General features: G+C 68.3%; 92 protein-coding genes and 3 tRNA genes (2 of these 95 cut by a window edge). 57 read left to right on the top strand and 38 right to left on the bottom strand.

The features are described 5' to 3' along the window. The 9 genes from galU to ABD848_RS11265 form a co-directional block, all read left to right on the top strand. Nucleotides 1-518, top strand: the 3' portion of a protein-coding gene (galU, locus tag ABD848_RS11305; RefSeq protein WP_344970707.1) for a UTP--glucose-1-phosphate uridylyltransferase GalU. 397 nt of this gene lie to the left of the window's left edge; only the last 518 of its 915 coding nucleotides appear in the window; its start codon lies off the left edge, out of view; its stop codon occupies nt 516-518. 128 nt (nt 519-646) lie between these two features. Further along, nucleotides 647-1,885 carry a molybdotransferase-like divisome protein Glp gene (gene glp, locus ABD848_RS11300; protein WP_344970704.1) on the top strand — a complete coding sequence of 413 codons (1,239 nt, stop codon included), beginning with the start codon at nt 647-649 and terminating at the stop codon, nt 1,883-1,885. A gap of 108 nt (nt 1,886-1,993) precedes the next feature. Continuing rightward, nucleotides 1,994-2,497, top strand: coding sequence for a cyclic pyranopterin monophosphate synthase MoaC (gene moaC / locus ABD848_RS11295; protein WP_344970702.1), 504 nt, complete (start codon nt 1,994-1,996; stop codon nt 2,495-2,497). Nucleotides 2,498-2,537: 40 nt separating this feature from the next. Next, nucleotides 2,538-3,056 carry a MogA/MoaB family molybdenum cofactor biosynthesis protein gene (locus ABD848_RS11290; protein WP_344970700.1) on the top strand — a complete coding sequence of 173 codons (519 nt, stop codon included), beginning with the start codon at nt 2,538-2,540 and terminating at the stop codon, nt 3,054-3,056. A gap of 263 nt (nt 3,057-3,319) precedes the next feature. Beyond that, nucleotides 3,320-4,030 carry a GNAT family N-acetyltransferase gene (locus ABD848_RS11285; protein WP_425567503.1) on the top strand — a complete coding sequence of 237 codons (711 nt, stop codon included), beginning with the start codon at nt 3,320-3,322 and terminating at the stop codon, nt 4,028-4,030. A 515-nt stretch (nt 4,031-4,545) separates the two neighbouring features. Then, on the top strand, nt 4,546-5,130 hold the full coding sequence (gene sepX / locus ABD848_RS11280; protein WP_344970696.1) for a divisome protein SepX/GlpR: 585 nt from the start codon (nt 4,546-4,548) through the stop codon (nt 5,128-5,130). Between the two features lie 214 nt (nt 5,131-5,344). Continuing rightward, nucleotides 5,345-5,418: transfer RNA gene (locus tag ABD848_RS11275), tRNA-Ala, on the top strand. A 1,146-nt stretch (nt 5,419-6,564) separates the two neighbouring features. Further along, nucleotides 6,565-6,807: a hypothetical protein gene (locus tag ABD848_RS11270; RefSeq protein WP_344970694.1), complete on the top strand. Its 243-nt coding sequence runs from the start codon at nt 6,565-6,567 to the stop codon at nt 6,805-6,807. Between the two features lie 305 nt (nt 6,808-7,112). After that, the gene (locus ABD848_RS11265; RefSeq protein ID WP_344970692.1) at nt 7,113-8,738 is read left to right on the top strand and encodes an alkaline phosphatase D family protein; all 1,626 of its coding nucleotides are present in this window, start codon (nt 7,113-7,115) and stop codon (nt 8,736-8,738) included. A 100-nt stretch (nt 8,739-8,838) separates the two neighbouring features. Here ABD848_RS11265 and ABD848_RS11260 read toward each other — a convergent pair whose 3' ends face one another. The 3 genes from ABD848_RS11260 to ABD848_RS11250 all read right to left on the bottom strand — a co-directional run bounded on the left by ABD848_RS11260 (nt 8,839) and on the right by ABD848_RS11250 (nt 12,756). Continuing rightward, nucleotides 8,839-9,765, bottom strand: coding sequence for a TatD family hydrolase (locus ABD848_RS11260; protein WP_344970687.1), 927 nt, complete (start codon nt 9,763-9,765; stop codon nt 8,839-8,841). A 175-nt stretch (nt 9,766-9,940) separates the two neighbouring features. Further along, complete coding sequence (gene metG, locus ABD848_RS11255; RefSeq protein ID WP_344970684.1) at nt 9,941-11,758, bottom strand: methionine--tRNA ligase; 1,818 nt, start codon at nt 11,756-11,758, stop codon at nt 9,941-9,943. 569 nt (nt 11,759-12,327) lie between these two features. Continuing rightward, the gene (locus ABD848_RS11250) at nt 12,328-12,756 is read right to left on the bottom strand and encodes a DUF2637 domain-containing protein (RefSeq protein ID WP_344970681.1); all 429 of its coding nucleotides are present in this window, start codon (nt 12,754-12,756) and stop codon (nt 12,328-12,330) included. Nucleotides 12,757-13,197: 441 nt separating this feature from the next. Between ABD848_RS11250 and ABD848_RS11245 the strand changes: the two genes are divergently transcribed. Together ABD848_RS11245 and secD are read left to right on the top strand one after the other, a co-directional pair. Beyond that, nucleotides 13,198-13,608 carry a hypothetical protein gene (locus ABD848_RS11245; protein WP_344970679.1) on the top strand — a complete coding sequence of 137 codons (411 nt, stop codon included), beginning with the start codon at nt 13,198-13,200 and terminating at the stop codon, nt 13,606-13,608. A 57-nt stretch (nt 13,609-13,665) separates the two neighbouring features. After that, complete coding sequence (gene secD / locus ABD848_RS11240) at nt 13,666-16,299, top strand: protein translocase subunit SecD (RefSeq protein ID WP_344970677.1); 2,634 nt, start codon at nt 13,666-13,668, stop codon at nt 16,297-16,299. 295 nt (nt 16,300-16,594) lie between these two features. Here secD and rsmI read toward each other — a convergent pair whose 3' ends face one another. After that, nucleotides 16,595-17,458 (bottom strand): 16S rRNA (cytidine(1402)-2'-O)-methyltransferase, encoded by an 864-nt coding sequence (gene rsmI, locus ABD848_RS11235; protein WP_344970754.1) that lies wholly within the window; start codon nt 17,456-17,458, stop codon nt 16,595-16,597. Between the two features lie 139 nt (nt 17,459-17,597). Here rsmI and ABD848_RS11230 point away from each other — a divergent pair, with 139 nt between their 5' ends. From ABD848_RS11230 to ABD848_RS11220, 3 genes are all read left to right on the top strand, one after another. After that, the gene (locus ABD848_RS11230; RefSeq protein ID WP_344970674.1) at nt 17,598-19,229 is read left to right on the top strand and encodes a dolichyl-phosphate-mannose--protein mannosyltransferase; all 1,632 of its coding nucleotides are present in this window, start codon (nt 17,598-17,600) and stop codon (nt 19,227-19,229) included. Nucleotides 19,230-19,529: 300 nt separating this feature from the next. After that, nucleotides 19,530-19,733: a cold-shock protein gene (locus ABD848_RS11225; protein ID WP_344970672.1), complete on the top strand. Its 204-nt coding sequence runs from the start codon at nt 19,530-19,532 to the stop codon at nt 19,731-19,733. 231 nt (nt 19,734-19,964) lie between these two features. Continuing rightward, a complete protein-coding gene (locus tag ABD848_RS11220) occupies nt 19,965-20,285 on the top strand; it encodes a sec-independent translocase (protein WP_344970669.1) in 321 nt (106 codons plus the stop codon). Nucleotides 20,286-20,297: 12 nt separating this feature from the next. On the opposite strand, the gene ABD848_RS11215 is transcribed toward ABD848_RS11220, so the two are convergent. After that, on the bottom strand, nt 20,298-21,416 hold the full coding sequence (locus tag ABD848_RS11215; protein WP_344970667.1) for a CaiB/BaiF CoA transferase family protein: 1,119 nt from the start codon (nt 21,414-21,416) through the stop codon (nt 20,298-20,300). A gap of 161 nt (nt 21,417-21,577) precedes the next feature. On the opposite strand from ABD848_RS11215, the gene rsmA reads away from it, so the two are divergent. Then, complete coding sequence (gene rsmA / locus ABD848_RS11210) at nt 21,578-22,462, top strand: 16S rRNA (adenine(1518)-N(6)/adenine(1519)-N(6))-dimethyltransferase RsmA (RefSeq protein ID WP_344970665.1); 885 nt, start codon at nt 21,578-21,580, stop codon at nt 22,460-22,462. A 277-nt stretch (nt 22,463-22,739) separates the two neighbouring features. On the opposite strand, the gene ABD848_RS11205 is transcribed toward rsmA, so the two are convergent. Then, the gene (locus ABD848_RS11205) at nt 22,740-24,686 is read right to left on the bottom strand and encodes a serine/threonine-protein kinase (RefSeq protein ID WP_344970663.1); all 1,947 of its coding nucleotides are present in this window, start codon (nt 24,684-24,686) and stop codon (nt 22,740-22,742) included. Nucleotides 24,687-24,932: 246 nt separating this feature from the next. Here ABD848_RS11205 and ABD848_RS11200 point away from each other — a divergent pair, with 246 nt between their 5' ends. Then, the gene (locus ABD848_RS11200; RefSeq protein ID WP_344970661.1) at nt 24,933-25,853 is read left to right on the top strand and encodes a 4-(cytidine 5'-diphospho)-2-C-methyl-D-erythritol kinase; all 921 of its coding nucleotides are present in this window, start codon (nt 24,933-24,935) and stop codon (nt 25,851-25,853) included. A gap of 353 nt (nt 25,854-26,206) precedes the next feature. Here ABD848_RS11200 and soxR read toward each other — a convergent pair whose 3' ends face one another. After that, on the bottom strand, nt 26,207-26,668 hold the full coding sequence (gene soxR, locus ABD848_RS11195) for a redox-sensitive transcriptional activator SoxR (protein ID WP_344970658.1): 462 nt from the start codon (nt 26,666-26,668) through the stop codon (nt 26,207-26,209). Nucleotides 26,669-26,734: 66 nt separating this feature from the next. On the opposite strand from soxR, the gene ABD848_RS11190 reads away from it, so the two are divergent. The 3 genes from ABD848_RS11190 to ABD848_RS11180 all read left to right on the top strand — a co-directional run bounded on the left by ABD848_RS11190 (nt 26,735) and on the right by ABD848_RS11180 (nt 30,492). Continuing rightward, entirely contained in the window at nt 26,735-27,433 is a 699-nt protein-coding gene (locus ABD848_RS11190) for a transketolase (protein ID WP_344970656.1), read from the top strand. Between the two features lie 98 nt (nt 27,434-27,531). Then, the gene (locus tag ABD848_RS11185) at nt 27,532-28,431 is read left to right on the top strand and encodes a transketolase family protein (protein WP_344970752.1); all 900 of its coding nucleotides are present in this window, start codon (nt 27,532-27,534) and stop codon (nt 28,429-28,431) included. 249 nt (nt 28,432-28,680) lie between these two features. Then, nucleotides 28,681-30,492, top strand: a complete 1,812-nt coding sequence (locus ABD848_RS11180; RefSeq protein WP_344970653.1) for an ABC-F family ATP-binding cassette domain-containing protein — start codon at nt 28,681-28,683, stop codon at nt 30,490-30,492. 288 nt (nt 30,493-30,780) lie between these two features. On the opposite strand, the gene ABD848_RS11175 is transcribed toward ABD848_RS11180, so the two are convergent. From ABD848_RS11175 to ABD848_RS11165, 3 genes are all read right to left on the bottom strand, one after another. Beyond that, entirely contained in the window at nt 30,781-31,296 is a 516-nt protein-coding gene (locus tag ABD848_RS11175; RefSeq protein ID WP_344970651.1) for a MarR family winged helix-turn-helix transcriptional regulator, read from the bottom strand. Nucleotides 31,297-31,358: 62 nt separating this feature from the next. Then, nucleotides 31,359-32,018 carry a TetR/AcrR family transcriptional regulator gene (locus ABD848_RS11170; RefSeq protein WP_344970649.1) on the bottom strand — a complete coding sequence of 220 codons (660 nt, stop codon included), beginning with the start codon at nt 32,016-32,018 and terminating at the stop codon, nt 31,359-31,361. A 9-nt stretch (nt 32,019-32,027) separates the two neighbouring features. Further along, on the bottom strand, nt 32,028-32,990 hold the full coding sequence (locus ABD848_RS11165; RefSeq protein ID WP_344970647.1) for an acyl-CoA desaturase: 963 nt from the start codon (nt 32,988-32,990) through the stop codon (nt 32,028-32,030). Nucleotides 32,991-33,376: 386 nt separating this feature from the next. Here ABD848_RS11165 and ABD848_RS11160 point away from each other — a divergent pair. The 11 genes from ABD848_RS11160 (at nt 33,377) to ABD848_RS11110 (ending at nt 45,556) form a co-directional block, all read left to right on the top strand. Next, nucleotides 33,377-33,448 (top strand) — tRNA-Gln (locus ABD848_RS11160). Between the two features lie 321 nt (nt 33,449-33,769). Continuing rightward, the gene (gene glmU, locus ABD848_RS11155) at nt 33,770-35,230 is read left to right on the top strand and encodes a bifunctional UDP-N-acetylglucosamine diphosphorylase/glucosamine-1-phosphate N-acetyltransferase GlmU (protein WP_344970645.1); all 1,461 of its coding nucleotides are present in this window, start codon (nt 33,770-33,772) and stop codon (nt 35,228-35,230) included. Nucleotides 35,231-35,247: 17 nt separating this feature from the next. After that, nucleotides 35,248-36,228 (top strand): ribose-phosphate diphosphokinase, encoded by a 981-nt coding sequence (locus ABD848_RS11150; RefSeq protein WP_344970643.1) that lies wholly within the window; start codon nt 35,248-35,250, stop codon nt 36,226-36,228. Nucleotides 36,229-36,496: 268 nt separating this feature from the next. Beyond that, a complete protein-coding gene (locus ABD848_RS11145; RefSeq protein WP_344970641.1) occupies nt 36,497-37,117 on the top strand; it encodes a 50S ribosomal protein L25/general stress protein Ctc in 621 nt (206 codons plus the stop codon). 135 nt (nt 37,118-37,252) lie between these two features. Continuing rightward, nucleotides 37,253-37,831 (top strand): aminoacyl-tRNA hydrolase, encoded by a 579-nt coding sequence (gene pth, locus ABD848_RS11140; RefSeq protein WP_344970639.1) that lies wholly within the window; start codon nt 37,253-37,255, stop codon nt 37,829-37,831. A gap of 550 nt (nt 37,832-38,381) precedes the next feature. After that, nucleotides 38,382-39,914 carry a sugar transferase gene (locus ABD848_RS11135; RefSeq protein WP_425567497.1) on the top strand — a complete coding sequence of 511 codons (1,533 nt, stop codon included), beginning with the start codon at nt 38,382-38,384 and terminating at the stop codon, nt 39,912-39,914. Between the two features lie 5 nt (nt 39,915-39,919). Beyond that, a complete protein-coding gene (locus ABD848_RS11130; RefSeq protein WP_344970637.1) occupies nt 39,920-40,720 on the top strand; it encodes a 3'(2'),5'-bisphosphate nucleotidase CysQ in 801 nt (266 codons plus the stop codon). Nucleotides 40,721-40,770: 50 nt separating this feature from the next. Next, the gene (gene cysD, locus ABD848_RS11125) at nt 40,771-41,700 is read left to right on the top strand and encodes a sulfate adenylyltransferase subunit CysD (RefSeq protein WP_344970634.1); all 930 of its coding nucleotides are present in this window, start codon (nt 40,771-40,773) and stop codon (nt 41,698-41,700) included. 74 nt (nt 41,701-41,774) lie between these two features. Next, a complete protein-coding gene (gene cysN / locus ABD848_RS11120) occupies nt 41,775-43,043 on the top strand; it encodes a sulfate adenylyltransferase subunit CysN (RefSeq protein ID WP_344970632.1) in 1,269 nt (422 codons plus the stop codon). A 162-nt stretch (nt 43,044-43,205) separates the two neighbouring features. After that, complete coding sequence (locus ABD848_RS11115) at nt 43,206-44,123, top strand: sulfotransferase (protein ID WP_344970630.1); 918 nt, start codon at nt 43,206-43,208, stop codon at nt 44,121-44,123. A gap of 206 nt (nt 44,124-44,329) precedes the next feature. After that, nucleotides 44,330-45,556 (top strand): glycoside hydrolase family 26 protein, encoded by a 1,227-nt coding sequence (locus tag ABD848_RS11110; RefSeq protein ID WP_344970628.1) that lies wholly within the window; start codon nt 44,330-44,332, stop codon nt 45,554-45,556. A 622-nt stretch (nt 45,557-46,178) separates the two neighbouring features. Here ABD848_RS11110 and ABD848_RS11105 read toward each other — a convergent pair. The 7 genes from ABD848_RS11105 to ABD848_RS11075 all read right to left on the bottom strand — a co-directional run bounded on the left by ABD848_RS11105 (nt 46,179) and on the right by ABD848_RS11075 (nt 54,459). Then, the gene (locus ABD848_RS11105; protein ID WP_344970626.1) at nt 46,179-47,684 is read right to left on the bottom strand and encodes a glycosyltransferase; all 1,506 of its coding nucleotides are present in this window, start codon (nt 47,682-47,684) and stop codon (nt 46,179-46,181) included. Continuing rightward, complete coding sequence (locus tag ABD848_RS11100) at nt 47,681-48,139, bottom strand: UDP-N-acetylglucosamine--LPS N-acetylglucosamine transferase (protein WP_344970624.1); 459 nt, start codon at nt 48,137-48,139, stop codon at nt 47,681-47,683. Before ABD848_RS11100 ends, ABD848_RS11105 begins: the two co-directional genes overlap by 4 nt. A 19-nt stretch (nt 48,140-48,158) precedes the next feature. Beyond that, entirely contained in the window at nt 48,159-49,820 is a 1,662-nt protein-coding gene (locus tag ABD848_RS11095) for a lipopolysaccharide biosynthesis protein (RefSeq protein ID WP_344970621.1), read from the bottom strand. 96 nt (nt 49,821-49,916) lie between these two features. After that, nucleotides 49,917-50,795, bottom strand: a complete 879-nt coding sequence (locus ABD848_RS11090) for a sulfotransferase domain-containing protein (protein WP_425567501.1) — start codon at nt 50,793-50,795, stop codon at nt 49,917-49,919. A 102-nt stretch (nt 50,796-50,897) separates the two neighbouring features. Then, nucleotides 50,898-52,139 carry an aminoglycoside phosphotransferase gene (locus tag ABD848_RS11085; protein WP_344970748.1) on the bottom strand — a complete coding sequence of 414 codons (1,242 nt, stop codon included), beginning with the start codon at nt 52,137-52,139 and terminating at the stop codon, nt 50,898-50,900. Beyond that, entirely contained in the window at nt 52,139-53,521 is a 1,383-nt protein-coding gene (locus ABD848_RS11080) for a ligase (RefSeq protein WP_344970617.1), read from the bottom strand. Before ABD848_RS11080 ends, ABD848_RS11085 begins: the two co-directional genes overlap by 1 nt. After that, nucleotides 53,521-54,459 carry a Wzz/FepE/Etk N-terminal domain-containing protein gene (locus tag ABD848_RS11075; RefSeq protein ID WP_344970615.1) on the bottom strand — a complete coding sequence of 313 codons (939 nt, stop codon included), beginning with the start codon at nt 54,457-54,459 and terminating at the stop codon, nt 53,521-53,523. Before ABD848_RS11075 ends, ABD848_RS11080 begins: the two co-directional genes overlap by 1 nt. Nucleotides 54,460-54,769: 310 nt before the next feature. Here ABD848_RS11075 and ABD848_RS11070 point away from each other — a divergent pair, with 310 nt between their 5' ends. From ABD848_RS11070 to ABD848_RS11045, 6 genes are all read left to right on the top strand, one after another. Beyond that, nucleotides 54,770-55,015 (top strand): DUF397 domain-containing protein, encoded by a 246-nt coding sequence (locus tag ABD848_RS11070; RefSeq protein ID WP_344970613.1) that lies wholly within the window; start codon nt 54,770-54,772, stop codon nt 55,013-55,015. Nucleotides 55,016-55,502: 487 nt separating this feature from the next. After that, nucleotides 55,503-56,339 carry a phosphoribosylaminoimidazolesuccinocarboxamide synthase gene (locus ABD848_RS11065; RefSeq protein WP_344970611.1) on the top strand — a complete coding sequence of 279 codons (837 nt, stop codon included), beginning with the start codon at nt 55,503-55,505 and terminating at the stop codon, nt 56,337-56,339. 278 nt (nt 56,340-56,617) lie between these two features. Then, complete coding sequence (locus tag ABD848_RS11060; protein ID WP_344970609.1) at nt 56,618-56,755, top strand: hypothetical protein; 138 nt, start codon at nt 56,618-56,620, stop codon at nt 56,753-56,755. 253 nt (nt 56,756-57,008) lie between these two features. Further along, nucleotides 57,009-57,656: a hypothetical protein gene (locus ABD848_RS11055; protein ID WP_344970606.1), complete on the top strand. Its 648-nt coding sequence runs from the start codon at nt 57,009-57,011 to the stop codon at nt 57,654-57,656. A 1,180-nt stretch (nt 57,657-58,836) separates the two neighbouring features. Then, the gene (locus ABD848_RS11050; RefSeq protein ID WP_344970604.1) at nt 58,837-68,142 is read left to right on the top strand and encodes a DNRLRE domain-containing protein; all 9,306 of its coding nucleotides are present in this window, start codon (nt 58,837-58,839) and stop codon (nt 68,140-68,142) included. A 13-nt stretch (nt 68,143-68,155) separates the two neighbouring features. Continuing rightward, nucleotides 68,156-68,713 (top strand): hypothetical protein, encoded by a 558-nt coding sequence (locus tag ABD848_RS11045; protein WP_344970601.1) that lies wholly within the window; start codon nt 68,156-68,158, stop codon nt 68,711-68,713. A 620-nt stretch (nt 68,714-69,333) separates the two neighbouring features. Here the strand turns inward: ABD848_RS11045 and mfd are convergent. After that, nucleotides 69,334-72,939, bottom strand: a complete 3,606-nt coding sequence (gene mfd, locus ABD848_RS11040) for a transcription-repair coupling factor (protein ID WP_344970600.1) — start codon at nt 72,937-72,939, stop codon at nt 69,334-69,336. A gap of 336 nt (nt 72,940-73,275) precedes the next feature. On the opposite strand from mfd, the gene cysC reads away from it, so the two are divergent. The 3 genes from cysC to mazG all read left to right on the top strand — a co-directional run bounded on the left by cysC (nt 73,276) and on the right by mazG (nt 76,469). Further along, entirely contained in the window at nt 73,276-74,847 is a 1,572-nt protein-coding gene (gene cysC / locus ABD848_RS11035; RefSeq protein WP_344970598.1) for an adenylyl-sulfate kinase, read from the top strand. Between the two features lie 124 nt (nt 74,848-74,971). After that, the gene (locus ABD848_RS11030) at nt 74,972-75,730 is read left to right on the top strand and encodes a SurA N-terminal domain-containing protein (RefSeq protein ID WP_344970595.1); all 759 of its coding nucleotides are present in this window, start codon (nt 74,972-74,974) and stop codon (nt 75,728-75,730) included. Nucleotides 75,731-75,734: 4 nt separating this feature from the next. Then, a complete protein-coding gene (gene mazG / locus ABD848_RS11025) occupies nt 75,735-76,469 on the top strand; it encodes a nucleoside triphosphate pyrophosphohydrolase (RefSeq protein ID WP_344970591.1) in 735 nt (244 codons plus the stop codon). Nucleotides 76,470-76,517: 48 nt separating this feature from the next. Here the strand turns inward: mazG and ABD848_RS11020 are convergent, their stop codons facing one another. Continuing rightward, the gene (locus tag ABD848_RS11020; protein WP_344970590.1) at nt 76,518-77,942 is read right to left on the bottom strand and encodes an FtsW/RodA/SpoVE family cell cycle protein; all 1,425 of its coding nucleotides are present in this window, start codon (nt 77,940-77,942) and stop codon (nt 76,518-76,520) included. A gap of 311 nt (nt 77,943-78,253) precedes the next feature. Then, entirely contained in the window at nt 78,254-79,204 is a 951-nt protein-coding gene (locus tag ABD848_RS11015) for a sulfite exporter TauE/SafE family protein (protein WP_344970588.1), read from the bottom strand. 499 nt (nt 79,205-79,703) lie between these two features. On the opposite strand from ABD848_RS11015, the gene eno reads away from it, so the two are divergent. From eno to ABD848_RS10985, 6 genes are all read left to right on the top strand, one after another. Further along, the gene (gene eno, locus ABD848_RS11010) at nt 79,704-80,987 is read left to right on the top strand and encodes a phosphopyruvate hydratase (protein ID WP_344970586.1); all 1,284 of its coding nucleotides are present in this window, start codon (nt 79,704-79,706) and stop codon (nt 80,985-80,987) included. Nucleotides 80,988-81,186: 199 nt separating this feature from the next. After that, nucleotides 81,187-81,552, top strand: coding sequence for an FtsB family cell division protein (locus tag ABD848_RS11005; protein WP_344970584.1), 366 nt, complete (start codon nt 81,187-81,189; stop codon nt 81,550-81,552). 110 nt (nt 81,553-81,662) lie between these two features. Then, a complete protein-coding gene (locus ABD848_RS11000) occupies nt 81,663-82,244 on the top strand; it encodes a DUF501 domain-containing protein (protein WP_344970582.1) in 582 nt (193 codons plus the stop codon). Nucleotides 82,245-82,277: 33 nt separating this feature from the next. Further along, nucleotides 82,278-83,276 carry a Ppx/GppA phosphatase family protein gene (locus ABD848_RS10995; RefSeq protein WP_344970579.1) on the top strand — a complete coding sequence of 333 codons (999 nt, stop codon included), beginning with the start codon at nt 82,278-82,280 and terminating at the stop codon, nt 83,274-83,276. A gap of 425 nt (nt 83,277-83,701) precedes the next feature. After that, the gene (locus ABD848_RS10990; RefSeq protein ID WP_344970746.1) at nt 83,702-85,087 is read left to right on the top strand and encodes an NAD(P)/FAD-dependent oxidoreductase; all 1,386 of its coding nucleotides are present in this window, start codon (nt 83,702-83,704) and stop codon (nt 85,085-85,087) included. A 450-nt stretch (nt 85,088-85,537) separates the two neighbouring features. After that, nucleotides 85,538-85,611: transfer RNA gene (locus tag ABD848_RS10985), tRNA-Leu, on the top strand. 216 nt (nt 85,612-85,827) lie between these two features. Here the strand turns inward: ABD848_RS10985 and ABD848_RS10980 are convergent. The 8 genes from ABD848_RS10980 to ABD848_RS10945 form a co-directional block, all read right to left on the bottom strand. Beyond that, nucleotides 85,828-86,424: an HPP family protein gene (locus ABD848_RS10980; protein ID WP_344970576.1), complete on the bottom strand. Its 597-nt coding sequence runs from the start codon at nt 86,422-86,424 to the stop codon at nt 85,828-85,830. After that, nucleotides 86,421-87,161, bottom strand: coding sequence for an SCO6745 family protein (locus ABD848_RS10975; RefSeq protein WP_344970574.1), 741 nt, complete (start codon nt 87,159-87,161; stop codon nt 86,421-86,423). The genes ABD848_RS10980 and ABD848_RS10975 overlap by 4 nt, the downstream gene beginning before the upstream one ends. Further along, nucleotides 87,158-88,060: an alpha/beta hydrolase gene (locus ABD848_RS10970; RefSeq protein ID WP_344970572.1), complete on the bottom strand. Its 903-nt coding sequence runs from the start codon at nt 88,058-88,060 to the stop codon at nt 87,158-87,160. The genes ABD848_RS10975 and ABD848_RS10970 overlap by 4 nt, the downstream gene beginning before the upstream one ends. A gap of 473 nt (nt 88,061-88,533) precedes the next feature. Then, entirely contained in the window at nt 88,534-89,340 is an 807-nt protein-coding gene (locus ABD848_RS10965; protein WP_344970569.1) for an alpha/beta fold hydrolase, read from the bottom strand. After that, nucleotides 89,337-90,605, bottom strand: a complete 1,269-nt coding sequence (locus ABD848_RS10960; protein WP_344970568.1) for an LLM class flavin-dependent oxidoreductase — start codon at nt 90,603-90,605, stop codon at nt 89,337-89,339. The genes ABD848_RS10965 and ABD848_RS10960 overlap by 4 nt, the downstream gene beginning before the upstream one ends. Before the next feature lie 37 nt (nt 90,606-90,642). After that, nucleotides 90,643-91,197, bottom strand: a complete 555-nt coding sequence (locus ABD848_RS10955; RefSeq protein WP_344970567.1) for a flavin reductase family protein — start codon at nt 91,195-91,197, stop codon at nt 90,643-90,645. A gap of 41 nt (nt 91,198-91,238) precedes the next feature. Next, on the bottom strand, nt 91,239-93,050 hold the full coding sequence (locus ABD848_RS10950) for an FAD-dependent oxidoreductase (protein ID WP_344970564.1): 1,812 nt from the start codon (nt 93,048-93,050) through the stop codon (nt 91,239-91,241). Between the two features lie 126 nt (nt 93,051-93,176). Next, a complete protein-coding gene (locus ABD848_RS10945) occupies nt 93,177-94,073 on the bottom strand; it encodes a LysR family transcriptional regulator (protein ID WP_344970562.1) in 897 nt (298 codons plus the stop codon). Nucleotides 94,074-94,249: 176 nt separating this feature from the next. On the opposite strand from ABD848_RS10945, the gene ABD848_RS10940 reads away from it, so the two are divergent. The 5 genes from ABD848_RS10940 to ABD848_RS10920 all read left to right on the top strand — a co-directional run bounded on the left by ABD848_RS10940 (nt 94,250) and on the right by ABD848_RS10920 (nt 99,212). Continuing rightward, nucleotides 94,250-95,071, top strand: a complete 822-nt coding sequence (locus ABD848_RS10940) for a dioxygenase family protein (protein WP_344970558.1) — start codon at nt 94,250-94,252, stop codon at nt 95,069-95,071. After that, nucleotides 95,061-95,819 carry a dienelactone hydrolase family protein gene (locus ABD848_RS10935; protein ID WP_344970556.1) on the top strand — a complete coding sequence of 253 codons (759 nt, stop codon included), beginning with the start codon at nt 95,061-95,063 and terminating at the stop codon, nt 95,817-95,819. Before ABD848_RS10940 ends, ABD848_RS10935 begins: the two co-directional genes overlap by 11 nt. Continuing rightward, complete coding sequence (locus ABD848_RS10930) at nt 95,816-96,946, top strand: muconate/chloromuconate family cycloisomerase (RefSeq protein WP_344970553.1); 1,131 nt, start codon at nt 95,816-95,818, stop codon at nt 96,944-96,946. The genes ABD848_RS10935 and ABD848_RS10930 overlap by 4 nt, the downstream gene beginning before the upstream one ends. Then, a complete protein-coding gene (locus tag ABD848_RS10925) occupies nt 96,943-98,046 on the top strand; it encodes a maleylacetate reductase (RefSeq protein WP_344970551.1) in 1,104 nt (367 codons plus the stop codon). Before ABD848_RS10930 ends, ABD848_RS10925 begins: the two co-directional genes overlap by 4 nt. A 278-nt stretch (nt 98,047-98,324) precedes the next feature. Beyond that, nucleotides 98,325-99,212 carry a Bax inhibitor-1/YccA family protein gene (locus tag ABD848_RS10920; RefSeq protein ID WP_344970548.1) on the top strand — a complete coding sequence of 296 codons (888 nt, stop codon included), beginning with the start codon at nt 98,325-98,327 and terminating at the stop codon, nt 99,210-99,212. Nucleotides 99,213-99,299: 87 nt separating this feature from the next. Here ABD848_RS10920 and ABD848_RS10915 read toward each other — a convergent pair whose 3' ends face one another. The 3 genes from ABD848_RS10915 to ABD848_RS10905 all read right to left on the bottom strand — a co-directional run bounded on the left by ABD848_RS10915 (nt 99,300) and on the right by ABD848_RS10905 (nt 102,198). Next, nucleotides 99,300-99,545, bottom strand: coding sequence for a DUF4287 domain-containing protein (locus ABD848_RS10915; RefSeq protein ID WP_344970545.1), 246 nt, complete (start codon nt 99,543-99,545; stop codon nt 99,300-99,302). Nucleotides 99,546-99,825: 280 nt separating this feature from the next. Further along, a complete protein-coding gene (locus tag ABD848_RS10910) occupies nt 99,826-101,049 on the bottom strand; it encodes an acetyl-CoA C-acetyltransferase (RefSeq protein WP_344970542.1) in 1,224 nt (407 codons plus the stop codon). Between the two features lie 66 nt (nt 101,050-101,115). Then, nucleotides 101,116-102,198 carry an SGNH/GDSL hydrolase family protein gene (locus tag ABD848_RS10905; protein ID WP_344970744.1) on the bottom strand — a complete coding sequence of 361 codons (1,083 nt, stop codon included), beginning with the start codon at nt 102,196-102,198 and terminating at the stop codon, nt 101,116-101,118. A gap of 428 nt (nt 102,199-102,626) precedes the next feature. On the opposite strand from ABD848_RS10905, the gene ABD848_RS10900 reads away from it, so the two are divergent. Continuing rightward, a complete protein-coding gene (locus ABD848_RS10900) occupies nt 102,627-103,307 on the top strand; it encodes an acyltransferase (protein WP_344970539.1) in 681 nt (226 codons plus the stop codon). A 282-nt stretch (nt 103,308-103,589) separates the two neighbouring features. Further along, on the top strand, nt 103,590-104,387 hold the full coding sequence (locus tag ABD848_RS10895) for a GntR family transcriptional regulator (RefSeq protein WP_344970536.1): 798 nt from the start codon (nt 103,590-103,592) through the stop codon (nt 104,385-104,387). 152 nt (nt 104,388-104,539) lie between these two features. Here ABD848_RS10895 and ABD848_RS10890 read toward each other — a convergent pair whose 3' ends face one another. Then, nucleotides 104,540-104,797, bottom strand: a complete 258-nt coding sequence (locus ABD848_RS10890) for a hypothetical protein (RefSeq protein ID WP_344970533.1) — start codon at nt 104,795-104,797, stop codon at nt 104,540-104,542. A gap of 289 nt (nt 104,798-105,086) precedes the next feature. On the opposite strand from ABD848_RS10890, the gene ABD848_RS10885 reads away from it, so the two are divergent. Continuing rightward, nucleotides 105,087-105,839: a GntR family transcriptional regulator gene (locus ABD848_RS10885; protein WP_344970531.1), complete on the top strand. Its 753-nt coding sequence runs from the start codon at nt 105,087-105,089 to the stop codon at nt 105,837-105,839. A 40-nt stretch (nt 105,840-105,879) separates the two neighbouring features. Here the strand turns inward: ABD848_RS10885 and ABD848_RS10880 are convergent, their stop codons facing one another. Further along, nucleotides 105,880-107,835, bottom strand: a complete 1,956-nt coding sequence (locus ABD848_RS10880; RefSeq protein ID WP_344970528.1) for a vWA domain-containing protein — start codon at nt 107,833-107,835, stop codon at nt 105,880-105,882. 49 nt (nt 107,836-107,884) lie between these two features. Further along, nucleotides 107,885-109,318 (bottom strand): ATP-binding protein, encoded by a 1,434-nt coding sequence (locus tag ABD848_RS10875; RefSeq protein WP_425567496.1) that lies wholly within the window; start codon nt 109,316-109,318, stop codon nt 107,885-107,887. Between the two features lie 188 nt (nt 109,319-109,506). Here ABD848_RS10875 and ABD848_RS10870 point away from each other — a divergent pair, with 188 nt between their 5' ends. Beyond that, on the top strand, nt 109,507-110,667 hold the full coding sequence (locus ABD848_RS10870; protein WP_344970742.1) for an FIST signal transduction protein: 1,161 nt from the start codon (nt 109,507-109,509) through the stop codon (nt 110,665-110,667). Nucleotides 110,668-110,712: 45 nt separating this feature from the next. On the opposite strand, the gene ABD848_RS10865 is transcribed toward ABD848_RS10870, so the two are convergent. The 4 genes from ABD848_RS10865 to ABD848_RS10850 all read right to left on the bottom strand — a co-directional run bounded on the left by ABD848_RS10865 (nt 110,713) and on the right by ABD848_RS10850 (nt 113,312). Further along, a complete protein-coding gene (locus ABD848_RS10865) occupies nt 110,713-111,312 on the bottom strand; it encodes an RDD family protein (RefSeq protein ID WP_344970523.1) in 600 nt (199 codons plus the stop codon). Between the two features lie 70 nt (nt 111,313-111,382). Then, complete coding sequence (locus tag ABD848_RS10860) at nt 111,383-111,994, bottom strand: RDD family protein (RefSeq protein ID WP_344970520.1); 612 nt, start codon at nt 111,992-111,994, stop codon at nt 111,383-111,385. A gap of 147 nt (nt 111,995-112,141) precedes the next feature. Next, nucleotides 112,142-112,642, bottom strand: a complete 501-nt coding sequence (gene greA / locus ABD848_RS10855) for a transcription elongation factor GreA (RefSeq protein ID WP_344970517.1) — start codon at nt 112,640-112,642, stop codon at nt 112,142-112,144. A gap of 247 nt (nt 112,643-112,889) precedes the next feature. Further along, a complete protein-coding gene (locus ABD848_RS10850) occupies nt 112,890-113,312 on the bottom strand; it encodes a DUF4307 domain-containing protein (protein WP_344970515.1) in 423 nt (140 codons plus the stop codon). Between the two features lie 161 nt (nt 113,313-113,473). On the opposite strand from ABD848_RS10850, the gene mca reads away from it, so the two are divergent. From mca to ABD848_RS10835, 3 genes are all read left to right on the top strand, one after another. After that, the gene (gene mca, locus ABD848_RS10845) at nt 113,474-114,352 is read left to right on the top strand and encodes a mycothiol conjugate amidase Mca (RefSeq protein ID WP_344970511.1); all 879 of its coding nucleotides are present in this window, start codon (nt 113,474-113,476) and stop codon (nt 114,350-114,352) included. Continuing rightward, nucleotides 114,349-114,567 carry a hypothetical protein gene (locus ABD848_RS10840; protein ID WP_344970510.1) on the top strand — a complete coding sequence of 73 codons (219 nt, stop codon included), beginning with the start codon at nt 114,349-114,351 and terminating at the stop codon, nt 114,565-114,567. The genes mca and ABD848_RS10840 overlap by 4 nt, the downstream gene beginning before the upstream one ends. A 193-nt stretch (nt 114,568-114,760) precedes the next feature. Continuing rightward, nucleotides 114,761-115,343, top strand: partial view of a thioredoxin domain-containing protein gene (locus ABD848_RS10835; RefSeq protein WP_344970508.1) — the 5' portion only. It continues 1,427 nt past the right edge of the window; only the first 583 of its 2,010 coding nucleotides appear in the window; it begins with the start codon at nt 114,761-114,763; the stop codon falls past the right edge of the window.

Below are 115,343 nucleotides of genomic sequence, written 5' to 3'. Positions count from 1 at the left end.
TCGCCGTGCTCTTGGGCGACGACATCATCGCCGGCCGGGAAACGCTGCTGCAACGCATGATCCGCGTGCGGCAGACTTACGGCGGCAGCGTCGTCGCCCTCATGGAGGTCGAGCCTGAGCAAGCCTCCCTCTACGGCTGCGCCGCCATCGAGCCCACCGACGACGCCGATGTGGTCACCGTTACCGATCTGGTGGAGAAACCAGCCCCCGACCAGGCGCCCAGCAGTTGGGCGATCATCGGTCGCTACATCTGCGACCCGGCCGTCTTCGATGTCCTGCGCGACACCCCGCCCGGCCGCGGCGGAGAGATTCAGCTCACCGACGCCCTGCGTGAGCTGGCCCAACGCAAGCCCGTTGACGGCGGACCGGTACACGGTGTGCTTTTTCGCGGGCGTCGCTACGACACCGGAAACAAGGTGGACTACCTTCGCACTGTGGTGGAATTCGCGTGTGACCGGCCGGATCTGGCGACAGAGCTGCTGCCGTGGCTCCGCGAATTCGTGGCCAAACGGAGTTGAGCCACCGGCAGTTCGACGCCCGGGTGGCCCTTCCCAGCCTTCGGCCCGGCCGCGTTCGACGGCTACGGGAAGAGTCACCGGTCACACACCGACAGCGCGACGCGAGACGAGCAGGGCGAGGGAGCGGCATGAAGACCGTCGAACAACACATCACCGACCTCGTGGACCTGGTCCAGCCGCTCGAACCACGCGAACTCGACCTCCTCGACGCCCACGGCGCGGTGCTCGCCGAACCGGTCACCTCGCCAGTGGCGCTCCCCGGCTTCGACAACTCCTCGATGGACGGCTACGCCGTACGCGCCGCCGATGTCGCCGGTGCCAGCGAGGCCGCCCCGGTCTCGCTGTCGGTGGTGGCCGACATCCCCGCCGGCAGCACCTCGACCCAGCCGGTCCCGCCGGGAGGCTGCGCGCGGATCATGACCGGCGCCCCGCTGCCCACCGGCGCCACCGCTGTCGTCCCCGTAGAGTGGACCGACGGCGGAACGACCGAGGTAGCCATCCGCCGCCCCGCCGCCGAGGGCAACGCGGTGCGCCGGGCCGGTGAGGACGTGCGGCAGGGGAGCCCGCTCCTCCAGGCCGGCGTGCGGGTCGGCGCGGCCGAACTGTCAGTACTGGCCGCGGTGGGGTGTGGCTCGGTGAGCGTGCGCCCCCGACCGCGGGTGGCCGTGCTCTCCACCGGCGAGGAGTTGGTGGAGCCGGGGACACCGATCGGCCCAGGGCAGATCTGGGAGTCCAACAGCTTCATGCTCACCGGAGCCGCGCGCGACGTCGGCTGTGAGGCGCAGCGGCACGGTTTCATCGGCGACGAGCCCGCTGAGGTCCTCAGCACCCTTGAGCGGGTCATCGAACGCGCTGACATCGTCGTCACCACCGGCGGTGTCAGCATGGGCGCCTACGACGTCGTCAAGGAGGTGCTGTCGAACGTCGGCACGGTGCGCTTCGAGCAGGTCGCCGTACAGCCCGGCAAACCCCAGGGCTTCGGTACGGTCGGCGACGCCGCTGTGCCGATCGTCACGCTTCCCGGCAACCCGGTCAGTTCCTTCGTCTCCTTCTACCTCTTCGTGTTGCCGGCCCTGCGCCGGCTGCGCGGGCTCGCGCCCGACCCGCTTCCCACCGTGCGCGCCCAACTCACCGCGCCGGTGCACTCTCCCGAGGGGCGTCGCTCCTACCTGCGGGGCGTGTTGGAGTACGGGCGGGGCAGTGCCGAGGGCGCCATCCCCACCGTCACCCCGGCCTCCCGGCAGGGCTCGCACCAACTTTCCGCGCTCGCCGGAACCAACGCTCTTATCGTCGTCCCGGAGGCCACCACGGAACTTCCCAAGGACAGTCTCGTGGACGTGCTTACGTTGCCGCTGGGGGAGGGGTGAGCGGGTCATCAAGGTACCGATTACCAGCGCTGCCCATGCCCAAGACCGCTGCACCGCCGCTCGCGCGAGTAGAGCCCCGGCCCTACCCCTCGTTGGAAAAGAGTTGACATGTCGGACTCGCAGGATTCGCACCACGACGGTTTCACCCATCTCGACCGCTCCGGAGCGGCCCGCATGGTCGACGTGTCGGGCAAGGAGGTCACGACCCGTACCGCCACCGCGACGGGGGTGGTCTTCCTGACTCCCGAGACGATCGAGGCGCTGCGCCACGGCGACGTCCCCAAGGGCGACGCGCTGGCGGTGGCGCGGATCGCCGGCATCCAGGCCGCCAAACGCACCCCTGACCTCGTCCCGCTATGCCACCCCATCGCGATCCACGGTGCCGACGTCACGCTGACAGTCGACGACGAGCGCGGCGGCGTGGCCATCACCGCCACCACCCGTACCGCCGACCGCACTGGTGTCGAGATGGAGGCGCTGACCTGCGTCATGGCCGCCGCCCTGGCTCTCGTCGACATGGTCAAGGCCCTCGACCCCGAGGCAGTGGTGAGCGAGGTCAGAGTCGAGGAGAAGACGGGCGGCAAAACCGGCTACTGGCACCGGTCAGCGTGAGCGGCGCCATCAGCGCCCGATCGGCAGGAGGGATGTCCCGGTGAGCTCTTTCACGGCGGTCGTCGTCACCGTCTCCACCCGCGCGTCGCACGGCGCCTACCCCGACCGCTCCGGACCGGTGCTCGTCGAACTCCTCGAACGCGCCGGCTTCGCCGTTGACTCTCCTCGGGTGGTCCCCGACGGGCCACCGGTGGCCGACGCGCTCCGTCGCGCCTGTGACGAGGGGTACGACGTCGCGCTTACCACCGGCGGCACCGGGCTCAACCCCAACGACGCGACGCCCGAAGTCACTCGGGCGCTGTTGCGTTACGAAATCCCGGGCATCCCGGAGGCGCTACGAGTGGCCGGCAGTCAAAAAGGCGTACCCACCGCCATCCTGTCGCGCGGGCTCGCCGGAGTGGTCGACCGGCAGGGGCACCGGATGCTCGTCGTCAACCTGCCCGGTTCCACGGGAGGAGTCCGGGACGGGATGAGCGTGCTCGACCCGATCCTGCGCCACGCTGTTGACCAGTTGCGCGGCGGCGACCATCCGCGCTCGGAGGACGCCCACCCGGAGTGACGAGGAAGCCTACCCGGGGTGACACGGTCCCCAGCGCTCACCTGAGTCCCGGTCTTCGGGTTTTCCCAGGTCTTCCCCAGCTTCAGCACAGCATTTACGGTGGATCTTTCTGATATAGGGCGGGCACTCCGCTTACCTTGGAGATGAGATGGAATACTTGTCTCCATCACCGGGAGTAGTCCCATTTCCCGGGGGGCGCGCGAACAGCGGTCCTTCGGGGCACACGGTGATGCCGGACGCGGCTGAGGAAGACGGTGAACCTGATGCGTGGCTGGCCGAAGTCCCTTGAGGAAGGTCCGGTCGGTCTGCGGCCGCTGAGGTTGCGCGACGCCTCGGCGCTGCGGGAGACCCGAGCGCGCAACGTCGAATGGCTCCGGCCCTGGGAGCCCACTCATCCCGAGATGCCCATGCCGACAACGAGCATCGCACCCTACCTCGCCATGGTGAGCGCCATACGCCGCGAGGCCAGGCACGGAATCGCCATGCCATGGGCCGTCACCTACCATGGCCGCTTCGCCGGCCAGCTCACTGTGGGCGCTATCACGTGGGGATCGGCGCGTTCGGCCCAGGTGGGCTACTGGGTCGACAGCGCCTGCGCCGGCCGTGGCGTGATCCCCACCGCCGTCGCGCTCGCGATCGACCACGCCTTCTTCACCGTGGGGCTGCACCGTATCGAGGCCAACATCCGTCCAGAAAACCAGGCCAGCCGCAAGGTGGTGCAAAAGCTCGGGTTCAGCGAAGAGGGAATCCGCCGCCGCCAACTGCACATTGACGGTGCCTGGCGTGACCACATCTGTTACGCGCTCACCGTTGAGGACGTCCCCGAAGGGCTCCTGACGCGGTGGCGGCGCCGCGTCGCTCGAAGCGAGAACGCCCGTGACGGCGGCTACCAGTGGCACGAAAGCGTCGTTTCCAACGAACGCTATCCCACGGGCGGTTCCGGCTCACCCCACACTCAGCCCGAACGTCCCTGACCGGACTCCCCACGACGAGGTAGCTCGCTGTGTTCGCGCGTTTCCCAGAGCGAGGACCGGTTCGGCGGTCGTGCCCGCCGCCATCCCTCTTCTCTCGGTGGTCAAAATAATACACCAAGTGATGTGTCTGCTTTGGCGTGATTAACGGGTTGAGTCGATATTTTTGTGTTTGACGTGCCATAGGGGCTTGTGTGACCTTCGGCCCTAGTGTTGGGGGATCGATATCGCGTATGGGAACGAGCCCGATCTCACGACACTCCGACTCTAATACTGCGCATAACCGGACACCCGGTCGTACCGTGCGGAAAGTAGACGCATTAATGATGCGGGCAACACGTACATATGGCGAATGGGGGGCAACCGGTCGATCGCCGGTGCGGAGTCACGGCTCACACCTGTAGATTCGTGGTCACGCCGCTGGTCCGGCCCCGTCCAAGAGTCAAGTGCAGGTATACGCCATTGCGTCGCCCGAGCGTTTGCCGGTTGTCCAGGGTTCGGCGGTCCGAGGAGGGACGATGACCAGCTCTCCTCTGTATCTGGCTATCGTGATCGTATGGGCCATCGTTTTGGTGCCCATGCTGCTACGCCGCGATGCCACCGATCCCTCGCCCGATTCCCTGCGTCGCACCGACCCCACACCCCCCGTCGACGCCGCCGAGGAGGACCCCGACTCCTACGAGCCCGACAGTGACGAAGACGCCCCTGCGGAAAACCGGGAAACGCTCGCCGAAGCGGCCCTCGGCCCCGCCGTTCCTCCCATTGGACGCGCCCGCGTTATCGCCCGCCGGCGCCGTCGCACCTCCGGCCTCCTCGCCCTCCTCCTCGGCACCGGCATCGCCGTCACCTTCGGTTACGGTCCATGGTGGGTGCTCGCACCCCCGGTCCTGCTCCTCGCAGGCCATCTCGCCCTACTCCGAGAAGCCGCCAAAGTCGACGCCGAACGCCGCGCCGCCGAACGTGTGCGCCGCCGCCGAGAGCTCAAAGCCCGCCGCGCCGCCGCCGAAGCGGCCCGCACCGCCGAAATCGTGCACCTGCGCGAGCGCGCCGATCAGGTCTACGACCAGTACGCCGATGCCCATCTGCGCGCCGCCGGAGACTAGGTTTCTGTTTTTGAGCGGCTGGGGGCGTTCTTTGTTGGCTCGTGCCTCGATCGCTGCGCGAACTCGTCAGCCGGCGAGTCGACGGCGGAGGCGCTCATTTGCTTGGGCCCACCGCCGGCCCTCGCCGTCCTTCCAAGAAACAGAACTCCAACCCCCATGGCAACGCCGCGTTTCGAGCATCCCGCGCAAGCTGCTAGGCTGTGATCCGGAATCAGGGGCTGTAGCGCAGTTCGGTAGCGCATCTCGTTCGCATCGAGAGGGTCAGGGGTTCAAATCCCCTCAGCTCCACTTGACTCCGAGACGACTCTGCTCGCGCGTGACCGCGCTCGCCGGGTCGTCTCGTCGTTTCTTCTGGGGCGCTCCCCAGACCCCCGATGCGGGGCTTCGCCCCGCGGGTTCGAGTGACGTCCCGTCAGGTCCACGGGCTGGCCCGTCCCGGGCGGTGATCGAAGGTCATCACCCCTGACGGGCCGTTGTTGTTTTCGGGGGGCGTATTCCCCGCGTCCCTGTTCCGGGGACTTGGGTCGGTTCGGATACAGCGGTCACCGCTGCTGCCCCTTGGATGGTTGCGCCTGCCTCCGGATGGTGGGGGACAGGGTCGTTCCCCTCGTAGCACAGGGCCCAGCGTCCTCGCCTCTTTTCCTGGTAGCGGACACAGCCACAGGTCAATGACTGGTGGGCAAGCCGCCACTGTTCTTTGCCATTTGTGGTTGGCGCGGCGCCTACTCTTTCCGCCTTTCCGCCGCTTGTCGAGAGCCCCGACTGTGAGGCCTCTCGAAGGAAAATGAATGTTTCTCGCGTTAGCTGGGCCGTGTATGCCTAATATCACTGTCCTCGCTGGTGGTACGCCTGATGTGCTAGGTGATCGCTCCGTTCTCCGCCCCTGTCGTAGGAGTGGGCAAAAGTTGAGATCTCTCCTCTGAAATGTGTTGTGATCTGCGGTTTTCAACAAAATTTGGCGTTATGCTGGTGTTAGCCGTGACGGCCAGCGTGGAATCGTGGGACACGCGGGTTGACGACCGATAGCCGCCCTGGGTGGCCGCGTAAAGTGAAGCCAGCCCTCGGGTTGGGGGCACCGATATGCTGCCTGTCTCGGCGAGGCCGAGGCCGGTGACCAGTGATTTTTCGCCCGTAATGAGGGTCGGGGATACCTCGTGTTCCCGTGGAGCAGCTCCGAACCATCTGCCGTTGATCCGACGCCTGTCCCGCCATGTAGTCATAGTCCGGCGCTCGCTGCTGTTTCCCCACCTGGAGATAGCGGAGACGAGGAGACCAAAGCGTACCTTTTACGGTATATTTTCATCGTTTTAGGCTAATGATTCCCGTGTGGCGGCGATTGTCGAAAATGACTGGTTAGGGGTCTTGTGCAATGACTGATAGCTAAGTCATCTTGTTGCACGGGGAGGGACCCGCAGTGCGAGCGAAAGGTGTGCTGTGCTGAAGAAGATCTGTGCTGTGGTGGCTATCTCAGCTACGGCGCTGCTGGGATCTGCCCTCCCGGCCAGTGCCGAGGACATGGTCACGACCAAAGCCGGTGGGTGGAGTTGGTGGCTGGCCGAAGAGACCGTTGGGCTGACTGAGCAGGCCGGTGGGTGGAGTTGGTGGCTCGCCGATCAGGCCACCGGTGTTGCCGACGGCACTTGGGACTGGCTGTCTGAGCTGGCGGACGACAGCTAGATCGCCAACGTGGTGGAGATCGTACCCCTCGCGTCCGGAGGGTTTCGGCTCCCCGGCGTCCACCTCTGAGAGCGATGACGTTCGCTCCCATGGACACGGCCACACACCTCGAATCCCGGGGGTGAGTGGCTCCGGGTAAAGCGGCGCTCGGCCCGCGATCGGGCCGAGCGCCGCTGCCGTTGGTACAGGGACAGGGGCGGAGTACGCACTGTTTTACGCTTTCTGTGCGTGCCTAATTACGTTCCGTGTCGGCTTTTCGGAGAATGTTGCACCTGATTTGGTGCAACATTCCCGGGAGGCGACCTTTGACAGCTCGACCGGCAACCCCGCCTACGCCTGGCTTCGACCGCCGCACCCTTCTCCACCTCACCGGCGTCAGCAGTATGGCCTTCCTGCTTGGGGTAGGCCTCGCCCCCGTTCCCGCCCACGCCCGTGAGCGGCTCCCCGCTGACCCCTTCACTCTCGGTGTGGCCTCTGGAGACCCCCGGCCCGACAGTGTGGTGTTATGGACCCGGCTGGCGCCCGATCCGCTGGCCCCCGACGGGCGTGGCGGTATGCCACAGCGTGACGTCAAAGTCACCTTCGAGGTAGCTGAAGACGCCAACTTCACCAAGGTCGTGCGACGCGGCACCGCGGTCGCCACACCGGAACTGGCCCACTCCGTGCATCCGGAAGTGGAAGGGCTGCGCCCCGGGCGGGTCTACCACTACCGGTTCCGCGTCGGCTCTCACGTCAGCCCCGCCGGCCGCACCCGCACCGCGCCGGCCCCGACCGCCGCCCCCGCACGCCTCTCCCTCGCCACCGCCTCCTGCCAGGCGTGGTACCACGGCTACTACACCGCCTACCGTCACATGGCCGACGACGACCTCGACGCGGTCATCTTCCTCGGCGACTACATCTACGAATACGGCATCGTCGCCGGCGGCAACCTGCAACGCGACCAGAAGCTGGGCGATGAGCACGCCGCCAGGATCGTTTCCCTACCGCAGTACCGGCTGCGGTACTGCCTGACCAAGACCGACCCCGACCTGCAAGCCGCGCACGCGAGATTCCCGTGGCTGGTGACATGGGACGATCACGAAGTCGAGAACAACTACGCCGCTGAGGTCTCCCAGCACGGCACGGCCACGGAGGAGTTCCGGAGCCGTCGCGCCGCTGCCTACCAGGCGTTTTACGAGAACATGCCGCTGCGTTCCGTCAGGACCCCCTACGGCCCCTCCGCACAGATGTACCGCAGGCTGTCGTTTGGCCAACTGGCCGACATCCACCTGCTCGACACGCGCCAGTACCGCGACCCCTTCCCACGAGGGGCGGTCATCGACGACGCGCCCGAGCGCCACGATCCCGAACGCAGCATCCTGGGGATGGAACAGGAACGCTGGCTCACCAGCGGCCTCACCTCCTCGCAGGCACAGTGGAACCTGCTGGCCAACCAGGTCGTTATGGCCCAGATCGACCGCGACCCGGGGCCGGGCCACGCCTACAGCAACGACCAATGGGATGGCTTCACCGCGTGCCGCGACCGGGTCTTCACCGCGGTCCGCCAGTCCCAGATGGAGAACTTCGTGGTGCTCACCGGTGACATCCACCGCAACGTCGCCGCCAACCTCCACGCCGACTTCGACGATCCCGCCTCGCCGCCGCTCGGTGTGGAGCTCGTCGGGACCTCCATCTCCTCCGACATGAACGGCGCTCCCGCCGACAGCTACGCCCAGCTATGGCTGCAAAACCCCCACGTACGGCTCTACAACGCCCAGCGGGGCTACCTGCGCTGCGACATCACCCCCGACGGGCTCACCGCCGACTTCCGAATCCTGTCCTATGTGACCGAGCCCGGCGCCCCGGCACGCACCCTGACCAGATTCACGCTCGCCTCGGGCGAGAACCAGATCCCGCTGCCGCACCCTGCGGATTCGATACCACCACTGTGAGGTCGTGCGCTCTTCCCGGCGTATCCGTCCTGTGGTCACGCGCCATCGCGACGATACGGCGGCTTCTGATACCACGAGGGGAAACCGAAAGGGGAGGACGTCAAAGCCCGAACGCGCGCCGCGCGTTGTCGGCCACCGTCGCCGCGAGCGTGTCCTCGGCCATGCCCTTGGCCTCGGCCACGGCCCGCAGCGTGTAAGGGATCAGGTAAGGCGCGTTGGGCCGCCCCCGGTAGGGCTTGGGCGTGAGGAAAGGGGCATCGGTTTCGACGAGGATCAGCTCCGGCGGTGCCACCTCGGCGGCCTCGCGCAGCTCATGGGCGCTGGCGAAGGTGACGTTGCCGGCGAAGCTCATGAAGTAGCCGTGCTCGGCACAGATCTTGGCCAGGTCGGCGTCACCGGAGAAGCAGTGGAAGATCACCCGCTCCGGCGCGCCCTCTTCGCGCAGCAGCCGCAGCACGTCCTCATGAGCGTCGCGGTCGTGGATCATGACCGCGAGATCGTGGCGCTTGGCGAGGTCGATGTGGCGACGGAACGACTCCTGCTGCGCCGCGGCCCCTTCCGGGCCGGTGCGGAAGTAGTCCAGCCCGGTCTCGCCCACGGCCCGTACGACCGCTAGCTCCGCCAGGCGGTCGATTTCGGCCAGCGCCTCCTCCAGACCGGCCTGCCCGCCGGCCGGACGGTGCTTACCGGCCCAATCGGTGTCGTCAGCTTCGACCCCTGGCGCACCGTCGCCGTGCACGATCCGGGGCGCCTCGTTAGGGTGCAGGGCTACAGCGGCCCACACGTGGGGATACTGCGCCGCGACCTCGGTCGCCCACCGCGAAGAGGTGACGTCGACCCCGACCTGGATCAGCGGGGAAACCCCCACGGCCGCAGCCGCCGCGACGATCTCGGCGACCTCCGGGCTTTGCATGTCCATGTGGGTGTGGCTGTCGGCCACCGCCACCCGCAACGGTTCCGGCGCGGGCGGCGGCTGCTGGGCGTTGCGCTGACGCACGGCCGACCCGCCGCGCTTGCTCTTACTCACGGCCATGAAGTCTATTCATTTCTTCGCTGCCGCGAACCGGCTCGGGGCAGCCGCGCGCCTGTCGGGCGACGGCGGGCATGCCCCGCCCCCGCCCTTTGTCCTTAGGCGCGTTTGGGGTGAGACGGGAAGTGGCCCCGCCCCACCCCGGCGGGCGGTACGACGCTCTGGCCGGCCCTTAGCCGGCCTCGTTCTCCAGCCGTTGCAGTTCCTCGTCGACGACGCTGGGGTCGAGCTTGGCGAACAGCGGGGTGGGTGCGGAGAGCTTGGTGCCGGGACGGATCGGGATGGATTCCCAGCGCGCCTCGTTGCCGGCGTACTCTCCGGTGATGATCGGGTAAGAGGAGAACCCCTCCTCGCCGGCGATGGAGTCGGTGACCTCCTCCAGCCTCGGCATGCCCGTCCACACGCCGGTGCCGCCCAGCATCTCGTGCACCTTATTGGACGAGGCGGGTAGGAACGGGGTGAGCAGCGTCTTGGCGTCGCTGACCAGTTGCAGGGCGACATGCAAGACGGTGCGCATCCGCTCGGGGTCGGTTTTGCGCAGCGCCCACGGCGCCTGGTCGGAGAAGTACTTGTTGGCTTCCGCGACCGTACGCATAGCTTCCTGCAACCCGGCCTTGAACTGCGACCGGTTCAGGTGCCCGCCCACCGTGTCGAAGGCGGCTTTGGACAGGTCGAGCACGCGGCGGTCCTCGTCGGTGAGCTCGCCCGCCTCGGGGATCTCACCGACGTTCTTCGCCGCCATGGAGATCGACCGGTTGACGAGGTTGCCCCACGTGGCGACCAGTTCGTCGTTGTTGCGGCGCACGAACTCGGCCCAGGTGAAGTCGGTGTCCTGGGTCTCGGGGCCGGCGGCGATGATGTAGTAGCGCAGCGCGTCGGCGGAGTAGCGCTCCAAGAAGTCGCGCACGTAGATGGCCACACGCCGCGACGAGGAGAACTTGCGGCCCTCCATGGTCAAGAACTCGCTGGAAACCACCTCGGTGGGCAGGTTGAGCGCGCCCAGCGAGCCGGGAGTGCCGCCGTTGTCGCCCCGCCCGCTGTAGCCGAGCAGCATGGCGGGCCAGATCTCGGCGTGGAAGACGATGTTGTCCTTGCCCATGAAGTAGTAGGACTCGGCGTCCTCGCTTTGCCACCACGCGCGCCACGCCTCGGGGTCACCGCTGCGCTTGGCCCACTCGATGGCCGCCGACAGGTAGCCGATCACCGCATCGAACCACACGTAGATGCGCTTGTTGGGCTGCTCGCTCCACCCCTCCAGCGGGATGGGCACCCCCCAGTCGATGTCGCGGCTGATGGCGCGCGGCTGGAGCTCGTGCAGCAGGTTGAGCGAGAACTTCAAGACGTTGGGACGCCATTGGTCGCCTTTGGAGCTCAGCCAGTCACCGAGCACCTCGGTGAACGCCGGCAGGTCGAGCATGAAGTGTTCGGTGTCGACGAACTCCGGTACCTCCCCGTTGATCTTGGACCGGGGCTCGATGAGGTCGGTGGGGTCGAGTTGGTTGCCGCAGTTGTCGCACTGGTCGCCGCGCGCGCTGCCGTAACCGCAGATGGGGCAGGTGCCTTCGACATAGCGGTCCGGCAGCGTCCGCCCGGTCGAGGGCGAGATGGCGCCCTTGGTGGTGTGGGCGAAGATGTAGCCGTTCTCGTAGAGGCCGGTGAACAGCTCCTGCACCACGGCGTAGTGGTTGGAGGTGGTGGTCCGGGTGAACAGGTCGTAGGACAGTCCCAGAGCCACCAGATCTTCGGCGATGAGCCGGTTGTAGCGGTCGGCCAGTTCGCGGGCGCTGATGCCCTCCTGGTCGGCCAGTACGTAGATCGGCGTGCCGTGTTCGTCGGTGCCGCTGACCATGAGCACGTCGTGGCCCGACATTCGCTGGAAGCGCGCGAAGACGTCGGAGGGAACTCCGAAACCGGAGACATGCCCAATATGGCGTGGGCCGTTGGCGTATGGCCAGGCCACCGCAGTCAGGATGTGGCGTTTCGACGACATGCACCAAGCCTAAGGGGATGGCGGGCCGAAACGACACGTCTTTCGGTGCATACCGCCGGCGTTGCGAGCACATCGCTGGGAAAGCCCGTTGGAAGGGACGGCCCGGTGCCGCGCGACCGGCGCCCATCACCAGGGCCCGCGCGTCATGCGTCGCCTTCGCGCGCTGCTGAGCTGACCGGTTGGCGCCCCGGCAGGGGCGGCGAGGTCGCCCCGCCGAGCCGTGCCGGCTATGCGCCACCCACGCGCGGATCTGCCCCCATTACCTTTCTGGCATGACTGGCCTCCCCTTGTCGTCCATGATCCGGGGGTCACCGGGACCGAAGGCACCGCCAGACCGCTGATAGAAGCACGATCCGCCCCTGGGGGTGCGGTGGGGTGTGGTTTTGGTCTGCGGAGAGCGTGCGGGGTTTCCCGTCGCTCGTGCCTCGATCGCTTCGCGATCTCGGCAGCCCGGGGCGGGCTGTGCTTGAGGTGGAACGGGTGCCACGACGGGGCTTGGGGCCGGCGTGGGGCGAGCACCGTGACCGGGTGGACGGGAGCGGGGCGGCTCGACGCCTTCCGGCGCGCCCTCAGCCACCACCCCACCAAGACACCGCCCCCCGGCGTATCCCCCACAACAGCAGCACCCTGCACAACAGCGATGTTCGGAGACACAGCGCCCCCGTTGAGGCGGCCGAGATCGCGCAGCGATCGAGGCACCAGCGGACGGAGAACACTCCCGCCACGTTCGCGGCCAGACTGGCCACACTGCCCAGAACCAGCAGACTCCACGGCAACAGCCCACCGCGCTTACCTTTGCGGGCCTCCGAGAGCAACGCCATCGACGAAGCCACGATCATGCCATCCACCGACAGCGGGAACAGCGCCGCGCGCCGCTGCGGTTCGCCATGGCGCAAGGCCAGCTCGAACATGGGCGAATAGGACACCCCCGCAGCGATCACGGCCCACATGAACACGGCGGCCACGGTGGTCCAGCGCGACCAGCGGAAAGAACCCATCCCAGATCACCGCCCATCCAGCGCCAGTTCGGTGGATAGGGTCAAGGGCATGTACGAAAGGGGCGCGTCCCGCGCCCCTCCCCGGACACACATCAGCTCCCCACCTACACCCCGCCCCCGACGTGACAACCCCACAGAAACACCCCCGGGCTTCGCGACACGGCCTCGATGGCGGTCCCCTCCTCGCCGGCAGACGAGCCGCATACGGCCCCCGCCCTCACGGCACCTTCAGCAATGCTGCCGCTTTGTAACTTTGGCGAAGTTTGGCTGGTGAATCCGCCCCTCCAGCGGGAGACCCCGACGATCCGGGCGGCAGAGGTGACTTTTCCCGCACGTTACGTCGGTAGTGTGTGGTGACTGAAGGGGCGCGCGCGGCCTGGCCCGTGATAATGGCAGCCGCGTTCCCGCACGCCAGCTCACGCTCCGAGGGCTTGAAGGAAGGTGGTCACCACGGTTTCCCGTGTCCTGGCCACACCACTGGCTACCTTGCTGAGCGCGCTCCTGGTGTCGCTGTGCTCACCGCTGCTGCCGCTGGCCTCCGCCTCGTCTGGCTCGGCTGAGCCCGCCACCGAGCGCTCCGTCGAGCTGGCCACAGTCGGTTTCGGCGCCCACGCCGTCGCCGGCCCCGCCCACGATTCCGCCTCGATCGCGCGGTTTTTGGCCCAGGGCAACACCGACAACCGGCCACCGGTGCGCGACCTGCCCGACGGCTACGTCCCGCAACGGATGCTCACCCCCCAACCGGTGGGGGTGCGGCATGTCAGTGGCGGCGAAACGGGCGACTCGCCCCACACCGAGCCTTCGGCCGGCCTGCCGTCCCCTCGAGGCCCGCCGCTCACCACAGGTACGTGACATCCCCCGATCCCGGCACCGCCGGGATGTCAGTTCTTGTCGTGAGAGGTAATTCCATTGTCCAATTCATCGGGAGCCGGTGCGCGCTGGCTGCGCGGCATCATCTCCCTTGTCGTCGTGCTCGGCGCATTCGCCGCGGCGTGGTTCATCCCGCCCCAACTGGGGCTCGACCTCAGCGGCGGTACCCAGATCATCCTGCAAGCCCAAGACGGTGAAGACGGCACCGAAGCCAACGCCGAGAACACCGACAAGGTTCTCCAGGTGCTTCGCCAGCGCATCGACACCCTCGGCGTCAGCGAAGCCAACATGTCCCGGTCCGGCGAGAACCGGATTCTTGTCGAACTCCCCGGGGTCCAGGACCCCACCGAAGCGGCCGAGATCATCGGCCAGACCGCTCAGCTCACCTTCCACCCGGTGGTGGGTGTGGCCCCGTCCCAGGGCGGCGGTATGCAACTGCCCGGCGGTGCCGGTGGTGCCGCCGGCGGCGGGGGCGGCGACAGCGCCAACCCACCCGCCGACGAGGCCCGGGCCCCCGCCTCCAACGAGGAAGGCTCCTCCGACGGTGGCCAGGAGATGACCCAAGAGCAGCAGCAACAGCTCATGGAGCAGCTCCAGCAACAGCAAGGCCAGGGCTCGGCGGCCCAGTCGGCCGACCCCGAGGACGTCGCGCTCACGCTGCCCGACCAGCAGGGGACCCAACTCCAGCTCGGCCCGGCCGCCATCCAAGGCGACCAGGTCGAAGGCGCCGAAGCCGGCCTCGACCAGTACCAGACCAACTGGCAGGTCAACGTCGACTTCGAGGGCGAGGGCATCCAGCAGTGGCAGGAGCTGACCGGCCAGGCGGCCTGTAACGCCGAAGGCGACCCCAAGCGGCGCGTCGCCATCGTGCTGGACAACCAGATCATCTCCTCCCCGGAGGTCGACTCCAGCATCGCCTGTGACGTCGGCATGGCCGGCGGCCAGACCACGATCACCGGCGACTTCGACAAAGAGCGCGCCCAAGAGCTCGCCGTGCTGATCGAGGGCGGCTCGCTGCCGCTGCCGGTCACCGAGATCCAGCGCCAGACCGTCGGCCCGACGCTGGGTGAGGACGCCATCCGCGCCAGTTTCATCGCCGGCGCCATCGGTCTGCTGCTCACCGGCCTCTACATCTGCGTCACCTACCGGCTCGTCGGCTTCCTGGCGTCGCTGGCGCTGGCGAGCTACACGCTGCTGGCCTACGCGGCGCTGGTGGCGTTGGGGGCGACGCTGACCTTGCCCGGCCTCGCGGGGTTCGTGCTGGCCATCGGTATGGCCATCGACGCCAACGTGCTGATCTTCGAGCGAGCACGCGAGGAGTACCAGCGCCAAGAGCGCGTCTACCAGTCGAACAAGTCCGCCGGCATGGTCGACGCCACCGACTCCGAGATCCAAGACGCCGAAGCCGGCGTGCTCTCGCGGCGGCGCCGGCGCGCCATCCCGCCCAACCTGCAAAAGGCGTTCCTTACCGGTACGCAGCGGGCGTGGAGCGCGGTCTTGGACACCAACGTGACCACGCTCATCGCCGCGGCGCTGCTGTTCATCTTCGCCGCGGGGACGGTGCGCGGCTTCGGCGTCACGCTGGGCCTGGGCACCATCGTCTCGATGTTCTCGGCGCTGGTCGTGGCCCGGGTGCTGGTGGAATGGGCGGTGCGCCGTAAGATCGTGCGCAACCACCCCGCCGTCAGCGGCATCTCGCGGATCAGTGTCGTGCGCTCCTGGCTGATCCGGCGCAGCCCCGACCTGATGAAGCGCAGCACCCTGTGGCTGGGGGTGACCGGCGCGATCGCCCTGGTCGCCATCTTGGGCATGTTCGTGCGCACGCCCGACTTCGGCGTGGAGTTCACCGGCGGCCGGCTCATGGACTTCACCGTCAGCGAGCCGGTGAGCGTGTCCGAGGCCCGTCAGCTCGTCTCCGAGGCCGGTTACCCGGAGGCGGTGGTCCAACAGTCCGGGGACGCCGACGTCGCGGTGCGTACCGGGCAGCTCTCCGACGCCGAGGCGCAGGAGGTCCAAGACGCGCTGGCCCAACAGGGCGGGCAGGTCGAACGGATCAGTGACGAAAAGATCGGCCCGAGTATGGGCGACGAGCTGCGCAACAAGGCACTCATCGCCCTGATCGCCGCGCTGGTGCTGCAAATGGGCTACCTCGCCTGGCGGTTCCGATGGTCCTTCGGTGTGTCGACGATGTTCGCCCTGGCCTTCGACATCGTGGTGGTCATCGGCCTGTTCTGCTGGCTGGGTCGACCCATCGACGGCGTGTTCCTCGCGGCCATCCTCAGCGTCATCGGTTTCTCCGTGAACGACTCGGTGGTGGTGTTCGACCGGGTCCGCGACGAGTGGGCCCACGACACCAAGTCGAGCTTCGCCAGCATCGCCAACACCGCGATCCTGCACACGATCCCGCGTACGGTGAACTCCGGTATCGGCGGCATCTTCATCCTGGCGACGCTGGCCATCTTCGGCGGCTCCTCGCTGACGGACTTCTCCGTAGCGATGTTGGTGGGGTTGATCTCGGGCATGTTCTCCACGGTCTTCGTGGGTGTGCCACTGGCGATCTGGATGCAGCGCTTCGACAAGACGCCACCGCCCCACGTGGTCCGGGAACAAAAGACCAAGCAGCGCAAGGAGCTGCGGACCGCTCGCGAAGAAAGCGACGGCGCCGTGGTCTAAGCGCGCGCTTGACCGCGTTGACAGCGGGGCGTCTCGGCGGCTGCCGGGGCGCCCCGCTTTGGCGTTCGCCGGGGTGTGCGTTGGAAACGGCGGGCGAACCGCAGCCACCGAGGACGCACGCACCCGCCTCCCGGCGGTGGCCCCGCAGCGACGGCGCCGGCGCAGCTCCCGCGCTTGCCCCAAGACGGGGGACGCAGTCGCTCGCAGGGGGTCTCTGGGTTTGTCAAGTCGTGAGTGAATAGATGGTGTGGGCCGCCCCCAGGGGAACGCCCCTGCGGAGGCGGGAGCCAGGACCTTACCGGTGCACCGCGTCGTAGACCTCGCGTTTGGGAACGTTGAGCCGCTTGGCGACCTCCTGGATGGCCTGCTTGCGCGCCACGCCCGCGGCTTCGCGGTCGGCCACCGCCGCGGCCAGATCGGCGGGCTCTCGGCTCGCCGCGACCTCGGCGGCACCGGCCACGACGACGGTGACCTCCCCGCGGACCGTGCCCTCGGCCCACTCCGCCAGCTCGTCGAGCGACGCCCGGCGGACCTCCTCGTAGGTTTTGGTCAGTTCCCGGCACACGGCGGCCCGGCGGTCGCCGCCGAAGGCCGTCGCCATCGCCCGCAGGGTGGCGGCCAGTCGGTGCGGGGACTCGAAGAACACCATGGTCCGCCGCTCCTGAGCCAGCTCGGCCAGGTGGGTGGCGGTCCCCTTGCGCGGCAGAAACCCCTCAAAGCAGAAGCGGTCGGTGGGCAGCCCCGAGACCACCAGCGCCGCGGTCACCGCCGAGGGGCCGGGGGCGACCGTCACGGGCACGCCCGCCGCCACGCAGGCGGTCACCAGCCGGTAGCCGGGGTCGGACACGCCGGGCATCCCCGCGTCGGTCACCACAAGCACGTCGTGGCCCGCCCGCAGTTCCTCGATCAGCTCCTCGGCACGGCGGCGCTCGTTGGCGTCGAAATAGGAGACGATGCGTGCGCCCGTCTCACCTCCGAGGCTGATGCCCAGTCGCGCGGCGAAGCTGCGTAGCCGGCGCGTGTCTTCTGCGGCTATGATGCGCGCTTCAGTGAGCGCACGGCGTAGCCGGGGCGATGCGTCCTCGCTGTGGCCGATGGGCAGCCCTGCCAAGGTCAGTGTTCCGGGGGCGCTAGCGTTACCGCTTACCTTTTCCGGCAAATCAGTCACATTCCGCTCATTCCGTGACGCTACCGTTAGCCTTACCAACGCTGCCGCCCCCGACCCGGCCGGCACCCCGTTACTGCCGCCCGGTCAAGTCGCACAGCGTTGCCCAGCCCCCCGATCTAGTATGGCCGCGATGACCACGACAGCCCTTCCCCCAGCCACCGATCCACCCGCCGGTGCCGGTTCCTCCCTCCGGGAGCGGCTGGTGCCACCGATGCCCCGCCCGCCCTACCTTGGCTGGCTGGCCGCCACTCTCGTCGGCTTGTTCGCCTTCGTTATTCGCATGCTCAGGCTCGGCGAACCGGGGGAGATCTACTTCGACGAGACCTACTACGCCAAGGACGCTTTCGGCCTTCGCACCTACGGAGTGGAGCACGAGACGGTCGAGAACGCCGACGCGCTCTTGGCCCAAGGCAACCACGATATCTGGACCGGCACCGGCGACTTCGTCGTCCACCCGCCCATGGGCAAGTGGATGATCGCCCTCGGCGACTACCTCTGGGGGCTGCTGCCCTTCGGCGCGGCGATGTCTCCCACCGGCTGGCGCGTGGCCGCTGCGGTCGTGGGCGCGCTTTCGGTGGTGCTACTGGTGCGCCTGGCGCTGCGCATGACGCGCTCGGTGCTTCTGGCGGCCTCGGCGGGGCTCGTCTTGGCACTGGACGGACTGCACTTCACCATGAGCCGCATCGCCATGGTCGACATCTTCTTGATGTTTTGGGTACTGGCCGGGTTCACGTGCCTGGTCGTCGACCGGGACCGGATGCGCGAACGCATAGCCGACCTCACAGCCGCGGGGCAACACGCCGCCGGCTGGTTGGGCTTTCGTGGGTGGCGCCTGGCGGCCGGCTTGTGCTTCGGTATGGCCTGCGCCACGAAGTGGTCGGCTCTGTTCTACCTCGCGGCCTTCGGCCTGCTCACCGTCGCCTGGGACTATGGGGCTCGGCGGAGTGCAGGCCAGCGCGGCGTCCCGGGACGCTGGTTGCTGTTCGACGCCATCCCCGCGTTCTTCGCCACCGTCGGGGTGGCGTTCGTGGTCTATCTGGCGAGCTGGATCGGCTGGTTCACCAGCCCGATCGGCTGGGGGCGCCACTGGGCCGCCGAGAACGTCACCGGGATCTGGGCGCGGCTGCCGGAACCGGTGCTGGCCGTGGTCAACCCGCTGCGCAGCCTGGTGCACTACCACGCCGAGATGATGAACTTCCACACAGGGCTGTCGTCGTCGCACGACTACGCTTCCCGGCCGTGGGAGTGGATCATCATGCGCACCCCCGTGGCGTTCTTCTACAACGGTGACGAGACCACGTGCGGTGCCGCCAACTGTTCCAGGGCCATCTTGGCCATCGGTTCTCCCGCGGTGTGGTGGCTGTCGATCGCGGCGTGCCTGGTCATGATCGGCTGGTGGGTCACCTATCGAGACTGGCGCGCCGGCGCGGTGCTGCTGGGGGTCGCGGCCGGGTGGCTGCCCTGGTTCACCTACCCCGAGCGCACGATGTTCGTGTTCTACGCGCTGCCGATGCTGCCGTTTTTGGCGCTGGCGATCGTCCTGGCGCTGGGGCTGCTCATGGGCCGCGACGCCGACGATCCCCAGTACTCGCCCCGCAGACGGATCGTCGGTGGGGTCGGCTACGGGGTGGTCATGCTGTTGATCGTCGCGAATTTCCTCTTCTTCTACCCGGTCCTCAGCGCGCAGATCATCCCCTACGAGCAGTGGGCCGACCGCATGTGGTTCGACACCTGGATCTACGGCAGCTCTGGCTCGGGCTGAGCTGTGCCGCCTCAGCGGGCGTCGGCGTGTCGTACCCGGAAGCGGCGGCGGGCCTCCCGGGCCGGCGGGACAATCGCGGTCGACTCGCCCGGTTTCGTCGCAGCGAAACCTCGGCAAGTTCGTAACACTCCTGATATTCTCAGAAGTGGTTGCGGCTGTAGTTTCCATGGATGCCCTAGGCGCCTCGCGGAACTTCACGTGGGCGCTAGACACTCGTGGTCACTGACTCTCCGAGCGGGCGCCCGGCAACCCGGGGCCAGCAGGGTGCGGTCCCGATTTCGTCCCCAAAGGGAGAGCAGCATGGCTCAGGGCACCGTGAAGTGGTTCAGCTCTGAAAAGGGTTTCGGGTTCATCGCGGTCGAGGGCGGTGGCCCGGACGTGTTCGTGCATTACTCGGCGATCGCGGGTAGCGGCTTCCGGAACCTGGAAGAGAATCAGTCGGTCGAGTTCGAGATCACACAGAGCCCCAAGGGGCCGCAGGCGTCCAACGTGCGCGCGCTCTGACGCTGTCGTGATTGTTTCGCGGCCTTTCGCCCGTGCTTACGGCGGGCGGGAGGCCGCGTTTTGTTCCCAGCCTCGCCCCTGCGAGTCGCCCGGTGTTTCGTTGTCCTTCGCGCTCCCGTTGGCCGCACCACTCTCCCCAACACCATCGCCATGGGCTAGCCTGCTAGCGGCTAGTCTGTTGGCGGACGCCAGCGGATCGGGCGAGCTGCGGCGGGTCGCAAGGAGTGCCAGATGTTCAACATTGGGGCGGGCGAATTCATCGTCTTGGGCATCCTCGCGCTGCTCATTTTGGGCCCCGATCAACTCCCCAAAGCGGCGTCGCAGGCCGGCCGGGCCCTGCGCCAACTCAGGAAGTTCGCCGACAGCGCCAAGAACGACCTGCGGGAAGGGCTGGGGCCCGAGTTCAAGGACTTCGACGTCGAAGACCTCAACCCCCGCCGGTTCGTGCAGAAGCACTTCTGGGACGACCAAGAGGACAGCGAGCCGGGGCCGCGCCGCCCCGCGGCCAAGCTCAACGGCCGTCGTCCTCCCTACGACAGGGAAGCCACCTGAACAGCTTCCCGACTACCGTGCGGTCTCGTCGGGTAGTTCCACGCCCCACTCCTTGAGCGTGTCGGCCAGCGACGGCTCTCGGTAGCTGGGAGCGCGTGAGGCGGCCGTGGGAGTGCGGCTGAACCGCGGGGCCGTCCCGGGGTGGAGGCGTCCCTGTGCGTCCGTTACCGAGCCGCGTGCCGCCACGTGGGGGTGGTGGGGAGCCTCCGCCAGCGACAGCACGGGCTGCACGCAGGCGTCGGTATCGGCGAAGATCTCCGCCCACGTGTCGCGATCCCGGCTGCGCAGAGCCGCGGCGAAGCGCTCCCGCAGTTCCGGCCAGCGCTGCCGATCCCACTGGTCGGGCAAGTCGGCGTCGGCCAGGCCGATCCCGTCCAGGAAAGCGGCGTAGAACTGCGGTTCGAGACAGCCCACGGAGACGTAGCCCCCGTCTGCGCAGGCGTAGACGTCGTAAAACGGTGCGCCGGTGTCGAGATAGTTGGTGCCGCGCTCGTCGCTCCAGGCGCCGCGTTCGCGGTCCTCGTACATCATCGACAGCAGCAGGGAACTCCCGTCGACCATGGCGGCGTCGACCACCTGACCCTGGCCTGAACGCTGCCGTTCGAGCAAGGCGCTCAGAATACCGGTCACGACGAACATGGCGCCGCCGCCGAAGTCGGCAACCAGGTTCGCCGGGGGCACCGGCGCCTGACCCGCCCGGCCAAAGCTGTGCAACGCACCGTTGAGCGAGAGGTAGCTGATGTCATGGCCGGCCCGCTGCGCCAGCGGTCCGCTCTGTCCCCACCCGGTCATCCGGGCGTACACCAGGCCGGGGTTGGTCTCCGTACAGGCCTGGGGCCCCAGCCCCAGACGCTCCATAACGCCGGGCCGGAACCCCTCCAACACCACGTCGGCCGCGTCGACGAGCCGTCGCGCGATCGCCACTCCCGCCTCGCTTTTGAGGTCGACCCCCAACGCGGGACGGCCGGCGCTCATGTGGGGGGCGGGCGCCCCACCTTTCTCGGCCTCAACCGTGGCGGGGCGGTCCACTCGGATCACGCTGGCCCCGAGATCGGTGAGCAGCATGGCTGCCATCGGCCCCGGACCAATGCCGGCGAACTCTACGATGCGCGTTCCGTTGAGCGGTCCCATACGACCTCCGTGAGCGAGTGGCTACCACGACTGGGGCATGCGGTCTCATTGTCGCGGCTCGCATGACAGCGGCTTTACCCGGGGCGCTCACGGATCGCCGGTCCGGGGGCCTCTCCAGCGGCCTCGCGGGCGGTGCCGCCGATGCCTGCGAGAATACGAGGGTGACCCACTCTGAGAGCACCGGCGCCACGCGGCTGCTCACCCCGGCCGACGTGCGGCGTATCGCTGACCGGTTGGGGCTGCGGCCGACCAAGACCCTTGGACAGAACTTCGTCGTCGACGCCGGCACGCTGCGCAGGATCGTGCGTGTCTCCGGCGTCGGAGCCGAGGACGTCGTCGTGGAGGTCGGACCCGGTCTGGGCTCGCTGACGCTGGCGCTGCTGCCCGTTGTGCGCCGGATCGTGGCTGTGGAGATCGACACCGTTTTGGCCGCGGCGCTGCCGGACACCGTGGCCGAGTACGCCCCGGAGGTGGCCGACCGGCTGGAGGTGGTGGCCGCCGACGCGCTGCGCGTTACGGAGCTGCCCGGCCCCGAACCGACCGCGCTCGTGGCCAATCTGCCCTACAACGTGGCCGTGCCTGTGGTGCTGCACCTGCTGGAGTCGCTGCCGTCCTTGCGTCGGGCCCTGGTGATGGTGCAGGCGGAGGTGGCCGACCGGCTGGCCGCACGCCCGGGCAGCCGCGTCTATGGCGCGCCTTCGGTCAAGGCCGCGTGGTATGCCGAGGTGCGCCGGGCCGGGGCCGTTGGCCGCGGTGTCTTCTGGCCCGTCCCCAACGTCGACTCCGGCCTGGTGGAGCTGCACCGGCGTCCCGCACCGTCGACCCCGGCCACGCGCGAGGAGGTCTTCGCCGTCATCGACGCCGCCTTCGCCCAGCGCCGCAAAACCCTGCGCTCGGCCTTGGCCCCGTGGGCCGGAACCCCGGCCGCGGCGGAGGCCGCGCTGCGGGCGGCCGGAGTCGCACCCACGGCCCGTGGGGAGACGCTGGACGTCACCGACTTCGCCCGGATCGCGGCCAACCGCGAGGCCGCCGCCCGGCCGTCCTGAACCGGAGCTGTCGCACCGTGGCGGGCGCCCGTGGAGACGCGCTGGGTTCTGTTTTCGGGCGGCTGGGGTGGGGTGTTCTTCGTTGGCTCGTGCCTCGATCGCTGCGCGATCTCGCCAGCCTGCGAAGACGGCAGCAGAGGCGCGCACCCGCGTGTGCCCACCGTCGGCCCTCGCTGCCCGTCTAAAAACAGCACCCAGGCGCCGGCTCGGGCCTGCCCACGCGGCTGCGGCCGCCACGGCTCCTGACCTTTTGCCGCCGCGCGGATGCGCCCCGGCCTCAGGTGGGCGTGCTGTCGAGCGCTTCCTGCCGCTGTTCCAGGTCGACACGGACGCCGTCGCTGCTCTCCTGACCGCGGAGCAGCAGTCGGGTGGGGGTGATGTCGTCGTCGAGGATGAAGACGATCCGGCCCTCGGCGCGTTCGTGGGGCGGGATGGTCTGCCACAGCGACGCCTGCGCCTCCTGCGGAGTGGGCTGTTCCGCTGAGTGCAGCGCGCCACCGAGCGGACCGATCTTTTGCCATTCGGGTTGCAGCCGGATCGGCTCGTTGGAGGTGTTCTCCACTGTCACCGGGACCACGCAGTACTGGCCGTTGTGCACAGTGGAGCGGCCCCGAAGCTCGGGGCCGCACTCGAAGTCGCGCAGCGTGAACCGCACCGGGCCGTCGGCATGGCCCTGAGGCGCCGTGCTGCTGCTCGTGGGAGAGTCCGACAGAGAGTCCGACGGGGCGCCGCTGGACGGCTCTTGACTCGCTGCGGCGCCTTCCCCCTCCTCGGGCGCCGAACCGGTCAGTCCGAAGCCGGTGGAGCCGAACTGGACGAGGAGACCGAAGACCAACAGGGCCAGTATGACGCCGATCGCACCGATGGCCACGAGCCATTTGATCCGCCGACGCGAGGGCTGCAACGGGGTGTGCGGCGGCGGGGCCACCGGCGGCACGTAGGGCTGGGACTGCGGCGCCCCCGGGGCAGCGTGCGGCCGGCTGGGCTGCTGGGGTGGCGGGCCGCCGCTCACCGGCGGTACCGGCCCCGTGTGGTGGGGCCCCACCGTGGGGAACTGCCCCGTGTGGTGCCCTGCCTGCTGCGGCTGCTGGACGGGCGCACCGTGGGGGGGCTGGCTCGGGGGCGCGGCGTTGCCTCCGCCTTGGCCCGCCCCGGGCGGCACCGGTGGAGGCGGTTGCTGAGGCGGTTGGGCCGGCGGAGGGCCGGCTTGCCCGGGGTAGGGCGGTGGTGGGGGCGGCTGCGAACCGGGGGCCGGTCGGCCACCGGGAGCGGGCTGCGCTCCGCCGGGCGGGGGCGGCTGCTGCGGCATCGGAGGCAGCGGGGGAAGGTTGGGCCGCCACGACTGGTGCAGCGCGTGGCTGACCATGTCGTTGGCGTCGCTGTTGTCTGAGCTTCCGCCGGCCAGTTCCAGCAGCAGATCTTGGGCCTTGGGGCGGCGGTCGGCCTCTTTGGCCAACGCCCGGGCCACCAGTCGGTCCAAGGGGCTGTCAAGCGAACCGATCTGGGGCTCGGCGAACAGCATGCGCTTGCCCAGGGTCATGGCGTCGCCGTTACCGAAGGGGTGGACGCCGTTGCCGGCGAAGGCGACCAGGCACCCCCAAGCGAAGATGTCGGCCGCCGTAGTGACCTTCTCCTCCAGGAGCTGTTCGGGCGCCATCCACCCCGGGCTGCCCATGACGATGCCCGTCTGGGTGTGGCTCGTCACGGTGTTGAGTGCGCGGGCGATGCCGAAATCGATGACGCGCGGACCCGACAGCGACAGGATCACGTTCGCCGGCTTGAGGTCGCGGTGAACAAGACCGGAGCCGTGGATCGCGGCCAGCGCCGCGGCCACCCCCAACGCGAAGCCGTGCAGCGTGCTGGAGTCGAGCGGCCCCTCCTTGGCGATGTGCTCGGCCAGCGCCGTACCCGAGATGTACTCGGTGACCATGTAGGGCCGGTTCTCGAAAGTCCCGTGGTCCAGGATCTTGGCGGTACAAAAAGAGGCGACGCGGCGGGCGTTTTCCATCTCGTCGCGGAACCGGGCACGGGTGGCCTCGTCGAAGGCTAGTTCCGGCCGGATGACCTTGATCGCGACCTGGTCACCCTTCTCAGGGGAGCGGCCCAGGTAGACCGTCCCCATCCCGCCGCTGCCCAGTCGCCCGGCCAGCACGTAAGGTCCGATGGTCGCCGGATCTCCGGCGGCCAGCGGTTCTAGGTTCTTCGGGAGCCCATCCGACGGCAAGCGACCCTCCCCGACGGTTTCCAAACTCCGCCTGGCCCCAAAGGTAGCTGGGATTGCGTCCTGATACCCACCCGTACCGGTCGCCGAACCCCCTCGCACGGGCGCACGGCAGGCCGAAAACGGGGGAGATCGCTACGTGGGCGCCCACCATCCTGCGGAGAATCTCCCCACGGCACAAGGGCCCCTGAGGGGCGAAGGGGTTCACGGAGGCGAAGCTTCCTTTACGATCTAGGACTCGTGACCGCTATGACCGCCGTAACCGTACGTGTGCCCGCGAAGGTCAACCTCCAGTTGGCGGTGGGGCCAGCGCGTGAAGATGGATACCACGATCTGGTCAATGTCTTTCACGCTGTCTCGGTCTTCGACGAGGTTACCGTTACAGCGCGGGAGCCCGGTTCCGCACCGGGCGAAATCATCCTCCGCGTCACCGGCGAGACCGGTTCCGGACCCACGCGCGTTCCCGACGACACCAGCAACCTCGCCGTGCGCGCCGCCGCTGTGCTGGCGCACGAGACCGGTGCCGGCACACCCATCACCATTGACCTGCACAAGAACATCCCCGTAGCCGGCGGGATGGCCGGCGGCAGCGCCGACGCCGCCGCGACTCTTGTGGCATGCGACACGCTGTGGAAAACGGGGATGGCCCAACAGGACCTCCTCGACCTGGCCGCCCGACTGGGCAGCGACGTCGCCTTCCCTTTACTGGGTCGTACCGCCCTGGGCACGGGCCGCGGGGAAGTGCTGGAGCCGCTGCCGTGCGGCGGAGGGCTGCACTGGGTGTTCGCGCTCGCCGAGGGAGGTCTGTCCACCGGCGAGGTCTTCCGTGCCTATGACCGGCTGCGTCCCGACGCCCCGCAGCCACAGTGTGACCCCGCCCTCGTGGCAGCACTGGCCAGCGGCGACGCCGCGGCCGTCGGTGCGGCTCTCGATAACGATCTCCAGCGCGCCGCCGTATCGCTGCGTCCCGAGCTGAGCCACACCCTGGCCGTCGGTGAAGAGGCGGGCGCCCTGGGCACTCTCGTGTCCGGTTCCGGACCCACGTGTGCCTTCCTCGCGGCCGACGAGCGTGACGCGCAGCGCATAGCCGCGCGGCTGCTGGAGGCCGGCAGGTGCGCGCGCACGATCACCGCCTACGGCGATGTTCCCGGAGCCAGCGTCGTGAGCTGAGCCGGTCCCGCCGTCCACGAGCACCCGCGGCTCCCCACGCCGAGGCCGCCCGTCGCCTCGGAGCGAGGAGCCCCGTTTCCTGGACTCGTTTCCACTCCAAGGCGTTTTTCGCCCGCCCCACGTGTGCAGGGGGTGTTGTCCAAGGGGACGAAGCCGCCGCCCATGCCGGGGCAGACCCAGCGTGCGCGCGGTGGTGATCGGTTTTCCAGCGGCGCGCACCCCCGGTTTCAGCCAAGGGGAAGAGGTCAAGAATGCTTATCGTCGGTGCAGGCGGGAGGGCCGAATCTCCCTGGCACCGGCGGTGCCCTGCCACTTCCCTGCTCGCCGGGGCCCGCACCGGTGCGGGGAGGGCGTCACACACCCCCTTCGTGAACCGGCTTGAGCAGCGGCGCCCCCGGCCCGTAGGCGGCGAGTGTGTCGTCGTCGTTGTGCAGGCCGCAGGTGCGCAGCGACAGGCAGCCGCACCCGATACACGAGGTGAGCCGATCCCGTAGCCGCTGGAGCGCGTCGATACGGGTCTCCAGCTCGACGCGCCACTGCTCGGACAGGAGCGCCCAGTCCTCAGCCGTGGGTGTGCGTTCTTCAGGCAAGGCCGCCAACGCCTCGTAGATCTGATGCAGTGTCAGCCCGACCCGCTGGGCGGCCGAGATGAACGCTAGTCGGCGCAGCGTGCTGCGGTGGTAGCGCCGCTGGTTGCCCGCTGTGCGCTCGGCCCGGATCAGCCCGCGCTCCTCGTAGAAGCGCAGCGTGGTCGCTGGAATGCCGCTACGTTCGGCCACCTGTCCGATCGTGAGGCGGGTTGGCAAGTGACTCATTTCACTCCTTATGTCGTCGCGTCGCTACCTTGACTTCCAGTTAACTTCAACTTTCATGCTGGCGCTATGGCGACGACCCTTTCCAGATATGCCGATCTCCCGGCCCTCATCGGCCTCATGACCGGTGACGACAAGCACCAGGCAGCCACCGAGTCCACACTCGACGCGCTGTGGGTGCTCTACGACAGCGTCCTCAACATCTCCCCCGACCGGGCCGACGACCCCGGCCGCGACCGGCTCCTGCTGTCCAAAGGCCACGGCCCCGCCGCCTACTACGCCGTGCTGGCGGCCAAAGGGTTCCTCAGCGTCACCGACCTGCGCTCGTGGGCCACCTTCGCGTCACCCCTGGGCCACCACCCCGACCGCGTCCTGGTGCCCGGCGCGGAGATCAGCAGCGGCTCTCTGGGGCACGGCCTTGGTCTGGGCGTGGGCACGGCGCTGGGTCTGCGCGCCCAGGGGCGGCGTATCCCCCGCGTCGTGGTGCTGCTCGGCGACGGCGAACTCGACGAGGGCAGCAACCACGAGGCCATCGTCACGGCCGGCCGTCTCAGCCTCGACAACCTGACCGCCGTCGTCGTCGACAACCGGTCGGCCTCACTGGGCTGGCCCCACGGCATCGCCCACCGCTTCGAAGTCGAGGGCTGGAAGACCCGCACGGTCAGCGGCCGAGACCACACGGCCCTGCACGAGGCCCTGACCGGCCCCCACGCCCAACGCCCCCTCGCGGTCGTCGCCCGCGCAACACCGAAAGGACGAGCAGCATGACCTCACCAGCAACGGCCGGCCCCGCCCCAGTGGCCGGCGCCACGGCCGCCGGCCACCGCGGCCGGAGCGGCTCCCGCCCGGCCGTCGTCGCCCAGGACATGCGGAAAGCGTTCATCACCGCGGTCACCAGCGCGCTCGACACCGATCCCCGGGTCGCCGTGGTCCTCGCCGACATTTCCGCCGACCGCTTCACCACGGCCGCGACCCGCCACCCCGACCGCGTGCTCAACGTGGGTATCCGCGAACAACTCATGATCGGCCTCGCCGGCGGCCTCGCGCTGACCGGTATGCGCCCCGTCGTGCACTCCTACGCCCCGTTCCTCATCGAGCGCCCCTTCGAGCAGCTCAAACTCGACTTGGGCCACCAAGGCGCGGGCGCGCTGCTGGCCAGCGTCGGCGCCTCCTACGACAGCCCCGAGATGGGGCGCACCCACATGGCCCCGGGCGACGTCGCGCTGCTCGACACGCTGCCCAACTGGACCGTGCACGTTCCCGGCCACGTCACCGAGGTCAACAAGTTGTTGCCGGCGGCGCTTGTCGGCGACGATCCCGTCTACCTCCGGCTGACGACGCGCGGCAACACCGCGGCCCGCCCCGTGGGGCAGGGACTGGTGACCGTGCGCGCCGGTTCTCCGCGCTGCCTCGGCGTCGTGGTCGCCGTCGGTCCCATGCTCGACCGGGTGCTCGCCGCGACCTCAGAGCTGGACGTCACCGTTCTCTACACCGCCACGCCCCGGCCCTTCGACCGGGCCGGCCTCAACGCCGCTGTGGCCGCCGCCGGCCAGGCCGACGTCGTGCTCGTGGAGCCCTACCTGGCCGCGACCTCGGCTCACGAGGTGACGGCGGCGCTGGCCGACCGCCGGCATCGCCAACTCTGTCTCGGTGTCTCCCGCGACAGCGAACTACGCGCCTACGGAACGCCACACGAGCACGACCGCGCCCACGGCCTCGACGTCGACGGTATCGCCGCGGCTGCCCGAGAGTTCTTCCTCGTCTAGGTTCTGTGTTCGGACGGCTGGGGTGCGGGGTGTTCTTCGTTGGCCCGTGCCTCGGACTGCGCGATCTCGCCGGTCTGCGAAGACGACGGTGGACACGCTCACCCGCTTGCGCCCACGGCCCGCTCTCGCCGCCCGTCCAAAAACAGCCTCCGGGAACGTCCTGGGGTCGGCGCGTTTCGAGACGAACGCATGGCGCACCGGCCGCCGGTGGACGCCGCACCCCGACACACCCACCACAATGGGAAGACGATGGCCATCTCGAACCTCGTCAACCTGCAAGACGTCTCCCTCGCCTACGGACCTTTGGTACTACTCGACCGGGTCTCGCTCGGCGTCGAGCGAGGCGACCGTATCGGCGTGGTCGGACGTAACGGCGGCGGTAAGTCGACCTTGGTGTCGGTGCTGGCCGGCCGGACTCAGCCCGACTCCGGGCGCGTCGTCTTGGCCCGCGACTTGAGTATCGGCTTCCTCCAGCAACACGACCGTTTCCCCGAGTCCACCGTCGGCGCGTTCGTGCTGGGGGAGATGGCCGAGCACGAATGGGCCGGTGACGCCCGCGTCCGCGACGTGCTGCGGGGGCTGCTCGGCGGGTGGGACCTCGACCTGCCCATGGCCACCCTTTCCGGCGGGGAGCGCCGCCGGGCGATGCTCGCGCGGCTGCTGATCGAGACCCACGACATCATCGTCCTCGACGAGCCCACCAACCATCTCGACATCGAAGGCATCGCCTGGCTCGCCCGCCACCTGCAAGGGCGCAAAGAAACACTCGTCGTCGTCACCCACGACCGCTGGTTTCTGGATGCGGTCACCAACCGCACGTGGGAGGTCGTCGACGGGCGTGTCGAGCGCTACGAGGGCGGTTATGCCGCTTACGTGCTGGCCAAGGCCGAACGGGAGCGCCAGGCCGCCGCGGCTGAGGAACGGCGGCAAAACCTTGCGCGCAAGGAGTTGGCCTGGCTGCGGCGCGGCCCGCCCGCCCGTACCTCCAAGCCCAAGTTCCGTGTCGAGGCCGCCAATGCCCTCATCGCCAACGAGCCTCCACCGCGCGACACCGTCGAGCTGGTGCGCTTTGCCAGCGCCCGGTTGGGCAAGACCGTCATCGACGTCAACGACGTCACGCTGACCGCGGGGGAACACACCCTGCTGGACCGGCTCACCTGGCAGTTGGGGCCGGGCGATCGGGTCGGTTTGGTCGGGGTCAACGGTTCGGGCAAGACGTCGCTGCTGCGGCTGCTCAGCGGGGAGCGTGAGCCTGACGCGGGGTGGCTGCGCCACGGCAAGACGGTCAAGCTGGCGCACCTGTCGCAGACACTCGCCGATCTCGACCCGACGCGGCGTCCGCTGGAGACCGTCGAGGAGGTCCGCCAGTACATCACGATCGGGAAGAAGGAGTACTCCGCCAACCAGATGTTGGAGCGCTTCGGGTTCCGGGGCGATCGGCAGTGGACCCCTATCGCCGAGCTCTCCGGTGGCGAGCGGCGCCGGCTGAGCCTGCTGCGGCTGCTTATGGACGAGCCGAACGTGCTGCTGCTCGACGAGCCCACCAACGACCTCGACATCGAGACCCTCACGGAGTTGGAGGACCTGCTCGACGGTTGGCCGGGATCGTTGGTGTTGGTCAGCCACGACCGCTATTTCCTGGAGCGCGTTTGCGACCGTGTCCTGGCCTTGTTGGGCGACGGCCACCTGTCCTTCCTGCCCGGCGGGGTCGAGGAGTACCTGCGGCGCCGTGAGGGAGCCGACGAGCAGGGCAGCGTGCCCGGAACGCGCGAGCGGGAAGGCGGCACCGCCTCGGCCGCCGACTCGGGGCAGGCGGCCACCTCGGAACGACCGCAGCCGTCCGCCGCCCAGCGCCGCGCCGCCCACAAGGAGATGCAGCGCCTGGAACGCCGGATCGACCGGCTCGGTTCCCGCGAAGCCGAGCTGCACGAGCTGATGGCCCAGGCGGCCGACGACTACACGCGGCTGGCCGAGCTCGATGCGGAGCTGAAGACGGTCAGCGCCGAGAAAGGGGAGCTGGAGGAGCTTTGGCTCGCCGAGGCCGAGAAGGCGGGCGACTGAGGGTCCCGCTCGTGCTCGCTGTGCCGGGCCTCGCCACTGATCCCGGTGGCGGTGCCGGCCGCCGTCCCCACATCAGCGGCAGGAGAGGCCGTGTGGGGCTAGGTTGTTGTCTTTCGAACGGCTGGGGTGGGAGCGCGTGGGGTGTTCGTCGTTCGCTCGCGCCTCGATCGCTGCGCGATCTCGGCAGCCCGGGAAGCGACAGCGGACGCGCTCACCCATTCCGCCCACCCCCGACCGCGTCGACCTTTTCAAAAAAACAGAACCTAGAGGTGCGCCGCTCGCTCCTTCTCACCAGCGGGGCAGGGCGGTCGTGGCCGGCTCGTCCAGCGGTGACAGCAGGGAGCGCAGCAGGCTCGCCAGGGTTTCGCGGTCGCCTCGGGACAGCCCGCCCAGGATCGACTCCTCGTAGCTGAGTAAGTCGGCCAGGGCGGCATCGACGCGCTCTTTGCCCTCCTCGCTGAGCCGCACGAGGACCCCGCGCTTGTCGGCAGGGTCGGGGAACCGCCCCACGAGACCGGCTGCGGCCAACCGGTCGATGCGATTGGTCATCGTGCCCGAGGTGACCAGTGTCGCGCGCAGCAGCCGCCCCGGGGTCAGCTCGTAGGGAGGGCCCGACCGGCGCAGCTCGGCTAAGACGTCGAACTCCCACGGTTCCAAGTCGTACTTGGTGAAGACTGTGCGGCGCGCGCGGTCGAGATGCCGCGACAGCCGTGACACCCTGCTGAGCACCTGGAGCGGCTCGACGTCGAGGTCTGGACGCTCCGTACGCCACGCCTCGACGAGCCCATCGACCTCATCGCGCATGCTCCCAGCCTATCTCTTGACATCAAGATAGTATTGATGCAGTCCGCGACGAGGTCGACCGGCTACTCCGCTTTGCGCTTGCGGCCCGTGGTCTGAAGCTGTGGCTTGGGTTCCAGACTCGACAGCCCGTTCCAGGCCAGGTTCACCAGATGGGCGGCGACCACCTCGCGCTTGGGCTTGCGCACCTCCAGCCACCATTGGCCGGTCAATGCCACCATGCCCACCAACGACTGCGCGTACATGGGGGCGAGTTTGGGGTCGTAGCCCCGCTCCTTGAACTCTTCGGCCAGGATGTGCTCCACCTGCGAGGCGATGTCGCTGATCAGGCTGGCGAAGCTTCCCGTTCCGGAAGCCGCGTGGGAGTCGCGCGCCAAGATACGGAATCCTTGGCTGTTCTCCTCCACGTAGCGCAGCAAGGCCAGGGCCGCGCGTTCCAGCTTGTCACGGGCATGGTCATCGATGAGGGACGCGCTGACCATGCCCAGCAGTTGCTGCATCTCACGGTCGACCACGATGGCATAGATCCCCTCTTTGCCACCGAAGTGCTCGTAGACGACAGGTTTGGAGACGCCCGCACGGCCGGCGATCTCCTCGATCGAAGTGCCGTCGAAGCCGCGCTCGGCGAACAGTTCCCTTCCGATATCCAGTAGCTGCTCTCTACGCTCCCGGCCGGTCATGCGCTTCCTGCGCGACCGGGGTTTCTGCTCGCTCACGGCTTCCATGATGGTGGATCAATCTAACTCGCTAACGCGCTTGCTCGCCAGCCGCTCAGGGTTGGGCCACCGCACCTTGTAAGCCCACCCCAGTTTCTCGAAGGCCCAGATGAGGCGGGCGGAAATGTCAATTTGACCACTGAGCACGCCGTGGCGAGCGCAGGTGGGATCGGCATGGTGCAGGTTGTGCCACGACTCCCCGAACGAAGGGATGGCTAGCCACCATACGTTGCGCGACCGGTCGCGCACCTCGAAATTCTCCTCACCGATGGTGTGGCAGATCGAGTTAATCGACCACGTGACGTGGTGCAGCACCGCGACGCGCACCAGCCCGGCCCAGAAGAAGGCGGTGACCGCGCCCCACCACGACATCGTGATCAGGCCGCCGATGAGGGCCGGTCCCAGCAGCGAGAACAGCGTGAACGCCCAGAAGTAGCGGTCGATTTTGACGATGTCGCGGTCTTTGAGCAGGTCGGGGGAGAAGCGCTTCGGCGAGGTCTTCTCCTCGCTCAAAAACAGCCACCCCATGTGGGCGTAGAACATGCCCTTGGCGACAGAGCGCCAGTCGTCGCCGAAGCGCCACGGCGAGTGCGGGTCGCCCTCGTGGTCGGCGTACTTGTGGTGACGCCGGTGGTCGGAGACCCACTTGATGACCGACCCCTCGACGGCCATGCTCCCAGCGATGGCCAGCGCGATGCGCAACGGGCGCTTGGCCTTGAAGGAGCCGTGTGTGAAGTGTCGGTGGTAGCCGACCGTGACCCCGAGCCCGCTGACAAGGTAAAAGGCAACGCCGATTCCGACGTCGATCCAGCTCAGCCCCCATCCCCAAGCAAAGGGCACGGCGGCGGCCACTGCCAACAGGGGGGCGAGCACAAAGAAGAAGACAGTAACTCGCTCTGCCTTGCCCCGCCCCTCGGGCGCCAGTTCGGGCTCGGGCGCAGGTTTTCTTGTCGTGGGGGCGATGTCGGGCGCTGCGGTCATGAATTCACCTCGATCGGGGTAACCGCCTGCTCGGGATGGCTGGGCGCGGGCCAATGGATGTTTGTGCGCTTCGGCCCACCCCGACGGTCACCAATAACTTATACCTACGTAACCGTAACCTACGGAGGCGTAAGTTTGGCAACTAGGTACACCCCAATTCATGTAAAAACCTGGCGGGCCTCCGTTGTCCACAGCCCCGCGAGTCAGTGGCCGGGGCCACGAGTCCGGCATCTCAAAGCGCCGTGACAAGGCAGTCCTCATCACACCGCGCGGGGGATCGCCGATACCGAGATGACCCCGGCGGCGGGAGGCGTTATGGTAAGAACGGTGGACGCCGCGAGGGTCCGGTGCGTTGCCCCCGAGGGCGCTCCGGAGTCTGCTCACCTTCCCGGGTGGTGTAATCGGCAACACTCCTGATTTTGGTTCAGGCATTCCAAGTTCGAGTCTTGGCCCGGGAGCCCGTGTGCCCGTCGCCGTCACGTGGCCAGGCGGCGGCCCTGCCTCCCCTCGAGCGGGGGTGGCGTCCCTCACGCCGCGCGGTGCTGTCGTTATTTGCGCAGCGCTTCGTATTCTCCGGCGCCTTGCCTCCGCGTTTCGGCGGTCGGCGATGTATGCTGCCCATGTCGGCTTTTAGGGCGCCTTTCAGTCATGCGCTCTTATCGCTCCCGACACCTTTTCGACACCTGAATGTCGGTCGCCTCGGTCGCACCGTCCCGCAATCCTGTCCGCGTAGTGCGCCAACATCAGCCATCCGCCAGTGACGTGAGGAGTCTCCGCCAGTGAGCGCGAGCCGCCCGGCTGCCGTTATCGTCCTCGCAGCGGGCGAGGGCACCCGTATGAAGTCCAGGCTCCCGAAGGTTCTCCACGAGATCTGCGGGCGCAGCATGCTTGGGCACGTCCTGGCCGCCTCAGCCGAGTTGGCCCCCGAGCGCACCCTGGTGGTCGTGGGCCACGGGCGCGAGCAGGTGACCGACCATCTCAAAGCCGTCGCTCCGGCAGCCACGGCCACCGTGCAACACGAGCAGAACGGAACCGGGCACGCGGTCCGTATCGCTGTCGAGGATCTGCGGGAGCACGGCGTGCCCCTGTCCGGAACCGTCATCCTCGCCTACGGTGATACGCCGCTTTTGCAAGGCAACACCCTCGCCGAGCTCGCAGCCTCCCATGAGGCGGCGGGCAACGCCGTGACCGTGCTCTCGGCCAAGGTGCCCGATCCCACCGGCTACGGGCGAATCGTTCGCGCAGCCGACGGCACCTTCACCGAGATCGTCGAACACGCCGACGCCACAGCCGAACAGCGCGCGATCGACGAGATCAACTCCGGTATATACGCTTTCGACGGCGCACTGCTCAGCGAGGTCGTCCACCGCCTCTCCAGCGACAACGCCAAAGGCGAGGAGTACATCACCGACGCCGTCGCGATCCTGCGCGGCGACGGCCACCGGGTGGACGCCGCCGTGGCACGCGACTGGGTAGAGATCCAGGGCGTCAACGATCGGGTCCAGCTTGCCCAGGCCCGCCGGCTCCTCAACGACCGGCTCCTCACCCGCCACATGCGTGAGGGGGTCACCGTGGTCGACCCGGCCACCACGTGGGTCGATGTCCACGTCGACATCGACCGTGACGCCGTCGTCGAACCGCAGACCCAACTCCAGGGGACCACCTCCATCGGCGAAGGCGCACACATCGGTCCAAGCACGCTGCTGCGCGATACCAGCGTGGGCGCTGACGCCACCGTGTCACACACCGTCGCCCACGAGGCCACCATCGGCGCGGAAACCACCGTCGGCCCCTACGCCTACCTGCGGCCCGGTGCGACACTGGACCGTAAGGCCAAAGTCGGTACGTACGTTGAGGTCAAAAACGCCGCCATCGGCGAGGGTTCCAAAGTGCCGCACCTCACCTATGTCGGAGACGCCGACATCGGGCGGGGCGCCAACATCGGGGCCTCCTCCGTCTTCGTCAACTACGACGGAATTGACAAGCACCGCACCACCATCGGCGATCACGCGCGAACCGGCAGCGACAACATGTTCGTCGCTCCAGTCAACGTCGGTGACGGCGCCTACACCGGTGCGGGAACAGTCGTCCGCGACGACGTCCCCCCTGGGGCGCTCGCGGTCTCTGCCGGAGAGCAGCGCAATATCGAGGATTGGGTACGGCGCAAACGGCCGGGGACCGCAGCGGCCGAGGCGGCCGAGCGGGCGAACGAAACCGGCGACGGCCAAGCGAACACCTGAATGTGGGGGAAACCAACGTGACCGGCAAGAAAGCCGCGGGTCAGAAAAAGCTCATGCTCTTCTCGGGGAGAACCCACCCCGAGTTGGCAGAGGAAGTGGCCGATCAGCTCGGCATCGACGTCGCCCCGGCGAAGTTCCAGGACTTCGCCAACGGCGAGATCTTCGTGCGCTTCCTGGAGTCAGCCCGTGGCTGCGACGCCTTCGTCTTGCAGTGCCACTCCGAACCCATCAACGAGTCCATCATGGAACAGCTCATCATGGTGGACGCCCTCAAACGCGCATCGGCCAAGCGCATCACCGTCGTGGTGCCCTTCCTCGGCTACGCGCGCCAAGACAAGAAGCACCGCGGGCGCGAGCCGATCTCGGCCCGTCTGATGGTCGACCTGTTCAGCGCCGCCGGCGCCGACCGGCTCATGTGTGTCGACCTGCACACCGACCAGATCCAGGGGTTCTTCAACGGCCCGGTGGACCACCTGTTCGCGCTGCCCATCCTGGCCGACTACGTGGCCTCGGAGGTCGCCGACAGCGGCGAGATCACCGTCGTCTCCCCCGACGCCGGGCGCGTGCGTACCGCCGACCGCTGGGCCGACCGGCTTGGCGTGCCACTGGCCATCATCCACAAGCGTCGCAACCCCGACGTGGCCCACCAAGTCCAGATGCACGAGGTCGTGGGCGAAGTCGAGGGCCGCACCTGCGTGCTCGTCGACGACATGATCGACACCGCCGGCACGATCGTCAGCGCGGCCGAAGCTCTGAAGGCCAAGGGCGCGGCGAAGGTGCTCGCCGCGGCCACGCACGGCGTCCTGTCGGGGCCGGCCGTGGAGCGGCTGGAGAAATCCCCGATTTCCGAGGTCGTCACCACGAACTCGCTGCCCGTCCCCAAAGATCGTTCCTTCGACAAGCTCACGCAGTTGTCGATCGCTCCCCTCCTTGCGCGCGCCGTCAATGAGGTCTTCAGTGACGGCTCGGTGACGAGCCTGTTCGAGGGCGCCAGCTAGGCGTCAGGTTGGGCGATTCGGTGGGGGTGCGCCCCTGACGAACCGCCCAACCCTGCCTGCCGTGTTCGGAGACGTTCCCAGAGCCATTAGACTGAAATGAGTGTCTCCGCTTCCGCGGAGCCAGGTTTTATGGTCGCGCAGACTGGGCGCGGCGCGGTCATATCCCCCGCGAGCAAGCGGGGCCTCCCGCCCTGTCGAGCGGGAGTCGTTTCGGAGAAGTCGTGTTTCCCCGTGTACAGCGGGGATGACCCCACTGAGGAGTTTTGTCGTGTCCGAGGTACGTATCGCTGCCGAGCCGCGCACCGAGTTCGGGAAGGGCGCAGCACGCCGCGTCCGTCGCGCGGGTAAGGTGCCGGCCGTCCTCTACGGCCACGGCACGGACCCGCGTCATATCACCCTGCCGGGGCACGACCTCATGCTTGCCCTGAAGACCCCGAACGTGCTGCTGCGTGTCGAGGGAGTTGGAGGCACCGACAACCTGGCGCTGCCCAAGGCGGTCCAGCGCGACGTCATCAAGGGTTTCCTGGAGCACGTCGACCTGCTGGTGGTCGAGAAGGGCGAGAAGGTCGCGGTTGAGATCCCGGTGACTCTCACCGGTGAGGTCGCCTCTGGCGGCAGCCTCTACCAGGAGGCCGTCTCGGTCGAGGTTCTTACCGAGGCCACTCACATTCCCGAAGGTGTCGAGTTCAACGTCGAAGGGCTCGAACCCGGAACTCAGGTCACTTTGTCCGAGCTGAAGCTACCGGCTGGCACTGAACTGCACACCGACCCCGACGCGACGCTTCTCATCGTCTCCCACGAGCGCTCCGGAGCTGCCGCGGAAGGCGAAGAGGCCGCCGGGGAAGGCGCCGGCGAGGGGTCCGAGCCGGCCGAGGCCGCCGCCGAGTAAGAGGGCGCCCGCAGGTTCGCCGGCCCAGCGACGAGCAGACGATTAGCAGCACCGATGCGTGGTCTCCTACGACGATGGTTCGGGGGCCACGTGTCTGTGTGTTCCGGCCCGGAAACCGACTCTCCGGAGAGTGACATGGACGCCGAGCGCTGGCTGATCGTCGGTCTGGGTAACCCCGGTCCCAAATACGCCGGCAATCGCCACAATGTGGGTTTCATGGTGGTCGATGCCCTCGCGCAGCGGGCCGGTGAGCGCTGGAAGGCGCACAAGACCCGCGCCGAGGTGGCCCAGGGGCGTGTCGCGGGCGTTCCCGCCGTACTGGCCAAACCTCGAACATTCATGAACCTGTCCGGCGGACCGGTGGCCGGGCTCACCTCGTTCTACACGATCCCGCTGGAGCGTGTCCTCGTCATCCACGACGAGCTCGACATCCCTTACGGTGCGCTCAAGCTCAAGCGCGGGGGTGGCTCCGGCGGGCACAACGGCCTGCGTTCTATCACCGCCGCCGTCGACGGTCCTGACTACGTGCGGCTGCGTTTCGGCATTGACCGCCCCCCGGGCCGCATGGAGGCCGCGGACTACGTCCTCAAAGATTTCACCAAGGCCGAGGTCAAAGAGCTCGACCTCAACATCGAGCGCGCCGCCGACGCAGTTGAGACCGTGATCACCGAGGGGCTCGAGAAGGCGCAGCAGGTCTACCACACCGCGCGCTGAGCCCCACGCGGTCCCGAGCGGGCCCGTGCAGTCCCGTGCGGGCGATGCTTCCAACGGCGCTGGGGCAGCGGCTGAGACCTCTCGACGTGAGGACAGGGCGCCCAACGGCACCCCGCCCGGTCACGGCACCGTGCGGACACACTCCCAGCGTCGTTGTCACAGTCACGACCCTGGCCGCTGCGTGCTTTCCGGCCGTGCCCGCGCCGCCCCTCGTTGCCCGCCTCACCAACCGCAGCGCGAGGCACCGGCTCTGTTTCGGCGCCCGCCCGCCGCAGCTACGCCCCTCGCCACCGGCGCGAGTCGAGCCCGGTCGGGCTGCGGTGTGTCGCCGAGGGCACCATTATCGGCTGCTATGGCTCCCGCAACGTAGCCACCCTTTTCACAGCGGGGAGATAACTTTTTGCGATTCAACGACTACAATTAGCTACTGTCCAGATGTTGGCTCGCGTTCCATGCCCCTGGTCTTCCCCCGCTGCCGGTGTTGTGCTCTGCTATGTCGCGCTGTCACCCCATGGCGGGGTGGGGCATCGGCAGTCAGAGGTGGAGATCCATGGCCGTCTTCAACGATGCCGCCGAAAGTCGGCACACCGCCCCCCGCCAGCCCGGCGAGAGCGGTGCCTTCCCGCAGGCCGCCACTGCTGCCGCTTCGGCAGGCAGATGGCGCTCTGGTGACCCCGCCGGAGAGTGGGCGAACGCCTACCTGCGAGGGCTGCTGGGCCTTGACCTCGCCGCCGCCGTAACCGCGGGCATGCTCGCGTTCCAGTTGCGCATCGCCGAGTGGAGCGCCGCTCCGGCAGCGGTGCCCGCGATGGCGCTCTCCCTGTTCCTGCCGCTGCTGTGGGTCATCGCAGTGGCCACCGGCGGTGGTTATGCGCGACGCTTCATCGGGCTGGGCACGGAGGAGTTCCGTCGCGTCCTCAGCGCAGGGGTCCTGTTGACCGCCTTCGTCACCGTCGTCGCCTATGCGAGCCAGGCCAACCTCGCCCGTGGCTACGTGCTCGTGATCCTGCCCACGGTCACGCTGTTGAGCCTCGTCGCCCGCTACGCCTGGCGCAAGTTTTTGCACCGGTTGCGCCGTGACGGCCGGTGCATGCGCCGCGTCATCGTCGTGGGCCACCGTGACGGGGTGCGCGACCTCATCGGCCAGTTCCGCCGTGAGCCCTACCATGGCATGCAGGTCATAGGCGCGTGCCTGCCGGCCGAGCAGTGCGAGGCGCAGCCCGACCTCGACGGCTGCCCGGTCTACGGCGACTTCTCCCGGGTGCCAGACGTCGTCGAACTCACCGGCGCCGCCACGGTCGCGGTGTTGACCTGCCCGGAGATGGACGGCGTGGAGTTGCGTCGGCTCGCGTGGCAGTTGGAGAAGAGCGGGACGGAACTCACGGTGGCTCCCGCGCTCATGGAGGTCGCGGGCCCGCGTACCACGATCCGGCCTGTGGCCGGGCTGCCGCTGTTGCATGTGGAACACCCCGAACTCGCCGGTGGCCGTCGGCTGGTCAAGGGCGCGTTCGACCGGCTGGCGGCGGCGATGGCGCTGCTGGTTCTCTCACCGCTACTGCTCGTCCTCGGGGCGGTGATCCGCTGCACCAGCCCGGGGCCCATCCTGTTCCGCCAGACTCGGGTCGGCAAAGACGGGGCGCGATTCACGCTGTACAAATTCCGTACCATGGTCGACGGAGCGGAGGTGCTCAAGGCCGCGCTGCGCCCCCGCAACGAGCACGACGGTGTGCTGTTCAAGATGCGTGCCGACCCCCGGGTGACCCGTGTGGGAGCTTGGCTGCGCCGCTATTCTCTCGACGAGTTGCCGCAGTTGATCAATGTCGTGCTCGGCGAGATGTCCTTGGTTGGCCCGCGCCCGCCGCTGCCAGAGGAAGTGGCCAGCTACGGCGACGACGTTCGGCGCCGGCTCGTGGTCAAACCGGGGCTGACGGGACTCTGGCAGATCAGCGGACGCGCCGATCTGTCCTGGGAGGAATCGGTCCGGCTGGATCTGCGTTACGTGGAAAACTGGTCGTTGACCCTGGATGTGCAAATTCTGTGGAAGACATGGTCAGCGGTGATCCGCGGTGCGGGGGCATACTGAGTTCGGTGAGCACCATCCGAAATGATCATGAGGTCGCGCGCGACCTTGCCGCTGAGGCTGGCGAACAGTTGCTGCGGATTCGCGCGCGCAACGGCTTCGAGGAGCCGGAAGTCCTGCGCACTCTAGGTGACCGACTCTCCCACGAGTTTCTGTTCTCAGCGTTGGGCCGGCTCCGGCCCAGCGACGTCGTCTTGTCCGAAGAGGGCGCCGACGACCGCACCCGGCTGGGTGCGCGGCGCGTGTGGATCATCGATCCGCTCGACGGCACGCGTGAGTTCGCCGAGTCCGGGCGCGTTGACTGGGCGGTGCACGTGGCGCTGTGGGAGAACGGCACGCTGGTCGCCGGAGCGGTCTCCCTGCCGGCCCAAGGCAGTACCGTGTCGACCGCCGATCCCCCCTGGCTCCCCGAGGAGCGCCCCTCGGAGCAGCGCCTGCGCATTACCGCCAGCCGCAGCCGCCCCCCGGAGTTCGTCAAGCAGTTGGCCACCCAGCTCGGAGCTGAACTCGTGCCGATGGGGTCGGCGGGAGCCAAGATCTGCGCTGTGATGCTAGGGATCGCCGATATCTACGTCCACTCCGGGGGCCAGTACGAGTGGGACAGCGCCGCGCCGGTGGCGGTGGCGCGCGCGGCCGGTATGCATACTTCCCGTATCGACGGTTCTGAGCTGACCTACAACAATCTCGATCCGTCGCTGCCGGATATCCTTGTATGCCGACCGGAATTGTCGAGTATGTTGTTGGCCAGTATCCGCAGTGTCGCGGATCTGGACAGCGCGGGGCCAGCAGGTCCACACGCGGCAGGGTAAGGCGCCCCCCCGCGTCCCTTGAGTGAGCGACATGAGCGTGAGGCGGATTCATGAGTCAGTCCAGTCAAGCCCTTGGCCGGTACCAACTCTCCCAACTCGATTCCCTTGAGGCCGAGGGGATCTACATCATGCGAGAGGTGGCCGCCGAGTTCGAGCGGCCGGTGCTGCTGTTCTCGGGCGGCAAGGACTCCGTTGTTATGCTCCACCTCGCGCAGAAGGCGTTCGCTCCCGGGCCCATCCCCTTTCCCGTGATGCACGTCGACACCGGGCACAACTTCCCGGAGGTCATCGAGTTCCGTGACCGCCGCGTAGCCGAGGCCGGGGTACGGCTGATCGTGGCCTCGGTGCAGGAGCAGATCGACGCGGGCAAGGTCACCGAACCCACCGGGCGGTGGGCCAGCCGCAACCGGCTGCAAACGGCCGCGCTGCTCGAAGCGATCGAGGAGCACAACATCACCGCTGCCTTCGGCGGCGCTCGTCGCGACGAGGAGAAGGCGCGCGCCAAGGAGCGCGTCTTCTCCTTCCGCGACGAGTTCGGGCAGTGGGACCCCAAGAGCCAGCGCCCGGAGCTGTGGAACATCTTCAACACCCGGATCAACCCAGGCGAGCACATCCGCGTGTTTCCGCTGTCGAACTGGACCGAGCTCGACATTTGGGGCTATATCGCCCGCGAGAAGATCGAGCTTCCCGACATCTACTTCGCCCACTCGCGTCAGGTGTTTGAACGTGACGGCATCCTGCTCGCCGACAACCCCTACGTCAACCGTGACGACTCCGAAGAGGTCTTCGAGGCCACCGTGCGCTACCGCACCGTGGGCGACATGACCTGTACCGGCGCGGTCCGCTCCACCGCGACCGAGATCGAGGATGTCATCACCGAGATCGCCGCCACGCGCATCACCGAGCGGGGCCAGACCCGCGCCGACGACCGCACCAGTGAGGCGGCCATGGAGGACCGCAAGCGCGAGGGCTACTTCTAGGACCCGCGCCGCTCTCCCGACCTCCGCTTTGCGTTGCCCCGCACCCGCCCCCGGACTCTCTTGGAATTCCTGCAATGAGTACTGACATCCTGCGGTTCGCCACGGCCGGCTCTGTTGACGACGGTAAGAGCACCCTCATCGGTCGGCTGCTCTACGACTCCAAGTCGATCTTTGAAGACCAACTCGACTCTGTGGAGCGCACCAGCCGTACCCGGGGTGAGGAGCAGACCAACCTCGCCCTCCTCACCGACGGTCTGCGGGCCGAACGCGAACAGGGCATCACGATCGATGTGGCCTACCGCTACTTCGCCACGCCGCGCCGGACGTTCATCATCGCCGACACCCCCGGTCACATCCAGTACACGCGCAACATGGTGACCGGCGCCTCCAACTCCGACCTGGCGGTCGTCCTCGTCGACGCGCGCAAGGGGTTGCAGGAGCAGAGCCGACGCCACGCCTTCCTGGCCACCCTGCTCCAGGTTCCCCACCTGGTGCTGGCCATCAACAAGATGGACCTCGTCGACTACTCCCAGCAGCGCTTCGAGGAGATCAAGGAGGAGTTCTCGGCGTTTGCCACCAAGCTCGACGTCACCGATCTCACCTTCATCCCCATCTCGGCGCTGCACGGCGACAACGTGGTGGACCGCTCCCTCAACATGCCCTGGTACGAAGGGCCCTCCCTGCTGCACCACCTGGAGCACGTCCACATCGCCTCCGACCGCAACCTCAAGGATGTGCGGTTCCCGGTCCAGTACGTCATCCGCCCCCACAAGGCCGATGACCCCGAGCTGCACGATTTCCGCGGCTACGCCGGTCAGGTGGCAGGTGGGGTGCTCAAGCCCGGCGACGAGGTCATGCACCTGCCCTCGGGGCTGACCACCCACATCGACGCGATCATCACCGCCGACGGTGACGTCCAAGAGGCGTTCTCCCCAATGTCGGTGACGTTGCGGCTAGCCGACGACATCGACATCTCCCGCGGCGACATGATCTGCCGGCCCAACAACAAGCCCCACGCGGCCCAAGACATCGACGCGATGCTTTGCTGGATGTCGGAGGGGCGCAAGCTGACCCCCAGGTCAAAGCTGGTTATCAAGCACACGACGCGCACCGCCAAGGTGATGGTGCGCGACATTCTCTACCGCCTCGACGTCAACACGCTGCACCGCGACGAGGACGTCAGCGAGCTGGTCCTCAACGAGATCGGGCGCGTGAACCTGCGCGTGACCCAGCCGCTGTTCGTCGACGAATACCAACGCAACCGTCTCACCGGCGGCTTTATCCTCATCGACGAGGGCACCAACACGACCGTCGCCGCCGGCATGGTCACCCAAGCCAACTAGCGGCCAGGCGCCACCCCACCCATGCGGGTGGCGCCTGGCCGCCCTCCCCTCCCGTGCCGCCGGCCCGCCACCACACCTGCGAGACGGTCCCGCACTCCCACGAAGACAGGTGTGGGGCCAACTGGCCACGCAAGATTACTTTTCGTAGTTTAATAGCGAACCATGAGTGACTTTACCGTGGTTTTCGTTGGTGGCCTTGGCCGTTCCGGTTCGACCCTGATCGAGCGTGCCTTGGGAGAGTTGCCTGGGGTGTGTTCGGTGGGCGAGTTGGTCCACCTGTGGCAGCGCGGTCTGATCGACAACGAGCGCTGCGGCTGCGGCGCGCCCTTCTCCGGCTGCGCGTTCTGGCGCGACGTGGGCTGGCGAGCCTTCGGCGGGTGGCACTGTCTCGACCCCGACGACATCCTGGCGCTGCGCGCCTCCGTCGATCGCACCCGCTACGTGCCGTGGCTGTTGGGGCGTACCCCGTCTCCTGCGCTGGCGGCTCGACTGTGCCACTACACCGACCTCTACGACCACGTCTACGCTGCGATCGCCAGCGTGAGCGGGTGCGACGTCGTCGTGGACTCCAGTAAGCACGCTTCCCTGGCGGCGTGCCTGCGCCACCGTTACGGCGAGCGGATGCGCGTGGTGCACGTGGTCCGCGACCCCCGGGCGGTGGCCCACGCCTGGGGCAAGCGGGTACCGCGCCCCGACGCTACCCCCACCAGCCCTGAGCAGGAGATGGCGCGCTATTCGCCGGGGCGCGCCGCGGTGCAGTGGACGGCCCAGAACGCGGTGTTCGCCGCATTGGCGCGTACGGAGGTCCCCGTCCACCGGGTGCGCTACGAGGACTTCGTGGCCGCCCCCGCGGCGCGTTTCGCGGAGGTGGCCGGTTTCATCGGCCATCAGGGGGAGCTGCCGATCACAGCCGACGGTCATGTCTACCTGTCGACCACTCACACGGTCTCCGGTAACCCGACGCGGTTTCGTACCGGCGCGGTGGCGGTGCGCGCTGACGACACGTGGCGAGAGGAGTTGGCCCCGCGCGACCGGGCGCTCGTCGCGGCGATGACCCTGCCCTTCCGGATGTGCTACTAGCTCCGCGCCGGCTGCCAGCGGGAGAAGGGAATTGCCCCCGACATGCGAAATTCGTCACTTAAAGTGTATTGCTAACTTCATATGGTAATCATTGGAATATGGTGGGGGAGATCGGCGTCAGCAGCCCGCGGAGAGCGACCACGGCGCGACGCGGCCATGGCGGAGCGCGCTGCTGTTGGGAAAGCACCAGCCGCGGTCTTAGCACGGTGGTTGTCGCTGCTGTGCTCGTGGCCACCGGCTGCGAGCCCGACGGCGAACCCAGCGGCGACGCTTCCGCAGGACCCGCCGGCTCCTTACCCGCGCCCCCGTCGCCGACCGTCGCGGGGGTGAGCACGCCCCCACCCCCTGTTCCGTCCACATCGCTTGACAGCACCGGCGTCCCCACAGCGGAGCCCACTCCTGCCCCCGGGGACGCCGCTCCCCTCTCACCCCCCGCTCCCAGCAGTTCAGCGGCTACCAACTGCCACATCACCGAGATCCTGGCCATTGACTGCGGCGTATGGTGGGGCATCAGCCCATGGCTCGACCGCGACCGCCGACTGTACGAGATCGAGGAGGCGGCGGGGCGTCGCATGGACACCGTCCACACCTGGCACGGCATCGACCAGCCCAACGTCCCCAACGAGCGGGAGCGAGCTCTCATGGCGCGGGGCCGGTTCATCCACGCCAACATCGAGGCGCGCCGCTTCACACGCGAAGGGCATCCGCCGGTGCGCTACCGCACCATCACCGCCGGCGCCTTCGACTCCTCCCTGAACTCCCAAGCGCGCGCGATCGCCGCATCGGATCAGCCGATCTTCATCACCTTCGACCACGAGGCCGACGCCGACAAGCGGTACTACACCCGCGGCACCCCCGAGGAGTTCGTGGCAGCCTGGCGCCACATCGTCGACGTTTATCGGCGCAACGACGCCGACAACGCGATCTTTGTGTGGAACGTGACCGGCTACCGCGGCAACTTCGACCGGCTGCCCCGCCTGTGGCCCGGAAACGACTACGTCGACTGGCTGAGCTGGGAGGCATACAACATGACCGGGTGCGAATACCATCCCACGTGGGACGAGGTGCACTCTTTTGAACGGGCCATGGCTCCCATGTACGAATGGGTGCAGACCGAGGGGCCCAACCACGGCATCGACCCGGACAAGCCCGTGATGATCGCCGAAATGGGCACCGTCCCCATCCCCCGCGACCCGCAGGCCGCCCGGCGCTGGTACACCGAGATCCCCGAGGTGCTGCGCGAATACGAGCGCGTGCGCGCCGTGCAGCTCTGGGACGGTAAGACCGCGCCCACCTGTGACTTTCGCGTATTGGAGCACCCCTATATCCGCGATGGCTACGTTGAGGCCGGTCGCGCTCCCTCCATCGTGGTCCCGGACGGGGTGCGCGAGGTCATCGCCGACACGCTGGAGGTCGCCGGCGCGGCTGGGTGATCCGACGAAGTTCGTCACGGTCGGCTTGCGACACTGGCTGTGCCCTCGGGTGGGGGAAGGCTCGTTGGTACGGCGGCCAGGGAGTACGGGGCTGTTTTGGCCTGGTGTGTGCACCCGTCGCTCGTGCCTCGATCGCTTCGCGATCTCGCCGGGGAAGCCGGTGCTGGTGGGGCGAGTGTGCAGGTGGCCCCATCCTGCGAGCCCGCCCGACCGCCGGACGGCGTGACCTTCGTGGAAGGTGCCCTGGGGGCGGGAGGGGCCGACGAGCAGCATGAACTCGCCGTCGGTTCGTGGAAAGTGCCCCGGGGGCGGTCGCCTTGGCCGGCCTCCGGAGGGCGCGCCCCCGACTGAGAAATCCCCAGTTCGCCCCGCGGTCTACCCACCAGCGGCCCGCGCTGACGGGTAGTTCCGACTCTCCCGGCTTTAGGTTGGTGTTTTGTGGACGGGTGGCGAGGACCGGCGGTGGACGCACGCGGGTGAGCGCGTCCGCTGTCGCCCAGTAGGCTGCCGAGATCGCGTAGCGATCGAGGCACGAGCGGACGAAGGACATCTCCACGGCCCCACACCCCAGCCGCTCGAAAAACAGAACCTAAGCCGGGAGATGATGAGGTCGACGTTGTGTTCAGACGCCCCGACCGTGCTTGTGCAGCGCGTTGAGCACGGTCTCAGCGGGTAGCCCGCAGGCCACAGCCAGCGCCAAGTAGGCGCGTGGTTCCCCGCCGCGGTGGCGCAGCGCCGCCATCGTCCACTCCAGCGCGGCTGTGCGGCGCCCCGCCGCTGCCTCGGCGAAGGCGATCTGGCCGGACAGGCGCGCATATCCCGCCGGCACGAGCCGAAACTCGGGGTACTTGGTCAGCAGCCAACGCAGTGCGGTCGATATCGTCTGCCAGCGGCCCGAGAAGTGTGAGCGACGGTGCCACAGCACCCGCACCCCCGGGTCGGGCACGTTGCGCACCGGACCGCGCCGGGCCAGACGCAACAGCAGTTCGTAATCCTCGCCGTAACTGCCCGGGATCTCCTCGTCGACCGCCCCACAGCCGTGGACGAGCGCGTCGCGTCGGATCAGAAAGGTCGAAGGGTGCAGCTCGGTCAGCCGGGAGCGCAGCAGGTCAGCGAAGGTGATGGCGGTACGGTCCAGTACTCGCGGCGCCTCGGTTTCGCCGTAGGCCACGGTGATGCCGCAACATACCGCCTCGGTTTTCGGCTCGGCGCGCATCACCTCCACCTGTCGGCGCAGCTTGTGCGGCAGCCAGGTGTCATCATCGTCGCAAAACGCCACCAGGTCGGTTCGGGCCGCGAGGATGCCGCTGTTGCGGGCCCCGGCTAGCCCCGACGTCAGGCTGTTGCGCAGTACCCGCACCGGCCGGTCGCCCGCGAGCTGGGTCAGCGAATGGTCAGGGGGTGTCCCGTCGTAGACCACCAGCGTGAGCACGGTGCCCGGATAGTCCTGGGTGGCGATGGAGCGCAGTGTCGAGCGCAGCAGGTCGGGGCGATCGCGCGTGGGAACGACGACCGTCACGTCGGGCCACGCCTGAGCCGGTCCGTCCGGGACGGGCGGGGGCAGCGGCCGGTCGGCGCCGCCCGTCCCGGGGGTCATCAGCAGGTCGATGAGGTGTCCGGCTTGCAGCGCCACCCGCTCCTGAGCCGAGTGCCCGGTGCCCTCCAGAATGAACTCGCCGGGTTGGGCCAGCGCCTTGTCAACGGTCACCGCCAGCTCGTGGGCATCGGCACAGTTTCGCACCAGCCCCACGCCGTCGAGTCGGGAAACGAACCGCTGCTGGTGCCCGTCGACGTGCTCGCCCAGTTCGGGGTCACGTGCCACCACCAGCGGCAGCCGCCGCGCTGCCCGCGCTTCGGTGATGCTGGCCGGCCCGCCGTGGGTGACGACCACTGCGGCGCGGGCCATTTCGGCGCGCAACCGGTCGCCGTCGAAGAAGTCGACACCCTCGGCCACGGTCGGGGCCCGGCTGGCACCGTGCTGTACCAGCACCCGAACGTCAGGGCGCTGGCCGGCGTAGTCGTCGATCCAGTCGATCAACCGGTCGAAACGGTGATAGTCGGTTCCAACGGTGACCAGTACCAGTGGGCGCTCGTCGGCACGGTCGTGGGCGAGGCAAGGGTCGGTCAAAGCAGGGGTCCTACCGTGATCGCGGTGGGCATGAAGTGGAGTTGCTCATCCCATTGGGCGAGAAAGAGCGTGGTGAAGGGGCGGCACAGCCGTGCGGTGAGGGTGGGGGTGTCGATGCGGTCGTAGACCTCGATGTAGACGGTGGGCACGCGCAGCAGCCGGGCGAGGACGAAGAAGGGCAGCGCGACACCGGCGCCGGTGGACACCACTACTCTGGGACGGCGCTGCGCGAGAATCCGCACCGCCAGGGCGCTGTTGCGCACCAGGTTGCCGATGTGGCGCGTCGTGGGGTGGTAGGCCCAGCGCACGTCCTCTCCGGCCAGCAGTGAGACCGCGTCAGGGGTGCGGAACGTGACCCAGGCGCGCTCACGCCCTGCCCACCATGGGCGAAGCGCCGCCAGTTGCGCGAGGTGCCCCCCACTGGAGGCGACGAGCAGCACGGGACGGGAAGGCATGAACCCATAATCTCACGACTCAGCGTGCATTGGTGCTGACTTTATGTGAATAATCTGAGGTGTGGGGGGCCTTCGGCGGGTGTGTGCCCTCCTGTGTCGGCTGCACCTGCTCTGGGCACGCCGCCTGCGTCGGCGCGCCGTCGGCCGGTGTGGTGTCCGAGGCCGGTTTCGACCGTCGGTCGCCTCCCGTGATCTCGCCGATTCCCAGGGGGCCACGCACCCCCCACACGGTGGCCACGTACCCGAGGCCGGCCACAGCCAGCGTCGCCGCCAGGGAGGGCAGGGTCACCCCCAGCAGTAGTCGCCCGCCCAGCGGCACCAGGCCGAACCATACGGTCGTCACCGCCACCGCGAGCAGCCATGGCCGCCCCACCGGCCACAGCCGCAGCCACCGGGCCAACTGCACCACCGGCAGCAGGTTGCGCACACCGATCGCGGCCAGCCACGCCACCGCGGCCCCCACGGCGCCCAGCATCGGCACCAGCCCCACACACACGCACACGTCCACAACCAGCGCCGCCACATTGTTGACCAGGCTCCACCGGGGCCGGCCGGCCACCGTCAACACCAGGTCCCCCATCCCGCAGGCCGAGGCCAGCAGCATCGCCAGCGAGATCACCACGAGCACCCCCTCGCCCGCCGCATAGCCGGTTCCGAACACGCCCAACACCAACGGCGCGTAGACGATCAGGGGCAAAAACAGCGGCCACGTCAGACAGATCAGCCACGCCGTGCTCGTCTGGAACAGCGTGTTGGCGCCGGCGCGGTCCTCCAAAGCCAACAGTTCGGTCATACGCGGCTGCGCCGCGTACTGCACCGCCTGCATCCCGAACTGACCCACGACCATGAACCGCGTGGCCGCGGTGAACAGCGCCGCCTCGGCCGCGCTCCGCAGCACGGCGACGAGGACGATCCCGCTGCGTTGAATCCCGATCTGGGCGATGTCGGCGACCGACCGGGGCAGGGTGAACGCCCAGAACGTCCGCGCCCCGGGAGCCACGGCCGCCTCCGAAGCGGTAGCGCCGTCGTCGTCGGCCCGGCGCAGCAGCCGCCGCAGCCACCACCACGCCAGGGCCGCGATCGGCAGGTAGGGTCCGGCCCAGGCCACCGTCAACAGGCCGGCCGCGCCCACCAGCGCGGCCGTGCCCAGCAACACGAGCTGCGACAGGGGCCGCGCCACCTTGTCGAAGGCCACGGTCGAGCCCATGTCGTGCATCCCGCGGGCCGCGGCCATCGCGGCGTCGCCGGCCACCGCGAACGGCAGGAACGCCGCCAGCAGCCGCAGGTAGGTGCCGGCCTCGGGGGCACCGAGCCAGCGCGCCAGCGGGTCGGCCAACAGCAGGGTCGCCACCGCCAGCACCGCCGCGACCGCCACGGTTGGCCCGAACGCCAGCCGCAGCACGCTCGGCACCTGCCCTGCCGCACCCAGGGCGCGCAACCGCGCCACGAAGTAGACCAGCCCGTTGGACGTGCCCAGGTTGGCCACCGCCGCCATGATCAAAAACACCGAGGTCGCCGAGAAGAACACGCCCGCGGCCTCCGGGGAGAACCCGCGCGCCACGGCCACGACCACCCCGAGATTGAGGCCGGCCCCCACGACCGCCCCCGCCATGTTGACGGCGCCGCCGCGGGCTACCCGCCCCAGTCCGACACCGTCCTCATCGCCCCTGTTGCGACGCACCTTCGCTGGTTTCCTCTCGCGCTCTCGTCGGGTCGTGCCGGCTCGCTCGGGACCGCTCGTGCGCTGCCCGTGGCTAGGGCGCGGCGCAGGCGGCCCTCACTCTCGGCGACGCCACCCCGGAGTGCGGCCCCACCATCGGGCCAGCCGCTCGTCGTAGGGGGCGAAATGCTCAGCCAGTTGGTCGCGCAGCCGTGCCGGCAACCCCGCGCGCGGGCGCGCGTTATGGCGGTCGAAGCGCACGCCGGTGTGGTGGGGCAGGCCCAGGAACGCCTCGATGTCGGCGAAGACGGTCGCTGGCGCCGTGAAGAACGCCTCGCTCTCCACCACGTGCATCCGGTCGCGGCCGAGGTGGTGCTCCCAGCGCAGCAGTTGGTCGATGTAGTGGCCGCGGGCCAGGTAGGCGTGGTGGCGGTGGCTGAACGAGCAGCCGCCGTCGAGCAGGTGCTGTTCCTCGCGCGCCAGCCGCTCTCCCTCCATTTCCAGGGCCCGCTCGAAGGGCTGGGTCTCATAGCCGCGGGCGGTTTCGTGGGCGTGGGCGGAGTAGGCGCGCTCCACCGGGTCGCGCAGCGCCACGATCACCCGCACCCCCGGGAGGTCGCGGGCGACCCGCTCCGGCACCAGGGGGTGGAACAGGTAGTAGGGGCTCGACTCACCGATCTGCGCTCCCTCGCCGCTGCCTCGGGCTCTGGCCATCGCGCGCGTGGGAAAGCGCCCTCGGTAAAAGTTCAGATCGCGCTCGTATTGGACATCGAAGTAGTGCACCCCCTTGCCCACGATCGGCCCCATGAGGCACGGGTGCTGGCGCAGGGCCTTGAACAGCGACGTGGTCCCGCACCGCTGGGCGCCGATGATCAGGAACGTGGGCAGGCACCGCAAGTGCTGCGTGAGATGAGCCATCCCGTTCAGGGGCGCTGTGAGCAGCGGGCGTCCGGCCGAGGCGAGGCGTCGCGGGAGGTTGCTGGGACCGTTGGGCATGGCGGGGGAGTGCTCCTCGTCGTCACTGTGGGGGACGGGCAGGGGCAGCCGCCCGTGGCGGCTGAGCGGGGGCGAGGGCCGCACAGGCGGGGTCGGGACGGCTCAGTGGGCGTCGCCGGCCTCGTGGGCTGCGCGTTCCTCCAGACTGGCCAGGGCGGGCAGCAGCCAGTCGTCGATGGCCGCGAGGTTGCTGCCCGCCTCGGCCTGGCGGTCGTGCAGATAGCGGGTCGCGAGATCGATCAGGTACAGCGCCATGACTGTGGACACCGCCTCAGGGCGCAGCCCGGTGGCTCGCAGCAGCGGGTCGCGCAGCAGCCACGCGCCGCTGTCGAGCCAGCGGTGCACCCCTTGGTGCACGCCGATCTGCACCGACTCGTTGAGTTCGTAGTGCAGCGCGTCGAAGCCGGCGGGCACGTCGAAGGCCAACCGCTCCCAGTCCCAGACGAATGCGCGCCGCGGCGTGCTCGCGATGTTCCACCGGGTCAGGTCGCCGTGCCAGGCGCCGAACGGCATCCCCACGTCGGGGAGCCGCTCCAGGGTCGCGCGCAGCGCGGGAGCCTCAGGCCGCGCCCCTAGAGCGTCGACGCGGCGCAGCAGGTGACGCCGGTATTCGCTGCGAGACAGCCGTACCTCCCGTCCCCGCCCCAACGCGAAGATCTGGGTGACGCAGCGCAGCAACTGTCGACGGGTGGGCCGTTCGGTCTGCTCTCCCACCGGCAGCGCTTCCTGCACCAGCAGCGGGTGGCCGTTCCACTCTCCCGAGTGCAGCAGCCGCGGCACGGTGATGTCGGGCAGGCGGGCGCTGACGAGCCGGTTCAGCGCTGCCGTCTCCGAGCGCACCAGCCGCGACGTCAGTGCGTTCACACCCACCTTGGCGTAGCCCACCACCCGCCCACCGGGGGTGAGCAGCAGCAGGACCGGCTTGCGGTTAGCGCGCGGCGGCCCTACATGGATCGCGATGATCACCTCGCGGTCCAGCGCCGCCGAGAGGGCATGCTCGATCGTGCGTCCCGCGGCCACCCGCAGCCGATCGCGCAGCAGCAGCGGCGCCACACCACTGGCGAAGGCGGTGCTCAACAGGGAGGTACGCAACCGTTCGGCGAACGAGTGCCGTTGCCCGAAGGCAACTATCCCACGTGCCGCCGCATAGCGGTGCGTCACCGGCAGGATGACCCGTGGCTTGTGCGCCGAGGGCACTGGCAGGTACTCGCGCACCTCGCCGCCGTATTGGGGGGCCAACTGGGCCGCGCCCAGCACCGGCCGCTGCCCGCCCCGCCCCATCAGGCCACCGCAGGGCCACAGCACTTCGGCCAGGTGGGTCAGGTAGCTCGTCTCACCGTTGATCACCCGGCATCCCCCCGAACCGCGGCTGCGGTGCCTCCGCGGGCGCCTCGCCGCCACAGCAGCGCAACGCCGGTGAGGGATATCGCCAGCGGCGCCGTCAACGCTACGTACCAGAACATGTACCAAAAGAGCAGCAGGATCGTCAGGAGTGCCCCCGAGCCGACCAAGGAGACGTCGTGGCGGTGGCGCCACACGGTGAATCCGAAGAAGCTGAGGAACAGCGCCGTACCGCCCCAGCCGTTGGCCACCAGCAGCAGCCACAGTTGCCCGTTGTTGCCGATGACGCTGTTGCCGCACTGCGGACATTCCGGGGACTTGCCGACCGCGATCGACTGGCTGCTGCCCAGCACCTCCCGCGTCGACCCCCACCCCGCGATCGGCGAGGCGTTGGCGGCGGCCACCGCCGCCATGCTGTCGGCAGCCCGGCCCGCGTCGCTGTGGGGGTTGGCCACGCGCTCCGACATGACCCCCATCAGCGGCGACACCAGGAGCACCGCCGCCACGGCACCGCTCGCCAACACGCACAGCGCCACCTCAGCCGTCCGGCCGCGCCGCAGCAGTTGCACCAGGACGAACAGCAGCGACAGCGCCAGTCCCACCCACAACCCGCGGTTGAGCGAGTAGACGATCGGGACGAGGGCCAGCCCGAGGGCGGCGCCGGCCGCCCAGCGCCGCCACCCCGAGCCGCGGCAGATCCAGCCGATGACCAGCCACACCAGGAGCAGCGAAAGGTTGTTGCCCCACGTGTTGGTGTACTCCCACGGCGCCTTGGGGCGCGGGGCCTCGTAGCCGAGCACGTTCATGAACTGCGCCGCCGCCGGATGGATCAGGTCCCGCACATAGGGGTCGGCGGCCAGCGACGCCGGCAGCGCCAGCTCCAGCGGAGCGGTGAACTCCACATGGGGCGCGAACGTCCCCAGCAGCCCGCCGGCGACCGTGGCCAGGCCCAGCCACCCCAGCGCCCGCGCCACCCGCAGGTCGGACAGCTCACGCCGAGAAAGGTTGCCCACGTAGAGCAGCAGCACCGTCAGCGCGAGGTAGGTGCCCACGCGCGCCAGCGCTCCGAGGGCACCGGCGCTGCCCGGCAGCGCCCCCGGCGGGGTGAGCCCGATCAGCGCCAGGCCCACCACGGCCCACACCAAAAACAGCACCCACAGCACGAAGCCCGGCGGGACCCGCAGCCCGTACATGCGGTGGCGGCGCACCAGCTCCACGGCCATCGGAACCGCGAACACCCAGAAAGCGAACCGGCCCAACCCCAGCGCCCACCACAGCGGGTAGCCCGCGAACAGGGCCACGAACGGCCACCCCGTCCCGAGCCGCACCCCGCCGGACGAGGGCGGGGAGGGGGCGGCCACGGCGGTGTTGTGGCGCGTGCTCATCAGCGCTGCGTAGCGAGGTCGGCGCCGGTGTGGGTCGCGGTGGCGTCCTCGGCGGCGCCGGGCTCCTCGGCGGCGGGTGCCGCGGCGGGCGAGAGCGCGGCCCTTCCGGCGTGACGTCCTCTGCTCGACCGGGGCGGCCGGGGCCCCGACCGTTCGGCCAGATGCGCGGTGAGCACCCCTGTCGCCAGCCCGAGCAGCGTCCCGCTGCTCAGCCACAGCGCCGGCACCGGCGAACTGGGCGACTCCGGCGCGGTGGCCGCGGTGATGACCTGACCGGGGTCCAGGGAGGCCCGTACCGTGCTGAGTTCGCTGATCTGGCTGTTCAACGACGAGATCTCGTCGCGGGTCGCGGTGATGCGGGTGGTGGCGCTCGTCTTGACCGCACCGGTCTCGGTGGCCGCGGTCTCGGCCAGCTCCGTCAGCGCTTCGCGCTGGCCGTCGAGTTCGCTGCGCAGCGCTTGCAGCCGCGTGTCGAGGTAGCCCGTGACCGTGTCTTTACGGTGGCTCAAGTAGGCCTCGGCGAACGCCGTGGCCCCGTCCCGCGCTTCCTCGGCCGAAGCGGCGGAGTAGCCGATCCGCAGCACGCTGCTGTTGGGCGGCACCGTGATGGTGAGCCGCTCACGCACTTCGTCGAGGTCCTCCCCGGTAGCCAGCGCCGACACTGCCGGTTCGGCTACCTGGTTCGACCGCACGACCTGGGCCTCGGTGTCGAGATTGACCCCGCCGTTGGTGCGGCCGGACAGCTCCCCCGTCAGTTCGGCGGCGCCGGTGGGGCGCACCTGCACCGCCGCGGTCGCCGTGTAGGTCGGGGGGAGTACCAGCAACACGATGGCGGCGGCCATCCCCCCGCCCAGCGCTCCGGCGGCGATGCGCCACCAGTGCCGCCGCGCCAAGGCGACGTAGTCCGCGAGTTCCGGGCCGGAAGCGGTGGCGTCCATAGGCGGGTCGATCCTCTCTGCTTATCCCACAGTTGGTGAAGCTTTGAATGCAAAGAGTAGCTGTTTGACTCCGCCTTTTGGTTTACCTGGGGCAGGAGTTTCGGCCCGTCTGTTGACTCCGAGCTGCCCAGGCCATGACCCGGCATGGAAAAACTCCGTCGGCTGCGCCGGGCAACAGCCCCGGTCCCCGCCGTTCGCCGGCCCTTTCGTCGACCACGCGGCGTTCCCTGCCGCCACCCGGTGGGAAGTCTCTAGACACGTAGGTGTCCACTGTCCCTGGAACCCACAGCAAGCGGGAGGCGCAACGATCATGTCCTCTTTGCAACGGCGCACGCTCAGCTACGGCGGCAACCGAGACGCCAATCACACCGACGACACCGGCGCGCTCTGGCACCGGAGCTCCCACAGCAGCTCCAAAGGCGCGTGCGTGGAGGCCGCCGACCTCTCCACCGCTGTGGCGTTGCGCGACTCCACCAGACCCGCCGGGGAACGCCTCCACCTGCCTACGGCCGAATGGTCGGCCTTCCTCACCGCCGTCAAGGAGAGCCGCCTCTAGCACCGGCCCCGCGGCCTGTCCCGCGGTTATGGTTGATTTCGCGCGCTGTTCGCGCCGGTCGGCGCGAACAGCGGAGCCTCCTGGCAGGTGCGGCCGGACGCACCCACCCCGCATTCGGGCAACCACGGCCGGCGCGGCACCGGTCGTGCTCACGGCGACGGCACTTCGTCGGCCTGATGTTCGGCGAGGGCGAGCGGTGGGCGAAAAGCGGGTGAGCGCCTCCGCTGTTGCTCCGCAGGCTGCCGAGATCGCGAAGCGATCGAGGCAGGAGCGAACGAAGAACACTCCCACAGTCCTCACACCCCAGCCGTCCGAACAACAGAACCTAGTACGCTGAGGGCGCTCGTGGTCATCGCGGATGGGACGTGCAGCGAGCAGCAAGCCCGGTGGCCACGGCGCGCGCTGGAGACAGGGCGCACCTGTCGTGCGGGCCGGTTACCGGCCCCGCAAGGGCGCGGGCGCGAGATCGTGATACGTGAGGTGCATCGTGGAACTGGTTCACTCCGGCAAGGTTCGAGACGTCTACGCCGACGGTGACGACCTGATCCTGGTGGCCTCCGACCGCGTCAGCGTCTACGACGTGGTGCTGCCCACCCCGATCCCGGACAAGGGCAAGATCCTCACCCAGCTCTCGCTGTGGTGGTTCGAGCAGCTCGCCGACGTGGTGCCCAACCACGTGATCTCGGCCACGGACGTGCCCGAGCAGTGGGCCGGCCGCGCGCTGCGGTGCCGGCGCCTGGACATGCTGCCGGTGGAGTGCATCGCCCGCGGCTACCTCACCGGGCTCGGGCTCAAGGAGTACGAGAAGCAGGGCACGGTCTCCGGCGTGGAGCTGCCCCCGGGGCTCGTCGAGGCGTCGAAGCTGCCCGAGCCGATCTTCACACCCACGACCAAGGCCACCGAGGGCCACGACGAGTTCATCACCTTCGCCGACGTCGCCGCGGAGGTGGGCGCCGGCACGGCCGAGCGGCTGCGCGAGGTGACGCTGGAGATCTACCGCCGCGGCGCCGACCTCGCCGCGCGGCGCGGTGTCATCATCGCCGACACCAAGCTGGAGTTCGGCCGTGGCGCCGATGGCGCTCTCGTGCTGGCCGATGAGCTGTTGACGTCGGACTCTTCGCGGTTCTGGCCAGCCGACGAGTGGCAGCCGGGGCAGCCTCAGCAGTCCTTCGACAAGCAGATCGTGCGCGACTGGTCGAGCACGGTCACCGGGTGGGACCGCACCCCTCCCGGGCCGGAGATCCCCGCCGACGTCGTCGAGGCCACCCGCTCCCGCTACATCGAGGTCTACGAGCGCATCACCGGCACCACCTGGCACGCCTGAGAGCCCCCGCCTTCCCGAACCCATCGCGCCCGCCGCGGTCCCCGGCGACTGTCGGCGGGTCCTCCTAGGCTGCGGGGCGTTGCGTGAGCACTGCCGGCGCCGCGAACGAGGCTCGTCGCGCCCCGGCGGAAATGGCGGCCCTATGGCCCTGCCCCCTGTCGTGGCAGGCGCGCCCGCGCTCGCCCCGGTGCCACGCGTCGAAGCAGCCAACGGAGCGATGGGCGAGGACGAAATTGTCGACCGATGTCGCGGTTTTCGACAGCCGCTATACGAGCGTAATGGAATTCCTGCGTCGCCTCCTTGCGGGGGAGATCTCCGAGAAAAGGACCGGGTTCCTCGGCTGGCCGACCAAGGACACGCGGCTGGTTCCCATCGACGTCTGGCAGGCCGCCTACGCTCCGCCGGAGCTGAGATGATTTTCCTGCCGCGAGGACGCTCCATGTCGCTTTCTTTCACCGGGAGAACGAGCAGTGCAAGCGGTGGATGGGAACGCACGTGCGATCTTTCTTTGAAAAATGGCCAAAGAGGTTTTCCGGTGCGGAGCGGGAAGAGTTCGCGTGCGAGTGCGGGCTGGATTTCCCCGTTGGTCCTCCTATTTCTTTAGCGAAAAATCCCATTTGTTTAAATGTTTGTGAGGTTGTTGTGTTGTCGAGAGTAGTGTGGCCGGCGTTGAGTGTGCTCACGGCTGTGGTCGCGGTTATCAGTGTGGTGCAGACGTTGCCTGAGTGGCTGGGTGGGGAGTCCACGCAGCGCGGGGCCGGTGGTTCAGCGCACGAGTCATCTCAGGGCCAGGACGGTCAGAACGTGGCCGGTGCTTTGCCACCTGAGGACCCCGCGGGGTGGCAGCGGGTCGAGGTCGAGGGGATCTCGTTCGCCATGCCGGGCCAGTGGGAGGAACTCTCCAGTGACCAGGTGATGGAGGGGTTCGCGCGGGTGTTCTACCACCGAAACGACGAGGATGTGGCCGATATCGAACTGGAGGTCATGAACGACTTCACCGCCGAATACGACGCGATGACCGCACTGGATGCCCTCACCGAGGGCACCGAGGTCGATCCGCTGATGCCGATCGAGTCCTATGGGCTCTACGAGGTCTACGAGATTTCTCCCAGCCTCCACCGGGCGGGCCGCTATGAGTTCGGCGTCGAATACCGAAACGAGGAGGGCGGCGAGATTGTGGCCACGGGGGAGGGCGTGTACTACAGCGTCCAGGTCAGCGAGCACAGTGCGCCGGTGGTGCTGCGAGTGCAGTGGCTCGACGACTCCCCGGCCGCCGACGACGTCGACACCATCCTGCAAAGCATCCGCGCCGCCTAAACTCCCACCACACACCCCCCGATACGCCCCCACGGCAGACTCCACCCCATGGGAGCCGGGGGCTTGAGTTCTGGTGGTGGTTGCGACACTCCACTTTTGAAGGGGTGTGGTGGGGGTGGTTTTGGTCTGGGGAGAGCGTGCGGGGTTTCTCGTCGCTCGTGCCTCGATCGCTGCGCGATCTCGGCAGCTCGGGGCGGGCGGTGCCTGAGGGAGAACGGGCGCCACGACGGCGCTTGGGTCGCCGTGGAGCCACCACCACAACAAGGCAAGCAGGCGTGGGGCGGGCACCGTGGCCGGGCAAACGGGCGTGGGGCGGCTCGGCGCCTTCCGGTGCACTCTCAGCCACCGCCCGACCGGTGTATCCCCCCACACCAGCGGCACCCGGCACAACAGCGATGTGTCAGAGACACAGCGCCCCCTTTCAAGGCTGCCGAGATCGCGCAGCGATCGAGGCACGAGCGACCATCACGCCCTTCCGCCCCGGACACACACCAGACCCCCACCTACACCCCACCCCCGGCGTGACAAACCCATAGAAACACCCCCCCATGGGCGCGGCCTGCACGCTCTTCACCGCAGCCTCACCATGGCACCCTTCTCCGGCCATAAGCCGCGCCGTCCCTCCTTCGGCGCTTCTTCCGGACTTCCGGTAGAGGTACCGCTGAATTCGAGGTGACCCCCATGTGTGCTGGGCGAGTGTCGTGACTTTTGCCACCGGTTGAATTTTCGGTTACAGAACTAGTCCGGCGTGTTCCTCATCTCACATCCGATGGTCTCGGCTGTCGATGCCGCCACCCATGGGATCTCTGTTTTTCCAGTTCATGTGCTGGTGGGCGAGTCGGCCTCACAACTTGCCGCCGAATGCCGGGGTATCGTGTCGCGTTCCTGTCGCCACGCAGTAGAGCCGCACGCTCAGCGCTATGACCAGACATTTCTCCGCGTCGCCGCGTAGAGGTCTCTGAACTTCCCCGATGTTTTGTGGGGAAACATAACTTTTTGGGCTATATTTTCCCGGTTTACACGTATGCGGAGATTCAACTAGCTTCCCCGGCGGAAAAATTCGGTTTCGCTGCGCTCCGGTGACGCGGACTTCGGAGGAGAAGTGATGCGCAGGCTTACGACCTGCGCATTTTTCCGTATCCAGGGCGGCAGCCTGTGAATGTGCCGGAGGTGACTGGTCGTGCCGACCAGCCATGAGCTTCGCTCGCGCTTTTTCACGTCCTCCCCGGTTCGCAGTTGGGCTTTCCGGTTCGCGGTCGCGACGTCGTGCACGCTGCTGCTGCTCGTGCCTATGGGACTGCCCCCCGTGCCACCGATCACAGGGCTGCCATGGCTCGGCGGTGTCGCCCACGCCGACGTCGAAACCCCTGAGCAGCGCTCCGGCAGTGCCGACGGGCTCTCCCACGAGGCTTCGGCCGCCGACACCTCGGCTGAGGTGACAGAGTCCGGATCGAGCGCGCCGGCCCCCGCCGAGGCCCTGCCCCACGAGCGCGAGACAGTACCCGAGGGTGCTGAACCGCCGGACCCGCCCGAACCCACCACCGAGCCCAGCCCGGCCGCCGCCCGCACACTGGCCTCCGAACGGACCTCGCAACTCCCGGCCGCGCCAGACAGCGAGATCTCCGGCTTCGATAAGGACACCAGCGAGGAGCTGCCCGAGGAACGCACCGAGTTCTCCCGCACCTTCACAAACGCCGACGGCACGCGAGCCACCCAGTTCTCGCTCACCCCGATGCACTTCCGCGCCGCCGACGGCGATTGGGAGGAGATCGACACCTCCCTAGTGACCAAAGACAGCGACACCTGGACCAACGCGGCCGACTCCAGCAACGTCGACCTGGCCACCCACGCCGACGCCGCTTCCCTGGTCCACATGGAGCTGGGTGAAGGCAGGAGCTTCGGGTTCGGCCTCGCCGGAGCCCAACCCGCCCCAGGCGAAGTCTCCGAGAACGACCCCAGCACCGTCACCTACCCCGAGGTGCTGCCCGAGACCGACCTGGAACTGCGGACGCTGGTGGGCGGCGGCGTCAAGGAGACCATCGTCCTGTCCGCCCCGCCCGACACCGCGCAGCAGGCCACCTGGCAATTCCCGCTCGACCTGGACGGGGTACGGCCCGAGCTGGCCGACGACGGCGGGGTGGCCCTCCTCGACACCGCCTCCGGCGACCGGGTCGGCCACATCCCGGCCGGCCATATGACCGACTCCGACATCGGACCCCGCAGCGGCGACGGCGCCTACTCCGAAGCCGTCGACTACGAGCTGCTGGAAACCGCGGACGGCTGGACCTTGCAGGTCAGCGCCGACCTCGACTGGCTGACCGCGCCCGAGCGGGTCTACCCCGTGCGCGTCGACCCCACCTCGGCCAAGAACTTCGACGCTTTCCAGGACACCTACGTCCAGGACAGCCACAGCAGCTCCCACTACCTCGACCAAGAGCTGAAGATCGGCACCTACAACGGCGGCGGCACCAAGACCGCCACCTACCTGAAATTCGCCTCGATGGTCGACGAGCTGAGCAACCACAAGATCTACAACGCCGAGCTGTACCTGTTCAACCACTGGTCCTACTCGTGCACCCCGCAGCCGGTCCGGGTCTACGCGGTCAACGAGCACTGGGAGCAGCGCGACGTCGCCAGCTATCCCGGCCCCTCCTACGACTCGACATCGCTGGCCACCGGGGAGTTCTCCCGCGGCTGGATGCCGGCGGGCGCCTCGTCGAGCTCCTGCCCGGCCCGTTACGAAGGCATCGACCTCGGCACCCGCGGGCGCGACCTGATCCAGGAGTGGGTCGACGGCGACCGGCCCAACTACGGCCTGACCGTGCGCTCTTCGGAGACCAGCAGCCACGGCTGGAAGAAGTTCGGCAGCCTGCAGTCCAGCAACGCCCCCTACATGACGGTGGTCTACAGCCCCTACCGCGCTGACTACGCCTTCGCCCAGGACCCGCCCGAGCTGGAGCCGGCGCCGCTGGCCAACCGCGCCACCTACGTCGACGTCGAGGTGACCAACCGCGGCGACACCACCTGGACCCCCACCAACAACTACGAGCTGAGCTACCAGGTCTACGACGCCGACGGCAACGAGGTCAGTAGCCACGACGCCGCCGTCACCGAGATGCCCGAGGACGTCAGCACGGGCGAGACGGTCACCGTGCGGGCCAAGATCAACCCCCTCGAACCGGGGGAGTGGACCGTCAAGTTCGACATGAAACACGGCTCGAAGTGGTTCTCCGACTGGGGCGTGCCCCGCACCGCCCAACTCGGCTTCGAGGTCCCCGACCTGCCGCCTCAGGTGGTCGACTACAGCCCCCGCGACGGCGCCCGCGTGGCCACGCTCACCCCCGAGTTCACCGCCATCGGCCGCAACAACGACGACTGGCCCGACGAGAACGTGGAGTTCTACTTCACGCTGTGCGACAGCCTTGACGAGGACGAACGCACCTGCCAGGAGTCGGGGTGGCAGGCCGACTCGCTGTGGCGGTTCCCTTCGGGGCACCTGGAATGGGGCGAACAGTACTACTGGGCGGTCCACGTCCGCGACGGGCAACAGACCACCGAGAGTCCATGGCTGCGGCTGATCGTCGAACCCGACCAGCCCGCCATCACCTCCAACCTCGCCGGAGGAGGCGCCGCCGCCGACCAGGGACCCGGAGACGTCGACCCGCTCATCGGCAACTTCTCCCGCACCATCACCGACGCCACCGTGGCCACCACCGGGCCGCCGCTGAGCGTCACCCGCACATTCAACTCCCAGGACCCGCGCCAGGACGGCATCTTCGGCGCAGGGTGGTCCACCCGCTTCGACATGGGCGTGCGCCCCGACGCCGACGGCACCGGCAACGTCGTGGTGACCTACCCCGACGGCAGCCAGCACCGGTTCGCCCGCAACGCCGACGGCTCCTTCACCTCCCCCACGGGCATGCACGCCACCTTCGCCGCTGTCGAGGGCGGCGGCTGGCGGCTGATGGACAAGTCCGCCACCTCCTACATCTTCGACGCCCAAGGGCGGCTGACCTCGGTTACCGACCACCAGGGCCGCTCCCAGCAGCTCACCTACGACGCCGACGGCCAGATCGAGACCGTCACCGGCGCGGGCGGGCGCAGCCTCTCCTTCGGCTGGTCGGGCGGCCACGTCGCCACCGTCACCGCCGCCCCCGGCGAGGCCGCCGCCGCCCAGTGGGACTACACCTACACCGGTGACCGGCTCACCGAGGTGTGCGACCCCGAGGGCGGCTGCACCAGCTACACCTACACCGACGGGTCGCACTACCGGGCCGCCGCCGTCGACGCCAACCCCTACGGTTACTGGCGCTTCGAGGAGACCAGCGGCGACACCGGCGCCAACGAGGTCCCCACCGAGCTGGGCGGCGAGCCCGCCACCTTCGTCGGTTCCCCGCTGGGCGCCCAAGGCGTGACGGCCGGTGTCACCACCAACGCGCTCGACTCCGCAGACGGCTCCTACGCCAAACTGCCCACGTCCACCCTGCAGCGCGTCGGCACCCACCTCACCCTTGAGACCTGGTTCAAGACCACCGGGCACGGCACCGTCATCGCGATGATGGACGGTGACACCGGCATCCCCGACTGGCACGTCCCCGTCGTCTACGTCGGCACCGACGGCAAGCTCCGCGGCCAGTTCTGGAACGGGCTGTCCGAACCGATCGCCAGCACCGCCACCGTCAACGACGGCCAATGGCACCACGTCGCGCTCACCGGGGCCGGCGCCACCCAGTTGCTGTACCTCGACGGCGAGCAGGTCGGCTCGGTCAGCGGCCAGATCGACCACCATGGCATGGAGTACCTGCGGGTCGGCCAGGGCTTCGCCAACAGCACCTGGCCCAGCACCACCGACGAGCGCGCCGCCTTCGACTTCACCGGCCAGATCGACGAGGTCGCTATCTACCAGCGGCCCCTCGACGCCGCCACCATCGGCCTGCACTACGAGGCCGCCACCAACCCCGCTGACCGGCTCACCACGATCACCACCCCCGAAGAGCGGGTGCAGACCGAGTTGGACTACAACGAGGCCACCTCCCGCGTCGTCGACTACGTCGACCACAACGGCGGTGTCTGGCACTACAGCGACCGCGTCTACAGCGGCGACCCGCCATCCCAGGACGAGGATCGGGACGTCACCGCCGAGGTCACCGTCACCGACCCGCGCGGCCACGACACCGTCTCCGCCTACGACGCCCTCGCCGGCAACCGGCTGGTACGCACCGACGACCAGCTCGGCCACAGCACCACCTTCGCCTACGACACCGGCGGCTTCCTCGCCGAGGTGACCGACCCCAACGGGGCCGTCACCACCTACCACAACGACGAGCGCGGCAACCGCGTCGCCGAGCAGACCTGCCGCGACACCGACAACACCGTCTGCCACACCCGGTGGTACGACTACTTCCACAACCCCGACGACCCGTTCGACCCGCGCAACGACCGGCTCGTCGCCAGCCGCGACGCCCGCTCGGCCGGTGAGGACGACGACACCTACCTCACCGAGTACACCTACGACGAGCACGGCAACCAGCTCACCAAGCGGCTGCCCGCCACCAGCGACTTCCCCGACGGCCGCACCGTCGAACGCACCTACACCACCGGCACCGAGGACGCCGTCGGCGGCGGCACCGTGCCCGCCGGGCTCCTGGCCACCACGACCGACCCGCGCGGCCAGGTCACCACCCGCGCCTACACCGCGGCCGGCGACCTCGCCATGGTGCGCGAACCGACCGGGCTGACCACCGAATACACCTACGACGCTCTCGGCCGCAAGCGCACCGAGACCGTCGTCACCGGCGCCAACCCCGACGGCGCCACCACCACCTACACCTACGACGGCGCCGACCGCCTCGAAACGGTCACCCACCCCGAGATCACCAACGAGGTCACCGGCGTCACCCACACCGCCTCGGTCAGCTACACCTATGACGCCGACGGCAACCGGCTCACCCGCACCCGCTCCGACCTCACCGGCGGCGACGCCGACCGGGTGACCTCGTGGACCTACAACAGCCACGGGCTCGTCGCCACCACGACCGACCCTCTTGGCAACACCGAGGAGTTCCACTACGACGAGACCGGCGCCCGCACCCGCTACATCGACGCAGCCGGCACCGAATACCACACCAGCTACACCTCCCGCGGCCGGGTCGCCGAACGGCGCCTCTACGACTGGGAGGGTGCGCAGCAAACCAGCGGTGTCAGCGCCCGCGTCGCACCCCCGAGCCTCACCCTGGAGTCCAACTCCTACGACCCCGCCGGGCGGCTCGCCAGCACCACCGACGCCATGGGCCGCACCACCTCCTACACCTACTACGCCGACGGCCTGCCCGCCGAGACCATCGCCACCGACGCGCTCCTCAACGACGCCACCGAACCCCGCGACGTCGTACTGGAGTCCCGTGGCTACGACGCCGCCGGCAACCTCACCAGCCTCGTCACCGGCGGCGGGGCCACCCGCACCGAGTACACCTACGACCCCGCCTCCCGCCTCGTCGAGGAGACCCTCGACCCCGGCGGCCTGAACCGCACCACCTCCTACACCTACGACGGCGCCGACAACCCGATCACCGTCACCCGCTCCGACGGCTCTGGGCGCGTCGAGGAGACCCACAACCTCTACGACGCCGGCGGCAACCTCATCAAGGAGACCGTGCTCGCCGACCGGGGCCCCGACGACAGCGACCCCGCCGACGACACCGAGCTCGTCACCACCTACACCGTTGACGAGCGCGGCCTCGTCACCGAAGTGGTCGACCCCCGCGGCAACCAAGACGGCGCCGACCCGGCCGACTACACCACCGAGCGCCGCTACGACGTGGCCGGGCGGCTCGTGGAGGAGCGCCGCCCCCGCGCCCTCGTGGTGGAGCACGGCCAACCCGACACCTCCACCCACCCCGTCGTCACCCACGGCTACGACAACGCCGGCAACCGCACCCACACCGTGGACGCCAACGGCAACACCACGGTCACCGCCTACGACAAGCTCGACCGGGCCGTCTCCACCACCGCCCCCTCCTTCACCGGCGCCGGCGGACAGATGCTGACCCCGGTCACCACCACCGACTACGACGCGCTGGGCCGCGTCACCTCCCGCACCGACGCCCTCGGCAACACCCGCTCCTACACCTACGACCAGCTCGGCAACGTCGCCACCATCACCGACCCCCTCCTGCAAGGCGAAGACACTCCAGGCGAGTGGCAGTTCACCTACACGCTCAACGGCGAGCGCACCAGCGTCACCGACCCGATGGGCGCCCGGCTGGAGGCCACCTACGACGACCTCGGCCGGCAGGTCACCGAGACCCAGGTGGAACGCACCCCGCAGGCAGCGGCCTTCACCACCTCCTACACCTACGACGACGCCGGCAACACCACCGCCGTCACCGACCCCACCGGCGAGCAGCGCACCAGCACCTACAACGCGGCGGGCGAACTGATCGCCGCCACCGACGCCCTCGGCAACACCACCACCTTCGGCTACGACCTCGCCGGCCGCGCCGTCGAGACCACCACGCCCACCGGCACCTTCACTCAGACCCGCTACGACCTCGCGGGCCGCGCGATCGAAACCATCGAGCGCGACGCCGACGGCACCGAGCTGCGCTCGGATTCCACCGAGTACGACGCCGCCGGCAACCCGACCGCGACGACCTCGGCCAACGGCCACACCACCACCGCCACCTACGACTCCCACAACCGGCTGACCGAGCTCGTCGAACCCGTCGACGACACCACCTCCATCACCACCACCTTCGGCTACGACGCCGCCGGCAACCGCACCCGCGTCACCGACGGGCGCGGCAACGCCACCCACACCACCTACAACGCCATCGGCAAGGTCGCTTCGGTCATCGAGCCGGCCACCGACGCCCCCCCCGACGCCGCCGACCGCACCTGGAACACCTACTACGACGCCGCCGGCCAGCCGGTGCGCGAGCAGGCGCCCGGCGGCATCGTCCGCGAACGCACCTACGACGCCCTGGGCAACCTGGTCCAAGAGACCGCCACCGGAGCCGAGGCCACCACCGACGACCGCACCTTCGACTACGACCTCGCCAGCCGACTCGCCACCGTGGGCAGTCCGGTCGGCGACATCGAGATCACCCGCGACGACCGCGGCAACGTCGTCCAACTCCTCGGCCCTGAACGCGACTCGCTCCTGGGCGCCATCCCAACCGCGAACTTCACCTACGACGCGGCCGGGCGACTCACCGAGCGCGAGGACGCCACCGGCACGGCCACGTTCACCTACGACACGGCCGGCCAGTTGGAAACCCAGACCGACCCGCTCACCGGGCAGCAGCAGACCCTGTCCTACGACGACGAGGGACGCCCCGTCGAGGTGACCACCGATGGCGGGGCCGTGCGCACGTTCTCCTATGACCCGCTCGGCCGGCTCACCGAAGACACCCTCACCGACGACTCCGGCACCACGACAGCAGCCACCAGCTACGACTACGACCCCGCCGGACAGCTCGTCGAGAAGGTCACCCAGGGCACCGCCGGCGCCGGCACCCAGACCTACGGCTACGACCGGGCCGGTCGACTCACCTCATGGACCGCGACTGACGGCACCACCACTAACTACGACTACGACGCCGCCGGCAACCGCACCCAGGTCGGCTCGCGGACCTTCACCTACGACGAACGTAACCGGCTGGTCTCCGCCAGCGACGGCCAGACCTGGACCTACACTCCGCGCGGCACCCTCGCGTCCCACACCGACGGCGGCCTTACCCAAGCGCCGGTGTTCGACGGCTTCAACCGGCTCACCACTTCGGGAGACGGGGCTTCAGCCTACGACTACGACGCGCTGGGCCGCATCGTCAACCGCACCGTCATCCCGCCGGGGCAGCCGTCGTCGGGCGACACCAAGCAGCAGGTTTTCGTCTACGGCGGGTTGGACAACAACCCGGTCGCCGTCCTCGACGGGTTGCAGGACCCGGTCTCGGCCTACAGCCGCAACCCCCATGGCGCGCTCATCAGTACCCAGGAGCGCGGCCAGAACGCGGCGTTGGCCTACGTCAACAACCACACCGACCTCGCCGCCACCTACACCCCGGCCGGGCAGGTGGCCTCCTCGACGGCCTTCTCACCCTTCGGTAAACCCCAGGCCAGTAACGGTTCCGCCCAGTCGTTGGGCTACCAGGGCGAGTGGACCGACCCCACCACCGGCGACGTCAACATGCACGCCCGCTGGTACCAGCCGGAGACGGGCCGGTTCGCCTCTCGCGACACCATGACCCTGGAGCCCAACCCCTCCATCCAGGCCAACCGCTACGTCTACGCCAACGCCAACCCCCTGACCGGAACCGACCCGTCAGGGCATTTGGCTTTTACCACAGCCGTTGCCGCGGCCGGCTTGTTCGTCGTGGGTTCTGCCCTCATTCTCTCCGTCAGCAACTACTATCGGCAGCATCCTCCGAGCATTAGCATTCCGGAGGTCGAGGTCCCGAGCGTCAGTCTTCCGTGGACCCAAACGGCGGATGTTCCGAAAGTAAAAACCAATACCAGGACTCGTACGACGAGTGTCAGGCGGGACGCGAGAACCACTTCCTGCAACTACTTCACGCAGATTTGTCGCTACATCAGCAGATCGAAGCCTGGGTCGGGTAGTTCCGGCGGTTCCGGTGGCGGTGGTGGAGCTGGTCCGGTTCGTACCCCCGGAAGTAGTAGGGTTCCGACTTCGTGGCGTCCTCCGGCGCGTGGCGCCGCCGCATCAAATAGCGGCCAGAAGACTAGCGCGCCGGTCAAGCGGATCGACCCACGCAAGAAGATCCTTGAGGAGATTCTCAACACCGCTGTTTCCCGGCCGACCATCTCCAACCCGGTCAGCCAGGAAGAAATTGATGAGAAGAGAAGGCGAGAAGAGGAAAAGGAGAAAATATATAAAAAATCTTTAAATAAGTTTGACGATATTTATCTTGAATTTAAGAGTAAAAATGTTGATCCTTTTGTGGGGCAAAATTTGAATGCCCAGCAAGAGAGTGATATAAGAAAGAGGTGTAAGGGTGGGGGAGTCAAGTATGGTCCGATTGTAGCGGGGAAGCGTACAGGGACAGTTGGGCGTTATTGTAGTCCTGAAGATTTGAAGGGAGGGTCTGAAGCCGATAAGCATTATAATCCCCCTGGTTGGCCGCATAGGAATGACTTTGACTCTGAGCTAAGGAGCTACCCATTTAATCGTGGCCACCTTGCTGCTAGAGAGCTAGGTGGATCTGGAGAAGATCGAAGGAATCTAGTTACTCTGCATAGGAGTGCAAATGCTCCAGGCGGAATGCGGCCACTTGAAATGAAAATAAAAAATGCCGTTAAATCGGGGCAGATTGTTGTTTCTCGCACTACTCCAATTTACGTCGAAGAGCAAGATATGCCTGCATATATACATATGAAGGCAACAGGGAGTGAAGGGCTTGATTTTGATGTTTGTATATCTAACGAGCGTTCTTCTGTGACATACGACGGATCGCATTGTAAGCGTTGATTTTGGATAAACCATGTTTGATGTATCTTTGCTTGATGAATTTTATGACGGCACCTCTTCTGGTGAAGAGAAATTTGACTGGACGCATCTAAAATTTCCTGACGGAAAAATGTTTCCCTCTGATTATCGTGCTTTGGTGGATCGCTTTGGATGTTTTGTTGTTGATGATCATATAATTGTCTCTGATCCAGAGCCGATATTAAAAAATATGAGGATAAACGATCCGCATCATCGTGCGATGGAGCCGAATCATGTGGGCATATTCAACGGCAAGGGCGAACATGGTTATTATGTGGATGCTGAAGAGGTAATAAAAATATCAGATTTGATCCAATGGGGTGATGAAGATTCGGATTTCGCTCTCTTTTGGAATGCCGTTGGCGATCCCGACCATTGGAATGTGGTGGTAACTGACTACTACGAGTTTTGGGCGTACCGTATGGGGGTAGCTGAATTTATTTATTCTCTGTTTGATGGAAGTGTGCAATGTGAAGCTTTTGAGCAAAATGGTTGGCCACACGAAAATATGAAACTTGTTCCGATTGATGTGTGGGGTTCTCCGTATCCCTGATTTGTTGGTGGTCAAGCTGTGGTCATTTGGGAGATGTAAAGTCGTCTTGTTTTAATGAGAGTGGTGTGGCCGCTGTTCAGTATGGTTGCGGCTATGGCGGCGATGGTCGTTGCGCTCTAGAGGATTCCGCCGTGGTGGGTCCGGGACGCTTCAAAGACGAGTCGCGAGGAGAGCGGTGTTCTCGAAAACGATGAGAACGTCGCTCATGTCGAACCGGAGGTCATGGAAGACTTCAGTCGTGAGTACGATGCAATGAGAGCATCGAGCATGAGCACACCTTCCCGATGGAGTTCTGCGGACTCTACGAGATTTCTCCCAGCCTCCACCAGGCGGGTCTCCACGAGTTCGGGTGCAGTACCGGGACAGCGAGACCGTGGCCACCGGGGAGAGCGTGTACTACAGCGTCCAGGTCGATGAGCACAGCGCGCCGGTGGTGCTGCGGGTGCAGTGGCTCGACGACTCCCCGGCCGCCGACGACGTCGACACCATCCTGCAAGCATCCGCGCCGCCTAAACCCCACCACACACCCCGACACGCCCCAAGGCAGGCTTCACCCCATGGGAGCCGGGGCGCCCACTTGCAGGCCTGCCTCTACCTGCCGCTGGCCCGGTTCAGTCCGTTCAGTCTGCGGTGGGCTGCTTTTCCTTGGGTCGGCTGGGCTCGAAGATGGCGGTCACTAGTTCGCTGCACCATTTGAGTAGGTCGAGGTCGCGTAGTGGTTTGCCGCCTAGGCCGCCGGACTTGGGGGCGGGCACCAGTAGGGTCTGCGTGGCCTCCTTGAGCACCGACTTGGGGTAGAGCCGGCGCAGCCGCAACTGTTGAGACTCGCGCAGCTCCACCGGCGCGAACCGGATCTGGTTGCCCTGCAACACCACGTCGGTCAACCCCGCGCTCTTGGCCAGCACCCGGAACCGGGCCACCGACAGCAGATTGTCGACCGGTTGGGGCGGCTCGCCGTAGCGGTCGGCCAGCTCCTCGCGCACATTCGCGATGTCCTCATCACCCTCGACGGCGGCGATGCTCTTATACGCCTCCAGCCGCAGCCGCTCACCCGGCACGTAGTCGTGCGGGATATGGGCGTCGATAGGCAGCTCCACCTTGGTCTCGATCTCCTCGGCGCCCTCGGCGTCGCCCTTCAGCTCCCGCACGGCCTCGCCGACCATGCGCACATACAGGTCGAAGCCGACACCGGCGATGCTGCCCGACTGCTCGGCGCCCAAAATGTTGCCCGCGCCGCGGATCTCCAGATCCTTCATCGCCACATACATCCCCGCCCCGGTCTCGGTGTGCTGCGACACCGTGGCCAGCCGCTCGTGCGCCGTCTCGCTCAGCGGCCGGTCGGAAGGGTAGAGGAAGTAGGCGTAGGCGCGCTCCCGGCCGCGCCCCACGCGCCCGCGCAGTTGGTGCAACTGCGACAGCCCGTAGGTGTCGGCGCGGTCGACGATGAGAGTGTTGGCGTTGGGCACGTCCAGCCCCGACTCCACGATCGTCGTGGACACGAGCACGTCGAAGTTCTTCTCCCAGAAGTCGACCATCACCCGCTCGAGCTGCTGCTCGTTCATCTGGCCGTGCGCGTAGGCCACCCGCGCCTCGGGCACCAGCCGGGCGACCGTGGCCGCGACCTTCTCAATCGAGGCCACCCGGTTGTGCACGAAGAACACCTGGCCTTCGCGCATCAGCTCGCGCCGCACGGCCGCGGCGATCTGCTTCTCGTCATAAGGGCCGACGAACGTCAGGACAGGGTGGCGCTCCTCGGGCGGGGTGAGGATCGTGGTCATCTCGCGGATGCCGGTCATGCCCATCTCCAGCGTGCGCGGGATGGGGGTGGCCGACATGGCGAGCACGTCGACCTGGGTGCGCAGCCGCTTGAGCGCCTCCTTGTGCTCGACGCCGAAGCGCTGCTCCTCGTCGATGATGACCAGCCCCAGGTTCTTGAACTTGGTCTCGTCGGAGAGCAGCCGGTGCGTGCCGATGGCGATGTCGATATCGCCGCGGCGCAGCCCCTCGCGGGCCGCCGCCACCTCCTGATCGGTCTGGAACCGCGAGATCGGCCGCACCTTCACCGGGAAGGAGGCGTAGCGCTCGCTGAAGGTCGACAGGTGCTGCTGCACCAGCAGCGTGGTAGGCACCAGCACCGCCACCTGTTTGTCGTCCTGCACCGCCTTGAACGCGGCCCGCACCGCCACCTCGGTTTTGCCGTAACCGACGTCGCCGCAGATGAGCCGGTCCATAGGCACCGGCTTCTCCATGTCGCGCTTGACCTCTTCGATCGCGGCGAGCTGGTCGGGCGTCTCCACGTAGGGGAAGGCGTCCTCCAGTTCGCGCTGCCACGGGGTGTCGGCGGCGAAGGCGTGGCCCGGCGACGCCTGGCGGGCCGAGTACAGCCGGATCAGGTCGCCGGCGATCTCGCGGACGACCTTGCGGGCGCGGCTCTTGGTCTTGGACCAGTCGGCGCCGCCCATCTTGCTCAGCGCCGGCGCCTCGCCCCCCACGTAACGGGTGACCTCGTCGAGCTGGTCGGTGGGCACGAACAGCCGGTCGCCGGGCTGGCCGCGCTTGGAAGGCGCGTACTCCAAGACGAGGTACTCGCGGGTGGCGCCCTGGATGTTGCGGCTGACCATCTCGATGTAGCGGCCCACGCCGTGCTGCTCGTGGACCACATAGTCGCCGGGCTTGAGCTGCAACGGGTCGACGGTGCCGCGGCGGCGGCTGGGCATGCGCCGCATGTCGCGGGTCGAGGAGCGCTGCCCGGCGATGTCGGCCTCGGTGAGCACGACCGTGCGCACCGAGCGCCACACGAACCCGTTCTCGACGAGGCCGGTGGTGACGGTGGCCACCGCCGGCTCCGGCGGAGCGGACAAGTCCTCACGGAACTGGGCGCCCAAACCGGCGTCGCGCAGCATCGACACCAGCCGCTCGGCGGGCCCGTGGCCCTGGGTGAGCAGCACGACGTTCCACTCGTCGTGCAGCCAGGACTTCACGTCGGCCAGCGCACGCTCGGTGTCGCCGCGGTAGGCGTCGGCGGCCACGGCGCCGATGAGCACCGAGTCGTCCTCCTCGGCGGGTTTGGCCTCACCCGGGTCGAAGGGGGTGATCGTCCACCACGGCAGGCCGAGCCGGTCGGCGTCGGAACGGATCTCGGTGATCGACTTGTAGGCCGATCCGCCGAGGTCGATGGGGGCCTCGCCACCGGAGGCCGCGTTGATCCAGGAGGCTTGCAGGAACTCCTGGCTGGTGGCCTCCAGTTCGAGGGCGCGGGTGCGGATGCGCTCGGGGTCGCAGCCGACCACGTGGGCGCCGTCGGTGAAGTAGTCGAACAGCAGCTCCATACGGTCCGACAGCACCGGCGCGAACGCCTCCATGCCCTCCACGGTGACACCGTCGGCGATCTTGGTGAGCGGTTCGGCCAGCGACGGGTGCTGTCCGGCGAGCTCGCGGGCGCGTTCGCGCACCGTGGGAGTCAGCAGCAGTTCGCGGCACGGCGGCGCGAACAGGCCGGGGCCGGCGTCGCCGGTGCCGGGCCTGTCGCCCGCCACGTCGGTGAGGGAGCGCTGGTCGGCCACCTGGAAGTAGCGGATCTCCTCGACCTGGTCGCCCCAGAACTCCAACCGCAGCGGGTGTTCCTCGGTGGGGGGAAACACGTCGAGGATGCCGCCGCGCACCGCGACATCGCCGCGTTTTTCCACCAGGTCCACGCGCGCGTAGCCGGCGTCGACCAGCGAAGACACCACTGTTTCGAGTTCGACCTCGTCGCCGGCGCGCACCCGCACCGGTTTCAGGTCGCCCAGACCCGCCACCAGTGGTTGCAGGACGCTGCGCACGGGTGCCACGACCACCCGCAGCGGCATGGTGAGCGGGTCGTCGGGGTCGGGGTGGGCCAGCCGGCGCAGTACGGCCAGGCGTTGCCCCACCGTGTCCGAGCGCGGCGACAGCCGCTCGTGCGGGAGGGTCTCCCACGCCGGGAACAGTGCGACCGACTGTTCGGGCAGCAGGGAGCCGAGCGCGTCGGTCAGGTCAGCGGCCTCGCGCTCGGTGGCGGTGATGGCCAGCACCGGACGCCCAGCGCCCACCGGCGCGTCGGCGGCCAGCGCCGCCACCAGGAACGGACGCAACGCCGGCGGCGCGACAAGGTCCAGTCGAGGATCGTGTCCGCCGCGGGCGGCTGTGATGGCTCTGTTGAGGGCCGGATCGTCGGCGACGACGGCCAGAAGTCCGGAAAGGCTCATATCACCAGGTGAGGTGTGACAGTGGTACCGATGGCGCGACGAAGCGGACATGCGGGTTGAGACGACCGGTGCCCTGTACCTACTCTACGCGCCGCGCTAGCGCCGGGCACACGATTATCGTCCACCCGCTTACCTTCAAGTGTGCATCGTCGATCGCCCGCTACGAGCATGTCCCCCTATCCAACACCACGCCCGTGCCGGGTGTTCCCGCCGGGGCGCGGGGTGGGAGCCGCACTCTCGTAGGGCTACCTCGCCACAGCTAAGCCGATGGTGGCGAGTAATACTCTGGTGAACAGTGTTGTGCCGCCCGCAGCCTGGAGCCGATAGGGGAGCGCTATGACCGGGTCCGCCGGCGATCCGCCCACGTTCACACCCGCCTCGGAGGCGATGGCCCACCTGGAGCTGATCCTCAGCGGCGCCTGCCCGCTGTCGGGGTTCATGACCGAAGACGAGGCGGCGGCGGTGCGCGAGCACGGACGTCTTCCCGACGGCACCTGGTGGCCCGTTCCGGTCACGCTGCCGGTGCCCGAGACGCTGGCCGGTGCCGAGCAGGTGCTGCTGACCGACCCTGAGGGCGCCCCGTTGGCGGAGCTGAAGGTCAGCCGGCACTGGCGGGCCGAAGGCACCGACTATCTAGCCGGTGAGGTGCGGCTGGCGCGCCCCGCGGTGCACGGAACGCTGCGCCACCTGCGCCTGCCTCCGGCCGACGCGCGGGCCCGCCGCGAAATCGACCCCTACCGGGACCGGCCGCTGCTGGCCGTGGTGACCGACCGGCCGCTGCACCACCGGGCGCTGCACCAGATCCGAGCGGTGGCCGAGCAGATCGCCGAGGACGGCCGCGCGGAAGTCCTCGTCCTCCTCGACACCCCCTTCGACGACGAGGGCGCCGCCCGCTCCGTCTTGGCGGCCGACCCGCTGCTGCCGGCGCGCACCCGTTTCGTCGTGACCACCCTGCCCGCCTCGCGCGCCGGCGACGACGACGCGGCCGGGCGGCACCGTGACGACCTCCTCGCCGCCCATGTCGCCGCCGCCTACGACGCCACACACGTGCTCGTCGAGCACGGCCCCAACCCGCCGCCCCGCCCTCTCGACAGCGAGCGCCTCGGGCAGCCGCCGATCCCCATCGTCGACCCGCCCGCCCGGGTCTACGACGCCGCGGCGCGGGTGTGGCGCCCCGCCGACCGGGTCCCGCCCGATCGGGTCCGCCCCGAACTCGACGACGACGAGGTGGAGGAGCTGCTGCGGGCCGGCCGGCAGTTGCCCGAATGGTTTACGCCGGCGCGAGTGGCCGCCGAGTTGGCTCGGCGCCGTCCCGCCCGGGTCATGCGTGGCGTCACCCTGTTCTTCACCGGCCTGTCGGGATCGGGCAAATCCACGGTCGCGCGCGGGGTGGCCGAGGCGGTGCGCGAGGCGGGCCGTACGGTGACGCTGCTCGACGGGGACGTGGTGCGGCGGATGCTTTCGGCCGGGTTGACGTTCTCGCGTGAAGACCGCGACCGCAACATCCGCCGGATCGGCTATGTGGCAGCCGAGATCACCCGCCATGGCGGGGTCGCGATCTGCGCACCCATCGCGCCCTACGCCGCCACCCGCGCCGAGGTGCGTGCGATGGTGGAGGAGACCGGCGAGTTCGTCTTGGTGCACGTGGCCACTCCGCTGGAGGTGTGCGAGGCCCGCGACCGCAAGGGGCTCTACGCCAAGGCGCGGGCTGGGGAGATCGCGGAGTTCACCGGGATCTCCGACCCTTACGAGGAACCCACCGACGCCGACATCGTCCTCGACACCACCGCCCTCACCGAAAGCGAGGCGGTGGCTCGGGTGGTCGCTCACCTGCGCGACGGCGGGTGGTTGCCCAAGGCTGGGACGGGTGATCCCGACCGTCACACCCGCCACGGCGGCCACGGGTGACGCCTCGCGGCTCAGCGCATACCATTCCAGGGGCTGGATGAGTGCTCGCCGGCGCCACCTTGTGGCGGTCCGGGGCTGAGTGCTCCCCACTGAACTGGCCTGTATCGACGGAAAGGTCTTGACCGTGCGTTTCCCCCTCCCGCGCCGCATGGGCGCGCTCACGGCCGCGACGGCCGGTGCCGCGCTGCTCGCCCTGACCGGCTGTGGCCTGACGAAGGCGGGCGCGGCAGCGGTCGTGGACGGCGAGCAGATCACCGTTGAGACGATCGAGGCCGACATGAGCGCGGTGGAGGCTCAGGTCGCCCAGTCCTCCAATCAGCAGCTCCCGGCTGGGCAGCGTCCCCAAGTCGCCAGCAACCTGCTGTCCAACCGGATTCAGTTCCTGCTCTACGAACAGCTCGCCGCCGAGCACGACATCGAGGTCGACCGTTCGGCTGTTGACGCCCAGATCGAGGAGGCCGGTGGCGTCGAGGCGTTCCTGCGGCAGGTGCCGCGCAGCCAGGTCCGCGACCTGGTCCGCTCCTTGCTCATCCAGGAGGAACTGCGCAGTGCCAACGCCGGCGAGCTAGCGCAAGTCGCCGAGGGGATGCGTGAACAGCAGCGCCAGGCCCAGTCCGAGCGGCTGGAGGCCATGGGCATGGAGGGCGAACAGTTGCAAAGCCAGCTCGACGCCATGATGGCCCAGATTGAGCCGCAGATCTGGAGCACGGCCATCAGCGAAACCCTGGTGCAGCCCCACGCCGAAGCGGCTGACATCGAGGTCAGCCCGCGCTACGGCCAGATCGACCCGACCACGCTCGTGATCGCACCGGGCTCCAGCCCGCTCTCGGCGACCGAAAACCAGTCCGGGGGCGGCGCTCTGGCGGAGGGCGGGGGAAACTGACCCCATGAGCAGCACCGAGCCGTCCCGTCGACCTGCGGAGAACGCTCCCGATGGGCAGCGCCTGCTGCGGCTGGTCGAGGTCATGGACACGCTGCGGCGCGAATGCCCCTGGGACGCCGAGCAGACGCACGCCTCGCTGGCCAAGTACCTGGTGCAGGAGACCTACGAGGCGTTGGAGGCCATCGAGGAGGGCGACCCGGCCACGCTGCGCGAAGAGTTGGGCGATGTGCTGCTCCAGGTGGTCTTCCACGCCCGCCTCGCCCAGGAGCGCGACAGCGACGGGTTCACCATCGACGATGTGGCCGACTCCATCGTCGACAAGCTGGTGCGCCGCCATCCGCACGTCTTCGCCACGACCGCTGTCGAGGGCGCCGACGAGGTGCGAGCCAACTGGGAGGAGATCAAGGCTGCCGAACGGGCCGCCAAGGGCGGCGACACCGGCATCCTCGACGGTGTGCCCTTCGGTCAGCCCGCCGCGCTCCTCGCCCACGAGGTGCAAAAGCGCGCCGTGCGCAACGGTGTTCCCGAGGACCTCCTCGGCGACGACGGTGGACCCGGCGGTGCGTTGTTCGCCGCCGTGCAGGCCGAGCGTGGTCGTGCGGCCGACCCCGAGATGGACCTGCGCGCCGCCGCCCGCCGATTCGACCATCGGCTGCGCGCCGCCGAAGACAAGGCCCGCGCCGACGGCCGCGACCCGCGCGCGCTCACCCCTGAACAGTGGCGCGCCTACTGGAGATAGCACCTACCGCCCCCGCCTCGCGCTCTGTGCCGGCTCCGGCCGAGGGGATCAGCGGGTGCTGTGCTGGGCGGCGAGCGCTCCCAGCGACTCGGTGGGGCCCCCGTCGATCTCGTGGGGCGGGGTGGGGGCGGGGCGGCGCACGCTGTCGCTCATCCGTAGCCACAGGCCGACGATGATCCAGCTTGAGATCAGCGACGATCCACCGGCCGACAGGAACGGTGTGGTCATTCCGGTCAGCGGGATGAGCCGGGTCACCCCGGCCAGGACCACGAACACTTGGAACGCCAGCAGGAAGGCGAAGCCGAACGCCATGATCTTGATGAAGGGTTCTCGGGCGGCCAGCGCTATGCGGTAGCCGCGCTCCACCAGCAGCGCCAACAGGACGACGACGGCCATGAGGCCGGCCAGTCCGAACTTCTCCCCCACGGAGACGAGGATGTAGTCGCTGTCGGCGGCGAAGATCTGGGCGGCGCGCCCGTCGCCGAAGCCGGTCCCCACCAACCCGCCTTCGGCCAGGGCGAACAGTCCCTGCACCACCTGAAAGCTACCGCCGGTCGCCTCGTAGACCCGCGGCTCGAAAGCGTCGAGCCAGATCGTGACCCGCTGCTGGACGTGCCAGAACGTCAGCCACGCCACGTAGGCCGCGCCCAAGAACAGCGCCAGGCCGATCGCGATCCAGGACTTGCGTTCGGTCGCGACGTAGAGCATGGCCAAAAACAGCGCGAACAACAGCAGTGAGGTGCCCAGGTCGCGGGTTCCCACCAGCAGCAGGATCGCCACCGACCACGCGACGATCATCGGTCCCATGTCGCGGAGGCGGGGCAGGGTGAACACCTTGACAGGGCCGATCATCACCCGCCGGGCGGCCAGCGACAGCACGTCGCGCTTGATCACCAGGTAGGAGGAGAGGAAGATCACGCCGACGATCTTGGCCAGCTCCGAAGGTTGTGCGGTGAAGCCGGCGACACCGATCCAGCGCCGCGCGCCGTAGTTCTCGATGCCGATCACCGGCAGTATGGGGGAGGCGATGAGCGCGATGGCGCACACCGCCATGAGGTAGGGGTAGCGTTGCAGCCGTCGCGGTTCGCGCACCGCCAGCAGCACCACGATCGTGGCGGCCAGGCCGATCAGCGACCACAGCAGTTGCCGCGGCGCCGTGCCCGGCTGTTGCGGGCCGGCTGTGTGCAGACCCCAGATCACGGTCAGTCCGAGCCCGTTGAGTAGGGTCGCGATCGGCAACAGCAGCGGGTCGGCCCATGGGGCGAGCAGGCGCACGGCGACGTGTGCCAGCAGCGCCAACCCCACGAACAGCGAAGCGCATACGCCCAGGTAGGGCGGTAGGGAACCGGTCAGTTCAAAACCGGCGAGGACGAAGCCGCCGATGGCGGCGCCGATCGCCACGATCAGCAGCAGCAGTTCGGTGGTGCGTCGGGTCGGTGGCGAGTGAGCGTTCGTCTCCCGTGGGTGCGTCATCGTCCTTTTCGTGGTGAGCCTCGGTTGAGGCACTCGGCCGGCGTCACCCGCGGGCGGCGCCGCTGTGCCCCGCGCCCCAGGGGCGGGCCGCAGTCTCGGGGTGCTCGTTGTTCGATTCCCCTATGTCGTGGCGCACCGGCGCCCGCCCCCCGCTAGGCGTGCCGATACTTCGGGCACACCGCACCGGCGTGGCTGCGGCTCTGCGCTGCTACAGCGGCGAGCACTGGCTGCGGGGCCAGAGATGGGTCTTTCCCGAATGGTAGAGCGGCGCGGCAGCGAACCACGCCCTGGGGGTGAGGGTGCGCGTGGCGTCAGGAGCGAGTGCTCGAATCGTGCGCTTGGACGGTCTCGGCCGCGGTGGGGTCGGGCTCGTGGCCTTCGGTCGCCGCCGTGGCGCGGCGCTCGGCGAGGTGGGCCCGCAGCGACCAGGTGATGGCCGCCCCCCAGACGAGGGCGATCGCGGTATAGAGAGCGATCTGGGCCGTTCCCGGGAGGGTCACTAGCTCGCCGGCCAGGATCGCGCGCGTGTTGCTGAGGATGATGACGCCGCCCACAGCCGAGCCCAGGACACGCGGTGGGATCACCCGGACGATCCACGCGGCGATCGGGGCGGCGATCACTCCGCCCACCAGCAGCACCGCGGCCCAGGCGAAGTTGATGCCGGACGTGCCCAACCCCACCAGGAAACCGCCGCTGGCGGCGATGGCGATGATGAATTCACTGGAGTCGATCGAGCCGATCACCTTGCGCGGCTCGATGCGCCCGCTCGCCAGCAGCGCGGGCGTGCCCACCGGCCCCCAGCCCCCGCCGCCGGTGGAGTCGATGAAGCCGGCCAGGACCCCGAGGGGGGCGAGGAAACGGCGGCGGACGGGCTTGCCGAGTTGGCCACGTCGAGGCTGCCAGATCGTGAATCGGGCCACAATGTAGATCCCCAGCAGGAGCAGGATGCCCGACATGAGGGGGGCGGCGGTCTGGGTGGAGATGTGGCTGAGGAACGTCGCGCCCGCGAAGGCCCCCACGGCGCCAGGGAGTGCGATGCGCCGCACCACACTCCAGTCGACGTTGCCGAGGCGCCAGTGGGATGCCCCCGAGGCCAGGGTCGTCCCGATCTGGGCGAGATGGACGGTTGCTGAGGCGGTGGCCGGGGTGGCCCCTATGACCAGGAGGAGTGTTGTAGAGGTGACGCCGTAGGCCATGCCAAGACTGCCGTCGACGAGTTGCGCGAGGAGTCCAACCAGCCCGAGGAGGACGAGGGTGTGCATCGGGGGCCTTCCCATTTATTCCGACCTCTTCGGTGGGAATAGTAGATGAAACGGGGGAGTAGGTCCAAGTTTCCCTTACCGGCCCCGCACTGTTACCCCTGCCCCCACAGGCTGTGTGCAGCATAGCTGTGCTGCGTCGATCCCCCGTGTAGCACCGGTTGGAGGCTGCGTGGCCCCTCAGCGGCGGGGGGCTCGCGGCGGCCACATCCGGCCGCGACACGCCCGGGGCGGCGCACCTGAGACAGGTGCGCCACGTCGACAGCACAGCCCATCCGCTGCGATGCGGGCCGGCTGAGGGGGCGGCTGCCGCCACTGGACCAACTGGACTAAACCAATCGGGGGTGCGGGGGAGACGCCTGAGGGCCGAGATCGGTAAGCTCGGGGTGGTTTCCGTGAGGCTGTCGCGCGCCCGCGCCGCCTCACTGTGCAACTGCTACGCCGCACCCGGTCCGCGCTCCCGGCGCGGGTCACGGACAGTTCCGAGGAATGGAGTACAACCTTGTCGTCGATCGAGGCAGTGCAGGCGCGGGAGATCCTTGACTCTCGCGGTAACCCGACAGTCGAGGTCGAGGTCCTGCTCGACGACGGGACGATCGCTCGCGCGGCGGTCCCCAGCGGAGCCTCCACCGGTCAGTTCGAGGCGGTCGAGCTGCGCGACGGCGGCGACCGGTTCGGCGGTAAGGGCGTCGAGAAGGCCGTTGCGGCTGTCAACGACCAGATCGCCGACGAGCTCATCGGCTTCGAGCCCGAAGAGCAACGGCTGATCGACCACGCGCTCATCGACCTCGACGGCACGCCCGGAAAGTCCAACCTGGGCGCCAACGCGATCCTGGGTGTCTCCCTGGCCGTGGCCGGTGCCGCGGCCGAGACCGCCGACCTGAAGCTGTTCCGCTACATCGGCGGCCCTAACGCCCACGTGCTGCCGGTGCCGATGATGAACATCCTCAACGGTGGCGCTCACGCCGACACCAACGTCGACATCCAGGAGTTCATGATCGCCCCGATCGGGGCCGACAGCTTCCGCCAGTCGATCCGGTGGGGCGCCGAGGTCTACCAGGCCCTCAAGAAGGTGCTGAAGTCGCACGGCCTGTCCACCGGCGTCGGCGACGAGGGTGGCTTCGCCCCCAACCTCGACAGCAACCGTGCCGCTCTCGACCTCATCATCGAGGCCATCACGCAGGCCGGCTACACTCCCGGCCGCGACATCGCCCTGGCCCTCGACGTCGCCGCCAGCGAGTTCTACAAGGACGGCAGCTACGAGTTCGAGGGGAAGACCCGCACCTCCGAGGAGATGGCCAGCTACTACGGGGAGCTGCTCGACGCCTACCCGCTGGTCTCCATCGAAGACCCGCTCAACGAGGAGGACTGGGAGGGGTGGACGAAGCTGACCGCCACCATCGGTGACCGGGTTCAGCTCGTCGGTGACGACCTCTTCGTCACCAACCCCGAGCGGCTACAGCGCGGCATCGCCGAGCGGGCCGGCAACTCGCTGCTGGTCAAGGTCAACCAGATCGGCACGCTCACCGAGACCCTGGAGGCCGTCTCCCTGGCCCAGCGCAGTGGCTACACCGCCATGATCAGCCACCGTTCCGGCGAGACCGAGGACACCACGATCGCCGACATCGCGGTGGCCACCAACGCCGGCCAGATCAAGACCGGCGCCCCCGCGCGCAGCGAGCGCGTCGCCAAGTACAACCAGTTGCTCCGCATCGAGGAGGAGCTCGACGACGCCGCCGTTTACGCCGGCGCCTCGGCCTTCCCGCGCTTCAGGCACGAGGGCTGATCCCGCCGTGTCTCGACCGGAACGGCCCGCAGGGTCCCGCGCTCGCGCGGGGCCCCGGGCGTCCGGTTCGTCCGCGCGGGGCCCGCAGACCTCCGGACGGGGGCGCCGCCCGACTCCCGGCAGCGCGGGCGCTGCCAAGCGGCGTTCCGCCCGCCGGCGTCCCGCGCTGACCAGCCGCGCCGCCATCCTCGCCCTTGTCGTGTGCGTCATCGCGCTCAGCCTGGCCTACCCACTGCGCGAATACATCGCCCAGCGTGCCGAGATCACCCGGCTTCAGGAGGAGCTCTCCCGCACCCGCGGCGAGGTGGAGGACTTGCAGCAGCGCTACGATCGGTTGCAAGACCCGGGCTATGTCGAACGGCTCGCCCGCACCCGGCTGCACTACCAGTACCCCGGTGAGCACACCTACGTCGTGTTGGGCGCTGAGGAGGACGACGCGGAGCAGCCCGAGGCCGACGAGCCCGCCGACCCCTGGTTCACCCAGTTGTGGAAGTCGGTACGCGAGGCCGATCGCGCTGCCCCCGACACGGGGAGCATCCCCGAGGCCCAAGCGCCCGCCCACTGACCCGCATGGCGGCCCACCGCGTCCTCCGTGCCCACGGCGGTCTCCGGTGGTCGGCGCCGTGCCCGTCGCGATCACCACTGCCCCGCGGCACGGGCTACCCTGTCAAAACGATGAATTCTGCCGATCAGCCACCCAGCAGCGCCGCCGACGAGCGGCCCACCCCCGCCGACGCCGCGGCCGTTCGGCTCCAGCTTGGCCGCCCGCCCCGAGGGTTGCGAGGGGTCGCCCACCGTTGCCCCTGTGGGCTGCCCGACGTCGTACGCACCGCGCCTCGCCTGGCTGATGGCACCCCGTTTCCCACGCTGTACTACCTGACCTGCCCGCGTGCCGCCTCAGCGGTAGGCACGCTGGAGGCCAGCGGGTTGATGCGCGAGATGACCGAACGGCTCGCGCACGATCCGCAGGTGCGCGCGTCCTACCGAGCGGCTCACGAGTCCTACCTGCGCGAGCGCGACGAGCAGGCCCGCCGCGACGGCCTCGAACCACTGCCCGAGGGGATGCAAAGCGCGGGCGGCATGCCCGAGCGGGTCAAGTGCCTGCACGCCCTGATCGCCCACGAGCTCGCCGCCCCTGGGACGAATCCGTTCGGCCGGGAGGCGCTGCACGCGCTGCCCGAATGGTGGCGCGACGGGCCGTGTGCCCACGTCGAGCAGGGGTGCGGCGACTCCGGCGCCCCTGTTTCCCCCGAGTAATCCCAATCACCCGAGCGACAGCGAGGACAGCCCGTGACCACCGTGGCGGCCGTCGACTGCGGCACCAACTCCATCCGCCTCCTCGTCTCCGAGGTCAGCGAACTCGACGAGGACGAGCTTCAGGCGATCGACGTCGAACGTCGCATGGAGATCGTGCGGCTCGGCCAGGATGTGGACCGCACCGGCGCTTTCGCTCCAGAAGCGCTGGAGCGCACGTTCACCGCACTACGCGACTATGCCGAGCTCATGCGGGGCCACGGTATCGAGCCGGGGCCCGACACCGTCCGTATGGTCGCGACCAGCGCCAGCCGCGACGTCTCCAACCGGGAGGCGTTCGTCGCTGGTGTGCGCGAGATCATCGGCGTGGAGCCCGAGGTCATCACCGGTGACGAGGAGGCTGAGCTGTCCTTCATCGGCGCCACGGCCGAACTGGAGGCTCAAGACAGCGAAGACGACGGTTTCCAGCGGCCCTACCTCGTGGTCGACATCGGCGGCGGTTCCACCGAGTTCGTGCTCGGCCACGACGACGGAGCCGAAGGGGGCGCTGTGCGTGCCGCCCGCTCGGTCGACATCGGGTGCGTCCGGCTGACCGAGCGCCACTTCGCCGAGGACCCGCCCACGGCCGAACAGATCGCCGCCGCTACGGCTGACATCGAGGCCGGGCTGGACGAGGCCGAGCGTACGGTGCCGCTCACGGAGGCGGCCACAGTGGTGTGTGTGGCCGGTACCGCGACCACGATCGCCGGGATCGCGCTGGAGCTGCCCGAGTATGACGCCGAACGTATCCACCACGGTCGTGTCTCCCAAGAGCGGGTGCACGAGATGGCCCGGGAGTTGCTGGCGATGCCGCGCGAGCGCCGAGCCGAGATTCCGGTCATGCACCCTGGCCGGGTCGATGTCATCGCCGCTGGCACGTTGATCCTGGACCGGGTGCTGGCGCGGACCGGCGCTGTGGAGTTCGTCGCCAGCGAGCACGACATCCTTGACGGCATAGCCTGGAGCCTGGGCCTGAGCGAGCCCGAAGACGCCTAAGACCGCTTTCGGTGGGGCACCCCATGGCCGAGTGCCCCACCGAGTGCAGCAGGGCCCTCGATACTGCTGGTCATGGCTTTCCGCGCCGATGGTCCCCTCACAGGCCAGGCTGTTTCCGGGTGAGTCCGATCACGCGCCACAGACCCTGTTAAGCTGTTCACAAGCGCTGTGACCTGCAAAAACGCTGTGCTCTCCCGTTGCTGGGTGGTCTAAACCTTCACGACTTGTCTCTTTCTTGACGGGGGGTGCTTGTGAAAGGATGCACAAGCGTGCATGGGAGAGATAGCCTCCCTAGGAGCGGAAGAACCTCCTTCTTTCGCCGAGAAACAGGTTGCCGATATGCCGATCAGCGAAGATTTACAGATCTTCGTCACCTGGACGGGTGACGAGTTGGGGGAACCAAGGGCGGGTATGTGATGACTGCGATAACGGAGCTCCGCAACTACCGACCGGTTCATGGTGGCGGCGCCGAGTCGGAGATCCCGCATGTGCTCATCGTCGGCGGCGGGTACCTGGGCATGTACACCGCAAGGGAGCTGGAGAAGAAACTCGGGGTCGGTGAGGCGCGTATCACCATCGTCGACCCCAACGCCTACATGACCTACCAGCCCTTCCTGCCCGAGACGGCCGCAGGCAGCATCTCCCCGCGCAACGTCGTCGTTCCGTTGCGCAAGGTGCTCAAGCGCACCAAGGTCCTCAACGGCCGCGTCATCCGCATCGACCACGCCAACCGCACCGTCGATTTCGAGCCCAACGAGGGCAGGACGCGCCAGATCGGCTACGACCTCATCGTGATGGCCGCCGGCGCCATCTCGCGCACGCTGCCCATTCCCGGCCTCGCCGAGTGGGGCATCGGGATCAAGACCGTGCAGGAGGCCGCTTACCTGCGCAACCACGTGTTGGAGCAGCTCAGCATCGCCGACTCCACCGACGACCCGGCGCTGCGCCGCAAGGCCCTCAACTTCGTCTTCGTGGGGGGCGGTTTCGCCGGCGCCGAGGCGGTGGCCGAACTGGAGGACCTCGCGCGCGACGCCACGCGGATGTACTCCTCGATCGGGATCGACGATCTCCACTTCTACCTCATCGAGGCCGCCGACACGATTCTGCCCGAGGTCGGCCCCGACGTGGGGCAGAAGTCACTCAACCAGCTCCGGCGGCGCAACATCGACGTGCGTCTCTCGACCCTGCTTGAGTCAGCGGTCAACCAGCACATCAAGCTCAGCGACGGCACCGAGTTCGACGCCGGCACGCTGGTATGGACCGCCGGCGTCAAGCCGAGCCCGGTCGTACAGGCATCCGATCTCCCGCTGGGACCCAAGGGGCATCTGGACACCAGCGAGTACCTGACGATCAACGGCGCCGACGGCGCCTTCGCCGGTGGCGACAACGCCCAGGTTCCCGACCTGAACAAGCCGGGCAGCTTCTACCCGCCCAACGCGCAGAACGCCGTACGCCAGGCGCCGATCCTGGCGGGCAACGTCATCGCCACCCTGCGCGGCAAGCCGCTGCGGGCCTACCGGCACAAGAACCTCGGCGCCGTGGCCGGCCTTGGCCTGCAAAAGGGGGCCGCGCAGCTTTTCGGCAAGATCAAGCTGACCGGGCGACTCGCCTGGTGGGCGCACCGGTCGTACCACCTGTACGCCGTGCCCACGTTCAACCGCAAGCTACGTGTCCTGGCCGATTGGGCCCTTGGGTTCCTGCTGCGCCGTGACTTCGCTGCGCTGCCGGAGATGAGCGAACCTCACCAGCCGTTCGAGGAAGCCAGCCGGCCCCAGGTCCACAACGGCCAGTTGCTGCGCCGAGCGAGCTGACGACGGCGCATTTCCCTCATCGGCGTCGCACGTGTTCACTGTGGCCGGTCCCAGCCGGGACCGGCCACACCTGCGTTACACAGAGTGTGGGCCCCGTGGGGTGAGGCCGCGGGGCTATGGCCCGACACGCCAGTCGGCGCGAGCACTCCCAGCCCGCGGTAGCGGCGGTGCCGCAAGCGCGGGGTAGGGCCTCGCTTTCGCAGTGGCGCCCTATCGGCCCAGCTCCCCGCCCTCGTGGTTGTTCGCGGTACGCCCGTGGCCCCAGCTCGCCAGCGACCGGGCCCGCATGGGGTGGTGTCCCTTTCGCGCCGCGGCGGATACAGGGGGCGGGCAGCGCGAGCAGCGGGGCCGCCGGCCGGGCGGCCGGCGGCCACTGTGAGTGCGGAAAGCCCTGCGGGGAGGCTGTCGGCGCTTTTCGATCAGTCCCGTCACGCCCGGTATGATGGTTGGGCCCTCGTAGCCCAACGGTAGAGGCAGGCCCCCTAAAAGGGTCACAAGTGTCGGTTCGAATCCGACCGGGGGCACACCCAGCAATGACGCCCGTGCCGAGCCGTTCGCCGCGTGCTCGGCGGCCCGCTGGGGCGCGATCACCCCCGGTGCCCCATATCCACTGTGCCGGACCGGCGGCCATCGCCTCTCCGCCCGTCGAGGCCAACCACTCCCGCTAGCCGGCCGGTGTGAGCGACATAGGGGGTGGGTGGGGGCAGCAGTCGTGGCAGCGGCGAGCGAGCACAGCTTTCTCATCCGGAGCTGTCGGAAGGGCCACGGCGGGGGCGGCGGTGGCCACCGGCTCGGGGCTCCCCCCGAGCGCGTGGGCGCGCGCACGCACGCGCTATGGACGGCGACAGGGTCAGCAGCCGCCGCCAGACGAGGAAGATCAGGTAGAGGCCGCTCGTAGCCGCGAGTACGGACAAAGGGAAGGCCCAGCCGGGATCGGTGGCCAACAGGACGAGCACGCTCACCGCGAGCGTGGGGGGCGCGTCGGCGCGCAGCACATCCACGAGCAGGATGCCCGCGATGACGGCGAACGCGATCGCCGGCGCATTCAGCCCGATCCAGGTGTTGAGTGCCAGACCGCACACGCTGCCCAGAGTGGGCGCGACGACGACGCTGCGAAATTGTGTCGCCGTCCCCCAAGGGGTGCGAAAAGCCCGGTAGCCCAGCGACGCCAGCGGTGGGAACAGCAGAAACTTCAGCTCGGTGTGCAGGGAGAGGTGGTGGGTGAGCGCCATGAACGGCGGCAGGATGAGCAAAGCACCGGCCGAGGCCGCAAGCCCTTGCCGCTCTAGCTTCGGCCGGTGCCCCATGCTGTGCATGTCCGTTCCGGTAGCGCTCATGGCGCGAGGGTCGCGGCCTCCGCGGCGCGTAGCAGGCTTAGGAAGTCGGAGCGTTCGGTCGCGTCAAGCACGGCGTAGGCGGGCGCGACGAGGCGGTCGGTGAGGTCCTCTGCCGCCTCGCGGCGGTCGACGAAGTCCTCGATCGGCGGGTAGGGCTCGGGATAGCTGAGCTCGCGGGCGCGTTCGGGCCCGTCCTTGCCCAGGATCGCCTCCAGCGGCGTCAGTTCTTTGGCCACGACAGCGTGGATATGCAGATCGCCACGGAGTTCCCGGAGAACTTGCAAGGCGAGGGCAGCCGCGCCGCCGGGGCCGCTGGGTGCGGGCAGAGCGCGCCACCCAGCGAAGAGCGGCAAGCCCATCGGCCGCACCGAATCCGCGATCCGGCGCCCAAAGTCGGCAAGCCGCTCGACACCGGGCAGGTCACCGAGGAGTCGGTCCCCCCAAGCCGCCAGCCCTGCCGCGTATGCGCGCGCACACTCCATCGGCGGGGTCGCCGCGATGCCCTCCCGGTATTTGGCGGCCACGAGCTGCGGTGGGAAGAAGGCAAAGGCGGAGGCGACGACATCGGGGTGACAGTCGCCGAGCACCCCGCCGCGGCCCGCGGCATAGAGGGCGAACCGGTCCGTGACGCCGACCTTGGCGCCCTCGCGGGCGACGTCCTCGGTGAAGAACCAGGCTCCGCCGATGCGGTGCACGACAGGGCAGGCAGCGCGGACGAATGACAGGGTGTCGTTCATCGGGAGTCTCCGGACAGGTGAGTGAGGAACCAGTCGGTCGCCTGGCCGACCGCCTCCTCGAAGGTCTCGTCGTAGGGCGTGAAGTGGTCACCCGGCAGCAGGGAGAGCCGCTTCGGTTCGAGGGCACGCTCGTAGGCCTCGAGTTGCAGATCGGTGAACGCCACATCGTCGTGCTCGGTCACGAGCATCAGCAGCGGGGTCGGGCTGATCCGGGCGATGTAGCTGCCCGGCTCGTAGTCCCTGTTCCTGGCGAGCGATTGCAGGGTGACATTGTTGACGAAGGTCGCGGGACGGCTGGCGGGACGGCTCAGGAACTCCTTCGCGGCGGCTCCGGCGTAGACCGGGGGCTCACCACTGCCGTCGTCGATCAACGGCCGCCGCTGGGGCGGATGACCGGCATAGATCGCTTCCCGATCGGCGATTTGGGCTCGCACGACCGTTTCGGCGAGGTGCGGTGGCACGCGGCGGCGGGCGGCTTCGCTGCCGCTGATGGTGGGCACCTGCGAGACGACGCAGCGCACACGCGCATCGATCGCCCCGAGTACGAGGACGTGGCCACCGCTGAAGCTGGTGCCCCAGATGCCGATCCGCTCACCGTCGACATCCGCACGGGAGCGGGCGTAACTGATGGCGTGCTGGAAGTCGCGGACCTGCACCCAGGGATCGATGTCCTGGCGCGGTTCGCCCGCGCTGGAGCCGAAATTGCGGTGGTCGTAGACGATGGTGCGCAACCCCGCGGCGGCGAACCTCTCGGCGTAGCGATCGAGGTACTGCTCCTTGACCGCGGCGAGGCCGTGCGCCATCACGATTGTCGGTGCCGGGCCCTGCGTATCGGGATGGAACACCCACCCGTGTAGTTCCACATCGCCCGCGGTGAACGTGATGTCTTCTCGGGTCACGAGAATCTCTCCTTGGTGTGAAGGTGTGCCAGGGGGTCGTGGGAGACGGTCGACCGCGACGCGCCGCGCGACTGACTGGAGCAAGGCCGGGTGGCCATACCCGACCAGCAGCCGGTGCGGGGTGTAGCTGCGCACGGTCGTGCCAACGACGCGGAAAAGGCCACGCCCAGCCAGTGCGGGTGCGTCCCCGGGGCGGGGTCCCGGTTGGCCCCGCCCCGGATCTGCGTGCGCTGCACGGCGTGCCTTCCAACGGCAAACAAAGTAAAGCGAATGATCGTTCTTTTTATAATCCTACCGCTCCGACTCATTGTCAAGAAAGAACGTTCGCTCTTTTTGTGAAGCCGTATCGCCCCCCTGGCCACAGCGTCGCCGGTGATCAGCCATGCCGTGAAGCTAGCGACGACGTCGACGTGTCCCTCGGCCGGGCGGTAACGCCCCATGGACCGTGTCGATCCCCGGGCTGTCCCGCCTTTTTAGCTCAGGAACGCCGAGACGAGACGGTGGGTGGTCTCCTCCTGCTCGACTTGCGGAACGTGCCCCGCGCCGGCCACGATCTCGACCCTGGAGCCGGCGATGTGGCGCTGGAACTCCTCGGCGTAGCGGACGGGGATCAGCGTGTCGTGCTCGCCCCAGACGAGCAGGGTGGGAGCGCTGACGCGGTGCAGCCGCTTGCGCAGGCCGCGATCGGGAATCGGCCAGCACAGTTTCCCCGTGGCCCCCAGGTTCCAGACCATCGCGGCTTGCGCGCTCGCCTGGGCGTCCGGATCGTCGGGCATGGCCAGGAGATCCTGGACGGCTTCGCTGGTCGGGTCGTGGAACAGCATCGCCATCAGCTCAGGGAAGGGCGCGGAGATCCAGTTCGACACCGGTGTGTCGTCGCACCAGAGCCCGATCGGGTCGAGGAGGACAGCGCGGGAGAACAGGGTGGGGTAGGCGGCGGCCAGTTCCGCGGCGAGCATCCCGCCGAACGACTGCCCGACCACCGGCACTGCGTTCAGGCCCATCCCGCGCAGGGTCTCCTCGTAGATCAGCACCGCGTCCCACACGCTGTCCAGATGGTGGATCGCGTACGGGTTACCGGGTGTCGTGCCGGGAAACTCCGGCGCGTAGACGGTGTAGCGCTCAGCGAGCCTGTCGAGGAACGGGTCCCACACAAAACCGTTGGCGGCGTGCAGGTACACCAGTGGCGGGCCGTCCCCGCCGACCCGGACCCGCATCGTGATGTCGCCGTTCCAAACCTCGACATCGTGGCTTTTCAGGTCGGTACCGGGCGACTTCATGCGATCACCGCCTTGTGCTGGGACGTGGTGTCATGGTCCGGTGCGCCGCCGAGCGCTTTGGGCCACCAGTGGTGCTGCCAGCCCGCTTCGGTCCACATCTCGCGCAGCGCGGGCAGGACGTCTTCAGCGAACAGGCTGATGTTGTCCTTGGCCAGGTCAGTGGGCATCGACCCGAATTGCAGCATCGCGTGCAGGTTGCCGATGCGGAATTCGCGGGCGAAGTCGGTGATCTGGTCGCGCACCGTGGCCGGGCTGCCGCAGATGACCGATCCCGCCTCGACGAGCTCTTTGAAGGAAGCCTCCCGCATCTGCGCGTAGATCCCGAAGTCGCTGGGGTCGCGGAACAGGAACTCCAGTCCCTTGATGTCGATCCCGCCGGGAAGCGCGAGCCGCTCCATCGGGATCGACCCGATCGCCTTGCGGAAAAAGTACTCGGCGTGCTCGGCGAACAGCTTCTCGGCCTTGGCGTCGGTGTCGGCGACACAGATCGCCTGCATGAATCCCATCCGGTACGGGTTGTCGTCCTTGCCGAGCCTGCCGGCGATCTCCCAGAAGCGGTCGAAGATTCGGCGCCCGGTCACCTTGGCGCCGAACCACCCGAAGTAGTTGAAGCCAAACCCCCGTTCGAGGCAGAACTCCATCGTTCGCGGGTTGCCGATCCCGGTGATGAACACCGGCGGGTGCGGCTCCTGCATCGGCCTCGGCCAGATGTTGACCAGGGGATACTGGTGGAAGCGTCCGTTCCAGGGGAAGGACTCGCGCTCCTGCCACGCCTTGAGCACGAGTTCCAGATTCTCGTCGAAGCGCAGCCGCGTTTCAGCGGGAGGCACCCCGTTGTTGATGTTGGCGTCGTAGGCGAGCCCGACCGGGAAGCCCGCGATGAGCCGTCCCCCGCTGATCGAGTCCAGCATGGACAGTTCCTCGGCCACGCGCAGCGGCTCGCGGCTCTTGCCCAGCGACCGACCCAGCGGGTAGATCCCGGTCGTCAGTCCTTCGGCCTCGGTGAGGTGTGCGGCTGCCGCGGCGAGAAGGTTCGGGTTCGGCGCCATGTCGTAGGAGCTCTGGCCGTGCTCGGTGATCGCGATGGCGTCGAAGCCGGCACGCGCGGCGTGCGTGATCTCGCTCAGCGCGTCGCGAAAAGCCGTGTGCACCAGTTCGGGCTCGACGAGCCCGTGGTAGGGCGTGGTGACGACCGACTCGTGCTGATGCTGGAAATCCGGTGGCAGGTGCCGGTAGGGCACCTGCTGGAAGTAGCTAACCTTCAACTGTCCTCCGATCGAAGGGTGTCGTGGACGCGCCGGCTCAGGGACCGACGAGCCCGGGTTCGGTGACGTGGTGGAGCCGGTGGGCATAGCCGATCCAGTGGCTATCGCGTGCCCCGTGGCCCATGGCGAATGGCGGCAGGTCGGCGATAGCGGGGCCGACCGTGCGGAATTCGCCTCGGTGGAACAGCAGTGGTTCGCCGCGCCGATGGTCGTAGCGGACCACTTCGCCCACGAATATCAGGTGGTCACCGCCGTCATAGGTGGCCCATGGCAGGCATTCCAGCCAGGCCACCGTGCCGTGCAGGCGAGGGACGGCCGTCTCCGGCGACCAGGGGACCGTCAAGTTGGGGGAGGGCCGCCCCGCGAAATTCATGGCGAGGCTGAGCTGTGTCGCCGCAAGCACGTTGATGGTGAACGGCCGGTCGCCCAGCAACTGGGCGGCTTTTGTCGTGCGGCCGAAGGACACCAGCACCAGCGCCGGGTCCAGCGACACCGAGGTGAACGAGTTCACCGTGGCGCCGCGCGGTTCCCCATCGGCCGCGTAGGTCACCACGGTGACACCGGTGGCAAAACTGGCGAGGGACCGACGCAACGATTGTGGATCGCCGCGCGGTCCCGAACTCGTCTCGCCGCTCATGTGTGCGCCAGCCGTGCGGAGTCGGCGGTGGCGGGACGGTCGGCCGACGCGCCGAGCGCGAGGATGCGCGTGAGGGCATCGCGCAGTCCCGCCTCGGCGGTGTCGTCGTAGGAGTGGTGTCGCCAGCCGACGATGTGGTCAGGGCGGACGAGTAGGGCGCCGCTTTCGGAGGTTTCACACACGGCGGCGAACTCGCCGAAGGGGTCCTCTGTGCTCTGGCCAGGGCCGATCAGCTCCACGGTCAGTGCTACGCCGAGTTCGGCGCTGATCTTCGCGGCGGTCTCGTTCCAGGCGTGGCCGCTGTTGCCGGTGAGCAGGACGAACCGGCCTTCGCCACAGAGGTCGTGGGTGGAGACCGTCGTGGTGCCGCGGGTGACCCATGCGTGCGGTAGGGGCGCGCCGGGGCGGCTGCTGGCCTGGAAGTACAGTTCAGGATCGCGTTCCCAGGCCGGTTCGGGGCTGCCGTCGCTGACGACGGCCTCGGAGGTGTAGCGCTGGTTCATCTCCACGCCGTGGGTGTTGTACACGTAGTGAGTGGAGTCGATGGCCTCCCGCAGCGCGGCGCGCCGGCCGGCGGAGGCGTCGTCCTCGCCGCTGAGCTCGGCCATGTTCGCGCGCATCCGTGCCGGATCTTCGGTGTCGAGCAGGCCGAGCGCGCCCAGGATCGGCGGGAAGTCGCCAAGGCTCTTGTTGGCTCTGGTGACGGTCTGCTTGGCGATCGGGGCGCGTTCGTCGTGGTAACTCTCCAGCAGCGCCGCACTGGCCTCTCCCCGGAGCACGAACGCGAGCTTCCACGCCAAGTTGTAGGCATCGGCGATGGAGACGTTGGAGCCCAAACCGTTGGTCGGCGGGTGGCGGTGCACCGCATCGCCCATGCAAAACACTCGGCCGTGGGAGAGTTGGCTGACGTAGGCGTCGTTGACGGTCCAGGCGGAGGTGGCCTCGACGCGCACGTCGAGGTCGTCGACCCCGACCAGGTTGCGCACGATCGTGGCCGCTGCCTCATCGTCGAGCTCGGGCGGCCCGTCGGCGAGATCGTAGTTCCAGATGGCCAGCCACTTGTGCCAGGGCCGCACCATGCGGACGACGCCGATCCCCAGCCCGCCCCGGTCGGAGCCGGGCTGGATCACCCAGTACAGCACGCTGGGCCGGTGCGCCACGTAGGCGGTGAGGTCGGCGGAGAACACGATGTTGAGTGAGCCGGACACCCCCATCCTGCCCTCGACGGGCAGCCCCAGGTCGGCGACCACCTTCGAGTTGGCGCCGTCGGCACCGACGAGGTAGCGCGACCGGATGTCGTAGACGGCGCCGGTCAGGTTGTCCCGGACAGTCGTGGTGACCCCCTCGTCGTCTTGGACGTGCGAGAGGTACTCGGTGGTGAACCGCACGCGGGCGCCTCGCTGGGCGGCGGCGTTGACCAGGATCGGCTCCAGCAGGTTCTGCGGAAGATCGCACAACCGGGTGGGGCTGGCCAGATCGTGGTCGGCCATCCGGGCGGGGTGGGTGCCCCACGTCCGGATTCGGCCGAGCTCGGTGCCGGCCAGGCTCGTGCAGTAGGTGTTCTGTCCCATGAGCTCGCGCGGCGTGGCTGCCGCGACAGCCTCCTGCTCAAGCCCGAGGTCGCGCAGGATTTCCATGGTGCGCTGGTTGGTGATGTGCGAACGCGGAGTGCGTGAGGTCCAGCCGAACTTGCTGACCACGACGGTGTCCACTCCGTGGGTGGACAGCAGCGCTGCGGTAGCGCTCCCCGCGGGCCCGGTGCCCACGACGAGGACATCGGTTCGGATGAACGGTGCGGTTGTCGTCATTTGTGACGCCCTTCACTTCCGTCCGATCTGGTAGGGCGAGGCTAATCGGCGGCGTCACGATGCTTCCAATACCGTTTTCACACCCGGAACAGCGCTATTTGAGTATCGAGTTCCCGGTTTCAGCTCTCAAGGCGGGGAATCGCACCAGGTATCGAGGTAGCTGAGGAAGGCCCGCAGCACCGGGGCAGGTTCGCCCGCCCGGTGTACGCAGCTCAGTTCCAGCAGCGGACCGTCGGTCAACGGCACATAGGACACCCCGGGCATGCCGATCGTGGTGGCCGATCGGGGCACCACCGCGCACAACCCGCCGGCGGCCACGTAGGCCAGCGCCGTGACCGCGTCCTCGGCTTCGCGAGCGGCACGCACGGCGAACCCGGCCTGTTTGCAGAACTGGCTGATCTCGTCGGCGAAGCTCGGCCGCGGGGCGGCGGGGAACAGCACCATGTCCTCGTCGCGCAGGTCGGCGAGGCGAACCTCGCCCTGGCTGAGCAGCGGGTGGCCAGAGGGCAGCGCGACGAACAGCGGCTCGACCGCGATCTGGCGCACCAGCAGGCCGGGTTCGTCCCGGTAGGTGCGGCTGAACCCGACATGCATGCGGCCGTCCCACACCGCCTCGGCTTGGACGTTCTTGGGCGCTCGCTCCAGTGTGAACGTCACATCCGGGTGCGCCTGCACGAACCCGCGCAGCAGCCGAGGTACCACTTCAAAGATCGTCGAACCGAAGTATCCGACCACCAGATGGCCGACCTGGCCGGTGTCGGCGAGCCGTGTGCGCTCCACGGCGTGCTCGGACAGCCGCACGATGCGGTACGCCCGATCCAGCAGCACCGTCCCCGGCTCGGTCAGCGCCATACCCGTGGGGGTGCGCTGGAAGAGCCGCACGCCTACGTCGTGTTCCAGCCGGTTGATCCGCCTGGTCAGCGGCGGCTGAGTCATGTGCAGCCGCGCCGCCGCACGACCGATATGGCCTTCCTCGGCGACGGCGATGAAGCACTCCAACTGGCGGATGTCCAGGCCTGACACCAAACCGAGCCTAATCCATCCGGCGTCGTCAGCGCCCCGTGTGCGTATCGGGTATCGAGCCGCGGCCAAACAGGTATTGGCCTGCATCGCCCCTGTCGGGGGAGGGTGACAGGGGTAACCCCTCCTCTCGCCGGTCCGCCAGCGGCCGGCACAGGAGCCAGCTTCAAGGAGAAGAAATGGCCGAGTATCACGAGCGCGTTGCCACCGTGGCCACCGACATCCTTTCCGCCATCCAGGAACAGCTCGAAAAGCACAACGTGACCCACAGCGAGTACCGGGTGGCCTGGAAGTGGCTGGCCGGCCTCGCCGAATCCGGCGAGTTGCCGCTGTTCCTCGACGTGTTCTTCGAGTCCGTTGTCGAGCGGCTCACCCACGATGGCAAGCCCGGCTCCCAGGGCACCGTCCAGGGGCCCTACCACCTGCCCGACGCCCCCCTACTCACCGAGGAACCGTTCGTCCTGCCGATGCGAGACGACGAGCCGGGCGAACCGATCGTGTTCACCGGGAGCGTTCGCGGACTGGACGGCTCGCCGCTGGAGGGCGCCCTGATCGACATGTGGCAGGCGGGAAACGACGGCACCTACTCCGGTTTCGTCGGCGACGCGCCGCCCGGCAACCTGCGGGGCCGGATACGCACCGGAGCTGACGGCACCTTTCAAGTGCGGACCATCCGCCCGGCGGCCTACCAGATCCCGGCCGCGGGTCCCACCGGTGAGTTTCTCAGCCTCCTCGGCAAGCATGCGTGGCGGCCCGCCCACTTCCACTTCATCATCACCGCCGAGGGCTACGAACCGCTGATCACCCAGTTGTACTTCAGTGGCGACCGCTGGCTCGACGCCGGGGACGGCGATGTCGTCGGCGCGGTCAAGGACGACCTCGTCATCGACGTCCGGGAAGGCGACGACCCGGAACTCGCCAGCCGCTACGGCCTCACCGGTCCTTACCAGATCGCCGAGTACGACTTCGTCCTCCGCCAGGGAGACGCGAATGTGTCATGAGAACTGGACCGGCGCGGACCCCTTCCACAGCGCGACGCCGATCGCCGTCGATGTGGAGGACGGCGCGCGCATGCCCGGGTGGAGCTTCGAGCCGGAAGGGCCGTCGCGAGGGGTGTGCCTTGTCGTGCCCGACATCTACGGCCCGTCGCCGTTCTACGCCGAGTTGAGCAGGATGCTGGCGGACACGGGGGTGACCGCCATCTTGGTCGACTACTTCTTCCGGGAAGGCTCGCTGCCGGAAGTAACCCGTGAGGCCGCGTTTGAGCGGCGGGCCGCGCTCGACGAGCGTCGGACGCTGCGCGACCTCTCCACCGCCATCGACCACCTCGGCGCGCGGCCCGGCCGCACCGGCGTCATCGGGTTCTGCCTTGCCGGGCAGTTCGCCCTCGACCTGTGCGCCGAGCGGGACGACCTCGCCACGGTCTGCTTCTACGCATTCCCCGAAGGCGTCCAAGGCGATGTGGCCGTGCCCGCGCCCCGCCCCATCGACCTGGCCGACGAGATCACCGGGCCGATCCTGGCCTTCTGGGGAACCCGCGACTACATCCCGCTCTCGGTCATCTCACGGTTCGAGAAGGCGATGCGCACCGCCGGAGTCGACTACGAGCAACACCTCTACGAAGGAGCGGGGCACAGCTTCCTCCAGGGGTTGGTCGAAGACAGAGACGACAGTGTCGCGGCGCACGACGCCTGGCAGAAGACCCTGCGGTTTCTCCACGCCGCCGAGTTGACCGGGCCGGCGTCGTGACCGGCCTGCACATCACGTCGATCGACACCACGATCGTCGACGTGCCCACCCGGCGTCCCCACCGGTTCGCCACGCACAGCATCGAGCACCAGACCTACCTCGTCGTCCAGGTGCGCACCGACAGCGGGCGCACCGGCGTCGGCGAGGGCGTCTCACCCGGCGGGCCGTGGTGGAGCGGGGAGAGCGTCGAAGGCCAACAGCAGATCATCGAGCACCACCTCGCGCCCGCCCTCGTCGGCCGGGACTGCCTCGACCTGCACGGCACGATCGCCGCGATGGATCGCACCGCCTACGGCAACGACTTCGCCAAGGCCGCGCTCGAAATGGCCCTCATCGACGTCATCGGGCAGGCACGGGACGTTCCCGCCTACGTGCTGCTCGGCGGTGCCGCGGCACGGGATCAGATCCCGGTGCGGTGGGCGCTGCCCGCCACCGGAGGCGCCGAAGTCGCGCAGGAGGCGACCAGGCGGCTCGCCGAGGGATGTAGCGCGCTCAAGATCAAGATGGGCGCGCTCCCTCCCGACGAGGACATCCGCCGCCTGGCGCTGCTGGTCGATAAGATCGGTGCCGACGTGGATTACCTGGCCGACCCCAATGGGGTGTGGGACTTCCGCACGGCTACCTGGGCGATCAAGGAACTGGAAGCGATCGGTATCCGAACACTCGAACAGCCGATCGACCGCGCCGACCTCCATGGGATGGCCGCGCTCGGCCGCCGGTCCACGGCGATCCAGTTGCTGGCCGACGAAGCCGTGTGTCGCCCCGGTGATGCCATCACGGCCGTCGCCAGCCGTGCCTGCGACGCGGTGTCGATCAAACCGGGCAAGGCCGGGGGGCTGCTGCGAGGGGCCACAGTCGCCTCGATCGTCACGGCAGCCGGTCTTGCCTGCTACGGGGGGAGTGCGCTGGAGACGTCGATCGGTACCGCGGCGGCAGCCCACCTGTTCGCCGCTTTACCCGCTCTCCCGCTGGGCTGTGAACTCATCGGACCGCTGCTGCTCACCGATGACATCACGACCACGCCGGTGCGTTACACCGACCACTGCCTGCACGTACCGCAAGGGCCAGGTCTCGGCGTGGAGATCGACGAGGACAAGATCGCCCGCTACGCCAGGAGGGGCTCGTGAACCCAGACGCCGCGCGACCCACACCGGCGCGCGAGTTCGTGCAGGAACTACCGGCCGTCAGGATCGTGCTCGCGGCCGGGGCGAGGCAGCGCCTACCCGACGAAGTCGCACGGCTGGGGTGGAGGCGTGTCCTGCTCATCGGTGGGGCCGACCCGCTGCGGTCCGTCGGGGACGAGATCGCCACAGCCCTCGGTTCGGCGGTCGTGGCCCGTATCGTCGACGCCGCCCAGCACGTCCCGGTCGCCACAGCCCAAGCGGCGGTCACCACCGCCCGCAGCGCAGCCGTTGACGGGCTGGTCGTGCTGGGGGGCGGCTCGGCGATCGGGCTGGCCAAAGCGGTCGCGCTCGACACCGGGCTGCCGGTCTTGGCCGTGCCCACGACCTACGCGGGCTCGGAGATGACCGACATTTGGGGGCGAACCGACCAGGGGCGCAAGACGACGGGGCGCACCCCCGCGGTCCGTCCCACGGTAGTGGTCTACGACGTCGAGCTCACCATCGGCATGCCCCCGGCACTGACCGCGATGAGCGGGCTCAACGCGCTCGCCCACTGCGTTGAGGCGGTCTACGATTCCGGGGCGGGACCGATCACCCGGCTCCTCGCTCTCGAAGGCGTCCGGCTCCTGGGCGGCTGGCTGCCGGCGGCCGTCACCGACGGAGCTGATCGTCGTGCCCGCGCCGAGGTGCTCTACGGAGCCCACCTTGCCGGCACAGCCCTTGGTACCGCCCGGATGGGGGCCCACCACGCCTTGTGCCATGTCCTCGGCGGCGCGTTCGGCCTTCCCCACGCCGAAACCCACGCCGTCGTCTTGCCCCACGCGGTCGCGTTCAACCACAGCGCCGCCCGCGACGCGCTCGCCTCGGTGGCCCGCGCGTTGGACGCCGAACCGGATGACAGCGCGGGCGCGCTTTGGGATCTCGGCCACCAGCTCAACGCTCCCCCCTCGCTGGCCGCCCTTGGCCTCAACCGCGACGATGCGCTACGAGCAGCCGCCCAGCTCGCTGACCACCCCGTCACCAACCCCCGGCCAATCGATTCGGACAGCGCCCAAGAGTTGGTGCTCGCCGCGTATCACGGTCAGCGACCAGCACCCATGTGAAACTGGCCACGGAGGTTACGACCACCTACGACACGTGGTTTGACGATCGTGGACCAAGAGAGGGCCTCCGGGCCGGTGCGGGTCCCCCGCTGCACCGACGCCCGGAGGTCTTCGTGTTCCACCGGAACTGTCGTGCTGAGGTGAAAGCGGCAAGCTACGTCGCGACGCGCCCGGGGGGCGGGGAAACGTCCGTTGTCGTAGGTTGGCTGGAACCGTTCGGAACCGGCGTACGTTAACTTGACCGCAGGACAATTACGCCCTGAAAGGCTTGGACCAAGATGCGGATGCGCAGCTCCAACCCCGTTCTTAAAGGGGTCGTCTCGACTGGGCAGGGGCGAACCGGTGCTCAGTACGCCCCTGGGCCCTACGCGCAGGGGCCTTACGCCCAGCCCTACCAGCAAGGCGCCGCCGGCTACGGCTACCAGCAGCCCGGCTCCCCCACTACCCCCACGGGCCCCGCCGCCTCGGCCGAGCCCATGACCATCGACGACGTCGTGATGCGCACCGGTATGACCCTCGGGATGGTCATCCTCACCGCCATCGCGTCGTTCTTCCTGTTCGACCCCGCGAACCCGGGGTTGGGCTACGCCTTAACCTTCGGCGGCATGATCGGCGGCCTCATCCTGGGGCTGATCATCGCGTTCACGCGCTCCACCAACCCCGTGCTGATCATGCTCTACGCCGCCTTCGAGGGGCTCTTCGTGGGCGGTATCAGCCGCGTCTTCGAACTGTCGCTTCCCAACACGCCCACCGGCTCTTTGGTGACACAGGCGGTCTTCGGCACGATCTTCGCCTTCGCCACCATGCTGGCCCTGTACCGCTTCCGGATCGTCCGGGTCACCAACACCTTCGTCAAAGTGGTCATGGGCGCCCTGCTCGGCGCGCTCGTGCTGATCCTGGCCAACTTCGTCGTCGGTTTCTTCATCCCGGGCGGACTGGGCCTGCGCGAGCCCTCGGCACTGGGAGTGCTGGTGTCGCTGGTCATGGTCGTGCTCGCCTGCGCGGTGCTGGCCATCGAGTTCAACGACATCGAATCCGGCATCAAGCAGGGAATCCCGCAGCGGTTCGCCTGGCAGTGCGCCTTCGGCCTCACGCTGACGCTGGTCTGGCTCTACATCGAGATCCTGCGGCTGGTGTGGATGCTGCAAGCGATCTTCAGCGAATAGTGGCGGCGAGCGTCGCCGGGCACCAAGCAGCGGGGTGCCCCACCCGGGCGGTGGGGCACCCCGACGTCGTGTAGTGGGCGACCGTACTCAGCCCTGCTGGGATGGGATCACCGAGCGGTTACGCCGACGCCGGTCGTACTCTTGCACGATCGCTTGGGCGTAGCCGTGGCTGAGGTTGTACTCGTCCGCGAGCCAGTTCGCGCGCTCCGAACAGCGCGTCAGGCTGGGGCCCGCTGCAAGCATGTCGAACCACTCGTGGAGTTCGCGGCCTGTGACGGACGGGATACGGGCGAGAAGCAGCGCGTGAATCTCCGGCGAGTGGGTGACCGACATTGGCACCTCCGAGAGTGAGCGGCACTTACCAGCGACCCTGCAACACGATCTCGATTCGGACAAGAGGATGGCCTGAGCTTTTACGTTACTTTCGGTAGAGCTGGGCGTGAGGTGGCCGTCATGCGCCGTTTGCCGACTGATCACGGTCGACATTGATGACATCCAACGTATTGGGCGCATTCCCCTTGATTCATCACGAAGCGGGGCATCCGAAACGAATGCCCCGCTGGCGCTGCGGCTCTCTGGCGCTTGCTGTGGCGCGCGCCGCCCGAGCCGTGGCTCAGCTCAGCCGTTCAAACACTGCTGCCATGCCCTGACCGCCACCCACACACATCGTCTCCAGCCCCCAGGTCTTGTCGTGGAAGCTCAGCCCGTTGAGCAGGGTCGTGGTGATGCGCGCTCCCGTCATCCCGAAGGGGTGGCCCACTGCGATCGCGCCACCGTTGACGTTGAGCTGGTTTTCGATGTCGATGCCGAGGTCCTCGGCTGAGGGCAGCACCTGCGCGGCGAACGCCTCGTTCAGTTCCACCAGGTCGATATCGGTGATGGACATGTTGGCCCGCGCCAGGGCCTGGCGGGAGGCGTCTACCGGCCCCAGCCCCATGATCTCCGGCGACAGCGCGCCAACACCCGTGGACACGATCCTGGCCAGCGGCGTCAGCCCCAGTTCGGCGGCCTTGGTGTCGCTCATGATGACCAACGCGGCTGCGCCGTCGTTGAGCGGACAGGAGTTGCCGGCCGTCACACTGCCGTCAGGGCGAAACACCGGTTGCAGCTCGGAGACCTTCTCGTAGGTCGTGCCGCGGCGCGGGCCGTCGTCGGCGCTGACCACGGTGCCGTCGGGCAGAGTCACCGGTGTGATCTCGCGTTCCCAGAAGCCATTGTCGATGGACTTCTCGGCCAGGTTCTGCGAGCGGACACCGAACCAGTCCTGGCGTTCGCGGCTCACCCCCCGTAGTTGGGCGACGTTCTCCGCTGTTTGGCCCATGGTGATGTAGACGTCGGGAAGCTCGCCGTCTTCCCGAGGATCGTGCCAGGTCGGTGCGCCCCCTTCGGCGCGCTTGCCGGTGCGCTCCTCGGCATCGGCGAACACCGGGCTTTTAGTGTCGGGGTGCGAGTCGCTGTTGCCCATGACGAAGCGGCTCACCGTCTCCACACCGGCGGAGATGAACACGTCGCCCTCCCCGGCCCTGATGGCGTGGGCGGCCATGCGGGTCGTCTGTAGCGAGGAGGAGCAGTAGCGAGTGAGGGTTGTTCCTGGGACGTCGTCAAGGCCCAGCCGCACGGCGATCACGCGGGCGAGGTTGAAGCCCTGCTCACCGCCAGGCAGCCCGCAGCCCAGCAGGAGATCGTCGATTCCGTGCGGGTCCAGTTGGGGCACCTTGGCAAGGGCGGCGGTGATGATCTGTGCGCTCAGATCGTCGGGGCGGATTTCCTTCAGCGAGCCTTTGAACGCCCGTCCGATGGGTGAACGCGCGGTCGCGACAATCACGGGTTCAGGCATGTTCCCGACCTCTTCTCTTGCAACGATCCGGCAAACCGGATAGTCGGTATTGTGGGTACCGGCACGTTAACGTGTCATGGTCCACTCGTCCTGTCCGGGGGGCCCGCTAACCGTTCCATCACCCCGGTGCGCACCCGTGGTCTCGGCTTCGGTGCTGTCGGCGGTTCCGGGCGTCGTGCCGTCGTCGGTGCGCCGCCGCAGCCGGCGGCGTAGCCCAACGGCCCAGCGGCTCCGCCGCCCGCGCTCTCGCCCTTCGACCGTCGTGGGGCTGACCTCGGTTCCGGGGCGCTCCGCAGCCTCCACTGCGGCGACCTCCACCGGGAGCGCGCCTTCGCCGGTCTCGGGTTGCTCGTAGGGCTCGGTCAGCAGGCCCAAGGCCGCGCACACCGACGGGAGTACGGCCGCTGCGGCCTGGGCATACCCGCGCGCCGACGGGTGGAAACCGTCGGGGCCAAACATCGCGTCGGGAGCGGCGCGAAACTCCGCGGCGAGCAGGTCGCTCAGTGACACCGACCGGCCGCCCTCTTCGACGACGCCGATGGTCTGGGCCGCGGCGAGTTGGCGCGAGGCACGGCGTGCGATGTGGCGCAACGGTTGGGAGATGGGCTGCACGGTGCCCAGGTCCGGGCAGGTTCCCACCACGGTTTGGGTACCTAAGGCCGAGAGCTCTCGGACGACGTATTGCAGTTGCCGTACCGAGTCAGCCGGTCGGACCCGGTGGATGACGTCGTTGGCACCGATGAAGATCACGGCTACGTCGGGTGGGCAGGCCCGGAGCTGTTCGAGTTGGCGCAGCAGGTCCTTGGAGACCGCCCCCACCACGGCGACGTTGGTCAGGTGCACCGGCCGGTTGGCCGCGGCCGACAGTCCTGAGGCCAGGAGGCTGCCCGGGGTCTGGTCGGCTTCGAGGACGGCGAAGCCCGCCGCGGTGGAGTCCCCCATCATCGCCAGGGACAGGGGTGGGCCGTCGCCGCTGCCGTGGAGTCCGGCGACCTCGGGAGAGGACCACTCGGTGAACCCTACGGCCCGCCATGCCAGCTTGGCTTGGAGGTAGAGCAGGGCCACCGTGCTGGCCCCCAACAGGGTCAGCCCGCCTCCGCCGAACGCGGTCGCAGTGGCGATTCTCCGGGCTCGTGCTGCGCGCAACACCATAGCCTCGCCTCCATCATTCGCGAAGCGCGACCCATCTGGTTCTACCCACCAGTAATGTTAGGGCAAAGGGACGGGACGAGCATTTTCCCATGGGAGGCCGCGTCATCGTGTGTCCTCCACTGCCAACTGTGGGCAGCCGACATGGCCGCTGGGTTAAAGCTAGGAGGCCCCGGCTTTGACCATGCCTTCAAGCGCGGCAACGCTGGTATGCCGCCGGTGACACAGCCGGACAGGGAGAAGACACCTGACCGGGAAGTGACGCCGACAACCGGTTGCGGCCCCCGCGGCGCCCGTCTCCTGGCGGCGTCGTCGCACTGCCCTCCCATGGTGGTCGGCGAACTGCCCGGGGTTGGCCGCTACGTGAGAGCCGGACATGCCCTAATAAAGTGACCCCGTTATTACTTTCCAGTAGATGCGAGGGTCAAGTGTCACGACTGCTCTCCTGGATGGTGCGCACCGGCTGGTCATGGGCGCGGCGTACGGCCGACATCCGCGCGGGTTCGCGCGCCGCACAGCGCTTCGCCGCATTCGGCCCCGGTAGTTCGATCGCTTTTCCCCCCGCCACACTCTTCGGAGAACCCTGGATCGAGGTGGGCGCCCACACCCTGATCGGCGGGGACATCACACTGACCGCCGGCATGCTGCCCGACCTCGACCTCGGCCCCGAACCGCTCATCCGCATCGGCGACGGCTGCACGATCGGCCGCGGCTCGCACGTCGTGGCCCACCTCAACATCGAGATCGGCAACGACGTCTTCACCGGCCCCTATGTCTACATCACCGACCAGAACCACGCCTACAGCGACCCCGAGACCCCGGTGGGGCGGCAGTGGCCCCTCGATGACCCCGTCACCATCGGTGCCGGCAGTTGGATCGGCGCGAACGCGGTCGTGCTTCCCGGGGCGCGCCTGGGCCGCAACTGCGTGGTGGCCGCCGGTTCGGTAGTGCGCCCCGGCGACTACCCCGACCACAGCGTGATCGCCGGTGTTCCCGGCAGGGTCGTGCGCCACTACGCTCCTGACAGCGGGTGGGTACCGCCCCTGCGCAGCCAGAACGAGGACTCGACGCCGCTCGATGCCGACGAGGCCACGCCCCCAGAACACTGAGGCCACGGTTGGGCCACGCCCGTGGCGTCGCCGGCTCTCGCGCCGGGCCCCCGGCTGCTCGCTCAAGCGGACCGGCGTTGCGGTCGCGCCGGCCCCCGGGGCGGCCCACACCTGCTCGGCCCGCCGACGCCGGTAAAATCGGTATGGTTGGCGGCCAGCGACTCCGCGAGGCGACCTCGCGGCGTTTCCGCCGGGGTCGGCTGACGAGGTCTTAGATCAAGGCACGGATCGTCGCTTTAAGCCTGCCCGCGCCTGAGCGCACGTCTCAAAGCGAGGAGTACCGTGGCCGCGCGACACGTTGAGATCGCCCAAGATCTCCTTGAAGACATTGAGAACGGCATCTTGTCGCCGGGGACGCTGTTGCCGACCGAAGACGAGTTGGTCGAGCGTTACGCCGCCTCCCGTAACACCGTCCGGCGGGCGCTGGAGCGGCTCGCCAACATGGGGCGCATCGACACCAAACAGGGCAGCGGCAGCATCGTCCGCGAGTACAAGCCCATCACCCATCTGGCCGCCTCGATCCCGGGAGCTCAGGCTCAGGGGCGGTGGAGCGAGTACGTGACCCGGCTGAGCCAGTCCGACAGCGCGAACCCGCAGCAGCGGCTCAAGGTCTCGCTTGAGGCTGCCACGGGCGTGACCGCGCACCTGCTCCACCTCGATCCTTCCGAGACCGAGGGGTTCATGGTGATCAGGCGCTGTGACCGCTTCGTCGACGGTCGGCTGTGGGAGCGTCAGGTCTCGCACTACCCGGCCGATCTCGCTATGGACACCGAGCTCATGCGGCCCGACTACATCGAGCGCGGCACGTTGGCGGTCCTGGCGGAGCTGGGGTACCCGCAGACGGGGTCATGGGACGTGGTGGGTGCGCGGATGCCCTCCCCCAAGGACGCCGCGCTGTTTGGGCTCGGCCCGGGTATCCCGCTGCTCGTCCATGAGCGTGTGGCTTACGCGGGAACGCGGCCGATCAGATTCACCAAGACCTACATTCCGGCCGATGGTCACCAGTTGCTCTACGCCGAAGGTGATGTCTCGCCCGAGCATCTGCGGGCGGCCTCCGACGTCAACATCTTTGAACACTGATTCCGGCTTCTCGGCTCGGGGCGGTGCTGGGCCGCGGCCCCGGCGGGATCAGAGCCGGTCGGTGGGGCCTGCCAGCCTTGGCCGCCCTGCACCGAGAATTGGAGAACCCCGGTTGGCGGGGTGCGGCCGGGGTCGGCCCGGCCACCCGCCGGTTAGGCCGGGATCGGACGGTCAGGAGAGGTGCCCTCTGGCCTCTCCTTCTTCTTGCGGCCCTCGCCGCCGCGGACGCGGAAGCTCAGGTTCACCAGCCGCCGTCCCGAGGTCGACAGCGGGCCACTCTCAGAACCGTCGCGCAAAGCGCGGTAGCCCACCCGGCGGTCGTCACGTTTGATGCCGATGGACACCGCGGTCAGGTAGCCCACCGCCACCACCATCAATATCAGTCCGAAGAACACCACTGCTATCGCCATTTCCAGTCACCTCCATGGTCCGCGGCCCAGGCTTGTGGCCACGGGCGAGTAAGTGTGCGTGGGGGACCGGTGGCGCCTGTTGAGCTGATCATGTCCTTTCTCTTCAGTCGGTCGTGAGCTGCCATGGTCCCGATGTGTGGGGGACACTGCGTCGGCCGCGAAATGCCTGCCTGGTTAGCATTCGCACTTCGCGCTTACTTGCATGGTCACCTATTCCTGTGGTGTGGTCAATACCGCTGAGTGGACTCGTTGGTACAGGTTGCCAACGACGCTGGGGGGGACGACACCTATGACAGAAGAGAGCAGATACCGGCAGATCTCTCGTGTCCTGCGCAAACAGATTCAAGACGGCACGTTGGAGCGGGGAGATCGCCTGCCTTCGGAAAAAGAGCTGGAAGACCGGTTCCGGGCCTCCCGCAACACGGTCAGGCTCGCCCTTGGCGTGCTGCGCAACCAAGGACTGATCGAAAGCCACCCCGGGCGGGGGCATTTCGTCCAGTCCGTCCTGCCCTTCACCTACCACGCCTCGCGCTACAGCGGTGTGGTGGAAGAGGAGATCCACGACACCGAGGCCGCCCAGTTGGGCGAGCTTCCCAGATCCGCCGTCGAGTTGCTGATCGAGAAGGCCACGGCCGGGGTCGCCAGCCGGCTGCACATCGACGAGGGCACGATGGTGGCGGTGCGCCGGGCCCACCGCTTCCGCAACAACCGGCCCTCGTCAGTGGAGACCGCCTACTACCCCATGGACATCGCCCGAGACAGTGAGCTGATGCTGCCCGAAGACCTTGGTCGCGGCGCCGTGAGTGTGCTCCAGGACCTGGGCCATTCCCAGGTCGGCCACGTCGACGAGCTACAGAGCCGCATGCCCTCCCCAGAAGAGGCGGCGAACCTGGACCTGCCTCCGGGAGTGCCGGTGCTGGAGCTGTACCGCACCGGCTTTTCTACGCAGCGGCCGATCCGACTCACCTGGACGGTGTTCGCGGGCAACAGCACCCGCTTCCAGTACGAGACTGGGGATGTCAGCGCCTATCACTCGGAGTGATCCACTGTCCCCACAGCGCATCGGCGTTGGGTGGCGGGGCTCAGCCCGCGCGGCGCCGGCGGTCGAGGAAGTCGTGGACCACATAGCTGCCCAACCGTGCTGTGTCGGGCCGCACCACCCGGCCCCCGTTGCGGCGCGCCACTTCGTCGACGAATTCTTCCAAGCGCGGGTCGTCGGCGAGCAGGAAGACGTTGAGCGCCGCCCCGCGTCTGGTCATCCGGTCGACTTCGGCCAGGGTCAGCGCCGTCGTGTCCTGCGACGGCGGCCATGTGAACGTCGCCTCGCCGTCGCGTTCCAAGTGAGCGGTGGGCTCGCCGTCGGTGACGATCAACACGATGGGCTCGAAGTCGGAGTGGCGGTCGAGATGGCGCCCGGCCAGCAGCAGCGCGTGCTGCAAGTTGGTGCCTTGGACCGGCTCCCACTCCAGCTCAGCCAGGCTCTCGGGAGCGAGCTCCCGCGCGTAGGCGTTAAACCCGATCACCTGCACCGCATCCTGCGGGAAACGTGTGGTCACCAGGGAGTGCAGTGCCATCGCCGTCTGCTTGGCGGTGCCCCACAGGTCGCGGCGCACCATGGAGTAAGACAGGTCGACGAGCAGGCACACCGCCGAGGCGTCGCGCCGCTCGGTCTCGGCCACCTCGAAGTCGTCGGCGCGCAGCCGCAACCGGCCCGGCGGGTCGCCGGGCGCGCGGCCACGGGTGGCGGCGTTGGCGAGCGTGCGCACGACGTCGAGCGGCTGCTCGTCACCGAAGCGCCACGGCCGGCTGGCCCCGGTCAGCTCTCCGGCCTGCCCCGAGTCGGCGGTGGAGTGCTGGCCGGGGCGGGCCACCGGCGAGGTGGCGAAGACCTCGCGCAGCGCGGTCTCTCCGAGTCGGCGCACGGCCTTGGGGGTCAGCTCCATGCGGTCGCGGCTGCCCCGCAGGAAGCCCTGGTCGCGCAGTTCCCGCTCCAGTTCGCGCAGCCGCGCGAGATCGTCGACGGCCGAGCGTCCCAGCGCGCGGCGCACGGCCTCCTCGTCGATGTCGTCCAGTCCCGCACCGGCGTAGTCCTGGCTCAGCGCCGTGTCGAGCTCGGCCAGCTCTCCGAGCTCTTCCAGGGCGGTCGTGGCATCACCCATGCCCATGCCTTCGGCGCCGTCCATCTCTTCGGTGCCCGACCAGGCCAGGTCCGGGCGACGCGATCGCAGCGCCCCCGAGAGCCGCTCCATCGCCTCGGTCAGCCCGGCCTCGGCCATGGTCTGGCCCATGAGGTCGGACAGTTCGGCCCGCTGCTCAGGGGTGAGCGAGTTCATCATCCGCTGCGCCGCCGCGGCCCGCTGCGCCAGCGAGTCGACAAGCTCGCCCAGGTTGCGTGGGTTGTCGGGGAAGAAGTCGCCGTATTCGGCCATGAAGCGGTCGAAGTCGGCCTGGGTGTGTTCCCCGCGGTCGTCGGCTTCCAGCATGGCGTTGAGCGCCTCGACCATCTCGCCCACCCGACGCATGTCTTCGGGCGAGCCGTTCGTCAGCGCCTCTTTCATCCCGCGAAACTGCGAGTCCAGGATCTCGCGCCGCAGCAGATCGCGCAGCTCCGCGAAACTGCGCCGTGCCGCTTCGGAGCGCCACTCGTAGTCGGCCAGGCGCCGCACCGCCGCGGCGGTGTCGGCGGGCAAGCTGTCGAGTTCGGATTCGCGCAGTCGCGCGTCGTCGGAGGGGTCGGGGAACAGTTCGGCGCGTTCCTGCCCCACCGCGCGATCCAGCAGCGCGCGCGCCTGTTCCAGCGTCCCGTCCAGCCGTCCGCTGGAACGCAGCCGTTCGCGCCGCTCGCGCACCTGGCGCAACAGGTCGTCGAGCCCGGACCTGCCCTGGGTGCCGCGGCGCAGCAGATCGCGCAGCGCTCGCAGGGGCCGGGCGCCCTCCATCACCGAACGGCCGAGCTCGTCGAGCGCGGCCCGTACGTCATAGGGCGGGGCGAGTGGATCGGGTCCGTCGTCGTACTCGCCGTAGCGGAAACGGCTCATCGCGGATAGCTCCCTCGGCTCTCCGGAGCGGGCCGCCGGCCCGGCCTGGTCAAGTCCGGTAAACGGTGCGGTCCTCGACGGTGTCCTTGGACAGCCGCCGGTTCAGATAGAGGCCTTCCAGCGCGAACTCCACCGCGGCGGCGGCATAGCCCGGAGTCTCGCCGGCGTCCTCGTCCTCGGGGGCGACCCGGGCCACCAGCTCAGCCAGCCCCGCCATGGGGCCCACTCGGTGCAGCAGCTCCATGCCGTCGACCAACTCGCCCGACTCCACCGAGGCGCCTTCGGAGAAGCGGTCGATGAGCCCGCCGAGGTCGACTCCGCCCAGCGTGCGCCGGAACGTCTCGGCAGTGGCGCGGCGCAGCAGGTGGTGGAGTACCTCCTCCTCGCGCCCCTCCTCACCGACCTCGAACTCCACCTTCCCCCGCAGGGTCTGGAGCATCGGCGGCAGGTCACACACCCGCGCCACCGGGTGCTCCTCACCCACCAGCGCGGCGCGGCGCGCCGCCGAGGCGGCCACGTTCTCGATGGCGGCCACGGCGAATCGCGCCGAGACCCCGGAACGGTCGTCGACAGCGGGCGACTCCCGTACCAGCCGCGCGAAGGTCGCCACGATCTCCAACAGGTGGGCCGGCACCGCCGGTCCGTGCGCCAGATCGGCCTCCTGCGCGATGAGGGCCATCTCGTCGGCCAGCTCCGGCGGGTAGTGGGTGCGGATCTCGGCGCCGAAGCGGTCCTTCAACGGGGTGATGATGCGACCGCGGTTGGTGTAGTCCTCGGGGTTGGCACTGGCCACCAGCAGCACATCGAGCGGGAGCCGCAGCGCGTAGCCGCGGATCTGCACGTCGCGTTCCTCAAGGACGTTGAGCAGCGCCACCTGGATGCGCGCGGCGAGATCGGGCAGCTCGTTAAGGCAGAACACCCCGCGGTTGGCGCGGGGCACCAGCCCGTAGTGCACGGTCTGCGGGTCTCCGAGACTGCGCCCCTCGGCCAGCCGAACGGGGTCGACGTCGCCGATGAGGTCGCCCACGCTGGTGTCGGGCGTAGCGAGCTTTTCGCCGTAACGGTCTTCGCGGTGGCGCCAGGCCACCGGCAGTTCTTCGCCGGCCTCAGCCGCCAGCGCGCGGCATTGGGCGCATTCGGGCGCGTACGGATGGTCGTTGATGGGGCAGCCGGCCACCACGGGACTCCACTCGTCGAGGAGCCCGACCAGCGTGCGGATCAGCCGAGTCTTGCCCTGGCCTCGCTCGCCCAGCAAGACGACGTCGTGGCCGGCGAGCAGCGCCCGCTCCAGATGGGGCAGCACGGTCGTGTCAAAACCGACGATGCCGGGAAAACGCCGGTCACCGTCGCGCATCCGGCGCAGCAGGTTCTCGCGGACCTCGTTTTTCACCGAACGGTGGACGTGTCCCGAGGAGCGCAGCGCGCCAAGGGTCGTAGGGGAGGAGCCGGAAGAGTCACTGGGGTGTGAAGTGGCAACGGACACGAGATCGAGTCTACGCATGCCGGCCAAGCGCGCCTATGGCTCTTGTCACTCCCGGCTGGGAGGCGGCCCGCCCGGAACATGACGAAATAGGAAGAGGCTCACGGGGGTTTCAGGGGATGTGGTTGCGAGTATGGTCCCAGCGACGGCACCGCGACTCGCACGGCCGCGACGACGACAAGGAGGCGACGGTGGCCCGTTTCGGCGACGCCCTGGCCACAGGTACCGACCTCGTGAGCGCGGCCGAACGCGCCGCCCTCGACGCGCTCGCCCAACTCGACGAGGCCGCCGACCTGATGTGCGTCTTTGTCAGCGGCACCGACCCCGAAGAGGTGCGCCTCGCCGGTGAGCGCGCCATGTCCCTGGCGGGCGGCGCCACCACCATCGGGTGCAGCTCCACCGGTGTCATCGGCGGTGGCCGCGCCGTCGAAGAGCAGGGCGGAGTCAGCGTGTGGGCGGCGGTTCTGCCCGAGGTCACCATCACGCCCTTCCAGCTCGACGCCGTCCCGGAAGAGGACCACATCGCCGTCATCGGCATGAGCGAGCCCTCCCCCGACGATCGCGCCATGCTGCTGCTCACCAACCCGTACGAATTCCCGGCCCACTCCTTCGTCCGGCGCTCGACCGAGGCGCTGGGCGGCCTGCCCATCGTCGGCGGCCTCGCCGGCGGCGTGCACGGCAGGGAGTCGGTCCGGCTGTTCTTGCAGGGCCACTTCGCCGACAACGGCGCCGTCGGGCTGCTCCTGGGCGGGCGCGGTGTCGTGGGCACCACCGTCAGCCAAGGGTGTCGGCCGATCGGTCCCGCAATGGCCGTCACCAAGGCCGAGGGCAACGTCGTGCTGGAACTCGCCGGCACACCGGCCTATGAACGGTTGGAGAGCCTGGTCAACTCCCTTCCCGAGCAGGAGCAGGATCTGGCCGCCCAAGGGCTGCACATCGGTATCGCTATGGACGAGTACGCCGATGAGTACGAGCGCGGCGACTTCCTCATTCGCGGCGTCATCGGCGCCGACCCCGAGATGGGCTCCATCAGTATCAGCGACGTTGTCGAGGTCGGCCAGACGGTGCGGTTCCAGGTCCGCGATACCGACACCGCCGAGGCCGACCTGATGGAGCGGCTACGCGCCTTCAGCGCAGGTACCGGTGCTCGCGCCTCAGCGGCGTTGCTGTTCTCCTGCAACGGCCGGGGCGCCACCATGTTCCCCTCGGCCGACCACGATGTTCGGTGCGTGCGCCAGGCGCTGGGGATCAGCCCGGTCACCGGCTTTTTCGCCGCTGGCGAGATCGGGCCGGTGGCCGGTCGCAACCATGTCCACAGCTTCACCGCCTGCCTGCTGGCGTTCGAGCACTGAAAGGCGAGGGGCCGGTTCGCCGGGCTCGTCTGCCGGGCGGCGGTCTTAGGAGTCGCGGGTGCGGATCACCAGGGTGTGGCACATCTTGTCGTGCAGCGCTTGAGCGCGCGACGTGTCGGCGAGCACCCAGGCGCAGTCGATGAGCAGGAACACCCACCCGATGACCCACACCGAGTGGGGCAGGCCGAACACGGCGGCGCGTCCGGCCGTCTGCCCCTGTCGTACTCGGCCGCCGTCAGTACGGACCACCTTGAGTCCCAGCAGCGCTTTGCCGAGGGTTCTGCCCCACGCGATGTGGCAGAACCAGTCGTAGAAGAACACCACGAGACCCAAGCCGAAGAGGATCAGCACGCCCACGGCGGTGTCGAAGTCCTCGGAGGTGTAGTGCCGCGCTGAGGGTTCTATGAGGAAGACACCGATGAGGAGGACGAGCAGCAGCACGAACGCCAGGACGCTCACAGCGATGCCGTCGATGAGCCGCGCGCCCAGCCGAGAGCCGAAGCTCGCGATTCTCGGCCCGGTGGCCATCCCCGCGACGCCGGCCTGCCACCCGCCCGCGCCGTAGGGCGGGCGAGGAGGCTGGCTCGGGGGTGGCGGGGGGCCACCATAGGAGGAAGGTGGGTACTGCCAGGGTTGGTTGCTCACCTGAGCATTATCTGCACACCACCGGCGTACCGGAAGGTGAATTCTCCGATAGCTGCTCCCCGCTGGCGTCTTATCCCCGAATGACGCAGGTTTTGCCCGCTTTGTCGTGGATCGCCTGCTGGTAGGGCTGGTCCCACAGCGGCCACAGGCCGTCGAGCAGGCCACCGAACGGGATACACGCCATGCCCGCGAAGACGAGGTAGCGTAGCGCTGCGGCGCCTGCACTGGGCGGCTGTCCGGTCGCCAACGAGACCGCCCTGATCCCGACGGCGGCCTTGCCCAGTGTCTTGCCCCAGCGCATCGTCGGTAGCCAGAAATAGCAGAACTGTCCGAAGAGCGACAGGCCGATGGCGACCACGAGCAGCACGAAGAAGACGGGCGGCAGCGTGTCGCTGTCCATGCCTGTCGGATCGATGGCGAAGCTCAATCCCGTGGCGCCCAGCGTGGTCACGAACATCAGCGCATAGACCAGGATGACGCTGACGATGGCGTCGATGATGTAGGCCCCCAAGCGCAGGCCCCACGTGGCCAACTCTGGCCCTTGGGCCGGGCCGTAAGGCGGCTGTTGGGGGGAGCCGTAGCCCACGGGCTGGTACCCGCCGGTGGCGGGAGGTGGGTAGGGGGTGCCTGCCGGGGGCCCCATCTGGGGCTGGGGGCCGTAAGAGCCGTAAGAATCGTGCACGGTGATCGATGTTCCTTTTGTGGTTACTGCGAACCGCAAAATTGTGTCGACAACCGGACCGAATCGTCCAATGTGCCGCACGCTCGCTACCCAACGCGGAAGGGGGTGGCCGAGAGCCACCCCCTTCCCGCATGTCGCCTCGGGACTCTAGGCCTCCCCGTAGGGAACGGCGTCGATGATCTCGACCGTGGCGTTGCGCCCGTTGGGCAGGGGATAGGTGACTTTCTCACCGATCTTCTTGCCGTTGATGGCGCCGCCCAGTGGCGACTTGGGGGAGTAGACATCGATCGGTGCGCCGCTCTCCTCACGCGAGGCGAGCAGGAAGGTGACCTCGTCGTCGTCACCCTCGAATTTGATGGTCACGGTCATACCGGGACCGACGACACCCGCGCTTCGAGGAGCCTCGCCGACACGCGCATTATTCAAGATCTGCTGCAATTGAATGATGCGCGCCTCGATCTTTCCCTGCTCCTCCTTGGCGGCGTGGTAACCGCCGTTCTCACGCAGGTCGCCCTCTTCGCGCGCGGCTTCGATCCGATCGGCGATCTCGATGCGACCAGGTCCCGAGAGGTGCTCCAGCTCCGCTGTGAGCCGGTCGTACGCCTCCTGCGTCAGCCAGGTGACGTTGTCATCGCGGGTCTCGGTCACGGGAACTCCCTCGTGCATCTAGGGACTGCGTCCCCTCTCGAACGCAGTTGAACTTACGAGATTAGCACCGTGCCCTCCGTCCACCAGGGTTATGAAACCCTGCCTCACCAGGCCACGAGCGTGCCACCGTCGCGCTCGTGCGCGGGTTATGCCCCTAAGGATCGCTGGTGACGCGCTCGGGGAACCGGCGGCGCTGCCGGTGAACGGAGGAGTAGTGCCAGCTAAACGGTGTGGGGATTACGGGCAATCAATCTGCGGCTTCGCTATCTCGACCCTGTTCCCTGCATGAGACGACTTCAACCGTTGCCGCTTGCCTGATCGTCTCGATCTCCGCCCGTACCGTGTGCAGCCCCGGGTTGACGGAGACCTCTTTTTGTCCCACACGCACATGCCGGCTGTCGGTGGCGGTGATCAAGCACAGCGCTGGCTTGGCTGTGTTGACCTCGAAGCTTATGGCCGCCTGCTCGGCTGAGTCGACCTGCCATGTCAGTGTCTGATACGACACCTGCCCGAATGTGCCGCTGTAGTTCATCAGCGCGATCCCCCAACCAACGGTGAAGACAGTCGCCACGATCACCGCCATGAAGAAGAACACCGGACGGTTCCCGAGACGACGCTGTCCTTGGGGCCGCTCGGTGTCGGATGTGGAGGTGCGGGGTGTGGACGGCATACGGGAATCTCCGAACGTGGGATCTACGTTGTCTAAGATAGCTCCGGCTCAGCAGGTGCCGCGTCGCCCATACCGGAACTTGCTCCGGCCTCAGGCCATCGCCGGGCCGCCATGCCGGAGCAGTTCACATCGGCTTCACTACTCACCCGAGGGATTCTTCCGTGCCCGAGCGCTTGCGACTAATGGCTGTGCATGCCCACCCCGATGATGAGTCCAGCAAGGGCGCAGCGACGATGGTGCGCTACGTCAATGAGGGAGCCGAGGTGCTCGTGGTCACTCTCACAGGTGGCGAGCGTGGTTCTATCCTCAACCCTGCTATGGACCGGCCCGAAATCCGCGAGAACATCGCCGAGGTGCGCCGTGACGAGATGGCCGAGGCCCGCCGTATTCTCGGCGTCGAGCAAGAGTTCGCCGGCTTCGTCGATTCCGGCCTGCCCGAGGGCGACCCCCCGCCGCCGCTACCCGAGGGGTGCTTCGCACTGCAACCTTTGAACGTCGCGGCCGAGCCCCTGGTGCGCTCGATCCGCTCCTTCCGCCCCCACGTCGTCACCACCTACGACGAGAAGGGCGGCTACCCCCACCCCGACCACATCATGTGCAACAAGGTTTCCGTCGAGGCGTTCGAGGCCGCCGGCGACCCCGACCGCTACCCCGAGTCCGGTCAACCGTGGCAGCCCCTCAAGCTCTACTACCACGTTTCCTTCCCCCGCCAACGCTTCAAGCGCATCGCCGAATTGATGGACAAGCGGGGATTGGAGAACCCGTTCGCCGACTTCATGGAGCGGATCAAAGAGCGTAAGCTCACAGAGTGGGAGATCACCACGCAGGTCGAGTGCGACGAGTACTTCGAGACGCGCGACCGCGCCCTCATCGCCCACGCCACCCAGATCGACCCCAACAGTTTCTGGTTCGCCGTGCCGCTCGACATTCAAAGCGAAGCCTGGCCCTATGAGGACTACCACCTGGCCCGCTCGCTGGTCGACACCGATGTGCCCGAAGACGACCTCTTCGCAGGGGTGCGCGAAACGGTGGAAACATGACAGGTATGAACGCCTTAGCGATCGCGCTCGCCGACAGCGAGGTCATGGCCGACACCGTCACACCTGGCGTGCTCGGTTTCCTGATCGTGGCCGCCATCGGCGCAGCGCTGTACTTCCTCATGAAGAACATGCGTAAACACATGCAGATAGCGCGCTCCAGCGACTTCGCCCAGTCCACCGGCCGCGACAGCGACCACGACAACGACCAAGGCTGACGCGCTTTTTTAGCCCCGGCGCCTCCAACGGCGCCGGGGCGAGGAACTGCTCGCGTGCAGCGCTGCCCGCACCGGTCGGCGCTTGGCGTCGGCAGACGCGCGCCGCGGCCACACGCTCCGGCCATCCGGACCCGAACGCGAACCAACGCGGGGCGGCGTGTGTCGTTGCGAATTCCTCGGGCAGAGTGGGGGCATGTCGAATCGTCTCGCCACGGCCACCAGCCCCTACCTGCTCCAGCACGCCGACAACCCGGTGGACTGGTTTCCCTGGGGCGATGAAGCGTTCGCCGAGGCACGGCAGCGCGACGTCCCTGTCCTGCTCTCCGTCGGCTACGCGGCCTGCCATTGGTGCCACGTCATGGCACACGAGTCGTTCGAGGACCCGCAGACCGCGGAGTTGATGAACGCCAATTTCGTCAACGTCAAGGTCGACCGGGAGGAGCGCCCCGACGTCGACGCCGTCTACCTTGAAGCCACCCAAGCCATGACAGGCCAGGCCGGCTGGCCTATGACCGCCTTCCTCACCCCCGAAGGCGCACCTTTCTACTGCGGCACCTACTTCCCCCGCGACCACTTCCACCGTCTCCTGGCCGGCGTCACCCAGGCGTGGAACAACAAGCGCGACGACGTCCTTGAGCAGGGCCGCCGGATCGTCGATGCGCTCGCCGCGCCACGCACCCCGGGAACCGGGCCGGCCCCCACCTCCGAAGACCTTGACGAGGCGGTGCGCGTCCTCGCCGATACCTACGACAACGTCAACGGTGGCTACGGCACCT

It is taken from the genome of Salinactinospora qingdaonensis (genome assembly GCF_039539445.1).
Lineage (GTDB): Bacteria > Actinomycetota > Actinomycetes > Streptosporangiales > Streptosporangiaceae > Salinactinospora > Salinactinospora qingdaonensis.
The sequence above is the reverse complement of the archived record's forward strand: the minus strand, read 5'-3'. Positions and strand labels throughout refer to the sequence as shown.

Coding starts and splice junctions, on each gene's coding strand:
- ABD848_RS11080 (WP_344970617.1), bottom strand. CDS start 53,521: ATGAGCACGCGCCACAACACCGCCGTGGCCGCCCCCTCCCCGCCCTCG.
- ABD848_RS10935 (WP_344970556.1), top strand. CDS start 95,061: ATGTGTCATGAGAACTGGACCGGCGCGGACCCCTTCCACAGCGCGACG.
- cysC (WP_344970598.1), top strand. CDS start 73,276: ATGACCGGGTCCGCCGGCGATCCGCCCACGTTCACACCCGCCTCGGAG.
- ABD848_RS10965 (WP_344970569.1), bottom strand. CDS start 89,340: ATGAAGTCGCCCGGTACCGACCTGAAAAGCCACGATGTCGAGGTTTGG.
- ABD848_RS11000 (WP_344970582.1), top strand. CDS start 81,663: ATGAATTCTGCCGATCAGCCACCCAGCAGCGCCGCCGACGAGCGGCCC.
- ABD848_RS11015 (WP_344970588.1), bottom strand. CDS start 79,204: ATGCACACCCTCGTCCTCCTCGGGCTGGTTGGACTCCTCGCGCAACTC.
- ABD848_RS10850 (WP_344970515.1), bottom strand. CDS start 113,312: ATGCCGTCCACACCCCGCACCTCCACATCCGACACCGAGCGGCCCCAA.
- ABD848_RS11190 (WP_344970656.1), top strand. CDS start 26,735: ATGGCGACGACCCTTTCCAGATATGCCGATCTCCCGGCCCTCATCGGC.
- ABD848_RS11225 (WP_344970672.1), top strand. CDS start 19,530: ATGGCTCAGGGCACCGTGAAGTGGTTCAGCTCTGAAAAGGGTTTCGGG.
- cysN (WP_344970632.1), top strand. CDS start 41,775: ATGAGTACTGACATCCTGCGGTTCGCCACGGCCGGCTCTGTTGACGAC.
- moaC (WP_344970702.1), top strand. CDS start 1,994: ATGTCGGACTCGCAGGATTCGCACCACGACGGTTTCACCCATCTCGAC.
- mfd (WP_344970600.1), bottom strand. CDS start 72,939: ATGAGCCTTTCCGGACTTCTGGCCGTCGTCGCCGACGATCCGGCCCTC.
- ABD848_RS10890 (WP_344970533.1), bottom strand. CDS start 104,797: ATGGCGATAGCAGTGGTGTTCTTCGGACTGATATTGATGGTGGTGGCG.
- ABD848_RS11220 (WP_344970669.1), top strand. CDS start 19,965: ATGTTCAACATTGGGGCGGGCGAATTCATCGTCTTGGGCATCCTCGCG.
- sepX (WP_344970696.1), top strand. CDS start 4,546: ATGACCAGCTCTCCTCTGTATCTGGCTATCGTGATCGTATGGGCCATC.
- glp (WP_344970704.1), top strand. CDS start 647: ATGAAGACCGTCGAACAACACATCACCGACCTCGTGGACCTGGTCCAG.
- ABD848_RS10880 (WP_344970528.1), bottom strand. CDS start 107,835: ATGAGCCGTTTCCGCTACGGCGAGTACGACGACGGACCCGATCCACTC.
- ABD848_RS11090 (WP_425567501.1), bottom strand. CDS start 50,795: ATGCCCAACGGTCCCAGCAACCTCCCGCGACGCCTCGCCTCGGCCGGA.
- ABD848_RS11020 (WP_344970590.1), bottom strand. CDS start 77,942: ATGACGCACCCACGGGAGACGAACGCTCACTCGCCACCGACCCGACGC.
- ABD848_RS10840 (WP_344970510.1), top strand. CDS start 114,349: ATGACAGGTATGAACGCCTTAGCGATCGCGCTCGCCGACAGCGAGGTC.
- ABD848_RS10940 (WP_344970558.1), top strand. CDS start 94,250: ATGGCCGAGTATCACGAGCGCGTTGCCACCGTGGCCACCGACATCCTT.
- metG (WP_344970684.1), bottom strand. CDS start 11,758: ATGTCGTCGAAACGCCACATCCTGACTGCGGTGGCCTGGCCATACGCC.
- ABD848_RS10980 (WP_344970576.1), bottom strand. CDS start 86,424: ATGAGCGCTACCGGAACGGACATGCACAGCATGGGGCACCGGCCGAAG.
- ABD848_RS11180 (WP_344970653.1), top strand. CDS start 28,681: ATGGCCATCTCGAACCTCGTCAACCTGCAAGACGTCTCCCTCGCCTAC.
- ABD848_RS11250 (WP_344970681.1), bottom strand. CDS start 12,756: ATGGGTTCTTTCCGCTGGTCGCGCTGGACCACCGTGGCCGCCGTGTTC.
- mazG (WP_344970591.1), top strand. CDS start 75,735: ATGAGCAGCACCGAGCCGTCCCGTCGACCTGCGGAGAACGCTCCCGAT.
- ABD848_RS11045 (WP_344970601.1), top strand. CDS start 68,156: ATGTTTGATGTATCTTTGCTTGATGAATTTTATGACGGCACCTCTTCT.
- ABD848_RS11075 (WP_344970615.1), bottom strand. CDS start 54,459: ATGGACGCCACCGCTTCCGGCCCGGAACTCGCGGACTACGTCGCCTTG.
- ABD848_RS10885 (WP_344970531.1), top strand. CDS start 105,087: ATGACAGAAGAGAGCAGATACCGGCAGATCTCTCGTGTCCTGCGCAAA.
- ABD848_RS11135 (WP_425567497.1), top strand. CDS start 38,382: ATGGCCGTCTTCAACGATGCCGCCGAAAGTCGGCACACCGCCCCCCGC.
- ABD848_RS10910 (WP_344970542.1), bottom strand. CDS start 101,049: ATGCCTGAACCCGTGATTGTCGCGACCGCGCGTTCACCCATCGGACGG.
- ABD848_RS10975 (WP_344970574.1), bottom strand. CDS start 87,161: ATGAACGACACCCTGTCATTCGTCCGCGCTGCCTGCCCTGTCGTGCAC.
- ABD848_RS11070 (WP_344970613.1), top strand. CDS start 54,770: ATGTCCTCTTTGCAACGGCGCACGCTCAGCTACGGCGGCAACCGAGAC.
- ABD848_RS11115 (WP_344970630.1), top strand. CDS start 43,206: ATGAGTGACTTTACCGTGGTTTTCGTTGGTGGCCTTGGCCGTTCCGGT.
- ABD848_RS11060 (WP_344970609.1), top strand. CDS start 56,618: ATGGAATTCCTGCGTCGCCTCCTTGCGGGGGAGATCTCCGAGAAAAGG.
- ABD848_RS11175 (WP_344970651.1), bottom strand. CDS start 31,296: ATGCGCGATGAGGTCGATGGGCTCGTCGAGGCGTGGCGTACGGAGCGT.
- ABD848_RS11230 (WP_344970674.1), top strand. CDS start 17,598: ATGACCACGACAGCCCTTCCCCCAGCCACCGATCCACCCGCCGGTGCC.
- ABD848_RS11285 (WP_425567503.1), top strand. CDS start 3,320: ATGCGTGGCTGGCCGAAGTCCCTTGAGGAAGGTCCGGTCGGTCTGCGG.
- ABD848_RS10920 (WP_344970548.1), top strand. CDS start 98,325: ATGCGGATGCGCAGCTCCAACCCCGTTCTTAAAGGGGTCGTCTCGACT.
- ABD848_RS11165 (WP_344970647.1), bottom strand. CDS start 32,990: ATGACCGCAGCGCCCGACATCGCCCCCACGACAAGAAAACCTGCGCCC.
- ABD848_RS10915 (WP_344970545.1), bottom strand. CDS start 99,545: ATGTCGGTCACCCACTCGCCGGAGATTCACGCGCTGCTTCTCGCCCGT.
- ABD848_RS11100 (WP_344970624.1), bottom strand. CDS start 48,139: ATGCCTTCCCGTCCCGTGCTGCTCGTCGCCTCCAGTGGGGGGCACCTC.
- pth (WP_344970639.1), top strand. CDS start 37,253: ATGGACGCCGAGCGCTGGCTGATCGTCGGTCTGGGTAACCCCGGTCCC.
- ABD848_RS11200 (WP_344970661.1), top strand. CDS start 24,933: ATGACCGCCGTAACCGTACGTGTGCCCGCGAAGGTCAACCTCCAGTTG.
- ABD848_RS10950 (WP_344970564.1), bottom strand. CDS start 93,050: ATGACGACAACCGCACCGTTCATCCGAACCGATGTCCTCGTCGTGGGC.
- soxR (WP_344970658.1), bottom strand. CDS start 26,668: ATGAGTCACTTGCCAACCCGCCTCACGATCGGACAGGTGGCCGAACGT.
- ABD848_RS11215 (WP_344970667.1), bottom strand. CDS start 21,416: ATGGGACCGCTCAACGGAACGCGCATCGTAGAGTTCGCCGGCATTGGT.
- ABD848_RS11185 (WP_344970752.1), top strand. CDS start 27,532: ATGCGGAAAGCGTTCATCACCGCGGTCACCAGCGCGCTCGACACCGAT.
- ABD848_RS11170 (WP_344970649.1), bottom strand. CDS start 32,018: ATGGAAGCCGTGAGCGAGCAGAAACCCCGGTCGCGCAGGAAGCGCATG.
- cysD (WP_344970634.1), top strand. CDS start 40,771: ATGAGTCAGTCCAGTCAAGCCCTTGGCCGGTACCAACTCTCCCAACTC.